The organism is Streptomyces sp. NPDC055025 (genome assembly GCF_053608565.1).
This window is the reverse complement of sequence record NZ_JBSGVS010000007.1, coordinates 1-115343: the sequence shown is the minus strand read 5'-3', so window position 1 is coordinate 115343 and position 115343 is coordinate 1. Positions and strand designations below refer to the sequence as shown.

Annotated in this window: 88 protein-coding genes, 1 tRNA gene and 1 pseudogene; 44 read left to right on the top strand and 46 right to left on the bottom strand. The window is 70.8% G+C overall.

The features are described from left to right. Nucleotides 1–317 precede the first annotated feature (317 nt). From ACWGDX_RS06890 to ACWGDX_RS06865, 6 genes are all read left to right on the top strand, one after another. Nucleotides 318–1841, top strand: coding sequence for a VCBS repeat-containing protein (locus ACWGDX_RS06890; RefSeq protein ID WP_453622957.1), 1524 nt, complete (start codon nt 318–320; stop codon nt 1839–1841). A gap of 317 nt (nt 1842–2158) precedes the next feature. Continuing rightward, nucleotides 2159–5743: a LamG domain-containing protein gene (locus tag ACWGDX_RS06885; protein WP_453622955.1), complete on the top strand. Its 3585-nt coding sequence runs from the start codon at nt 2159–2161 to the stop codon at nt 5741–5743. Between the two features lie 125 nt (nt 5744–5868). Further along, complete coding sequence (locus tag ACWGDX_RS06880) at nt 5869–12774, top strand: RHS repeat-associated core domain-containing protein (protein ID WP_453622953.1); 6906 nt, start codon at nt 5869–5871, stop codon at nt 12772–12774. Beyond that, entirely contained in the window at nt 12774–13151 is a 378-nt protein-coding gene (locus ACWGDX_RS06875) for a hypothetical protein (RefSeq protein ID WP_453622951.1), read from the top strand. Before ACWGDX_RS06880 ends, ACWGDX_RS06875 begins: the two co-directional genes overlap by 1 nt. A 271-nt stretch (nt 13152–13422) precedes the next feature. Then, nucleotides 13423–14805, top strand: a complete 1383-nt coding sequence (locus ACWGDX_RS06870; protein WP_453622950.1) for a tannase/feruloyl esterase family alpha/beta hydrolase — start codon at nt 13423–13425, stop codon at nt 14803–14805. 65 nt (nt 14806–14870) lie between these two features. Beyond that, the gene (locus tag ACWGDX_RS06865) at nt 14871–15692 is read left to right on the top strand and encodes a hypothetical protein (RefSeq protein WP_453622948.1); all 822 of its coding nucleotides are present in this window, start codon (nt 14871–14873) and stop codon (nt 15690–15692) included. A 58-nt stretch (nt 15693–15750) separates the two neighbouring features. On the opposite strand, the gene ACWGDX_RS06860 is transcribed toward ACWGDX_RS06865, so the two are convergent. The 3 genes from ACWGDX_RS06860 to ACWGDX_RS06850 all read right to left on the bottom strand — a co-directional run bounded on the left by ACWGDX_RS06860 (nt 15751) and on the right by ACWGDX_RS06850 (nt 19371). Then, nucleotides 15751–17304: a GAF domain-containing sensor histidine kinase gene (locus tag ACWGDX_RS06860; protein WP_453623040.1), complete on the bottom strand. Its 1554-nt coding sequence runs from the start codon at nt 17302–17304 to the stop codon at nt 15751–15753. Between the two features lie 196 nt (nt 17305–17500). Further along, entirely contained in the window at nt 17501–18544 is a 1044-nt protein-coding gene (locus ACWGDX_RS06855) for a rod shape-determining protein (protein ID WP_453622946.1), read from the bottom strand. 260 nt (nt 18545–18804) lie between these two features. Further along, nucleotides 18805–19371 (bottom strand): hypothetical protein, encoded by a 567-nt coding sequence (locus ACWGDX_RS06850; protein WP_453622944.1) that lies wholly within the window; start codon nt 19369–19371, stop codon nt 18805–18807. Nucleotides 19372–19491: 120 nt separating this feature from the next. On the opposite strand from ACWGDX_RS06850, the gene ACWGDX_RS06845 reads away from it, so the two are divergent. After that, a complete protein-coding gene (locus ACWGDX_RS06845; RefSeq protein ID WP_453622942.1) occupies nt 19492–20313 on the top strand; it encodes an SCO2400 family protein in 822 nt (273 codons plus the stop codon). Nucleotides 20314–20439: 126 nt separating this feature from the next. Here the strand turns inward: ACWGDX_RS06845 and ACWGDX_RS06840 are convergent, their stop codons facing one another. Then, nucleotides 20440–20874: a MarR family winged helix-turn-helix transcriptional regulator gene (locus ACWGDX_RS06840; RefSeq protein ID WP_453622940.1), complete on the bottom strand. Its 435-nt coding sequence runs from the start codon at nt 20872–20874 to the stop codon at nt 20440–20442. A 160-nt stretch (nt 20875–21034) separates the two neighbouring features. On the opposite strand from ACWGDX_RS06840, the gene ACWGDX_RS06835 reads away from it, so the two are divergent. Together ACWGDX_RS06835 and ACWGDX_RS06830 are read left to right on the top strand one after the other, a co-directional pair. Beyond that, nucleotides 21035–22054: an NADP-dependent oxidoreductase gene (locus ACWGDX_RS06835; protein WP_453622939.1), complete on the top strand. Its 1020-nt coding sequence runs from the start codon at nt 21035–21037 to the stop codon at nt 22052–22054. Nucleotides 22055–22133: 79 nt separating this feature from the next. Further along, on the top strand, nt 22134–22562 hold the full coding sequence (locus tag ACWGDX_RS06830) for an organic hydroperoxide resistance protein (RefSeq protein ID WP_453622937.1): 429 nt from the start codon (nt 22134–22136) through the stop codon (nt 22560–22562). 110 nt (nt 22563–22672) lie between these two features. Here ACWGDX_RS06830 and ACWGDX_RS06825 read toward each other — a convergent pair whose 3' ends face one another. After that, nucleotides 22673–25273 (bottom strand): M14 family zinc carboxypeptidase, encoded by a 2601-nt coding sequence (locus ACWGDX_RS06825; protein ID WP_453622935.1) that lies wholly within the window; start codon nt 25271–25273, stop codon nt 22673–22675. A gap of 144 nt (nt 25274–25417) precedes the next feature. Between ACWGDX_RS06825 and ACWGDX_RS06820 the strand changes: the two genes are divergently transcribed. After that, on the top strand, nt 25418–26230 hold the full coding sequence (locus ACWGDX_RS06820; protein ID WP_453622933.1) for an EI24 domain-containing protein: 813 nt from the start codon (nt 25418–25420) through the stop codon (nt 26228–26230). Between the two features lie 143 nt (nt 26231–26373). Here ACWGDX_RS06820 and ACWGDX_RS06815 read toward each other — a convergent pair whose 3' ends face one another. Continuing rightward, the gene (locus ACWGDX_RS06815; protein ID WP_453622931.1) at nt 26374–27786 is read right to left on the bottom strand and encodes a pyroglutamyl peptidase; all 1413 of its coding nucleotides are present in this window, start codon (nt 27784–27786) and stop codon (nt 26374–26376) included. 119 nt (nt 27787–27905) lie between these two features. Next, nucleotides 27906–28490 carry a TetR/AcrR family transcriptional regulator gene (locus ACWGDX_RS06810; protein ID WP_365904657.1) on the bottom strand — a complete coding sequence of 195 codons (585 nt, stop codon included), beginning with the start codon at nt 28488–28490 and terminating at the stop codon, nt 27906–27908. A gap of 155 nt (nt 28491–28645) precedes the next feature. Here ACWGDX_RS06810 and ACWGDX_RS06805 point away from each other — a divergent pair, with 155 nt between their 5' ends. Further along, complete coding sequence (locus ACWGDX_RS06805; protein ID WP_453622929.1) at nt 28646–31138, top strand: beta-glucosidase; 2493 nt, start codon at nt 28646–28648, stop codon at nt 31136–31138. Nucleotides 31139–31238: 100 nt separating this feature from the next. Here ACWGDX_RS06805 and ACWGDX_RS06800 read toward each other — a convergent pair whose 3' ends face one another. Next, nucleotides 31239–32210: an aldose epimerase family protein gene (locus tag ACWGDX_RS06800; protein WP_453622927.1), complete on the bottom strand. Its 972-nt coding sequence runs from the start codon at nt 32208–32210 to the stop codon at nt 31239–31241. 128 nt (nt 32211–32338) lie between these two features. Further along, nucleotides 32339–33277 carry an SGNH/GDSL hydrolase family protein gene (locus tag ACWGDX_RS06795; RefSeq protein ID WP_453622925.1) on the bottom strand — a complete coding sequence of 313 codons (939 nt, stop codon included), beginning with the start codon at nt 33275–33277 and terminating at the stop codon, nt 32339–32341. Nucleotides 33278–33557: 280 nt separating this feature from the next. Here ACWGDX_RS06795 and ACWGDX_RS06790 point away from each other — a divergent pair, with 280 nt between their 5' ends. After that, nucleotides 33558–34052, top strand: coding sequence for a DUF3145 domain-containing protein (locus ACWGDX_RS06790; protein WP_363082108.1), 495 nt, complete (start codon nt 33558–33560; stop codon nt 34050–34052). Nucleotides 34053–34085: 33 nt separating this feature from the next. Beyond that, entirely contained in the window at nt 34086–34961 is an 876-nt protein-coding gene (locus ACWGDX_RS06785; protein WP_453622922.1) for an NAD(P)-dependent oxidoreductase, read from the top strand. Nucleotides 34962–35115: 154 nt separating this feature from the next. Here ACWGDX_RS06785 and fabF read toward each other — a convergent pair whose 3' ends face one another. The 5 genes from fabF to ACWGDX_RS06760 form a co-directional block, all read right to left on the bottom strand. Further along, entirely contained in the window at nt 35116–36378 is a 1263-nt protein-coding gene (gene fabF, locus ACWGDX_RS06780) for a beta-ketoacyl-ACP synthase II (protein ID WP_453622921.1), read from the bottom strand. An 86-nt stretch (nt 36379–36464) separates the two neighbouring features. Next, on the bottom strand, nt 36465–36716 hold the full coding sequence (locus ACWGDX_RS06775; RefSeq protein ID WP_046502803.1) for an acyl carrier protein: 252 nt from the start codon (nt 36714–36716) through the stop codon (nt 36465–36467). 66 nt (nt 36717–36782) lie between these two features. Next, a complete protein-coding gene (locus tag ACWGDX_RS06770) occupies nt 36783–37784 on the bottom strand; it encodes a beta-ketoacyl-ACP synthase 3 (protein WP_453622919.1) in 1002 nt (333 codons plus the stop codon). Nucleotides 37785–37797: 13 nt separating this feature from the next. Continuing rightward, nucleotides 37798–38739 carry an ACP S-malonyltransferase gene (locus ACWGDX_RS06765; RefSeq protein WP_453623038.1) on the bottom strand — a complete coding sequence of 314 codons (942 nt, stop codon included), beginning with the start codon at nt 38737–38739 and terminating at the stop codon, nt 37798–37800. Between the two features lie 89 nt (nt 38740–38828). Continuing rightward, nucleotides 38829–40028 carry a PucR family transcriptional regulator gene (locus tag ACWGDX_RS06760; RefSeq protein WP_453622917.1) on the bottom strand — a complete coding sequence of 400 codons (1200 nt, stop codon included), beginning with the start codon at nt 40026–40028 and terminating at the stop codon, nt 38829–38831. Nucleotides 40029–40169: 141 nt separating this feature from the next. Between ACWGDX_RS06760 and ACWGDX_RS06755 the strand changes: the two genes are divergently transcribed. Continuing rightward, nucleotides 40170–40859 carry a pirin family protein gene (locus ACWGDX_RS06755; RefSeq protein WP_453622915.1) on the top strand — a complete coding sequence of 230 codons (690 nt, stop codon included), beginning with the start codon at nt 40170–40172 and terminating at the stop codon, nt 40857–40859. A 5-nt stretch (nt 40860–40864) separates the two neighbouring features. Here the strand turns inward: ACWGDX_RS06755 and ACWGDX_RS06750 are convergent, their stop codons facing one another. Continuing rightward, nucleotides 40865–41683 (bottom strand): serine hydrolase domain-containing protein, encoded by an 819-nt coding sequence (locus ACWGDX_RS06750; RefSeq protein WP_453622913.1) that lies wholly within the window; start codon nt 41681–41683, stop codon nt 40865–40867. 113 nt (nt 41684–41796) lie between these two features. Here ACWGDX_RS06750 and ACWGDX_RS06745 point away from each other — a divergent pair, with 113 nt between their 5' ends. Together ACWGDX_RS06745 and ACWGDX_RS06740 are read left to right on the top strand one after the other, a co-directional pair. After that, nucleotides 41797–42261 carry a MerR family transcriptional regulator gene (locus ACWGDX_RS06745; protein ID WP_453622911.1) on the top strand — a complete coding sequence of 155 codons (465 nt, stop codon included), beginning with the start codon at nt 41797–41799 and terminating at the stop codon, nt 42259–42261. A 6-nt stretch (nt 42262–42267) separates the two neighbouring features. After that, nucleotides 42268–43284, top strand: coding sequence for an aldo/keto reductase (locus ACWGDX_RS06740; protein ID WP_453622909.1), 1017 nt, complete (start codon nt 42268–42270; stop codon nt 43282–43284). Nucleotides 43285–43466: 182 nt separating this feature from the next. Here ACWGDX_RS06740 and ACWGDX_RS06735 read toward each other — a convergent pair whose 3' ends face one another. From ACWGDX_RS06735 to ACWGDX_RS06725, 3 genes are all read right to left on the bottom strand, one after another. Continuing rightward, nucleotides 43467–44363 carry a DUF4429 domain-containing protein gene (locus tag ACWGDX_RS06735; RefSeq protein WP_453622907.1) on the bottom strand — a complete coding sequence of 299 codons (897 nt, stop codon included), beginning with the start codon at nt 44361–44363 and terminating at the stop codon, nt 43467–43469. A 190-nt stretch (nt 44364–44553) separates the two neighbouring features. Beyond that, a complete protein-coding gene (locus tag ACWGDX_RS06730) occupies nt 44554–45780 on the bottom strand; it encodes an alpha/beta hydrolase (protein WP_453622905.1) in 1227 nt (408 codons plus the stop codon). A gap of 265 nt (nt 45781–46045) precedes the next feature. Beyond that, nucleotides 46046–46777, bottom strand: a complete 732-nt coding sequence (locus ACWGDX_RS06725; RefSeq protein ID WP_453622903.1) for a TetR/AcrR family transcriptional regulator — start codon at nt 46775–46777, stop codon at nt 46046–46048. A gap of 147 nt (nt 46778–46924) precedes the next feature. Between ACWGDX_RS06725 and ACWGDX_RS06720 the strand changes: the two genes are divergently transcribed. Further along, on the top strand, nt 46925–48532 hold the full coding sequence (locus ACWGDX_RS06720) for an MFS transporter (protein ID WP_453622901.1): 1608 nt from the start codon (nt 46925–46927) through the stop codon (nt 48530–48532). A gap of 175 nt (nt 48533–48707) precedes the next feature. Further along, on the top strand, nt 48708–49079 hold the full coding sequence (locus ACWGDX_RS06715) for a peptidase inhibitor family I36 protein (protein ID WP_453622900.1): 372 nt from the start codon (nt 48708–48710) through the stop codon (nt 49077–49079). An 86-nt stretch (nt 49080–49165) separates the two neighbouring features. Here ACWGDX_RS06715 and aceE read toward each other — a convergent pair whose 3' ends face one another. Beyond that, the gene (aceE, locus tag ACWGDX_RS06710) at nt 49166–51910 is read right to left on the bottom strand and encodes a pyruvate dehydrogenase (acetyl-transferring), homodimeric type (RefSeq protein WP_453622898.1); all 2745 of its coding nucleotides are present in this window, start codon (nt 51908–51910) and stop codon (nt 49166–49168) included. Between the two features lie 528 nt (nt 51911–52438). Between aceE and ACWGDX_RS06705 the strand changes: the two genes are divergently transcribed. The 6 genes from ACWGDX_RS06705 to ACWGDX_RS06680 all read left to right on the top strand — a co-directional run bounded on the left by ACWGDX_RS06705 (nt 52439) and on the right by ACWGDX_RS06680 (nt 57346). Further along, on the top strand, nt 52439–52876 hold the full coding sequence (locus ACWGDX_RS06705) for a DUF3052 domain-containing protein (RefSeq protein ID WP_066944466.1): 438 nt from the start codon (nt 52439–52441) through the stop codon (nt 52874–52876). A 268-nt stretch (nt 52877–53144) separates the two neighbouring features. Continuing rightward, a complete protein-coding gene (locus tag ACWGDX_RS06700) occupies nt 53145–53636 on the top strand; it encodes a peroxiredoxin (RefSeq protein WP_453622896.1) in 492 nt (163 codons plus the stop codon). A 261-nt stretch (nt 53637–53897) separates the two neighbouring features. After that, the gene (locus tag ACWGDX_RS06695; RefSeq protein ID WP_066944470.1) at nt 53898–54473 is read left to right on the top strand and encodes a TerD family protein; all 576 of its coding nucleotides are present in this window, start codon (nt 53898–53900) and stop codon (nt 54471–54473) included. A gap of 190 nt (nt 54474–54663) precedes the next feature. Then, entirely contained in the window at nt 54664–55239 is a 576-nt protein-coding gene (locus ACWGDX_RS06690; RefSeq protein ID WP_365904638.1) for a TerD family protein, read from the top strand. Between the two features lie 51 nt (nt 55240–55290). Beyond that, the gene (locus ACWGDX_RS06685) at nt 55291–56430 is read left to right on the top strand and encodes a DUF475 domain-containing protein (RefSeq protein ID WP_453622893.1); all 1140 of its coding nucleotides are present in this window, start codon (nt 55291–55293) and stop codon (nt 56428–56430) included. Between the two features lie 178 nt (nt 56431–56608). Beyond that, on the top strand, nt 56609–57346 hold the full coding sequence (locus ACWGDX_RS06680) for a TerD family protein (RefSeq protein ID WP_453622891.1): 738 nt from the start codon (nt 56609–56611) through the stop codon (nt 57344–57346). A gap of 40 nt (nt 57347–57386) precedes the next feature. Here ACWGDX_RS06680 and ACWGDX_RS06675 read toward each other — a convergent pair whose 3' ends face one another. After that, complete coding sequence (locus tag ACWGDX_RS06675; protein WP_453622890.1) at nt 57387–58253, bottom strand: TerD family protein; 867 nt, start codon at nt 58251–58253, stop codon at nt 57387–57389. Nucleotides 58254–58449: 196 nt separating this feature from the next. Here ACWGDX_RS06675 and ACWGDX_RS06670 point away from each other — a divergent pair, with 196 nt between their 5' ends. The 3 genes from ACWGDX_RS06670 to ACWGDX_RS06660 all read left to right on the top strand — a co-directional run bounded on the left by ACWGDX_RS06670 (nt 58450) and on the right by ACWGDX_RS06660 (nt 63202). Further along, nucleotides 58450–59613, top strand: a complete 1164-nt coding sequence (locus ACWGDX_RS06670) for an HpcH/HpaI aldolase/citrate lyase family protein (RefSeq protein ID WP_453622888.1) — start codon at nt 58450–58452, stop codon at nt 59611–59613. Between the two features lie 137 nt (nt 59614–59750). Further along, nucleotides 59751–62285, top strand: coding sequence for a phosphoribosyltransferase (locus tag ACWGDX_RS06665; protein ID WP_453623036.1), 2535 nt, complete (start codon nt 59751–59753; stop codon nt 62283–62285). A 14-nt stretch (nt 62286–62299) separates the two neighbouring features. Beyond that, nucleotides 62300–63202 (top strand): HAD family hydrolase, encoded by a 903-nt coding sequence (locus ACWGDX_RS06660; protein ID WP_453622886.1) that lies wholly within the window; start codon nt 62300–62302, stop codon nt 63200–63202. An 84-nt stretch (nt 63203–63286) separates the two neighbouring features. On the opposite strand, the gene ACWGDX_RS06655 is transcribed toward ACWGDX_RS06660, so the two are convergent. From ACWGDX_RS06655 to ACWGDX_RS06640, 4 genes are all read right to left on the bottom strand, one after another. Then, nucleotides 63287–63520, bottom strand: coding sequence for an FmdB family zinc ribbon protein (locus ACWGDX_RS06655; RefSeq protein WP_453622884.1), 234 nt, complete (start codon nt 63518–63520; stop codon nt 63287–63289). Between the two features lie 59 nt (nt 63521–63579). Then, a complete protein-coding gene (locus ACWGDX_RS06650) occupies nt 63580–64269 on the bottom strand; it encodes a DUF4383 domain-containing protein (RefSeq protein ID WP_453622882.1) in 690 nt (229 codons plus the stop codon). 65 nt (nt 64270–64334) lie between these two features. Next, on the bottom strand, nt 64335–65717 hold the full coding sequence (locus ACWGDX_RS06645) for a hypothetical protein (RefSeq protein ID WP_453622880.1): 1383 nt from the start codon (nt 65715–65717) through the stop codon (nt 64335–64337). A 151-nt stretch (nt 65718–65868) separates the two neighbouring features. Further along, a complete protein-coding gene (locus ACWGDX_RS06640; protein ID WP_453622878.1) occupies nt 65869–66642 on the bottom strand; it encodes a DUF4097 family beta strand repeat-containing protein in 774 nt (257 codons plus the stop codon). 213 nt (nt 66643–66855) lie between these two features. Here ACWGDX_RS06640 and ACWGDX_RS06635 point away from each other — a divergent pair. Together ACWGDX_RS06635 and ACWGDX_RS06630 are read left to right on the top strand one after the other, a co-directional pair. Next, nucleotides 66856–66927: transfer RNA gene (locus ACWGDX_RS06635), tRNA-Val, on the top strand. Nucleotides 66928–66942: 15 nt separating this feature from the next. Then, the gene (locus ACWGDX_RS06630; protein ID WP_453622876.1) at nt 66943–67926 is read left to right on the top strand and encodes a phosphotransferase family protein; all 984 of its coding nucleotides are present in this window, start codon (nt 66943–66945) and stop codon (nt 67924–67926) included. 86 nt (nt 67927–68012) lie between these two features. On the opposite strand, the gene ACWGDX_RS06625 is transcribed toward ACWGDX_RS06630, so the two are convergent. Then, a complete protein-coding gene (locus ACWGDX_RS06625; protein ID WP_453622874.1) occupies nt 68013–68849 on the bottom strand; it encodes a nuclease-related domain-containing protein in 837 nt (278 codons plus the stop codon). Between the two features lie 157 nt (nt 68850–69006). Here ACWGDX_RS06625 and ACWGDX_RS06620 point away from each other — a divergent pair, with 157 nt between their 5' ends. Then, the gene (locus ACWGDX_RS06620) at nt 69007–69168 is read left to right on the top strand and encodes a cytochrome c-type biogenesis protein (RefSeq protein WP_383033225.1); all 162 of its coding nucleotides are present in this window, start codon (nt 69007–69009) and stop codon (nt 69166–69168) included. A 41-nt stretch (nt 69169–69209) separates the two neighbouring features. On the opposite strand, the gene ACWGDX_RS06615 is transcribed toward ACWGDX_RS06620, so the two are convergent. From ACWGDX_RS06615 to ACWGDX_RS06590, 6 genes are all read right to left on the bottom strand, one after another. After that, nucleotides 69210–71993, bottom strand: coding sequence for a SpoIIE family protein phosphatase (locus ACWGDX_RS06615; RefSeq protein ID WP_453622872.1), 2784 nt, complete (start codon nt 71991–71993; stop codon nt 69210–69212). 139 nt (nt 71994–72132) lie between these two features. Next, a complete protein-coding gene (locus tag ACWGDX_RS06610; RefSeq protein ID WP_453622870.1) occupies nt 72133–73263 on the bottom strand; it encodes an XdhC family protein in 1131 nt (376 codons plus the stop codon). Nucleotides 73264–73419: 156 nt separating this feature from the next. After that, entirely contained in the window at nt 73420–75828 is a 2409-nt protein-coding gene (locus ACWGDX_RS06605) for a beta-glucosidase (RefSeq protein ID WP_453623034.1), read from the bottom strand. Nucleotides 75829–75995: 167 nt separating this feature from the next. Further along, nucleotides 75996–76841, bottom strand: a complete 846-nt coding sequence (locus tag ACWGDX_RS06600) for a carbohydrate ABC transporter permease (protein ID WP_453623032.1) — start codon at nt 76839–76841, stop codon at nt 75996–75998. Nucleotides 76842–76924: 83 nt separating this feature from the next. Then, nucleotides 76925–77899, bottom strand: a complete 975-nt coding sequence (locus ACWGDX_RS06595) for a carbohydrate ABC transporter permease (RefSeq protein ID WP_453622868.1) — start codon at nt 77897–77899, stop codon at nt 76925–76927. Nucleotides 77900–77919: 20 nt separating this feature from the next. Then, nucleotides 77920–79263: an ABC transporter substrate-binding protein gene (locus ACWGDX_RS06590; protein WP_453622866.1), complete on the bottom strand. Its 1344-nt coding sequence runs from the start codon at nt 79261–79263 to the stop codon at nt 77920–77922. A 159-nt stretch (nt 79264–79422) separates the two neighbouring features. Between ACWGDX_RS06590 and ACWGDX_RS06585 the strand changes: the two genes are divergently transcribed. Both ACWGDX_RS06585 and ACWGDX_RS06580 read left to right on the top strand, forming a co-directional pair. Continuing rightward, nucleotides 79423–80439 (top strand): LacI family DNA-binding transcriptional regulator, encoded by a 1017-nt coding sequence (locus ACWGDX_RS06585; RefSeq protein ID WP_365904624.1) that lies wholly within the window; start codon nt 79423–79425, stop codon nt 80437–80439. A 114-nt stretch (nt 80440–80553) separates the two neighbouring features. Further along, nucleotides 80554–80772 (top strand): annotated as a pseudogene (locus tag ACWGDX_RS06580) (DUF2277 domain-containing protein); the annotation flags it as partial. Between the two features lie 223 nt (nt 80773–80995). Here the strand turns inward: ACWGDX_RS06580 and ACWGDX_RS06575 are convergent. The 4 genes from ACWGDX_RS06575 to ACWGDX_RS06560 form a co-directional block, all read right to left on the bottom strand. Next, nucleotides 80996–81652 (bottom strand): DedA family protein, encoded by a 657-nt coding sequence (locus ACWGDX_RS06575; protein ID WP_453622864.1) that lies wholly within the window; start codon nt 81650–81652, stop codon nt 80996–80998. Between the two features lie 335 nt (nt 81653–81987). Further along, nucleotides 81988–82443 (bottom strand): DoxX family protein, encoded by a 456-nt coding sequence (locus ACWGDX_RS06570; protein WP_453622862.1) that lies wholly within the window; start codon nt 82441–82443, stop codon nt 81988–81990. Between the two features lie 66 nt (nt 82444–82509). Continuing rightward, entirely contained in the window at nt 82510–84579 is a 2070-nt protein-coding gene (locus tag ACWGDX_RS06565) for an FAD/NAD(P)-binding protein (protein WP_453622860.1), read from the bottom strand. Nucleotides 84580–84833: 254 nt separating this feature from the next. After that, nucleotides 84834–86195, bottom strand: a complete 1362-nt coding sequence (locus ACWGDX_RS06560; protein WP_453622858.1) for a tetratricopeptide repeat protein — start codon at nt 86193–86195, stop codon at nt 84834–84836. Nucleotides 86196–86344: 149 nt separating this feature from the next. Between ACWGDX_RS06560 and ACWGDX_RS06555 the strand changes: the two genes are divergently transcribed. Further along, a complete protein-coding gene (locus ACWGDX_RS06555) occupies nt 86345–87367 on the top strand; it encodes a hypothetical protein (protein WP_453622856.1) in 1023 nt (340 codons plus the stop codon). 44 nt (nt 87368–87411) lie between these two features. Here the strand turns inward: ACWGDX_RS06555 and hemC are convergent, their stop codons facing one another. From hemC to ACWGDX_RS06540, 3 genes are all read right to left on the bottom strand, one after another. Beyond that, on the bottom strand, nt 87412–88401 hold the full coding sequence (hemC, locus tag ACWGDX_RS06550) for a hydroxymethylbilane synthase (protein ID WP_453622854.1): 990 nt from the start codon (nt 88399–88401) through the stop codon (nt 87412–87414). A 132-nt stretch (nt 88402–88533) separates the two neighbouring features. Further along, nucleotides 88534–90327 (bottom strand): alkaline phosphatase D family protein, encoded by a 1794-nt coding sequence (locus ACWGDX_RS06545; RefSeq protein WP_453622852.1) that lies wholly within the window; start codon nt 90325–90327, stop codon nt 88534–88536. A gap of 162 nt (nt 90328–90489) precedes the next feature. Next, the gene (locus ACWGDX_RS06540) at nt 90490–91143 is read right to left on the bottom strand and encodes an HNH endonuclease family protein (protein WP_363079502.1); all 654 of its coding nucleotides are present in this window, start codon (nt 91141–91143) and stop codon (nt 90490–90492) included. A 574-nt stretch (nt 91144–91717) separates the two neighbouring features. On the opposite strand from ACWGDX_RS06540, the gene ACWGDX_RS06535 reads away from it, so the two are divergent. Then, on the top strand, nt 91718–92455 hold the full coding sequence (locus ACWGDX_RS06535) for an ABC transporter permease (protein WP_453622850.1): 738 nt from the start codon (nt 91718–91720) through the stop codon (nt 92453–92455). Nucleotides 92456–92524: 69 nt separating this feature from the next. Here ACWGDX_RS06535 and ACWGDX_RS06530 read toward each other — a convergent pair whose 3' ends face one another. Further along, entirely contained in the window at nt 92525–93214 is a 690-nt protein-coding gene (locus tag ACWGDX_RS06530) for an HAD-IA family hydrolase (protein WP_453622848.1), read from the bottom strand. Nucleotides 93215–93331: 117 nt separating this feature from the next. Further along, a complete protein-coding gene (locus ACWGDX_RS06525; RefSeq protein ID WP_453622846.1) occupies nt 93332–94681 on the bottom strand; it encodes a peptidoglycan-binding protein in 1350 nt (449 codons plus the stop codon). A gap of 148 nt (nt 94682–94829) precedes the next feature. Between ACWGDX_RS06525 and ACWGDX_RS06520 the strand changes: the two genes are divergently transcribed. From ACWGDX_RS06520 to ACWGDX_RS06510, 3 genes are all read left to right on the top strand, one after another. Further along, entirely contained in the window at nt 94830–96878 is a 2049-nt protein-coding gene (locus tag ACWGDX_RS06520) for a DHA2 family efflux MFS transporter permease subunit (RefSeq protein ID WP_453622844.1), read from the top strand. Between the two features lie 127 nt (nt 96879–97005). Next, nucleotides 97006–97647 carry a hypothetical protein gene (locus ACWGDX_RS06515; protein ID WP_453622842.1) on the top strand — a complete coding sequence of 214 codons (642 nt, stop codon included), beginning with the start codon at nt 97006–97008 and terminating at the stop codon, nt 97645–97647. Further along, nucleotides 97647–98444 carry a hypothetical protein gene (locus ACWGDX_RS06510; protein ID WP_453622840.1) on the top strand — a complete coding sequence of 266 codons (798 nt, stop codon included), beginning with the start codon at nt 97647–97649 and terminating at the stop codon, nt 98442–98444. The genes ACWGDX_RS06515 and ACWGDX_RS06510 overlap by 1 nt, the downstream gene beginning before the upstream one ends. A gap of 144 nt (nt 98445–98588) precedes the next feature. On the opposite strand, the gene ACWGDX_RS06505 is transcribed toward ACWGDX_RS06510, so the two are convergent. Beyond that, nucleotides 98589–99257: an O-methyltransferase gene (locus ACWGDX_RS06505; RefSeq protein WP_453622838.1), complete on the bottom strand. Its 669-nt coding sequence runs from the start codon at nt 99255–99257 to the stop codon at nt 98589–98591. 486 nt (nt 99258–99743) lie between these two features. Here ACWGDX_RS06505 and ACWGDX_RS06500 point away from each other — a divergent pair, with 486 nt between their 5' ends. Further along, on the top strand, nt 99744–101861 hold the full coding sequence (locus tag ACWGDX_RS06500; RefSeq protein WP_453622836.1) for a bifunctional glycosyltransferase 87/phosphatase PAP2 family protein: 2118 nt from the start codon (nt 99744–99746) through the stop codon (nt 101859–101861). Between the two features lie 83 nt (nt 101862–101944). Here ACWGDX_RS06500 and ACWGDX_RS06495 read toward each other — a convergent pair whose 3' ends face one another. After that, a complete protein-coding gene (locus ACWGDX_RS06495) occupies nt 101945–102706 on the bottom strand; it encodes an SCO2322 family protein (RefSeq protein WP_453622834.1) in 762 nt (253 codons plus the stop codon). Then, entirely contained in the window at nt 102703–104157 is a 1455-nt protein-coding gene (locus tag ACWGDX_RS06490) for a prenyltransferase/squalene oxidase repeat-containing protein (RefSeq protein WP_453622832.1), read from the bottom strand. Before ACWGDX_RS06490 ends, ACWGDX_RS06495 begins: the two co-directional genes overlap by 4 nt. Nucleotides 104158–104992: 835 nt before the next feature. Here ACWGDX_RS06490 and ACWGDX_RS06485 point away from each other — a divergent pair. Continuing rightward, complete coding sequence (locus tag ACWGDX_RS06485) at nt 104993–107455, top strand: lamin tail domain-containing protein (protein ID WP_453622831.1); 2463 nt, start codon at nt 104993–104995, stop codon at nt 107453–107455. 179 nt (nt 107456–107634) lie between these two features. Here ACWGDX_RS06485 and ACWGDX_RS06480 read toward each other — a convergent pair whose 3' ends face one another. Together ACWGDX_RS06480 and ACWGDX_RS06475 are read right to left on the bottom strand one after the other, a co-directional pair. Next, nucleotides 107635–108534: an oxidoreductase gene (locus tag ACWGDX_RS06480; RefSeq protein ID WP_453623030.1), complete on the bottom strand. Its 900-nt coding sequence runs from the start codon at nt 108532–108534 to the stop codon at nt 107635–107637. 166 nt (nt 108535–108700) lie between these two features. After that, nucleotides 108701–109321, bottom strand: coding sequence for a TetR family transcriptional regulator (locus tag ACWGDX_RS06475; RefSeq protein WP_453622829.1), 621 nt, complete (start codon nt 109319–109321; stop codon nt 108701–108703). Nucleotides 109322–109757: 436 nt separating this feature from the next. Between ACWGDX_RS06475 and ACWGDX_RS06470 the strand changes: the two genes are divergently transcribed. From ACWGDX_RS06470 to ACWGDX_RS06460, 3 genes are all read left to right on the top strand, one after another. Continuing rightward, entirely contained in the window at nt 109758–111113 is a 1356-nt protein-coding gene (locus ACWGDX_RS06470; RefSeq protein ID WP_453623028.1) for a glycosyltransferase family 4 protein, read from the top strand. Nucleotides 111114–111277: 164 nt separating this feature from the next. Next, nucleotides 111278–112030 carry a class I SAM-dependent methyltransferase gene (locus ACWGDX_RS06465; protein ID WP_453622827.1) on the top strand — a complete coding sequence of 251 codons (753 nt, stop codon included), beginning with the start codon at nt 111278–111280 and terminating at the stop codon, nt 112028–112030. 2 nt (nt 112031–112032) lie between these two features. Next, nucleotides 112033–113244: a prenyltransferase gene (locus tag ACWGDX_RS06460; protein WP_453623026.1), complete on the top strand. Its 1212-nt coding sequence runs from the start codon at nt 112033–112035 to the stop codon at nt 113242–113244. An 86-nt stretch (nt 113245–113330) separates the two neighbouring features. Here ACWGDX_RS06460 and ACWGDX_RS06455 read toward each other — a convergent pair whose 3' ends face one another. Then, a complete protein-coding gene (locus ACWGDX_RS06455) occupies nt 113331–113624 on the bottom strand; it encodes a hypothetical protein (RefSeq protein WP_363085053.1) in 294 nt (97 codons plus the stop codon). Nucleotides 113625–113733: 109 nt separating this feature from the next. Here ACWGDX_RS06455 and ACWGDX_RS06450 point away from each other — a divergent pair, with 109 nt between their 5' ends. After that, a complete protein-coding gene (locus ACWGDX_RS06450) occupies nt 113734–114315 on the top strand; it encodes a hypothetical protein (RefSeq protein ID WP_453622825.1) in 582 nt (193 codons plus the stop codon). A 111-nt stretch (nt 114316–114426) separates the two neighbouring features. Continuing rightward, on the top strand, nt 114427–115257 hold the full coding sequence (locus ACWGDX_RS06445) for a maleylpyruvate isomerase N-terminal domain-containing protein (RefSeq protein ID WP_453622824.1): 831 nt from the start codon (nt 114427–114429) through the stop codon (nt 115255–115257). Nucleotides 115258–115343: the final 86 nt, after the last annotated feature.

Here is a 115343-nt window from a genome sequence, read left to right as displayed (position 1 = left end):
TCGCGGGGATCCCGCGCGTGAGCAACCCCCGTTCACCGCAAGCGCGGTGGTCCCGGCCGAAGGCGCGATCGTCCGGTGGATGACGTCCTCCGGGTTCATGACGTGCGACCAGCTCGGGCCCGGCGCGCGCTTCTTCGGCCGATCGAGCCGCCGTCCCGTCGTGGGACGCACATACATTCGCGTACGGCCATATGACCCTTGTCACAGGTCTGGTAACGGGGTGGGTATTGCGTGTGTGCGCTGCGTGAAGAAATGATCTTTCGAATTTCTTCAGTCGTTCATCAACTTCGGGGGGATCCGTGTCAAGGGTGGGGAAGGTGTGGCGGCGCAGCGCTGCCACCGTGTTGGCGGGGGCACTACTCGCCTGGGGGCTCGGAGCCGGCGGAACGCCCGCCGCGGCCGCCGTCGCGTGCCCGTCGGGGACCGAGTCGGACTTCAACGGCGACGGTGTCAGGGACACGGCGATCGCCGACCCGGAGGCGACTGTCGACGGCGTCGCGAAGGCGGGTGTGGTGCACGTCGTCTACGGCGGCGGCAAGGGCACCCTCACCCTCTCGCAGGCCACTGACGGCATACCCGGCGCTCCCGAGACGGGCGACCGGTACGGCCATTCGCTGGCCGTCTACGACGCCGACCTCGACGGTTGCGGTGACCTGGTGGTCGGCATCCCGTACGAGGACATCGGCACCGTGCCCGACTCCGGACTGGTGCAGGTGATCTACGGCGCCACGGCCGGACTGGGCGGCGGCAAGGCCGTGACGGAGTTCTATCAGGGCAGCGACAAGGCACTGGGCGGCGGCCCGGAGACCGACGACTGGGTCGGTTACGCGGTCGCGGCCGGAGCGACCTCGGCCGGCACGCCCTACCTGCTGATCGGCAACCCCGGCGAGTCGATCGGCACCATCGAGGACGCGGGCGCCTTCTACTACGTGAGCGGCACCGCGCAGACGGTCGTCGGCGTCCATCAGGACACCGAAACCGGCGGTGCCGTCGCCGGAGTCGCGGAACAGGACGACCGCTTCGGCTCCACGCTCGCCGCGACCCCGACCCACTTCGCCGTCGGCACACCCGGCGAGGCACTCGGCACCACGACCTTCGCGGGCGGCGTGGGCTACTTCAACCACACGCTCACATCGGGCTACCCGAAGCCGCTCGGCGGACTCGGCCAGGACCAGGACGCGATCAACGGGGCGGAGGAGGTCGGCGACCAGTTCGGCGCCGCGCTCGCCATGGTCCCGTACCGGGCCTCCGGCGCCACCTCCACCACCGAGTCGCTGCTCGCCGTCGGTGTCCCGGGCGAGGATCTGACGACCACCGTCGACGCGGGCGCCGTCCAGGTCTTCCGGCTCGCCGCGAACGGCACCTACACGGAGACCGCCTGGATCGACCAGGACACGGCGGACGTGGGCCAGGAGGCGGAGGCCGGGGACTTCTTCGGCCGGCGGCTCGCCGCCGTCAACACCTCCCCGAACGCGACCTCCACCGGCACGACCACCAGGCTCGCGATCGGCGTGCCCGGCGAGGAGCAGTCCGAGGAGCACCAGGAGAAGGGCGGTGTCCAGATCGTCCCGCTGGTCGGCGCACCCGGTGCCTCCGACCAGTGGATCGACCCCGGATACGGCATTCCGTCCGGACCCGCACCGCGTATGCTCACCGGCCTCTCCCTGGGCGCCACCCCCTCGCTGCTGTACGTGGGGGCTCCCTACGGCACGGCGGACGGACAGGCGGTCCACGGATTCCCGTGGAACGTGGCCTCCGGCGGGGCGCCGACCCAGACGTTCAAGCCCGGTGAGGGCGGTATCCCGGCGACCGGTGTCGCCTTCGGAGCCACCGTCCGCTGATCGCGTCCCCGCGGAGCGGGGGAGCGGCGACATGCCCGCGGGCGGACCGAGGACGGCCGCCGCGGGCCCGGCGGGGACATTCGCCCGCCGACGTCCGCGGCGACCCACCGGCCGGCTCCGACGGTGCGACGGGACGCGACAGCGCCGCCACCGTCCTCCGCTGTCCCGCGACCGTCGGCCGACGACTCATCGACCGTGTGGCGCATCAACGCGGCTTGCCGGACGCGGCGTTCCGGCAGGCGGACTTCCGACACAGACATGACCGACTGGAGAGTGGACGCGTGTCCGCAGACAGACACAGACCGATACGGCGAGGCATGCTGCCGCGTGCCGTCGCGGCGGCCGTCACCGCGGTGACGGCGGGCGCCCTGGTGGTCCTGCCGGTCGACGGTGGTGAACCGGCGCAGGCGCCGGTCGCCGCCGACCGGCCGATGCGGACCGAGCAGCAGGCCATGGCCGCCGCCGAGGACACCGGCAGGACGACCGAGGTCGCGGCACTGCGCACCGAGCGCAGGGAGATCTTCGCGGAGCCCGACGGCTCCTTCACGGCCCGCGAGTACACCGAGCCCGTCCGCACGGTCCAGGGCGGCGAGTGGGTCGACATCGACGCGACGCTGGTGAGGCGCGCCGACGGCAGCTGGCGCCCGAAGGCCGCCACCGTCGACCTGGCCTTCTCCGCCGGGCAGGCCGACAAGCCCTTCGTCACGATGCGGCGGGCGGGCCGGGAGTTCGCCCTGACCTGGCCGTACGGCGAACTGCCGGCGCCGCGGGTCGACGGGGACACCGCCACCTACGTCGACGCGCTGCCCGGCGTCGACCTGACCGTCCGGGCCGAGGCGGACGGCTTCGGTCACCTGCTGGTCGTCAAGACGCCCGAGGCGGCGGCCGACCCGAAGCTGGCCAGGCTCGACCTGGGAATGACGGCCGACGGTCTGGAGGTCGCGGAGGACGCCTCAGGGGCCATCGTCGCGAAAGACGCCGCGGTGGGCGGCACCGTCTTCGAGGCCGGCAAGCCCGCGATGTGGGACTCGTCCGCGGTCCAGGAGGCCGCGGCGAGGCCCCAGGGCCCGAAGGCGGTGGCAAAGGCACTGAACGCCGCGACCGCGGCGGGCGCCGGTACCGCGGACGCCCCCGAAGCCGCCCTCGAAGGCCCCGGCGGCGGCGGACGCTCCGCCCCGCTGGACGTCGAGGTCAGCGGGGACACGCTGAGCCTCGTCCCCGACCAGGAGTTCCTCAAGGGCGCCGACACCGTCTTCCCCGTGGTCATCGACCCGATCCAGCGCACCACCTCGCGCACCGCCTGGACCGGCGTCATGTCCGGGATGTCCGGCGAACAGGACTGGAAATACTCCGGCAGCGCGGGCGTCGGCAAGTGCCCCACCGACTACAACCCGGTCTCCTGCAACGGGGTTGGCGTTCGCCGCGTGCTGTTCACCATGCCGCTCTCCTTCTACAAGGGGAAGCAGATCCTGGGCGCGACCTTCTCCGCCCGGGTGGAGCACATCTACAGCGCCTCCCCGACGGCGGAGCCCATCCAGCTCTACCGGATCGGCGGCAAGGACTACACGATCAAGTCGTCCAGCGACTGGTCCAACACCGTGGACGACTGGGACGACAATCTCCAGACCGTCGACAAGGCGATCTCTCCCACCTCCTGCTCCAGCCAGGCCAACCTGCACTTCGAGAGCGGTGCGACCGGCGAGCTGACCAGCGAGATCAAGACAGCCGCGGCGGGCGGCTGGAACTCGATGACGCTGGGCCTGCGGACCGCCGACGAGTCCCGCTTCGCGGAGTGGAAGCGGATCTGCGGCAACGCGTACCTGTCGATCAAGTACAACAACCTGCCGCGGCAGATCAAGACGTCCGACATGTTCACCGACCCCGGCGGCCTGTGCGCGTGGGGTTCGGGCCGCGAGTACACCGATGTCCCGCCGAAGCTCCAGGCCATCGCGAGCGACCCCGATCACGGCAACGGCCAGACCGACAAGGTGAAGGCCGAGTTCAAGGTGGAGTGGGGTGGCACCAGTCCGGGCTCGTACACGTACACCACCCCGGACTGGCTCTCCCCGACGGCCAACACCAAGTTCACCCATACCGTCAAGTCGTCGATCCCGCAGAACACCACCATCTACTGGAGCGCGCGGGCCTACGACGGTGACGGCTGGGGCCCGTGGAGCTCGGCGGGCGACCCCGCCCAGCGCTGCGAGTTCACCTACGACAAGACATGGCCCGGCAAGCCGAACGTGCTGTCCAAGCAGTACCCGTCCGACACCGTGTACCACGACGGCGTGGGCACCTACGGCACCTTCACCTTCGCGCCCAACCCGAACGACTCCATCCCGGACACCGATGTCGTCAAGTACCGCTACGCCTTCGACAGCGACGCCACTCCGACGACCACCGTCACCCCGGCCTCGGCGGGCGGCTCCGCCTCCGTGTCGTGGATGCCGACCCGCCCCGGGCGGCACTGGATCGACGTGATCGCCGTCGACAAGGCCGAGCACGGCAGCAGCAAGGCGCACTACGAGTTCCTGGTGAGCGAGGGCACACCGGTCGTCGCTCAGTGGAACCTCGCCGACCAGGCGGGCGACACCGAGGCCCACGACGAGAGCGGCGAGTTCTCGGCGACGGCCGGCAGCGCTGTCGCCTTCGGCGCGGACGGTCCGGGCGGAAAGGCCGACAGAGCGGCCCGGTTCGACGGCGGCGCCAACGCGTACCTCGACGCCGGCGAGACCGTGCTCGACACCGCCAAGAGCTTCAGCGTCAGCGCCTGGGCGCGGCCCACCGCGCTGGACAAGGACATGGCGGTCGTCAGCCAGGACGGCACCGGCGAGCCCGGCTTCACCCTCGGCTACGACGCGTCCGCGGCGACCTGGAAGTTCTCCGTCCCGGTCAACGACGTGGACTCGCTGGGCGAGTGGAAGGCCGTCTCCACCGGAGTGACCGTGGTCAAGGACCAGTGGGTGCTGCTGACCGGCGTGTACGACGCGCAGAAGAGCGGCGGCCCCGAGCTCAGGCTCTACATCAACAAGGACTCGAAGGGCGTGTCCCAGCGCCGGTCCACCTGGAAGTCGTACGGACCGCTGCAGATCGGCCGTGCGACGGCCAAGAGCGGCTACCGCGACCACTTCACGGGTGATCTGGCCGAGGTCCGTGTCTTCGACCGCGTCCTGCCGGCCGCCCAGGTCGCCGAGCTGATGACCGTCAAGCCGGAGCGCAAGGCCTACTGGCAGCTCGACAACGCCACCGCCGGCGCCTCCGCCGAGACAGGCGGAGGCCAGGTGCTGACCCTCGCCGGCGACGCCTCCATCTACCGTCCGGCCGACCCCCTGTTCGACATGGCGGCCCTGGTGGGCGACGGCAACCTGGTCCTGGACGGCGACGGCGACTACGCGTCCACCGCTACCGCTCCGGTCACCGGCGGCACCAGCTTCACCGTGACCGCCCGCGCCCAGCTCACCTCGCCGGACCCGGAGAAGTCGCAGACGGTGCTCTCCCTGCCGGGTGCCAACTCCAACCGCGTCCAGGTCCGATACCAGGCGACCACCGGCCAGTGGGAGCTGGCCGTCGCCAGGACGGACGCGACCGCCCCCCTGGTCGTCACCTTCACCGACGACCAGGAACTGCCCGACACCGGCGGCTCCGGTCAGCACCTGGCGGTCGTCTACGACGCCTTCGCCAACTCGATCCGGCTGTATGTCGAGGGCCAGCTCGTCGCCGGCGCCTACGGCAAGGACGACACCCTCTGGTCCGCCACCGGCGGTCTCCAGGTGGGCCGTTCGCTGCGCGGAGCGAGCGAGTACTTCGCCGGCGCCATCGACGAGGTGCGCGTCTACAGCGGAGCGGCGGACCCGATCGCGGTGCAGCAGATGGCCGCGCTGGCGGCCTTGCCAGATATGTGACGATCCGTCATTTCTCTTGTGTGCCGGGCCCGTCCGGGCCCGGCACCCCTTTCCTCCGCACGGCCTTGTTTCTCCTACCAGGGAGTTGTCCGATGTATTTCCGTGGCCGCTCACTGAGCCGCCGCATGCCCGGACCGACCGTCGTCGCGACCGTGCTCGGGCTCACGCTCGCGCTGTCCGCGTCGTCGGTCCAGGCATTGGCGCTCGATGACGACGCCCGGGGCCGCACCAGCCGCCCCGGCGTCCAGGAAGACGGCGATCCCGCCAAGGGATCCGCCGCCCCGGCGAAGTCCCGCCCCTCCGACCCGGCACGCCAGGCCGCGGTCAACGGGCTCGGCAAGGCGGTGTGGCCCGAACAGGGTGGCGCCGAGGTGAAGCTCGGGGCCACCGGCGAGGCCGGTGGTCTGCCGGTCGAGGTCGGCAAGTCCCGGGTCGGGACCGCGAAGAGCGTCGACACGGTGCGTGTCGACGTACTCGACCCCCGGCGTGCCGCGAAGCTCGGCGCCGGCGTCCTCCTCGGCGTCGAGCGCGCCGACGGCTCCGACCAGGCCGCCAAGGTCCGGCTGACCGTCGACTACAGCGAGTTCGCCGAGGGCTTCGGCGGCTCCTACGCCTCCCGCCTTCAACTGGTCCAGCTCCCCGCCTGTGCCACCGTCGCCGTACCCGGCAGCGAGGACTGCCCCGAGCGGCCCAAGGTGCTGCCCACGGTCAATGACGTGGAGACGGGCACCGTCTCCGCCGACGTCACCGCCGCCCCGGCCCCTGCCGACGGCGTCCCGGCCAGGGCGGGCACCACGGCCTCTCTCGTGGCCGTGGCCGCGGGACCGTCGAGCGCGCAGGGTACGTACAAGGCGACCGCCCTGTCCCCGTCGGCCGGCTGGAGTGTCGCCACCTCCTCCGGCGGGTTCAACTGGAACTACCCGCTGCGCACGGTGCCGACCCCGGGCGGTCTGGTCCCCACCGTGGGCCTCGGCTACTCCTCCCAGTCGGCGGACGGCCGCACCTCGGCCACCAACAACCAGGGCTCCTGGATAGGCGAGGGCTTCTCCTACGACCCCGGATACATCGAGCGCCGCTACAAGCCGTGTGCCGAGGACGGCCACGACAGCTCGGGCGAGCAGTGCTGGGCGTTCGACAACGCCACCGTCATGCTCAACGGCTCTTCCGGTGAGCTGGTCAAGGACGACACCACCGGCGAGTGGCACATGTCGGCCGACGACGGCACCAAGGTCGAGAAGCTGACCGGCGCCACCAACGGCGACGACGGCAGCACGGGCGACAAGGGCGAGCACTGGAAGATCACGACCCCCGAGGGCACCGAGTACTACTTCGGCATGAACCGCCTGCCGGGCTGGACCACCGGGAACGAGGAGACCAACTCCGTCTGGACCGCCCCCGTCTTCGGCGACGACGCCGGTGAGCCCTGCTACAACGCCACCTTCACCAGCGCGCACTGCCGACAGGCCTGGCGGTGGAGCCTCGACCACGTCAAGGACACGCACGGAAACGTGATGTCCTACTTCTACGACCGCGAGACCAACTACTACGCGCTCAACGGGAAGACGGACACCGACGGCACCGCGTACCACCGCGGTGGCTACCTCAAGCGCGTCGACTACGGTCAGCAGGACGGCAAGGCGTACGCGGCGCAGGCCCCGGCCCGGGTCGTCTTCAACACCGCCGAACGCTGCCTGCCGACCGCCGACTTCGACTGCGCGGAGAGCAAGCGCACCAAGACGAACGCGGCGCACTGGCCGGACGTGCCGGTCGACCAGGAGTGCAAGTCCGGCACCAAGTGCACCTCGCCCGTGCCGACCTTCTTCACCACCAAGCGGCTGACGTCGGTCGTCACGCAGATGCGCAAGGATGCCACGACCTACCAGGACGTGGACGCCTGGACGTTCACACACCTGTTCACCGACAACGGCGACGACTCCAAGACGCTGTGGCTGTCCAAGATCGAGAACGAGGGCCGGGTCGGTACGGCGGTCAAGCTGCCCTCCGTGGACCTCTTCGGCGAGCAGCTCGCCAACCGTGTCGACGCGATCGGCGACAACATCGCGCCGTTCCACCGCTTCCGTCTGTCGCTGGTGCTCAGCGAGACCGGCGCCCAACTCGACGTCAACTACGCCCCCGCCGACTGCGCCAAGTCCGCACTGCCCGAGCCGGGCGAGTCCACCAGGCGCTGCTACCCCGTGAAGTGGGCCCCGCCGGGCCACACCGACCCGATCACGGACTGGTTCCACAAGTACGTCGTGTCGGCGGTCATCGAGACCGACCGCACGGGCGGCAGCGACGGCATGGTCACCCGCTACGACTACCAGGGCGACGCCGGCTGGCGTAAGGCCAAGCCGGACGGCATCAGCGACGACAAGTACCTCACCTGGGGCGGCTGGCAGGGCTACGGCAAGGTCAAGGTCACCAGTGGCACCGCCGACAAGCAGACCACCCGCGTCGACTACACGTTCCTCCAGGGCATGGACGGCGACAAGGACTCGGCGGGCCACCCGCGCTCGGTGGCGGTCCAGGACTCCACGGGAGCCTCGTACACCGACGAGGAGGAGTTCACCGGCCAGCAGCTGGAGGTCGCCGTCTACGACGGGGACAAGCTCGTCGGCAGGACCATCAACACCCCGTGGAAGCACTACACCGCCACCCAGACCCGGAGCTGGGGCACCACCCGGGCGGCGATCGTACGCACCCAGACCGGCCGCGGCTTCAGCCTGAAGTCCGACGGTACCTGGAGCGAGACGAAGTCCACGACGACGTACGACACCTCCAACGGCACCGGCCGGGTGCTGATCGTCGACGACCAGGGCGACGTCTCCACCACCAAGGACGACACCTGCACCCGCACCACGTACGCCGACAGCGCGGCGGAGAACATCCTGTCGCTGCCCGCGCGTGCCGAGGTCGTGTCGGTCAAGTGCGCCACCACGCCCGACCGCAGGACGCAGGTCCTCGCGGACGAGCGCACCTCGTACGACGGCGGCGCGTTCGGCGCGACGCCCACCAAGGGTGACGCGACGAAGACCGAGCGGCTCACGGCGCACAACGGCACCACGGGGACGTACCAGGTCACGGGCGCCACGACCTACGACACCTACGGTCGCCCGCTGACCCAGAAGGACGCCAAGCAGTACGGGACGTCGGACCAGACGAAGACCGGCTACGCCGAGACCAACGGCCTGCTGACGAAGGCGACCGTCACCAACGCTCTCGGCCATGTCACCACCACCGACTACGCCCCGGCCTGGGGCATGTCGGCGGGCCAGACCGACCCGAACGGCCGGCGGACGGACCTCGCCTACGACGCGCTCGGACGGCTGACCTCCGTATGGCTGGCCGACCGGGCCCCGACCCAGACGCCGAGCATCAAGTACTCCTACGACGTCCGCAAGGACAAGGTCACCTCGATCAAGACCGAGAAGATCGAGAACGACGGCTCCTACGGCGCCGAGTACCAGCTCTACGACAGCCTGCTGCGGCCCCGCCAGATCCAGACCGAGGGCCCGGACGGCACCCGCATGGCCGCCGACACCTGGTACGACGGCACGGGCAACGTCAGGAAGACCAACGCGACCTACAACGCGACCGGCGCCGCCTCGGGCGAGCTGCTGCTCGTGAGCAACGGCCAGGTCGGCCAGCAGAGCCTGTTCGAATACGACGGCCTGGGCCGCGGCACCGCCCAGATCTTCGCGGTCGGCGGCGCCGAGCAATGGCGCACCACGACGACCTACGACGGCGAGATCACCCGCGTCGACCCGCCGGCCGGCGGCGTGCCCACCACGACGATCACCGATGCCCAGGGTGACGTATCCGAGATCCGTCACCACCGCGGCGCCTCGGCGGACGCGGGAGTGCCGTACGACTCGACGAAGTACACCTACAACACGGCCGGACTGCTGGAGACGGTCACCGACGCCAAGAGCAATGTGTGGCGCTACGAGTACGACCAGTTGGGCCGCAAGAAGCTCGGCGTCGACCCCGACGCGGGAACCTCGCGCACGGAGTACGACGAGCTGGACCGGCCGGTCGCCTCGTACGACGGCCGCAACAAGAAGATCTCGACCAGCTACGACAAGCTCGGTCGCGTGGTGTCGACCTGGCGCGGCGACGCCGGGACGGGCACCAGGCTGAGCGAGACCAGGTACGACAAGGCGGGCTGGCTGGGGCAGCCCTACGGCTTCCTCAGCTATGTCTCGCCGACGGAGTACTTCGCGACGGCCGTCCAGTCGATGGACGAGTTCTACCGTCCGCTGAAGACGGGATACCAGGTTCCCGCGTCCCAGGGGGACCTGGCCGGCACATACGTCTACACCTCCACGTACAACCGGGACGGAACGCTCCAGAGCAGCGGTCTGCCCGCCATCGCCGGCCTGCCGGCGGAGGCGGTGACCTACACGTACGACGCGTTGCAGCGCCCGACGACGATGACGGGCAGCACCTCGTACGTCACCAACACCGTCTACTCCAAGAACAGCCTGCTCCAGCAGCTGGAGCTGTCCACGGGCAGCGGCAAGAAGGTCTGGCAGACGTTCGGCTACGAGACGGGCACCGACCGGCTGACCCGCTCGGTGGTGGACGTCTACGGCGCGACCGCCCCGGCCAAGGAGTCGAACTACTCCTACGACCAGGCGGGCAACGTCCTGTCCATCGCGGACACCGCCAACTCGGCCTCGCCGGACGTGCAGTGCTTCGCCTACGACAGCCGACAGCGACTCCAGGACGCCTGGACCCCCGCGGCCACGACGACGACCGCCGCCGGCTCCGGCACGCGCGGCTCCATCGCGCCGGTGGACGGCACCGGACCCACGGCATGCGCGTCCGCCGCCGGGTCGAGCGCGCTCGGCGGTCCCGCCCCGTACTGGAAGTCGTACGAGACCGACGCCATCGGCAACCGCCTCGCCGACGTCGAGCACGACACCGGGCTGAACGCGGCGAAGAACATCACCCGCAGTTACGAGTACGGTGGCGCGGGCGCCCTCGGCGACGGACCGCACCAGGTCACCAAGGTCACCGAGCGGACCCCGACCGGGGACAGGCAGTCGACGTACGAGTACGACGACGCGGGCGCCACCACCAAGCGCACGACCGGTGGCGACGCCCAGGTCCTCGCCTGGGACGACACCGGTTCGGTGGACAAGGTCACCGAGGCGGACGGTTCGCGGACGAGCTACCTGTACGACGCGGCCGGCAACCGGGTACAGCGCGAGGATCCCTCCGGTACGACCGTCTACCTGCCCGGCACCGAACTGAAGCTGTCGGCCGACGGCACCAGCACGGAGGCCACCCGCTACTACGACTACGCCGGCCAGACCGTCGCGGTCCGTACCGCCGGGAAGCTCTCCTTCATCGCCGCCGACCACCACGGCACGGGCGAGGTGGCGATCGACTCCGCCACCGGGGCGATCTCCCAGCGGCGCTACGACCCCTTCGGCGTCGAGCGCGGCGAGAAGACCGGCACCTGGCCGGGGGAGAAGGGCTATGTCGGCGGCACGATCGACGCCTCGACCGGCCTGATCCATCTGGGCGCGCGGGAGTACGACGCGACCATCGGCAAGTTCATCTCGGCCGACCCGGTCATCGACTACACCCAGCCGCAGCAGATCAACGGCTACGCCTACGCCAACAACTCCCCGGTCACCCACGCCGACCCCAGCGGCATGATCGTCCCGGAGTGCCGGGAGGGTCTGATCGAGTGCCGTGGCGGGCTGCCCGTCACGAATACCGACCCGGAGGTCGGGAAGGCGCAGTCGGACGTCAGCAAGGCGTCCAGCGATGTGGCGGGGGCGCAGCAGCAGCAGGCCGCCGCCAAGCAGCGCATCAAGTCCGCGGGCAAGGCCCTCGTCAAGATCGCCCGGGACATCCTCGGCGTGGACGCGGCCCTGGACTGCGTCTCCACCGGCGACGTCGGTTCGTGCGGTGAGACCCTGCTCAACATCGCCGGCAGCTTCGCGGGCGGCCTGGCGGGCAAGATCCTCGCCAAGTACGGAGCCCCGTGGAAGTGGGCCCAGGGCGTCAAGCTCGCCAAGCGGGTCACCGGCCTGGTCGGTGACCTGATCGGGGGCGTCAAGGGCCTGTTGAAGGCCAACAGCGCGGTGGGCAAGGCGAGGGCCGGGCTCACCAAGGCCGCCGAGAAGCTGGCGGACGTCAGGAAGAAGGCCGCGGCGGCGCTCAAGAAGAGAGCGGAGCCCGAATGCCACAGCTTCCTGCCGGGTACCAAGGTGCTGCTGGCAGACGGCACGACCAAGCCGATCGAGAAGGTCACCCCCGGCGACAAGGTCGCCACGACGGACGCCAAGACGGGCCGGACGGTGGTCCGCGAGGTCGCGGGCACCATCGTCACCGAGGACGACAAGCACTTCTCCGACCTCACGGTGAAGACCGCCTCGGGCGCCGCGCAGGCCCTGGTCGCCACGAGCACACATCCGTTCTGGGTGGAGTCAGAACAGGCGTGGATCAAGGCCGGCGACCTCGAACCCGGAATGACGCTGCGCACGCCGACAGGCGACCCGGTCCAGGTGACGGCCAACCGCCACTTCGACGAGCGGCAGCGCACCCATGACCTGACGATCACCGGCATCCACGCGTACTACGTGCTGGCCGACGCCACCCCGCTGCTCGTGCACAACTGCGACGGCACGGCGACCGTCACCTGGGACGCCGAGGCCAAACACGCCACGGTCAAGGTGCAGTTGGACGACGGGCGGCCCCCGCTGGAGACGGAGCAGGTGATCGACGCCCCGGCGGGCTTGGACGACTACACTGACTACGACACGTCGGCTCAGGTGGTCACGGCGAAGGCGGGGCCGAACACCAAGCAGCTCACATTCCGGCTTCCCAACGCCCGAGGGGCCATCAAGGCCCAGCTCAAGTCGCTCAACGCGGATCTCGGCCCGTACAAGTACGGGACCAACAGCTGCGTCACCTACTGTGTCGGCATTCTGCGAGCGGGCGGGGTGGACATACCCGCGGGCAGGAACGGAGCCGCGGTACTCAGCCGTATGGCAAGGGAGTCGGGGAACTGATGCTGGACGGGGAAGAGCACTGGAACGCGGTGCTGGCCGAGATCCTGCTGAGCCGGAAGATCGGCGCGCTCCATGTGAAGCTCGTGGGTGATCTGATCTCGGTCACCGCACAGCTGGACATCGCCGCCGCACGGAGCCGCGGATCGGCTTTCGGGCTGGACCAGATCATCGAGTACGACGAGAAGGTCGGTCCGCTGGAGAAGGCGTACCAGGAGGCGTGGCGGGCTGTGCAGGCCGCGCCTGACAGGGAACGGCGTCGGCCCGAGCTGAAGAGACTCTCGGACGCGCTGACGGCCGCGGTCGAAGGCTTCGCCGACTTCGCCCGTCAGCAGGGTGTCGAGGTGTGGCTCCACCGCTTCGGCGACCCCGGGTCGTAGACCCACGGGGCCCGGGTCGACCTCTTGACCCGGGCCCCGGCATGTCCCCGCCCCCGCGGCCGGCACAGCGTCGGATTCCAAGCCCCTCCACGGCACGTGCGCCCGCGACCGACCCGGCCGGGACGGGCGGTGGCCGGCCGGGGTGGGTGGGGGCTCCACCTCCGCGTGCTCGGAACTATGGGCTCTCCACATGGCCCGGCCCTCGTGGGGCGCTGACGATGTGCGCCATGGCAGAGCCGGACCGACCGGTCGAGCCGATCGGAGGAGTTCCATGCGTCTGAGAACAGGTGTCACCGTGCTGGCGGCCATGCTGCTGGCGGTCACGGCGACCAGCGCCGGGGCGGCCCCCGTGCCGGACCCGGAGGCGCGTGGGGGGCCGTCGCACTGTGCCGCCCGGGACCGGGTCTCCGTACCCGGCGCGGAGTTCCAGACCGTGGCGTGTCTGCCGGACATGACGTCCACGGCGCTCGCGGGCACCCAGTACACCGACTCCACGGACTGGTCCCCGCTCTTCGCGAAGGGCACCCGGAACCCCTCGGGCGTACCCGGTGTCCAGATCGACGGCTACTTCCCCGACTCCTCACGGCTGAACGCCACCCACGGCTGGAAGCACGACGCCCAGTTCGTGATCCGGCTGCCCGACCGCTGGAACGGCGGGCTCGTGGTGACCGGCGCGCCCGGCACCCGCAAGCAGTACTCGCTGGACCCGCTGATCTCCGACTGGGTGCTGGCGCAGGGCTATGCCTTCGCCGCCACCGACAAGGGGAACAGCGGGCCCGATTTCTACACCGACGGCACCAGGCCCGGTGACGCGGTCGTCGAATGGAACCGGCGCACCACCGAACTGACCCGGGCCGCCAGGAAGGCGGTCCAGCGCGCGTACGGCCACGCCCCGCGCCGTACGTATATGACCGGCACCTCCAACGGCGGCTATCTGACCCGCTGGCAGCTGGAGAACCACCCCGACCTGTACGACGGCGGGGTGGACTGGGAGGGCGTGCTCTGGACGGAGCGCGGCCCCAATCTCCTCACCTATCTGCCCACCACCGTGGCGTACGGGACGGGCGCCGCGGGCGCCGACGACATGTACGAGGCCGGGTTCGCGCCGGGCAGCGAGTTCCTCTGGCCCTATCACCGGACCGCCTACTGGGGGCTGACACAGAAGGTGTACCGGGCCGAGTTCGATCCCGCGTACGACCCCAGCTGCCCCGGCGCCTCGGCCGGTTCCACCACGGCGGAGATCCTGGCGCCCTGCGCCTCGGACGCCTCGTACGACTACGCGGCCCGGCCGCGCTCCGTGCACCGGGCCGTCGAGCGCGTCGCGCTGACCGGCCGGATCGGCAAACCCATGATCACGCTCCAGGGCTCGCTGGACACGCTGCTGCCGATCGCCACCGACTCGGACGTGTACACGCGCATGATCGACGACCAGCACCGGGCCGGGCTGCACCGCTACTACACGATCGAGGGCGGCACGCATGTCGACGGCCTCTACGACACCTATCCGGACCAGCTGCGCCCGATCCTGCCCTGCTACCGGAGCGCGTTCGAGGCGCTGACCCGGTGGGTCGAGCGCGGCGCGGCCCCGCCGGCGAGCCGTACCGTCCCCAGGCCCGCCTCCGGTGACGTGGTGAACACCTGCGCCCTGCGCTGAGCGCGCGGGACCCTTGCGCTCCCGTACCGTGGCTTCCCCCTTCCCCGATCCGCACCGGGAGCACCGTGTCCGCCCTTCTCTATGTCACCGATCTCGGCTACGAGGCCAAGGGCCGCAGATACTGCGACGAGGACATCCGGCTCTCCTCCCGGCTGCGGCGGGACTTCGCCGTGGCGCTGTGCCATCCGCTCGACGCCGCACGTCTGATGGGGTCCTTCGACGCGGTCGTGGTGCGCAACAGCGGGCCCGTGCTCCACTACCGGAAGGAGTACGAGGCCTTCCGCGACCGGGCGCGCGCGGCCGGGATCCGGGTCTACAACCCGCTGACCGGCCGGGCGGACATGACCGGCAAGGGGTATCTGGCGGAGCTGAGCGCCGCCGGATACCCGGTCATACCGACCGTCGACCGCGCCGAGGACCTCGGCCGGCTGCCGGCGGCCGGCTCCTATGTGGTGAAGCCACGGCTGGGCGCGGACTCGATCGGGATGGAGTTCGTCCCGGAGGAGCGGCTGGCGGACCTCGCCTTCGGCGGTCCCGACGGGGTGCTGGTGCAGCCACGGATCCCGTTCCGCTACGAGGTCTCGTTCTACTTCATCGACCGGGACTTCCAGTACGCCCTGTACGCGCCCGACCCGGGGCGGCGCTGGGAACTGGAACCGTACGAGGCCGGGGCCGCGGATCTGGAGTTCGCGCGCCGGTTCATCGACTGGAACGGTCTCGCGCACGGGATACAGCGCGTGGACGCCTGCCGGGCCCCGGACGGGGAACTGCTGCTCGTCGAACTGGAGGACCTCAATCCGTATCTTTCCCTGGAACTGCTGGACCCCGGCACCCGGGAGGCCTTCGCCGCGCGGCTGACGGCCTCGCTCCACGATCTGCTGCGCTGACGGGCGGGCCCTTCCGCGCCCTGGCTCACCGCCCTGGCTCACGAAGCGGCTCATGGGCCTACGGCCCCTGGCGCGGTTCCTCCCAGGTCATCGTCGTACCGCGCCCGCCGTCCTCGCCCACCCCGTTGTCCGTGACGACCAGCCGTACGCCCTCCAGCCCGTCCGGCAGCTCCGCCGTCGCGTCGATCTCCACCTCGATCGCCGTCACCCCCTCCCGCCGGTGCGCGGCGGCGAGAGCGCCGCGTACCTGGGCCAGCAGCCGCCGGCCCACCGGTTCGCCGACGAGCGTGTCCACCGGTCCGGTGAACCGCACCGACGGCCGGAAGCCCAGCGGCACCGCCGCGCCGTCCACCTCCCGCAGCACCTTGCCGCGCACGCTCGTCGGGGCGTCGGCGGGCGGCTGCTGGAGCGCGAAGATCGTGGTCCGCACCTCCTGGATGGTGGAGTCCAGCTCGTCCACGGCCCGGCCCAGCAGCTCGTCCAGTTCCGGTGTGCCCGCGCGCCGTCTGGTCGACTCCAGCATCATCTCGGTCGCGAAGAGGCGCTGGACGACCAGATCGTGCAGATCGCGGGCGATCCGGTCGCGGTCCTCGTACACCGCGAGCTGCTGCCGGTTCCGCCGGGAGTCCGCCAGTACGAGCGCGACCGCGGCCTGGGAGGCGAACTGGGTGGCCAGCAGCCGGTCCACCGCGCTGTACGGACGGCCGCCGCGCCGGCGCGGCAGGGCGAGCGTGCCGATCAGCTTGCCGCCGCTCTGGAGCGGCAGCATCATGCTCGGCCCGAAGCGGGACCGTACCTGGGTGGTCATCCGGGGATCGGTCGACGAGTCCTCGATGAACACCGGCTCACCGCCCAGCAGTTGGACCAGTACGGGGGAGCCGGGCTCGATGATGGTGCCGACGATGCCGTCCGGGTCGCCGGTCGTGGACGCGGCGACGATCTCCATCCCGCCCTCCTCGGTGGGCTGGAGCACCACACCCGCGTAGGCGTCGGCGAGCAGTCTGGCCGACTCGGCGACGGTCATCAGCGAGTCGGCCGCGTTCTCCCCGCGCAGCAGCGCCGTGGTGACCGCCGCGGCCCCCTTGATCCAGCGCTCGCGCCGCCGGGTCGCCCCGTACAGCCGGGCGTTGCCGATCGCGATGCCCGCCTGCGAGGCCAGCACCCCCAGCAGCTCCTCGTCCTGCTCGGTGAAGGGACCGGTCCGTTTCTCCGCGAGGGAGAGACTGCCCAGGACCACGGTGTCCACCTGGACCGGCAGCCCGAGGAAGGAGCGCATCGGGGGATGGCCGGGCACCATGCCGGCGAAGCGGGGGTGGGCCGTCAGATCGTCCAGCCGCAGTGGCAGCGCGTCCCTGACGAGTACGCCGAGCAGCCCGCCACGCGCGTCGGGGAGCCGTCCGATGTGCTCGCGCTCGCTGTCGCTGATTCCCGCCGTGAAGAGTTCGGTGAGCCGGCCGCGCTCGGGATCGATCACTCCGAGGGCGCCGTAGCGGGCACCGATCAGTTCGGTGGCGGTGTCGACGATGTGCTGGAGCGCGGGTCGCAGTTCGAGTTCGGTGCCGATGCCGAGCACCGCCTCCAGCAGCGCGGGCAGCAGGGGCTCGGGCGCCATACCGTCGTCGGACCCGGCACCGGGACGCGGACCCGGCTCCCGCGCCGCCCCGCCGTTCTTCCCCCTCCCGCCGCCTTCTCCGCTCATCGCACAGCTCGTCTTCTCACCCGCCCCGCACGCCCCTGGCCGTCCGCCCGTCGTGCGGCGGCCGGTCAAACGGCGGCCGGTGAAGCGGCTGTCGGTCGAGCGGCCGCTGTCAGCGGACCACGGCCAGCGGGTTCAGGACCATCGGCTGGACCTTTCCCTCCAGCATCGCACCGAGGCCCAGTACGGCGCAGATGTCGGGGCGCTCCGCGATCGCCACCGGCATACCCGTCGCGTCGCGCAGCATCTGGTCGAGACCGGGCATCAGCGCACTGCCGCCGACCATCGTGATCCCGCCGTCCGCGAGATCGGCCACCAGATCGGGCGGGCAGTCCCTGAGCACCTTGCCGATGCCGTCGAGGACGGCCGTCAGCGGTGAGTAGATCGCGTCCCGTACGGCGGCGGTGTCCACCAGCACCGAACGGGCGACGCCGGTGGCCACGTCCCGGCCGTGGATCTCGGTGGTGCTGGGGCCCCGCGCGGTGAGGCCGTGGTTGCTGAGCGCGAGCTGCAACGGGCGTACGGACTGGCTGGGCAGCAGCAGCTCGTGCTGGTGACGGAGATGCTGGATCACCGCGTGGTCGATGGCGTTGCCGCCGATCGGGATCCGCTGCGCGGTGACGATCGAGCCGAGGGAGAGCACCGCGACCTGGGTGGTCGCCGCGCCGCAGACCATGATCATGTTGGCGGTGGGCTGCTCCACGGGCAGCCCGCAGCCGACGGCCGCGGCGATCAGGGTGTCGACCAGTTCGACCCGGCGCGCGCCGAGACCGACCAGGGTCTCCACGCAGGCGCGCTGCGCGAGCGGGTCGCTGTCGTGCGGGGTGGAGGCGGCGGCGCGCAGCCGGGGCTTGCGGCGGAGCTTGCGGCGGAGCTTGTCACCGAGGAGATGACGGAGCATGCGCTGGGCCATCTCGATGTCGACGACCGTCCCGCCGGAGACCGGCCGGACGACCTGGATGTAGTCGGGGGTACGGCCCGTCATCTGCTCGGCGAGCGCGCCGACGGCGATGAGCGCGCCGGTCCGGGTGTTGAGGGCGGCGACGCTCGGTTCGTCGACGACGAGCCCGGCCCCCTTGACAAAGACCCGGGTCCTGGCGGCCCCCAGGTCGACGGCGATGTGGCAGCGTCGCAACTGCTCAAGACTGACGGTCACGGCAGGGTCTCCCGAGAGCGCTGATGGGTTCACCGGCGGCGGCCGGCCCTGTTCGCATCGTGCTGCGACGGCCCCCGCGGCGCGCGCTGAGCTGCGCCGGTCGGGCGTACGGAGTTGACGGCCCGCCGGCGGGTGTCGGCGGCCGGTCCCCGGGCCGTACGGAGACGCGTACGACCCGGTCGTACGGGCGGCTCCGGATCGTCCGGCCGCGCCCTGTCCGGTGCCGCTGACGGGCCGTGCCGCACCCGCCCCGGATCGCCTCAGCGGGTCTCGGACCAGTGCTGCAAGAGTCCCCAGGTGAATTCCGCGACGCCCGAACCGCCGCCCGGGAGAGTGAACGCCAGCCGCAGCCTGGTGGGGGCGCTGCCCTCCATCGGCCGGGCGGGCGGGAACGCCCGCGCGACCTCGTCCACGGTGCAGGACCAGGGGCGCAGATCCTCCGCCGTACGCGGCTCGGGACCGGCCGCCCCCGGCGCGCGTACCAGCCATTCGTTCCATACGGCCCCGCCCGGCGCCACCATCACCTCGAACCGCAGTCCGGGCCAGAGCGGTACGGGCCAGAGCAGGGCGTCGCACTCCAGATCGCCGACCGCCCGACGGAAGGTCAGCTCCGGTTCGCCGAGGACGGAGCGGTAGAGGGACAGCGCGCCGCGGCCCCGGGGCGCGCGCACCATCGCCTGCCATCGGCGGTTCGCCTCACGCATCTCCGACAGCGACACCCCCAGTTCACGGCGGGCGTCGTCGACCAGCTCCGGCTGATGGTCGGCCATCCGCCGCAGCAGGACGAGCTGGAATTCGAGCGGACCGAACGGACCATTGGACGTCATACCGCCATCTTGCCGGTACACGTGGGTCGCCTGGGACACGTGTGACACGGGAGTCCACACAAGACCCTCACAGGCTCGTCTATGCGCGTCGCCCCGCCTCCGCATAATGTGCGGGGCGCCATGGACTACTGCGACCAGTGCCGACGGCACCTCAACGGAGCACTGGCGTGCGCCGGATGCGGCACCCCCGCCGAGGAGCTGCGGCAGCAAGCCCCGCCATCCCCCGGGCCGCAACACAGCCGCCGCCCGGACCGGGAGAGCGGGGGCACCGAAGATCACGGAGAGTACGAGGACGCGCCGGACGGTGAGATCGTCCTGGACGAACTCGTGCTGACCGGCCGCCACCCCGAGCCGGGCCAGGGACGGCGCGACCCGTCCTCGCGCCGTCGCAAGGGCCAGTCCCGGCCCCGTGGGCGTACCAAACCGCGCCGGGCGCGCGGCAAGCGCCGGCGCAAGGTGCTGATAGCGACCTTCGGCGTGCTGCTCTCGCTCGCCACGCTGAGCCTGGCCGAGCTGGCCATGGAGTCCCCGGGCAAGGACGACGCCACCGCCGTCAAGGAGGAGACCCCGGTCGACTTCGAGGGCGGGCCGCGGGACACGGAGCGGCCCGAGGCCCCCGACGATCCAGGACCCGCGCCGTCCGCGGACCCCGGTACGACCGGCTCGGCGAGCCCCGGCGGCAGCGGTGAACCCGGTACGCAGGCGTCCGGCGGGGCGGCCGTGTCGTCCTCCGCCCCGCCGGACGAAACGGGGGAGGACAGCCCGGATCCGTCCGAGTCCGGCTCACCCGGTCCCGACGGTTCCACACCGGGGACGACCGGTCCTTCCGGGCCCAGCGGGGAGCCCACCTCGGGCAGCCCGACGACACAGGCGCCTCCGCCGCCGCCCCCGCCGGCCCCCGAGCCGACCGAGACCTGCGTCCTGTGGATCTTCTGCTCCTGATCGCCGGGTCTGGTCCGTGAGCCCGGCCCGTGAGCCCGGCCCGTGAGCCCGGTTCCTGGATCTGTCCTCGTACGCGACCCGCCGATCATCCGTTGATCCGCCCATGCGATGTCCCGCGCGCGGGCGCTATTCCGCGTTCTCGCCCAGCATCCGCTTGAGCAGATCGCGCAGCACCCCGCGCTCCTCGACGGACAGCTCCGCGAGCGGCTCGCGCGCGAAGTCCAGTGAGTTCCGCAGCAGCGCCGCCGTCGCCCGGCCCTTCTCGGTCGGAGCGGCGAGCTTCACCCGGCGGTCGGCCGGGTCAGGACGCCGCTCCACCAGGCCACGCGCTTCGAGCCGGTCCACGATGCCGGTGACATTGGACGGCTCGCACTTCAGCTTCCGGGCGATCCGGCGCATGGGCATGGGCTCCAGGGAAAGGAGTCGCAGGACGCGCGCCTGCGCGCCGGTGAGGGAGTGCTCGGCCGCGGCCTGGTCGTACTCCTCGTAGTAGCGGGCCACGACGCTGCCGATCAGCTCGACTACTTCGAGGGTCAGCGGGTCCGCGCGTGGAGTGGCCATGGACACGAGCATAGCCAGTTGCTTGACAACATGAAATATTCAGGAGCATGGTTCTTTCAGGTGGTGAAGCTTTATGCCGGGACCGAGGACCGAGGCCATCGGCCCCCGTCCCGGCGCACCGTCGAGGAATCCGAGGAATCAACTGAGGAGGCCCCGCTCCATGACCGCACTTCCCGAGTCCGGCCGTGTCTGGCATCTCGTCGCCCGTCCCCATGGCCTGCCGCGGCCGGAGGATGTCGCTCTGCGCGAGGTGCCGGTGACCGAGCCCGGCGAGGGCCGGATCCTGGTCCGCAATCTGCACTTCTCGGTCGACCCGTACATGCGCGGCAGGATGAACGACGTCACGTCGTATGTGCCTCCGTACCAGCTCGACCGGCCGATGGACGGCGCGGCGGTGGGCGAGGTCATCGCCTCCGGCAGTGCGGACTTCGCCGTCGGCGACCATGTCACGCACGGTCTGGGCTGGCGTGAGTACGCGGAGTTCCCGGCCGAGCGCGCGGTCGGGGTCGATGCCTCCCTCGCTCCGCTCTCCGCCTGTCTCGGGGTGCTCGGCGGCACCGGTCTCACCGCCTACGCGGGCCTCCTGGAGATCGGTTCCCTCAAGGAGGGCGACACCGTCTTCGTCTCGGGCGCGGCCGGAGCCGTCGGCAGCCAGGCCGGCCAGCTCGCCAGGATCAAGGGCGCCGCCCGGGTGATCGGTTCCGCGGGCTCGGACGAGAAGGTCAAGCTCCTGGTCGAGGAGTACGGTTTCGACGCGGCGTTCAATTACAGGAACGGCCCGGTCAGGGACCAGCTCAAGGCGGCCGCGCCCGACGGTGTCGATCTCTACTTCGACAATGTCGGCGGCGAGCATCTCGAAGCCGCGATCTCCTCGCTCAATCCCTTCGGCCGGGCCGTCCTGTGCGGCGCGATCTCGCAGTACAACAGCACGGAACCGACCCCGGGCCCGCGCAATCTCGCCCTCGCGATCGGCAAGCGGCTGCGCCTCCAAGGCATGATCGTGACCGATCACCACGGACTGCTGCCGGAATTCGTCAAGGACGTCGCGGGGTGGCTGGCCTCCGGTGAACTCAAGTACCACGAGACCGTGGTCGAGGGCATCGAGAACGCCTTCGACGCGTTCCTGGGAGTACTGCGCGGTGACAACACCGGAAAGATGATCGTCACACTCAACAGCTAGCAGCCACCCGTTAGGCTCGACTCAGACCGCCGTGGTCCGTGGGCGCGAGCCGCGGCGTACAACAGGAGGAACGCACCGTATGAGCATCCAGAAGATCGATGTCCTCTACACCGCCGTCGCCACCGCGGAGAACGGCCGTGACGGCCGCGTCTCCAGCGACGACGGCAAGCTCGACGTCGTCGTCAACCCGCCCAAGGAGATGGGTGGCAGCGGCGCCGGGACCAACCCGGAGCAGCTCTTCGCCGCCGGGTACAGCGCCTGCTTCCAGGGTGCGCTCGGTGTGGTCGCCCGCAGGGAGAAGGCCGACATCTCCGGTTCGACGGTGACCGCCAAGGTCGGCATCGGCAAGACGGAGGCCGGTGGCTTCGGTCTGGAGGTCGTGCTGACGGCGTCCATCCCGAACGTCGACGAGGCCACCGCCAAGGACCTGCTGGAGAAGGCGCACCAGGTGTGCCCCTACTCCAACGCGACCCGCGGCAACATCAAGGTCGAGCTGTCGGTCGCCTGATCGCACAGCGCGCGACGTACGACCTGAACACGCGACGCACGACCTGAACGACCGAGGGCCGGACCCGCGCGGGTCCGGCCCTCGGGCTCTCTGCGCCAGGTACTGCGCGACTACTTCGCCGAGGCGAGCAGCGCGCGGCCGAGCTGCGCGAACACTCCCTTGGGGTGGTCGCGGAAGAGCGGCTCGGTGCCGAACAGCACGACCGGCGCGCCCTGCGCGGACGTCCCGCTCACGATCGAGGCCTTGCCCGCCGCGTCCGTGGGCCCGCCCGTACCGCTTCCGTTCGCGCGCCAGTGGCCCGAGACCAGCGGATTGCCGGTGCCGTACGACTGGTCGGCCCGCACCCCTGGCCCCAGGTCGGTGAACCACCGAGGCGAGTAGACAAAGGTGTGCGCGAGGGCGCCGCCGGTGATCGGACCGCCCGCGTTGGCCACCCGCACCACACCGTTGGCGTCACCGTTGCCCGCCACGGCCCTGGCGGCCAGCAGACCCGCCGCCGTGTTGAAGGAGGCACCCGCCGAACCGAGTCCGACGACTCCCCCGCCCCCGGCCAGGAATCCGTTCAGAGCCTCGCGCGCGGCCGGGTCGAGACCGGTGTACGAAAGCCCCGAGGAGACGTAGAGCACATCGGCGGCGGACCAGTCGAAGCCCGCGTTCAGGACCGCGGTCGAGACCGGCACCACCTCGAAGCCCATCTCGCGCAGACCGAACAGCTCACCGGGCGTCACGGCGGCGGCGACCCGCGTACGGTGCGGCGAACCGGACCCCTTCTCCTTCGTGGCGGTGAAGACCACGCCGTACCGGTCGGCCAGCACGACGGCCTGACGGCGCGCCGAGGAGGGCACGATCGCGGAACCGTCCGCCGCCCGCCGTACGTTCACTCCCCGCGCCAGCAGGGAGTTGAGAGCGGTCAGCTCCTTGGGGTCGTCCAGGCGCAGCCGCAGATCACCGTGGCCCCGGCTGCCGCCCGCGACCGAGCCGGTGGGCGCGGCGGCGTGGACCGTACGGCTGTGCAGCCGCAGTCCGCCACTGACGTTCCGCACCTTGTCCACGCTCGCGCCCCACAGCAGCCCGAGGCTCCACCCCGAGATGTCGTACATGGTGGAGACATCGGCGCTGATGTCCCGTCCCTCGGACAGGATCACATTGGCGATCCCGCGCTTGGACTGGTGCATGTCGACGACATACGAGCCCGCCGGATACGAGCGTCCCGCCAGCCGGAAGCCGGCCGACGCCCGCTCGACCCGTACGTCGTTGGCGATGAGATGGTCCACCAGCCGGGCCGCCGCGGTCGCGGAGCGCTGCCCCTCGCCCGCCGGGATCACATACGCCCGGGGGAACTCCGTCGTGTACACGTCCTCCGGGCCGATGCCCGGCACACCCGGCACGGTCTGCTCGGAGACCGGCCGCTGGGCCTCGCCCGCCGCGCCCCGCCGGAATGTCTCGATCTGGTCGGCGATCAGCGAAGTGCGGTTGCGGTACGCGTAGTCGAGGGTCGCGCGCATCGCCGCGCCCGCGATGTCCGTGTTGATCGCGGACCGCCGGCGCAGCTCCTCGACGGGCAGGGAGTCGTACGAGGCGTTGTTGACCCGCATCGGGATCTCGACGGTGTGCGAGGCCACCGCGCCCTGGAACGCCATGTACTGCGGGGTGAAGATCGGCGGCCAGTCGTCCCAGCCCTCCTGCTGGTCACGGAAGGGGATGACGGGCGGCTCCACACCGTCCTTCGCGGAGGTGTAGCCCAGATCGTTCACCGCCTTCTCCATACCGAGGGCGTTGGCGTAGGTGTTCTTCAGGAAGAGGTCGTACTCGTAGTTCTCACCGTGCGGCGGGGTCGTCGGCTCGATCAGGGTGCCGTTGACATAGCCGTGCAGATCGAGCATCACGGCGGGCTGCTTGTCGATGGCGATCTGCCGCATGGCGCGCGTCTCGGGCTGCGAGCCGGTGATGAAGTCCCGGTTCAGATCGAAGTTGTTGCCGTTGGCGCGGGTACCGGCGATCCGGCCGTCCGGATTGGCGGTCACATTGAGGTAGATCCGGTTCCCGGCGAGCAGATCGCGGGTCCTGCCGTCCTTCGCCTTCGCCAGCTCCTCGATGAGCTTCAGGGCGGCGTCGGTGCCCTCCCACTCGTTGCCGTGGATGTTGTTGTTGATGAACACCGGTGTCTTGTAGGCGGACTTGATCCGGCGGTCCTTGGCGGCGGACGCGGGGGAGTCCTCGATCAGCTCGCGCATCCGCTCCTGCTCGCGCGCCTCGTGCGCGCTCTCGGGCGCGGTGACGGTGACGAGATACAGCTCGTGTCCGCCGGCGGAGCGGCCCGTGACCTCGACGCTGACCCGGTCGCCCTGCTTCTGGAGGGCGTTGAGCCGGGGAGCCAGGGAGTGGTACGGGGCCAGACCGAGCTTGATCGCTTTGTCGGCCGGGTTCTCGGGCGTGGTGTCGAGGACCGTACGGCGCGGGTAGCCGCCGTCCTTGCGCGGCGTGGGACCAGGTGTGCCGAGGGCGGTGAGCGCGGTGAGCGCGGCGCCGGAGGACTTCCCGGTGGCGGCGGCGGTCTCGACGGCGGCCACGGAGGCCGGGCCGCCGTTCTCCCTCACGGGGTGCGACCCTTGGGCGTCACGCCCGGGAGCGGCGGTGGCGGGGAGCGGGGCGAGCAGCAGAGCACCGGCCGTAACGGCGGTGGTCAGCAGGACAGGTCTGGGTATCCCCATGCGTCTGTACCCTCCGAGCTTTCGGAAATGATCAGAAGTGATCGGTGGTATTAGCAATCGATCGACAGTGATCGGTAAGCAGGGTTTACAGGGTGTGCGACCGAACGACAAGAGGGTGTCCATGTCGTGGGTAGGGTGAACCTCATGCATGATCTCGGGGCCGGCTTCGGCTATTTGATGAAGGGCCAGCGCTGGGTCGTGGGCCATGGCCGGTGGTTCGGGTTCGGGCTGCTGCCCGGTCTGGTCACGCTGGTGCTCTACGCGGGCGCGCTCGTCGCGCTCTTCTACGGCGCCGACGATCTCACCGCCTGGGCGACTCCGTTCGCCGACGACTGGTCCTCACCCTGGCTCGGTCTCTTCCGCGGCTTTCTGACCGCGCTCGTCTTCGCGCTCGGTCTCTTTCTCGCGGTCATCACCTTCACGGCGGTGACCCTGCTGATCGGCCAGCCCTTCTACGAGTCGCTCTCGGAGGCGGTCGACCGCGCCGAGGGCGGCGAGGTCCCCGAGTCGGGCCTGCCGCTCTGGCGCGAGCTGCTGATCTCCGCCCGGGACAGCCTGCGGATCCTGGTACGGGTGACGCTCTACGGCGTCCTGCTCTTCGCGCTCGGCTTCATCCCGGTCATCGGGCAGACCGTGATCCCCGTGCTCGGCTTCTGTGTGTCCGGCTTCTTCCTGACGGAGGAGCTGACGGCGGTGGCGCTCCAGCGGCGCGGTATCGAGCTGAAGGAGCGTCTGACCCTGCTCCGGGGCCGCCGGATGCTGGCCCTCGGCTTCGGCGTGCCGCTGACGCTCGCCTTTCTCGTACCGGTCGTGGCGGTGTTCCTGATGCCGGGCGCGGTGGCCGGGGCCACGCTGATGGCCCGCGAGCTGGCGCCGGCGCCGGAGGATGCGTCGGACGGCGGAGCGAGCGGCGAGGGTGCGCCCCGGACGGGCGCACCGCTCACCCTCGACAAGTAGGCCCGGTCCGGCCGGACTTCGCGAGCCTGGGAGCCGGCCTGGCAGGCCATGAGGCCTCCGCGCGGTCCAGGCGGGCCGGGGGGCCCTGTCCTGGACCGCCCGGTCCGCCGGTCGGGCGCCGGTCAGGAGCGGGTCGGGCGCCGTCAGGAGGACTCGGCGGCCACCGTGATGATCGCCTTGATCTGGGCGATGATGTCCAGCCGGTTCTGGACGAACTGGGGATCGGTCACCGTCCCGGTCGCGGGATTGGTGTTCCCGGCCCCGAACTGGAGGACTGGCGTGTGGACATGGCCGCCCGGGATCTCCAGACCGAGCCGGTCGCGCAGCAGCGTCGCCCGGTAGGCGATCTCGTTGGAGAGATAGTCCCCGCCGCCGCCCGCGCGGGCCGCGGAACCGGGCGTCGGTCCGGCGGGCCGTACCACCGGAGCCGTCGCACCCGCCGGGATCTCGGTCACCGAGGTGTTGTCGTACACCGGGAACCGTCCGGTCGCCGCCGCCGTGATCGCGGCGTACGGGAGGCTGGTCACCGTCCACTGCGGCTGCGAGGCCGGGTCGCTCACCGGCACGAGCCCGGTCTCGGAGACATTGGCGTTGTCCCCGAACCCGCCGCGCCAGGCGCCGTTGAACCGCTCGACATCGATCCGGCCCACCCGGCCCTGGCTCACCGTGGTGAACAGATCGGCCTTGGACAGCGGACCGCGCAGGGCCCGCTCCACCGTGCCGTCGGCGAAGTCCGCCCAGCGGACCGGGAAGACGGCGGTCTCGATACGGGCCGGTCCGTCGGCGGTCCTGATGACGGTGCCGTCCAGGGCGAGCGCCGTCGCTCCCGACGGATTGCTGATCCGGATGTCGCTGTCCAGGGTGAACGGGTCGAACCCGGTCATCACGATCCGCTTGACGCCCTGTCGGCCCTTGCCCTCGCTCCCGGCCTTGCCCTCACCGCTGCCCCTGCCCCTGTCCTTGTCCTCGTTCCTGTCCCGGCCCTTGGCCCCGTCCGCCTTCCCGCCGGGGAAATCCAGCGAGTCCTGGCCGCGCGAGGAGCGCTCCAGCGCGCCGAGCAGAGCCGAGCGCGCGCTCTCGGAGAGCCCGAACCCCGGCTCCCACGAGCGCAGTTCGCGGGTCATCGCGAGCCGCGCCCAGTACAGCGGCCGGTCGTCGTCCCGGCTCAGATCACCGCCGGCGGGACCGCGTCCCTGCGCCCGGTCCACCGCCCGCTGCCACAGCCGCGCCCCCTGCCGTACGACGGTCCGCTCCGCCTCGGCGTAGGAGTCCGCGTGGCGCAGTGACCGTACGAACTCCGGCGCCACCCCGTCGAAACCGCTGCGCCGCAGGATCTCCTGCGGCACGGCCCGGTCGAGACGCTGCTCCTCCACGGTGGGGGTCGCGGCGGTGGGCGCCGTGGCGGTCCCGGCGGCCGGGACCGGCCGGGCGCCGGCGAGCGGCGGCGGCGCGGCCAGGGTGAGAGCGGTGGCGGTGAGCAGTACGAGTCCGGTCAGCTCCGGGCGGATCCGTCCGCGTATCCCTATGCGTACACCTGTCCGGCTCATGTGCCTCATGAGTCTCACGGGAGTCCTTCCGTCGGGTGGCGGAAGTATCGCCTCCGTACCGGTCTTCTGACCATGGCGCCTGACCGGCCGCAACTCCCCTTGCCGACCAGTCAGTTGCGCGCGCCCGGTCAGTCGCGCGGCCCCGGGCCTTCCGGGCGCAGCAGCGCCAGAAAGTCGCGGAACGCCGCCGGCATGTCCACCGACTCCGGGTCCAGCAGCCACTGGTACTGGAGTCCGTCCATCACGGCGGTCAGCAGCGGCGCGGCCCGCTCCGGGGTGAGCCCGCCCGGCAGCCGGTCGCCGAACTCGTCGCGCAGCACGTCTGCCATCTCGCCCCGGACCTGCTCGTAGCGGTGGGTGAAGAACTCCCTGGCCGGATGATCCTCCGTGACGCTCTCGCCGAGCAGCGCCGAGAAGGTCTGCACGATCCCCGGGCGCATCGCGTTGTACTCGACCAGCGAGGTCAGCAGCTCCAGCCGCCAGCCCTGCCGGCCGCCGCCCCCGCCGCCCGTGTCCCACTGGTCGCGCTCCTCCAGGACGGCGACGAGCAGCGCCTCCTTGGTGCGGAAGTAGTGGAGCAGTCCCTGCTGGGTGAGACCGACCCGCTCGGCCACCGCGCCCAGGGTGATACCCCGGTAGCCGCGCTCGGCGATCACTTCGAGGGTGGCGCGGAGGATCTCCGCCCGCCGCTCCTCGCTTCTGGCTCTCGCCATCGGCCGGATTCCTTTCCGCTCCGTCCACCGTCACCCGCGATCCCCCTCGCGTAACGAATGGATAACGTAATCTACTCATCTACAGATAATGGGGCCACCATGTCACCATTCACCGGTACTCGATATTCACCGGTACTCGACGAGGAGGTACGGCCATGGCAGGCGCATCCAACACCCGGGCCGATCAGGCCCGCAACGCCGCTGTCGAGGCGGCGCTGGGCAAACTGGATCTGGCCGCCAAGGCCCGGCTGCTGGCCGGGCAGGACATGTGGTCCCTGCCCGCGCTCCCCGAGATCGGGCTGGCCTCCCTGGTGATGTCCGACGGCCCCATCGGGGTCCGGGGCGTCCGCTGGACCGCCGACGACCCGTCCGTCGCCCTGCCGTCGCCGACCGCGCTCGCCGCCTCCTGGGACCCCGGGCTGGCCCGCCGGGCCGGCCGGCTGCTCGCGCAGGAGGCCCGCCGCAAGGGGGTCCATGTGCTGCTGGCGCCCACCGTCAATCTGCACCGCTCGCCGCTCGGCGGGCGCCATTTCGAGGCGTACAGCGAGGACCCGTATCTCACCGGCGAGATCGGCACCGGATATGTCAGGGGCGTCCAGGACGGCGGGGTCGGCACCACCGTCAAGCACTTCGTGGCCAATGACGCCGAGACCGACCGCTTCACCGTCGACAACATCGTCGCCCCGCGCCCGTTGCGCGAGCTGTATCTCGCCCCGTTCGAGGCCATCGTGGCCAATGCCCACCCCTGGGGCATCATGGCCGCGTACAACCAGGTCAACGGCTCGACCATGACCGAACACCGCTATCTCCAGAACGAGGTCCTGCGCGGCGAGTGGGGCTTCGACGGCTTCATCGTCTCCGACTGGCTGGCCGCGCGCTCCACCGTGGGCACGCTCCTCGGCGGTCTCGATGTCGCGATGCCGGGACCGAGGACGGTCTACGGCGAGGCGCTCGTCGCGGCCGTACGCGCGGGCGAGGTGGAGGAGTCCGCCGTCGACGAGGCCGTACGGCGCGTGCTGCTGCTCGCCGCCCGTGTCGGCATCCTCGACGGCGCCCCGCCGGCCGTCGGCGAACTCCCCGCGCCGGTGGACGGCGACGCGCTGGCCCGTGAGATCGCCCGCCGCTCGTTCGTCCTCGTACGCAACGAGGTACGGGACGGCCGGCCCGCGCTGCCCCTCGACCCGGCGAGGACCGGTACGGTCGCGCTCATCGGCGCGGCCGCCCGTGACGCCCGTATCCTCGGCGGCGGCTCCGCCGTGGTCTTCCCCGACCATGTCGTCCCACCGCTCGACGGTCTCACCGCGGCCCTTCCCGCGGGCGCCCTGACCTACTCGATCGGCGCCGACCCCAGTGAGGAACTCGCCGCCGCCGACCGGGGATTCGAGCTGACCGCTCTCTGCCGCGCGGCGGACGGGCGGATCCTGGGGACCGCCACCGTACCGGGCGGCCGGGTGCAGTGGGCGGGCAGCGACCTGCCCGACGGGGTCACCCACGACGAGCTGCACACCGTCGAGCTGACCGGCTCCTTCACCCCTCGCGAGAGCGGGAGGCACTCCTTCGGCACCCGCGGTCTCGGCGGCTTCGTCCTCACCGTCGGCGGCGAGGTCCTCTTCGACGGCAGGGAGGAGCCGAAACCGGCCTCCGACCCGTTCGAGGAGTTCTTCGGCGGCCCGGTGGAGCGCGCGCACGCCGAGCTGACCGAGGGCGAGCGCGTCGGGATCTCCCTCCTCCACACCGTCCACAAGGTCCCGGACGCCCCGATCAGGGCCGTCGCCTTCTCCCTGCTCCACCTCGGCCCGCGCCATGACCCCGACGAGCTGATCGCCGAGGCGGTCGAGGCCGCGCGCGGCGCGGACACCGCCGTCGTCGTGGTCGCCACCACCGAGCGCGTCGAGTCCGAGGGCTTCGACCGGAAGGACCTGAAGCTCCCCGGCCGCCAGGACGATCTCGTACGGGCTGTTGCGGCGGTCAATCCGAACACCGTGGTGGTCGTCAACACCGGCTCCCCGGTGGAGCTGCCCTGGCGCGACTCGGTGGCCGCGATCCTGCTGAGCTGGTTCCCCGGCCAGGAGGGCGGCGCCGCCCTCGCCGACGTCCTGCTCGGCGCCGAGGAGCCGGGCGGCCGGCTGCCCACCACCTGGCCGGCCGTCCTGGCCGACGCCCCGGTCTCGGCGACGACACCCGAGAGCGGTGAACTCCACTACACCGAGGGCCTGTTCATCGGCTACCGGGCCTGGGAGCGCGCGGGGACGGCTCCCGCGTACCCCTTCGGCCACGGGCTCGGCTACACCGACTGGGAGTACGAGACGATCGCCGCCACCACCGGCGACGCCCGGGTGCGGCTGCGCAACACCGGTGTCCGCGCGGGCCGTGAGGTCGTCCAGGTCTATCTGGCGCCCGTGGCCGGCACCTCCGCCGCCGGCGGCGTGGAGCGCCCCGCGCGCTGGCTGGCGGGCTTCGCCACCGTCGAGGCGGGCCCCGGCGAGACCGTGGAGGTACGGATCCCGCTGCGGCGCAGGGCCTTCGAGATCTGGGACGAGGAGACGGGCGCCTGGTCGTTCGTCCCCGGTGACTACGAGGTCCAGGCGGGCCGCTCGGTCGCGGACCGCAGGCTGACCGCCACCGTGGCGGCACACCCCGGGGAGTGAGACAGCCTCCGGGGCGCGCGTGGCCTGACCCCGCGCCGCCCCGGAGGCGGACCCGCCCGGTGGACGGGTCCGAGCCGTCCACCAGGACGGTCCGATCCGTCTATCGGACGGCGAACCGGTAGACCGTCGTCGAGCGGAACACCTCGCCCGGCCGCAGCACGGTGCCCGGGAACTCGGGACGGTTCGGGGAGTCCGGGAAGTGCTGGGTCTCCAGCGCCACCCCGTCACCGGGACGGTACGGCTCACCGTCGAAGTGGTCCCCGGTGTAGAGCTGGAGCCCCGGCTCCGTCGTGGTGATGGTCAGCACCCGGCCCGAGACCGGGTCGTACAGCTCCGCCGCCGGGTCGTCACCGTCGAGGACGAAGTTGTGGTCGTAACCGGAGCCCACCGGGCGCGGCTTGCGGAAGTCGAAACGCGTGCCGTCGACCGGCGCCGGCTCCCCGGTCGGCAGGGCGGCGGCGTCCACGGGGGTGATCCGGCCCGCGGCGATCCGCAGTTCGTGGCCGGCCGCGCTGCCACTGCCCGCGCCGCCCAGATTCCAGTAGGTGTGATTGGTCAGATTCACCGGTGTCGGGGCGTCCGTCACCGCGCGGTACTCGATCCGCAGCGCGCCGTCCGCGTCCAGCGAGTACGTCGCGGAGACATCCAGCCGGCCCGGGAACCCCTCCTCGCCGTCCGGGCTGATCCGGAACAGCCGCACCCCGTGGTCACCGGCCCGCTCGGCCTCCCAGACCCGCCGGTCGAAGCCGCGCTCACCGCCGTGCAGACAGTTCGGCCCGTCATTGGCCACAAGCCGGTGGGTCCGTCCGTCCAGGGTGAAGGCCGCGCCCGCGATCCGGTTCGCGTACCGCCCGACCAGCGCCCCGAAATACGGCCCGCGCGAGCCCAGATAGCCCGTGACATCGGCGAAGCCGAGTGCCACGTTGGCGACGGTCCCGTCCCGGTCGGGAATCTCCACCGACTGCACGACGCCGCCGTACGTCAGCAGACGCAGCCGGGTTCCGGCCCGTTCGAGGGTCCAGCGATGAACGGGCGTACCCTCGGGGGCCGCGCCGATGCGCTCCGTGCTCATGACAGTCACGATCAAGCACCCTACGCCGGGGCGGCGCGGGCTGCCACGGCCCTCCGCGCGGCCTACGCCAACGGATCCGCTGCCCTACGCCAACGGATCCGCTGCCCTACGCCAACGGATCCGCCGCCCTACGCCGGCGGATCCGCCGCGGTGATGTTGCGGTACGCGATCTCCGCGAGCCGGCTCTGTCCGTTCTTGCTGGGATGGAACCAGTCCCAGTGGCTGAGCTGCTCCCCGGTGAAGCGGTAGTCGAAGACCGCCCCGCCGTCGTACCGGCAGCGCAGATCCTTCGCGCAGACCTCCTGGAGCACCTTGTTGTAGGCCACCACCCGCTCGTACACCATGTCCCGGCGGAGCTGCGCCTGCTCGCTCATGTCCTGCGAGTCCCCGAGCATCGACGCGCAGATCCCCAGCTTCCAGATCTGCCGGCCCAGCGGATTGCCCCGGCCGGTGGACCAGAGCCGCTTGAGATCCGGCACGCTCGACACATACACCTGCGCCTTGGGCGCCCCGGCACGCAACTGGCGCATCGACGCCTCGAACGAGGTACGGAAGTCCTCGACCGGCGTCATCTGCTTCGGCGAGTCCCGGCACGCGTCATTGGCGCCCACCATCACCGTGACCAGCTCGGGTCCGTGCTGCGCCGCCTGGGCCATCTGGCCGGGCAGATCGGCCATCCGGGCACCGGTCACCGCGTGGTTCCAGCTCCGCTGCCTCACCGCGGGCGCCCCCAGGAGCCGCAGCGAGAGACTGCGCACCTCCATGTCCGTACCCGTCGACCAGGACACCTCCGGGCAGTCCGCCAGCACCACACAGGCGTCGAAGCCACGGGTGATCGAGTCACCGACCGCGGCCACCGAGGCGGGCGCGCGGTCCCAGACCGGGGTGGGGCGCGGGGACGGACTGGCGCTTCTCGACGCGGCGTCGGGGGAGGAGCCGCCCAGGGAGTCACAGCCGGCCAGCACTCCGGTCCCGGCGAGCACGGCGGCCGTGACGGCGGCGAGCCCGGCGCGTGGGCGCCGCGGACCCGTACGCCCCAGACCGCCACTCCGAAGGCTCTTGCGCATGTACGGCCCCTCCCCGTTGGCTCCTCTGACGAAGTCTGGCATCCGGCGGCGTCCTGCCGAGTGAAAGCTTCGCGCATATCGGCACCAGGACCGACCGTACGTCACCCCGGGCACCCCGCCGCACGGTAGCTTTTCCCACGTCGAACCAGAGGCGCCCTGATCTCTCGGCTCCGGTAAATTACATCACGTCACATGCTGTCCCTTTTGCGGAGTTTCACTCCCGATGCTGTTTACTGAGGCCGCTGGGAAAGGCGAACCTCGTCCCACACTGGAGGTCCCGGTGACGACACGTGGAGTTCTGTACATTCACTCCGCACCGCGCGCGATGTGCCCCCACGTCGAATGGGCGGTGGCGGGAGTACTCGGTCTGCGGGTCCAGCTCGACTGGATCCGCCAGCCCGCCTCGCCGGGCACCTGGAGGGCGGAAGTCTCCTGGAAGGGCCTGGCCGGCACCGCGTCCAAGATCGCCTCCGCGCTGCGCGGCTGGCAGATGCTCCGCTTCGAGGTGACCGCGGAACCCTGTCCCACCGCCGAGGGCGAGCGCTACAGCGCCACACCCGACCTGGGAATCTTCCACGCCGTCACCGGTCTGCACGGCGACATCATGGTCCCCGAGGACCGGCTGCGCGCCGCGCTGGCACGCTCCCAGCAGGGCGAGACCCAGCTGGAGGCGGAGGTCGCCAAGCTGCTCGGCAAGCCGTGGGACGACGAGCTGGAGCCGTTCCGGTACGCGGGTGAGGGCGCCCCGGTCCGCTGGTTGCACCAGGTGGTGTGAGCGGCCGGGACCGCCGCGTCCTACGGTGGTCCCATGGCTGATCAACTCGCAGTAGCTGTCATCGGTACGGGCATCATGGGTGCCGCGATGGCCCGTAACCTCTGCCGCACCGGACATGACGTCCGTGTCTGGAACCGCACTCCCGCCAAGGCCGAAGCCCTCGTCGCCGACGGCGCGCGGGTCGCCGCGACCCCCGCCGAGGCCGTGACCGGCGCGGATGTGGTGCTCACCATGGTGTACGACGGACCCGCCGCCCTGGCGGCCATGACGGCCGCGGGCCCCGGTCTGCGCCCCGGCGCCATCTGGCTCCAGTCCACGACCGTCGGAGCCGAGGCGGTCGCCCCGATGGCGGATCTGGCCCGTGAGCGGGGTCTGGTCTTCGTGGACGCCCCCGTGCTGGGGACCAGGGCGCCCGCCGAGAGCGGCCAGTTGCTGATCCTGGCGGCGGGTCCCGAGAAGGCCCGCGCCCCGCTCGCCTCCGTGCTCGACGCCATCGGCAGCCGTACGGTCTGGCTGTCCGAGGACGGCGGCACCGGCGCCGCCAGCCGGCTCAAGCTGGTCTGCAACAGCTGGGTACTGGCCCTCACCGCGGGCACGGCCGAGGCGCTCGCGCTGGCCAAGGGGCTGGACGTGGACCCGCGGTACTTCCTGGAGGCCGTCTCCGGCGGTGCGCTGGACTGCGGCTATCTGCACGCCAAGTCCGACACGATCCTGAAGGGCGACTACACCCCGAGCTTCACGGTCACCACGGCGGGCAAGGACGCCCGTCTGATCGTCGAGGCGGGCGAGGCCCACGGCGTACGGCTGGATCTCGCGGAGGCCGCCGCGGAACGTTTCCGCAGGGCGGCGGCACAGGGCCACGGTGACGAGGACATGGCGGCGACGTACTTCGCCAGCTTCGACGCCTGACCCCAGCTCCGACGTCTGACCCCAGCTCCGACGCCTGACCTGGGGGCGTCCGAGACCTGACCGGGGCCGTCCGGGACCCCATCCCGGACGGCCGAGGGCGCGCATGGCGCGACGGGCGCGTGCGTCCTCGCACGCGCCCGTGTGATCAGCGCGTTCAGATCGTACGGAGCGCCAGCACCACGTTGTGGCCGCCGAAGCCGAACGAGTTGTTGATCGCCGCGATCGTGCCGCTCGGGAGCGCGCGGGGCGCGTCGCGCACGATGTCCGCGTCGACCTCTTCGTCGAGGTCGTCCACATTGATTGTCGGCGGCGCCGTGCGGTGGTACAGCGCGAGAACCGTGGCCACGGTCTCGATACCGCCCGCGCCGCCCAGCAGATGGCCCGTCATCGACTTCGTGGCGGAGACGGCGACATGGTCCAGATCCTCGCCCAGGACCCGGCGCAGCGCCTTGACCTCGGCGACATCGCCCTGCGGGGTGGAGGTCGCGTGCGCGTTGAGGTGCATGACCTCGGACGGCTTGAGGTCCGTGTTGTCCAGCAGATTCTCCATGGCCTTCGCGATACCGCGGCCGGTGGGCTCGGGCTGGGCGATGTGATGGGCGTCGGAGGACAGCCCCTGGCCGAGCACCTCGCAGTAGGCCCGCGCGCCGCGTGCCGCGGCGTGCTCCGCCGACTCCAGGACGACGACACCCGCGCCCTCGCCGAGGACGAAGCCGTCACGGGCCGTGTCATAGGGGCGGGAGGCCTTGGTGGGTTCGTCGTTGTTCTTCGACATCGCCATCATGTTGGCGAACGCGGCGATGGGCAGCGGGTGGATGGCCGCCTCCGTACCACCGGCGACGACGACATCGGCGCGGCCCGTACGGATCATCTCCACGGCGTAACCGATGGCTTCGGCGCCCGACGCGCAGGCGGAGACCGGGGTGTGCACGCCCGCGCGGGCGCCCACTTCCAGACTGACGTTGGCGGAGGGGCTGTTCGGCATCAGCATCGGCACGGTGTGCGGGGAGACACGGCGCTCGCCGCGCTCCTTCAGCACGTCGTACTGGTCGAGCAGGGTGGTGACGCCACCGATGCCGGAGGCGATCACGGTGCCGAGGCGGTCGGGGTCCACGGCGGGGTCCTCGCCGGCCTTGGCGGTGTAACCCGCGTCCGCCCAGGCCTCCCTGGCCGCGATCAGCGCGAACTGCGCCGAGCGGTCCAGTCTGCGGGCGAGCGGACGGGGCAGTACATCGCCCGGGTCGACGGCCGCCACGGCGGCGATACGGACCGGCAGGCCGGCATAGCGCTCGCCCTCGAGAGGGCGGACTCCGGAGCGGCCCGCGAGCAGACCTTCCCAGGTCGAGGCGCTGTCGCCACCCAGTGGTGTGGTTGCGCCGATACCGGTGACGACCACGGTGCGATTGGTCGAGCTCACTGGAATTCTTTCTCCACGTGTAGAGGGTGCTGAATTTTTACGGCGCCACCACCGGGTGGCGTATGCCGCGATCCGGGTCAGGCGGGTCAGGCGGCCTGGTGCTTGGCGATGTAGTCGGCGGCGTCACCGACGGTCTTCAGGTTCTTGACGTCGTCGTCCGGGATCTTGACGTCGAAGCGCTCTTCGGCGGCGACGACGACCTCGACCATGGACAGCGAGTCGACGTCCAGGTCGTCGGTGAAGGACTTGTCCAACTGGACGTCCTCGACCGGGATACCGGCGATCTCGTTCACGATCTCGGCGAGACCGTCGACGATCTCTTCCAGGGTGGCGGCCATGTGGGCGCTCCTTCGATTGTACGCAGAGGGATATATCGGAACACGCTCCGGAAAGATCCGGTGTGCCTAGGGGAGGGTAACGACCGTCGCGGCATAGACGAGACCCGCCCCGAAGCCAATGACGAGCGCGGTGTCGCCGCTCTTCGCCTGCCCGGTCGCCAGGAGCCGCTCCATCGCGAGCGGGATCGAGGCGGCCGAGGTGTTGCCGGTGGTCTCGACGTCACGCGCGACCGTGACGCTGTCCGGCAGCTTCAGAGTCTTCACCATCGAGTCGATGATCCGCATATTGGCCTGGTGCGGAATGAAGACATCCAGGTCTTCCGAGCTGATTCCGGCCGCGTCCAGCGCCTGCTGGGCGACCTTCGCCATCTCGAAGACGGCCCAGCGGAAGACGGCCTGGCCCTCCTGCGTGATGGCCGGGAACTTCTCCACCGTGCCGTGGCGGTAATCGTCCCACGGCACGGTCTGCTTGATGGTGTCGGACTTGTCGCCCTCCGAGCCCCAGACCGTCGGTCCGATCATGGGCTCCTTGGCGGGGCCGACCACGACGGCGCCCGCGCCGTCGCCGAACAGGAACGCCGTCGCGCGGTCCTCCAGATCGGTAAGATCGGAGAGCCGCTCCACCCCGATCACCAGGACGTGCTCGGCCGAGCCCTCGACGACCATGCCCTTGGCCAGGGTCAGTCCGTAACCGAAGCCCGCGCAGCCGGCGGAGATGTCGAACGCGGCCGGCCTGCCCGCGCCGATCTTGTCCGCGATCTCGGTCGCGACGGCGGGGGTCTGCTTGAAGTGCGAGACGGTGGAGACCACCACGGCGTCGATCTGCTGGGGAGTGATCCCGGCGTCCGCGATCGCCTTGCCGGACGCCTCGATGGACATCGCGGCGACGGTCTCCTCGGGCGAGGCCCAGTGGCGGGTGGCGATTCCGGAGCGGGAGCGGATCCACTCGTCGGACGAGTCGATCGTCTCGAGGATCACCTCGTTGGGCACGATCCGGGTCGGGCGGTAGCCTCCCACGCCCATGATGCGCGCGTACGGGGCGCCCTTGCTGGGCTTGATCTTCGACATTGCTCTCTGGCTCCTATTCAGCCGTGGAGGAGTGCTCGGCGATCAGCGTGCGGGCCGCGTCGAGGTCGTCGGGGGTCTTCAGCGCGAGGGTCTTGACTCCGGGCAGGGCCCGCTTGGCGAGACCCGTCAGGGTGCCACCGGGGCACAGCTCGATGAGTGCGGTGACACCGCGCTCCTGGAAAGTCTCCATGCACAGGTCCCAGCGGACCGGATTGCCGACCTGACCGACCAGGCGCGTCACGATTTCGGCTCCGGTGGAGACGGCCTGTCCGTCGCGGTTCGAGATGTACGGCACGGCCGGATCGGCGACGACGAGCGATCCGGTGGACACTTCGAGCTTCTCGACCGCGGGCGCCATATGGTGCGTGTGGAACGCCCCGGCGACCTTGAGCGCCACCACACGGCGTACGCCCTCGGGCTTGTCGGCCTCCAGCGCGGCGAGTTGTTCGAGCGTGCCGGCGGCCACGATCTGGCCCGCGCCGTTCACGTTCGCCGGTGTCAGACCGAGCTTCTCCAGATGGGCGATGGTGGTGTCGGGGTCGCCGCCGAGGAGCGCCGACATCCCGGTCGCGGTGATGCCCGCGGCCTCGGCCATGGCCAGACCACGGGCCCGTACGAGTTCCAGGGCCGCTTCGTCGGAGAGCACGCCGGCCAGCGCCGTGGCGGCCAGTTCACCGACGCTGTGGCCGGCCGTGGCGTCGACCTCGCGTGCCATGTCCGCGGTTTCGGGGAAGAGCTGACGGGCCGACAGCAGCGCGGCCGCGACCAGCAGCGGCTGGGCGACCGCGGTGTCACGGATCTCGTCCGCGTCGGCGTCCGTGCCGTAGTGGACCAGATCCAGGTCGATGGCGGCCGACCACGCCCGCAGCCGGTCTTCGGCACCGGGCAGTTCGAGCCAGGGAGTCAGGAAGCCGGGCGTCTGAGCGCCTTGGCCGGGAGCGACGAGTACGAGCACTCTCACACTCTCTCTTGTGGACGGGGCATATCGCCCGTGAGGACAAGGACGAAGAACCGTCAGGGGAATTGTTGGAGTACGACAAAAGTCTAGGTCTGGGGGTCTCCGTCGGCCAGACGCCCCAGGATGAGTGCGATCCGCAGCGTGAAGGCCGATCTGACATCGGATGGTGACCATCCGGTGACGTCAGTCACACGTCGGAGCCGGTAGCGCACGGTGTTGGGGTGCACGAAGAGCATCCGGGCGGCGCCTTCGAGACTGCTCGCCTGCTCCAGATAGACACTCAGAGTCTCCAGCAGCGCCGACCCCGCTTCTTCCAGCGGTCTGTAGATCTCCTCCACCAACTGGCCCCGTGCGGCGGGATCGGACGCGATGGCACGCTCGGGCAGAAGATCGTCGGCGAGCACCGGACGCGGCGCGTCCTGCCAGGCGAGGCACGCCTTGAGCCCGGCCGCCGCGGCCTGGGCCGACTTGGTGGCGGCCAGCAGATCGGGCACCACGGGGCCCGCGACGACCGGGCCCGCCGCATACGGACCGATCAGCGCCTTGGCGACCTGGAGCGGATTGTCGCTGCCACCCGCGATCACCACGAGCCGGTCGCCCAGCACCCCGGTGAGCACCTGGAGCTTGGCGTGCCGGGCGGCCCGTCTGATCGCCTCGACGGTCAGCTCGCTGTCCCCGTCGGGGGCGGTGCCGAGCAGTACACAGACATGCTCGGGCGAGTTCCAGCCGAGGGCGGCGGCCCGGGAGACGGCGCCCTCGTCGGCCTCGCCGGAGAGCACGGCGTTCACCACGAGCGACTCCAGCCGGGCGTCCCACGCCCCGCGTGCCTCCGCGGCCTGGGCGTACACCTGGGCGGTGGCGAAGGCGATCTCGCGGGCGTAGACGAGGAGCGCCTCGCGCAGCGCGGACTCGTCGCCGGGCGCCGCGACCTCCTCGATCGCCGTCTCCATGACCTCGATCGTGGTCCGTACCATCTCGACGGTCTGGCGCAGGGTGATCGCCCGGGTCAGCTCGCGGGGGGCGGTGCCGAAGACATCGGTGGAGATGGCCTGAGGGGTCTCCGGGTGCCGGAACCACTCGGTGAACGCGGCGATACCGGCCTGGGCGACCAGCCCGATCCAGGAACGGTTCTCCGGCGGCATCGCGCGGTACCACGGCAGCGTCTCGTCCATACGGGCGATGGCGTTCGCGGCGAGCCGTCCCGAGGACTGCTCCAGCCTGCGCAGTGTCGCGGGATGCGGATGGGGTTCGTTCGAGGGTTCAGGCACGGGACAAGAGTGCCTCATCAGCGCGGCGGCCCGGCGGCCCGGGGTCGCAGGGTGTCCCGGGGACCGCACCCGGCCCGCCGGCGCGCGGACGGCGCCCGGACCTGTTCCCGGCCGGTCCCGGACCGGTCGGATCCACGGGAAACCCCCTACCGTTGAGCTGTGATTCTCGTGAGGCACGCAGCGCAGCGTCATGTCGGCGGTGACCCCGGCGCGGGCATCGAGTCCCTGCACGCCTTCTCCTTCGGGCGCTTCTACGATCCGGACAATCTCCGCTTCGGCGCGGTGCTCGCCTGCAACGAGGAGCGGCTCGCGCCGGGCGCCGGATTCGGTGAACATCCGCACAGCCATACGGAGATCGTCACCTGGGTCGTGGAGGGCGAGCTGACGCACCGGGACTCGGCCGGGCACGACACGGTCGTCGGGGCGGGGGACGTACAGCGGCTCAGCTCGGGCGGCGGGGTACGGCATGTGGAGCGCAACGACGGTGAGCGCCCGCTGGTCTTCGTACAGATGTGGCTCGCGCCGCTGGAGCCGGGCGGTGAGCCCGCGTACGAGATCGTCCGGGGCATCGCGGACTCCACGCCGTACGCCGTTCCGCAGGCCGGGGCGATGCTGCATGTACGGCGTCTTCAGGACGGCGAGCGCTCCGCCGTGCCGGACGCGCGCTTCGTCTATGTCCATGTGGTGCGCGGCGGGGTACGGCTGGCCGGCGGTGGCGCCGGCGGTCGCGGCGGGACGGGGGCGGCGGGGCTGGGTCCCGGCGATTCCGCGCGCGTCACGGACGCCGCGGGACTGGAACTGACCGCGGGCCCGGCGGCGGAGGTGCTGCTCTGGGAGATGTCGGGCTGAGCGGATCAGGCCGTGCGCAGTTCCGCCAGGACCGCGTCGGTGAAGGGCGGCCAGGCCTCGACCGCCCAGGGCCCGAAGGGCCGGTCGGTGAGCGCCACACAGGCCGCGCCCGCGTCCGGGTCGATCCACAGGAACGTACCGGACTGGCCGAAGTGCCCGAACGTACGCGGTGACGACGAAGCGCCCGTCCAGTGCGGGGACTTGGCGTCCCGGATCTCGAAGCCGAGACCCCAGTCGTTGTTCTTCTGATGGCCGTAGCCCGGCAGGACACCGGACAGCCCCGGGTGGACGACGGTCATCGCCTCCAGCACCGTGCGCGGATCGAGCAGCCGGGGCGTCTGGACCTCCGCGGCGAACCGGGCCAGATCGTCGACCGTCGAGACGGCGTCCCTGGCCGGTGACCCCTCGAAGGAGGTCGAGGCCATACCGAGCGGTTCGAGCACCGCCTCGCGCAGATAGGCGGCGAAGGGTATGCCGGTCGTCTTGGCGACATGCTCGCCGAGCACCTCGAAGCCCGCGTTGGAGTAGAGCCGGCGGGTGCCCGGCGCGCTGGTCACCCGGTGCTGGTCGAAGGCGAGACCGCTGGTGTGCGCGAGAAGGTGGCGCACCGTGGAGCCGTCGGGTCCGGCCGGTTCGTCCAGCTCGACCGCCCCCTCCTCGTACGCCACCAGTACCGCGTACGCCGCGAGCGGCTTGGTCACGGAGGCGAGCGGAAAGCGGTGCGATGTCGGGCCGTACGACCCGAGGACGGTGCCGTCCGCCCGTACGACGGCGGTCGCCGCGGTCGTCACCGGCCAGTTCTCGATCAGCGCCAGGCTCTGCATGGCTAGAGCGTAGAGGACTCGGAGAACCGGTCTCATGGAGGGACCGGGGGTAGGGAAACTCTTGTCGTTTTCCGCTTGCTTCGAGTGCACTCCAAGGATCTAGCGTTGAAGGTATGACGCTGACCCAGAGCAGTCCGGCATCGACCGACGGCGTGGATGTGTGCGCGGCGCCGCCCCGCGGACATCCGCGTCCCGACGGTGAGGACCGCTACACGATCAGCGAGGTCGTCGTCTTCACCGGACTGACCGCGCACACCCTGCGCTGGTACGAGCGGATCGGTCTGATGCCGCATGTCGACCGGTCGCACACCGGGCAGCGGCGGTTCAGCAACCAGGATCTCGACTGGCTGGCCTTCGTCGGAAAGCTGAGACTGACCGGGATGCCCGTCGCGGACATGGTCCGGTACGCCGAGCTGATCCGGGTGGGCGAGGAGACCTTCGAGGAGCGGCAGGAACTGCTGGAGCGGACCCGGCGCGATGTGCTGAACCGGATCACGGAGCTCCAGGACACGGTGGCCGTTCTCGATCACAAGATCAGCTTTTACGCGGACGCCCGCTGGGCGTCGGAGAGGGCCTGAAACCCGATGAGCGAGAGCAGGATCGAAAAAGTACGGCTGGGGACCGATGGTCCGGAGGTCGGGTCCCAGGGGCTCGGCTGCATGGGCATGAGCTTCGCGTACGGGCCGACGGACCTGGACGAGGCGCGTGCCACCCTGGAGCGCGCCCTGGAACTGGGTGTGACTCTGTACGACACGGCGGACGCCTACGCGGCCGGTGAGAACGAGAGGTTCATCGCGCCGTTCGTCCGGGCGCACCGCGACGAGATCGTCGTGGCGACGAAGTTCGGCCTCGGCATCGACCCGGCCCACCCCACGAAGCGTGTCATCCGCAACGATCCGCCGTATATCCGCCAGTGCGTCGAGGGAAGCCTCGAACGCCTCGGCGTGGACGAGATCGATCTCTACTACATGCACCGGCGCGATGTGAACGTCCCCATCGAGGAGACGGTCGGAGTGATGGCCGAGCTGGTGAGCGAGGGCAAGGTCAGGCATCTGGGGCTCAGCGAGGTCACCAGCGGTGAGCTGCGCGCGGCCCAGGCCGTGCACCCGATCACGGCCTTGCAGTCCGAGTGGTCGCTCTTCAGCCGGGACATCGAGGCGAAGGTCGTCCCGGCCGCGGTCGAACTCGGGGTGGCGCTCGTGCCGTACTCCCCGCTCGGCCGCGGCTTTCTCACCGGCGCGTTCGTCCACGCCGACCGGGAGCTGGGCGACGACGACTTCCGCCGCCAGCAGCCCCGCTTCACCGGCGGGAACGCCGCGGTGAACGCCGCGCTGCTCGACCCGGTGCGCAAGATCGCCGAGGGTCGGAACGCCACGCTCGGGCAGGTAGCGCTCGCCTGGGTGCAGCAGCGCGCGGCGGTCCACGGGCTGCCCGTCGTTCCGATCCCCGGCACCCGTAAGCGCGTCCGCGTGGAGGAGAACACCGCCGCCACGCATCTCATCCTCACCGAGAGCGAGCTGGAGCTGCTGGAGCCGATCGCGGGCCAGGTGGCCGGCGGCCGGTACGCCGACCCGGCGTTCTCCTCGGCGGGCCGCGAGTAGGGGACACGCCCGCGCCCGACCGGGGTGCGGTTCATGACAAGCCCGCCGCCGGCAGCCCCACTGCCGTGCGGCGGGCTTCGCCGTACGCGTGCCGCCGTACGCGTGCCGCCCCGCGGCAGAGCGCTTCGGCAGGGCGCTCCAGCAGGGCGCTCCCCGGGCCGGCGGAAGCGCGCGCGTGCCGGTCATAGCTCCGCCAGGAGCTCCGCCTTCTTCGCCGAGAACTCCTCGTCCGTCACCAGTCCCGCCTGGTGCAGCTCGCCGAGATGGCGGATACGGTCGGCGACATCCGCCGGATCGCGGCGTATCGAGGCCACCGCGGGGACCGTCGCCGGGGCCCGGCTCGACGCCGCTTCCTGGACCGCCGCCAGGACCGCCGCGGCGAAGGGGAGCGACTCGTGCACCGGGCCGTAGCCCAGTCCGAAGACGACCGCCGCCGGATCGTGGTCCGCCTGGGCCGGCTGCGCCGGTCCCGTACCCGTACCGGCCGCCGCGTCACGGCGCAGCAGCCGCAGATAGCCGTCGAACAGCTCGGGGGAGCGCCACTCGACCCCGTGCAGTTCCCCGACCGGGAGATTCTGGTCGCCCGCCTTCCACTTGGCGGTGGAGGCGCCCGTCCAGAACCAGCGGAAGGACACCCGGTCCCCGTCGAAGAACGCCTTGCCGTCGAAGGCCTTGAAGTGCAGGGGAGCGGCGGGCGCGGTCACCAGATAGCGCTCCGCGGGCTCCCGCGCGTCCCGGGTGCCCCGGGCCAGCGCGGCCCGCAGTTCGTCGGCGTAGTACTCCGCGAGGGTGTCGCGCTCGGCGGGCAGCACCAGCCGGTAGGGATCGCCGCTCTCCCTGAGCTGTCCGGCCGCCGCCTCCACGAGGGGGTCGGCCCCGGCTCTCGGCACGGCGTGCAGCACCACCGTCCCCCGCTTCCCGGGAGTGAGCGTCACCGATGACAACGCCTCATGGGGAATCCGGCGTTCGCCGAGCGCCTGGAACAGCTTCGGCGTTCTGATCCCCCGTTCGAAGCGGATGAGCACGGAGTCGCTTTCGAACTCCCAGGTGGCATGAATCCCCGCGAGCACATCACCCATGTGCTTCATCGTAGGCGGCGTGCGCCCGTGAGTCGCCTGCCCCAGCGCACCAATTCTACGCGCGTGGGCCCTCTTCGGACGCTCCGCTCACTGTACGGACGCCCTACCCGGCCGGTGCGCGGCCTGTGCGCGGGCCATGTGCGCGGCGCGTACGCGCCGCGCCTCGCGGCCGGTACGGGCGGCCCGTACCTCAGACCTGGTCCGTTCCGCTCCCGCCGTCGTCCGGGATTCCGTTCACGCAGCCGCCGTCGCCGTCCGCGCAGCTCACCGCGGTGTACGAACCGACCCCGATGTCCGCGAAGTTGTCGAGGCTCTCGGTACCCGGTTCGAAGTAGCCGCTGTGCCCGGCGGCGCCGGCCGCCGAGAGCACCCGGGCCCCGAAGGCCCGCTCCATCGGGTCCGCGCCATGGCCGAGTCCGCCGACCGCCAGGTACGGCACGTCCTCGATCCAGTCGTCCCGGTCCCGCATGGCCCACACACGGGCGTCCGTACGGAGCTGACGCGCGTTGCGCACGCGCATGCCGGGACTGCCCGCGACCGCGACATCGATGACCCGGGCGGGCAGACCGCGCGCGGCCACCCCGCACACCACGGAGCCGTAGCTGTGGCAGAAGAGCGACACCCGGGCCGTCCCGGGCAGCGCGCGGGTCAGCGCGGTGAGCCGTACGGCGCCCTCCTCGGCGAGCTTGCCGATCGCCGCGTCCATGCCGAGCCCGGCGGGCGAGGTGTAGTCGGCCCAGGCGATGACGGCCGTACGCGTACCGGGATCGGCGGACCGCTCGGCGGAGTACAGCGACTCGGCCATGCCCACCGGCGCGGTGTACCAGCGGTCCGTGCGCTCGAACGTCAGCACGTTCGTGTCGACGCCGGGCACCACGACCGAGACGCGCTGGGCGCGTTCGAGATCGCCGAGCACCTCCGCGGCCCGGCCCTTCCCCGACGGGTCGAACGCGAGGATCTGCCGGCCCCCGCCGAGCATCGACTCGTACCGGTGCATACGGCGGCCCGCCTGCCGGCGGCCGTCGTCGGACAGTCTGGTGTCGTGCATACGGCGCTCCTCCACCACGCGCGCCCGCATCAGGGCAAGCCGGTTGGCGCGGTAGCGCAGTTCGACGGGCGCGCCGTTGAGATTGCCGACGACCAGCGGATAGGCGGTGGCGAGCCGCTCCTGCTCCTCGGGGGTGAGGGAGTCGAAGAACGCGGCGATACGTCTCGGCGGCGAAGCGGGGTTCGGTAGCTGCCGAACGCCTATCCGGCCCCGCTCCCACGCGTCGAGCGCGGCTTTCAGGGGCTCACCGGGGCCGCGTTGACGCTGGACGGCGGTCCAGCCGGTGGTCGACAGCATCACGAACACGACGGCGAGGGCGAGCAGGGCGCGCCAGACGTTGAGAGTGGGGGAGGAGTCGAAAGAGGTCACTGTTCAACCAGACTAGGACGGGCGCGGGAGTCCTCGCGACAGGGGTGATTCGGATCACGGACCGGGGAGGGTTGAACCGAAGGTAACCTCACCGGCCGTTCAGGCGGCGTGCATGCTCCGGCGCGTGTGGGTGTGCGACCGGCCAGACGGGTGTACGGAGGACCGGTGGAGACCGGCGGAGCGGGAGGGCCGGGACGGGAACAACTCGCCGTATACGGCGAGCGCGTATACGGAGAACGTGAGCCCGTATACGAAGAACGGGGGATCAGCCGCGCGTACGGCGGACCGGGCGGGCCGCCGGCCCGGCGCACGGTCCGGCCGTCCGCCAGTCCTCGGCGAGCGCGGGGCCGAGATGGTCGAGATACCTCTCGGACAGCTCGCGCAGTGCCTCCAGGCCGGAGTCCTGCCCCTTGCCCCAGAGCTGTCCCGTCACCCGCATCACGCCGGTGAACGCGGCGACGGCCACCCGGGGCCGGGGATCGGCGTCCACGTCCAGGCCTTCGCGGTCGGCGAGCAACTGGGAGAGCCCTTCCTCCAGACCGGCGGAGCGGCGCAGATGGACGGCGAGCAGGGCCGGGGTCGACTCGATCATCTGGTACGTCCGCATATACAGCTCGATCGGTATGACCGACTGGATCGTCTCGTCGACCGAGGTCCAGGAGGAGGTGACGGCGTTGCGCATCGCCTCCATCGGCCCCTCCGAGGCGGGCCGGACACGCAGCGCCTCGACGAACCTGCTCTCCACCATCTCCACGACGGCGAAGGCGACTTCCTCCTTGCTGGCGTAGTAGCGGAAGAAGGTGCGCTGCGAGACCTCGACGGCGTCCGTGATCTCGTCGATCGTGGTCTGTTCGTATCCCTGGGTGGTAAACCGTTCGAGTGCCTCGCGCAGCAGGGCGTCGCGGGTGCGCTGCTTCTTGCGGGCGCGCAGTCCGCTCGGCTGTTCAGCCGCTGCTGTCCGGTCCTGCCCGGCGGCTGTGTCCTGCCCGAGGGTCACCGAAGGGTCCCCATTCCACCGCTTTCGCTCTTCATTCGACCGGATCGGTCGACATTTGACCTGCTCAGCGAAGTGTGAGCTACGTGACAGTTACCAACTTGTGAAATGGTTTGTCAACTGTCAGCGGCTGACATTAGCGTACCCGGTATGACTAGTCAGACCACCGTCGACAAGGCGCCGCAGAGCCCGGAATACCCGGCACCCGCGCCAACCAAGGGACTGCGTGGCCATCCCTGGCTGACCCTCTTCTCCGTGGCGATCGGCGTCATGATGGTGGCCCTCGACGGCACCATTGTCGCGATCGCGAACCCTGCCATCCAGAAGGACCTCGGCGCCACTTTCGCCGATGTGCAGTGGATCACCAACGGCTACTTCCTGGCCCTCGCGGTGGCGCTGATCACCGCCGGCAAGCTCGGTGACCGCTTCGGCCACCGGCAGACCTTCCTCATAGGTGTCACCGGGTTCGCCGCGGCCTCCGGAGCCATCGGCCTCTCCGACAGCATCGCTCTCGTCATCGTCTTCCGCGTGCTCCAGGGTCTCTTCGGCGCGCTGCTGATGCCGGCCGCGCTCGGTCTGCTGCGCGCCACGTTCCCCGCCGAGAAGCTCAATATGGCCATCGGTATCTGGGGCATGGTCATCGGCGCCTCCACCGCGGGCGGTCCGATCCTCGGCGGTGTGCTGGTCGAGCATGTGAGCTGGCAGTCCGTCTTCTTCATCAATGTGCCGGTGGGTGTGATCGCCCTGGTGATCGGCACGGTGATCCTCCGCGACCACCGGGCGGAGAACGCCCCGAAGTCCTTCGACGTCCTCGGCATCCTGCTGCTCTCCTCCGCGATGTTCTGTCTGGTCTGGGCGATCATCAAGGCGCCCGTCTGGGGCTGGGGCTCCGGTACGACCTGGCTCTTCATGGGTGTCTCGGTGGCCTGCTTCGTCCTCTTCGGCTTCTGGGAGAGCAAGGTCAAGGAGCCGCTCGTACCGCTGGGGCTCTTCAAGTCCGTACCGCTCTCCGCCGGTGTGGTCCTGATGGTCCTGATGGCCGTCGCCTTCCTGGGCGGCCTCTTCTTCGTCACCTTCTATCTCCAGAACGTGCACGGCATGAGCGCCGTCGACAGCGGTCTCCATCTGCTGCCGCTCACCGGCATGATGATCGTCGGCTCGCCGCTGGCGGGTCTGCTGATCACCAAGGTCGGCCCGCGTATCCCGCTGGCCGGCGGTATGGCGCTCACGGCCGCCGCCATGTTCGGAATGTCCACCCTGGACACCGGCACCGGCAGCCTCGCCATGTCGGTCTGGTTCGCGCTGCTCGGCCTCGGTCTGGCCCCCGTCATGGTGGGCGCGACCGAGGTCATCGTGGGCAACGCCCCGATGGAGCTGTCCGGAGTGGCGGGCGGGCTCCAGCAGTCCGCCATGCAGATCGGCGGCAGCCTCGGTACGGCCGTTCTCGGTGCCGTCATGGCCTCGAAGGTCTCCAACGACCTGCCGGGCAACTGGACCGGCGCCGGTCTGCCGCCGCTGACCTCCGCGCAGGAGGAAGCGGCGGCCGAGGCGGTCCAGGTCGGTGTGCCCCCGGTGGCACCCGGCACCCCGGCCGAGATCGCCGAGAAGATCACGGGCGTCGCCCACGACACGTTCATGTCCGGCATGGGGCTGGCCTGTCTGGTCGCGGCCGGTGTCGCGACCGTGGCGATCTTTGTCGCGCTGCTGACGAAGCGTGGAGACAACGCGGACGCGGCGGGCGGAGGGGTGCACATCTGACGTCAGCCACCTGGTGACACGACGTCAACTCAGCGCCTGAGACAGCCCTGCCGGAAGGTTCCGGCGGGGCTGTCCCCTATCCGGGTGGAGGGTGCCGTACCCCCTTCCCGAGGCCAAGCGTCGCAGGTCAGAGTGGTGCTGACCGATTTCGTCACACACACGGGGACCGATCCGTATGCGCAAGATCATGCTCATGCTCAGCACTCTGCTCGGCGTCATGCTCATCACACCGTCGGCCGTCGCCGGGGCGGCCCCGCCGCCACGGCTCGGCGCGTGCGCCACGGGTGAGTTGTGTCTCTGGGAGAGGACGGACTTCCAGGGCGCGCGGCAGACGCGTGAACTGTCCGGTACGGAGACCGGGAGCTGTGTGCCGCTCGCGCGGGGGACGACGGCCGAGTCACTGGCCAACCGCACCGGCCGGAATGTGACCACGTATCAGTCCGCGGAGTGCGAGGAGACGGGGGAGTTCGAGACCTATCCGGGCAAGGGCACCTGGGTGCCGGGCTCGCCGCACCGGGTACGGGCCTTCAAGCTGTGGGAACGCTGACCGCCGGAGCGGCGGCCGTGAAACGGGCCGAGGGCGGCGGGACCGACCGGTCCCACCGCCCTCGGACGCTCGTCCGCGAACAGCTGTCAGGCGTCTCCGCCCGCCGTGCCCGGGTCGGCGGCCGACGCGTCCAGCAGCCGGTAGCGGTCCACCGCCTGCTTCAGCACCGAACGGTCGACCTTGCCCTCCTTCGCCAGCTCGGTCAGCACCCCGAGGACGACCGACTGCGCGTCGATGTGGAAGAAGCGACGGGCCGCGCCGCGTGTGTCCGCGAAGCCGAAACCGTCCGCGCCCAGCGACTGGTACGCGCCGGGAACCCAGCGCGCGATCTGGTCGGGCACGGAACGCATCCAGTCGGAGACCGCCACGAACGGCCCCTCCGCGCCGGACAGCTTCCGGGTCACATACGGGACGAGCTGCTCCTCCTCCGGGTGGAGCAGATTGTGCCGCTCCACCTCGACGGCCTCACGGCGCAGCTCGTTCCAGGAGGTCGCGGACCAGACGTCGGCCCTGACGTTCCACTCCTCGGCGAGCAGCCGCTGAGCCTCCAGCGCCCACGGCACGGCCACCCCGGACGCCAGGATCTGCGCCGGGATCGCGCCCCGCTCGCCACGCCTGAAGAGATGGATCCCCTTGAGGATGCCCTCCACGTCGACATCGGCCGGCTCGGCGGGGTGCTGGATCGGCTCGTTGTAGACGGTGAGGTAGTAGAAGACGTCCTGGCTCTCCCCGGGGGCGGCCTGTCCGTACATCCGGCGCAGACCGTCCTTGACGATATGCGCGATCTCGAAGCCGTACGCCGGGTCGTAGGCGACACAGGCCGGGTTGGTCGAGGCCAGCAGATGCGAATGGCCGTCCGCGTGCTGGAGACCCTCACCGGTCAGCGTCGTACGTCCGGCGGTCGCGCCCAGGACGAAGCCCCGGGCGAGCTGGTCCGACATCTGCCAGAACTGGTCGCCGGTCCGCTGGAAACCGAACATCGAGTAGAAGACATAGACCGGGATCAGCGGCTCGCCATGGGTGGCGTACGCCGAGCCCGCCGCGATCAGCGAGGCCGTACAGCCCGCCTCGGAGATGCCGTCGTGCAGCATCTGGCCGGTCGGCGACTCCTTGTACGCGAGGAGCAGCTCGCGGTCCACGGCCTCGTACTGCTGGCCCAGCGGGTTGTAGATCTTGGCGCTCGGGAAGAACGAGTCCATACCGAACGTGCGGTACTCGTCGGGGGCGATCAGCACGAAGCGCTTGCCGATCTCCTTGTCCCGCATCAGGTCCTTGAGCAGCCGGACGAACGCCATGGTGGTGGCGATCGACTGCTGCCCCGAGCCCTTCCTGACCGCCGCGTAGGTCTTGTCCTCGGGCAGGTTCAGCGGCTTCGCCCGTACGACCCGGGTCGGTACGTACCCGCCCAGCGACTTGCGCCGGTCGTGCATGTACTGGATCTCCTCGGAGTCCCGGCCGGGGTGGTAGTACGGCGGCAGGCCGTCCTCCAGCTCCCTGTCCGTGATCGGGAGGTGCAGCCGGTCGCGGAAGCCCTTGAGGTCGGAGACCGTCAGCTTCTTCATCTGGTGGGTCGCGTTGCGGCCCTCGAAGTTCGGCCCGAGGGTCCAGCCCTTGACCGTCTGCGCCAGGATCACCGTCGGCTGGCCCTGGTGGGCCTTGGCCGCCGCGTACGCCGCGTAGACCTTCCTGTGGTCGTGACCGCCGCGGCCGAGATGCAGGATCTGGTCGTCGGACATGTGCTCGACCATGGCGCGCAGCCGCTGGTCGTCCCCGAAGAAGTGCTCGCGGATGTACGAGCCGGTCTCGGTGGCGTACGTCTGGAACTGCCCGTCCGGCGTGGTGTTCAGCCGGTTGACCAGGACGCCGTCCCTGTCCTGCGCCAGCAGCGGGTCCCAGGAGCGGTCCCAGACCAGCTTGATGACATTCCAGCCCGCGCCGCGGAACTGGGACTCCAGCTCCTGGATGATCTTGCCATTGCCGCGTACCGGGCCGTCGAGCCGCTGGAGGTTGCAGTTCACGACGAAGGTCAGATTGTCCAGGCCTTCACGGGCGGCGATGGAGAGCTGGCCCAGCGACTCGGGCTCGTCCATCTCGCCGTCGCCGAGATACGCCCAGACATGCGAGGCGGAGGTGTCGGCGATGCCGCGCGCCTCCATATAGCGGTTCATCCTGGCCTGGTAGATCGCGCCGAGCGGGCCGAGGCCCATCGAGACGGTCGGGAACTCCCAGAAGTCCGGCATCAGCCGCGGATGCGGGTAGCTGGACAGTCCGTACGGCGCCTTCGACTTCTCCTGGCGGAACGCGTCGAGCTGCGTCTCGCTCAGCCGGTCCAGCAGAAAGGCACGGGCGTAGATGCCGGGAGAGGCATGGCCCTGGAAGAAGATCTGGTCGCCGCCGTCGCCACGGTCCTTGCCCCGGAAGAAGTGGTTGAAGCCCACATCGTAGAGCGAGGCGGAGGAGGCGAAGGTGGCGATGTGCCCGCCGACGCCGATCCCCGGACGCTGTGCGCGCGAGACCATCACGGCGGCGTTCCAGCGGGTCGCGTTGAGGATCTTGCGCTCGATCTCCTCGTTGCCGGGGAAGAACGGCTCGTCCTTGGTGGCGATCGTGTTGACGTAGTCCGTGCTGCGCATCTCGGGCACGGCCACGCGCTTCTCACGGGCGCGCTCGATCAGCCGGAGCATCAGATAGCGGGCGCGCTCACGGCCCCGCTCGTCGACAGCGGCGTCGAGCGAGTCGAGCCACTCCTGGGTCTCTTCGGGATCGAAGTCCGGGACCTGGCTGGGCAGGCCGCCAATGATGATCGGGGTGCGATCGGATCCGGAAGCCACGCTTGTCCTTCGCTGTTCGGTCGTGTCGTGCCCTGCACACGGTCGATGCGGTGCACGCCGTCGGAATACTGGTGCCACGCGAGCCCGGGGATCCGGGGGTGTCTCACCGGAGCCCCCCGGGAGTGGGCACGCACGCCGCCTCCATCGTGTACCGCTGTGGAGGAAACGTCATCTCTACCGCGGGGTAACCAGGTGTATCCGGAGAATTCCGCCCCGTTCCCGGATTCCGCCTCGGTCAAATCGCAACCTTACGCCCAACCCGTCTATGTGTTTCGTTCGGCCGTTCGGACCTGATTGGCGTACTGAACCGGCATAACATGGCGAAGGAGGAGGAAACGTATGGCCCGCGTTACAGGAGACGGTGGCGAAGTGACAGGAGATGCGGCGAAGAGGCCGGGAACGTCACCGTTTCGGCGGTCTCGGCGGCCGGGTACTTGCGCGATCCGCCCCGCCCGTGTGGACTACGGCCAATGCCCCGCGTACGCGCGGGTCTGAAGCATTTTCCGAAACATGATCAGGAGGCAATCCGTGAGCGCGACCGCGGACCACGCGGAGGAACGGACCAACCTTGCCGCACGGCTGGGGTTCGAACCCGGACAGGTGGTCCAGGAGATCGGCTACGACGACGACGTCGAGCAGGAGCTCCGCGAGTCCATCGAGGCTGTTATTGGCCAGGAGCTCGTCGACGAGGACTACGAGGACGTGGCCGACGCCGTCCTGCTGTGGTTCCGTGACGAGGACGGCGACCTTACGGACGCGCTGGTGGACGCCATCGGTCTGATCGAGGAGGGCGGAGCGGTCTGGCTGCTGACGCCCAAGACCGGCCGTGATGGCTACGTCGAACCGAGCGACATCAACGAGGCCGCCCAGACCGCGGGCCTGTCCCAGACCAAGAGCATCAACGCCGGCAAGGACTGGACCGGCAGCCGGCTCGTCACTCCCAAGGCGGCGAAGTCGAAGCGCTGACCCCGGGCGCCCGGTGAGGGCGCGAGACGCGGCAGCACCTGCCAAGCAGCCTTGACGGCCCCCGCCGACCTCAGTCGGCGGGGGCCTCGCGCGTCCGGGCCGCCTCGTGCGTCCGGGCGGGCCGCGCGAGGGCGCCGCCGCGCGCTCCATGGGGAGGCCGGTACCGATTTCGGAGCACCTGGGATGATCCGGCCCCTTCCGCGGGACCACGGCCTAGGCTGGTCGCTCACGGACGGCACAGGGCCGGCGACGTGAAAGGACGTATCCCATGGCGATCGAGGTCGGCGCTCCCGCCCCGGACTTCGAACTCAAGGACAACCACGGGCGGACCGTGCGTCTGTCGGACTTCCACGCGGCCGGGGACGGTGCGGACGGTCCGGGCGACGGCGGCAAGAACGTGGTGCTGCTCTTCTATCCCTTCGCCTTCACCGGGGTCTGCACGGGCGAGCTGTGCGCGCTCCGGGACGAGCTGCCCTCCTTCGTCAACGAGGACACCCAGCTCCTCGCCGTCTCGAACGACTCCATCCACACCCTGCGCGTCTTCGCCGAACAGGAGGGCCTGGAGTATCCGCTGCTGTCGGACTTCTGGCCGCACGGCGAGGTCTCGCGCGCGTACGGCGTCTTCGACGAGGAGAAGGGATGCGCGCTGCGCGGGACGTTCATCCTGGACAAGGAGGGCGTCGTGCGCTGGAGTGTCCTCAACGGTCTGCCGGACGCCAGGGACCTCGGCGACTACATCAAGGCGCTCGCCGCTCTCTGAGCGCTCCCCGGACCGGTACGGCCGGCCACCGGGAAACCGGTACGCCGACCACCGGGCGCGCGCCGTACCGGGCGGGCCACCCGGGCCGGAATCCGGGTCCGGCCCGGTGAAATCGCACAGTGGTGGGGAACCGGTCACTAGGATCCAGTCGTTGATCCGATGCCAACGCTTCAGGGGCGTGCGACCGCGGCGTCAGCCGCCGGCCGGCGGCGGCACCGCCGGTCCACGGTCGCCGGCCCCGAGAAACCAAAAGGAGGACTCGTGGGAGTCAGCCTCAGCAAGGGCGGAAACGTCTCGCTGACCAAGGCCGCGCCCAACCTGACCGCGGTCACCGTGGGTCTGGGCTGGGACGTCCGTACGACCACCGGCAGTGACTTCGACCTCGACGCCAGCGCCCTGCTGACCAACGCCGAGGGCAAGGTCGCCGTCGACGGCAACTTCGTCTTCTTCAACAACCTCAAGAGCCCCGACGGCTCCGTCGAGCACACCGGCGACAACCTCACCGGTGAGGGCGAGGGCGACGACGAGGCGATCAAGGTCAATCTGGCCGCGGTCCCCGCCGATGTCGACAAGATCGTGTTCCCCGTCTCGATCTACGAGGCGGAGAGCCGCCAGCAGTCCTTCGGCCAGGTGCGCAACGCGTTCATCCGCGTCGTCAACCAGGCCGACAACAACGAGCTGGCGCGGTACGACCTGAGCGAGGACGCCTCGACGGAGACCGCGATGGTCTTCGGCGAGCTGTACCGCAATGGCGCGGAGTGGAAGTTCCGCGCCATCGGCCAGGGGTACGCCTCGGGGCTGCGCGGTATCGCGCAGGACTTCGGCGTCAACGTCTGAACCGCTCGTCCTTCCGTGTCCGGCGCCGCACTTTTCTGTGCGGCGCCGTACGCGTCTCGGATTCGCTCCCGGATTCGTGCGCGCATCGGTACGACGGGAGCGGCATGAACAAGGTTTGAAGGGGCAGGACGTCAGGCGCGTCTTGACCTCGCTGCACCGCACCACATCACCTCGGGGAGGACTCACCATCATGGGCGTCACACTCGCCAAGGGAGGCAATGTCTCCCTCTCCAAGGCCGCACCCAATCTCACCCAGGTGCTGGTCGGGCTCGGCTGGGATGCGCGATCCACCACCGGAGCGCCCTTCGACCTCGACGCCAGCGCCCTGCTGTGCCAGTCGGGGCGGGTGCTCGGCGACGAGTGGTTCATCTTCTACAACAATCTGACGAGCCCGGACGGATCCGTCGAGCACACCGGTGACAATCTGACGGGTGAGGGCGACGGCGACGACGAGTCCCTGATTGTCGACCTCTCCAAGGTGCCGGCCAACTGCGACAAGATCGTCTTTCCGGTCTCGATCCATGAGGCCGACAATCGCGGCCAGACATTCGGGCAGGTCAGCAATGCCTTCATCCGGGTGGCCAATCAGGCCGACGGCCAGGAACTGGCGCGGTACGACCTGAGTGAGGACGCCTCCACGGAAACGGCGATGATCTTCGGCGAGCTGTACCGCTATGGCGGTGAGTGGAAGTTCCGGGCCGTGGGACAGGGGTACGCGTCGGGGCTGCGGGGCATCGCCCTAGACTTCGGGGTCAACGTTTCGTAAAGCGGTAGTCTGCACGGGGGAAAACCCGTTAATCACCAGATGAGGTAGCCAGTGATCCTGAAAACCTTCGGCTGGTCGTTCGCCATCACGGCGGTCGGCCTCGCCTTCGCGGCCTGGCAGTGGGGGTGGGAGGCGTTCGGGATCGTACTGATCCTGTCGATCCTTGAGATCTCGCTGTCGTTCGACAACGCGGTTGTCAACGCCGGAGTCCTGAAGAAGATGAATGCCTTCTGGCAGAAGATCTTCCTTACGGTCGGCATCCTCATCGCGGTGTTCGGTATGCGACTGGTGTTCCCCGTCGTGATCGTGGCCATCAGCGCCAAGGTCGGGCCGATCGACGCCGTACAGCTCGCGCTCGACGATCCGGAGCGGTACAAGTCCCTGGTCACCGACGCTCATCCGGCCATCGCCGCCTTCGGCGGTATGTTCCTGTTGATGATCTTCCTCGACTTCATCTTCGAGGAGCGGGACATCAAGTGGCTGGGCTGGCTGGAGCGTCCGCTGGCCAAGCTCGGCAAGGTCGACATGCTGTCGGTCTGCATCGCGCTGATCGTTCTTCTGGCCACGGCACTGACCTTCGCCACCCACGCCCACACCAGCACCGGCTATCAGGACAAGTCCTCGACCGTGCTGCTCGCCGGTGTCGCGGGGCTGATCACCTATCTCGTCGTCGGCGGTCTCTCGGGCTACTTCGAGAACCGGCTGGAGGAGCAGGAGGAGCAGGAACAGGAGGAGGAGGAGAAGGCCAAGGCCGAGGGCAAGAGCGTCTCGGCGGTCGGGCTGGCCGGCAAGGCGGCGTTCTTCCTCTTCCTCTATCTGGAGGTGCTGGACGCGTCCTTCTCCTTCGACGGAGTCATCGGCGCCTTCGCCATCACCAACCACATCTTCTGGATGGCGCTGGGCCTCGGTATCGGCGCGATGTACGTCCGGTCCCTCACTGTCTACCTCGTCCGCCAGGGCACTCTGGACGACTACGTGTATCTGGAGCACGGCGCGCACTACGCGATCGGTGCGCTGGCCGTGATCCTCCTGGTCACCATTGAGCACTCGATCAATGAAGTCATCACCGGTCTGATCGGTGTTGTCCTGATTGCTGCCTCTTTCTGGTCATCGGTGCGCAGGAACAGAGCGCTGGAAGCGGCGGGCGGCGACAAGGACCCCGATGACGACAAGGCGGCGCTGAGCGTCTGAGGTGGCGTCGTACGGCTGAGCCGTGCGCCGGTGAGCCCTCTGGTGAGCCGGTCCTCCGAGGTGTGACCCGGAGGGGATTTCGGGAACGCTCTGGACGGGGCGGCCGTGAGGCGGAAGCCTGACGGCCGCCCCGTTGTTCCGTGTGCTGGTGGCGAGTTGACGACAGGGGTGGGCGGGCATGGCCTTCTGGGACAATCTGTGGCAGGGAAGGGCGTCGAATTTCGATTCGGGGAGCGCCGGGTCCAACTCCATCGAGCTGACCAAGCGACGTCCTTCGGTCTCGCTCTCCAAGCAGGGCGCGGCCACGGGCAATCTGCGGGTCAACCTCTCCTGGCGGATGCGTACGTCCGACATAGAGGACCGGTCCCGGCAGAACAGCTCGCTGCTGCGGCACCCGTTCAAGCTCTTCAAGCCCGATGTGGTGCAGGCCCACACCCAGGGCATGGTCAATGTGGACCTCGATCTGGGCTGTATGTACGAGCTGACCGATGGCAGCAAGGGCGTGGTGCAGCCACTGGGCGACTTCCTCGGGGATCTCAACGACGCGCCGTACGTCAAGCTCAGCGGCGACGACAGGTTCGGCTCCGGCTCCGGCGAGACGATCTATGTCAATCTCGATCACTGGGAGAAGATCAAGCGGCTGCTGGTCTTCGTCTACATCTACGACCAGACGCCGGCCTTCGACCGTACGCACGCCCATGTGACCCTCTACCCGAGCAGCGGTCCCCGGGTCGAGATCGCACTCGACGAGGACGCGCCGCAGGCCCGCTCCTGCGCGGTGTTCTCGGTGGAGAACGTCAAGGGGGAGCTGATCGTGCGCCGCGAGGTGAAGTTCGTCTACGGCTTCCAGGCGGAGCTGGACCGGCTGTACGGCTGGGGCCTCCAGTGGGGGCGCGGCTACAAGACGAAGACCTGACCCGGCGGCCCCGGTGCTACTGGCGGACGAGGCCCCGGCGTCACTGGCGGATGAACTGCGGTCCCATCGGGGGCAGCCGGAAGTTCGGATCGGGCGCGGGAGCCGCCGCGGCGGCGGGCTGCGGATAGCCGTAGGCGGGCTGCGGCCGGGGCGCCGCCACCGGCTGCGGATAGCCGTAGGTGGGCGGTGCCGAGGGCAGCGCGGGCTGCGGGTAGCCGTACGCGGGCGCCATCGGCTGGGTGGGCGGCTGGGCCGGGGGCGGCGGCACCTGCGGCGGGACCTGTACGGGCGGCTCGGCGACCAGCGTGGCGCCGGGATCGGGCGAGGGGGCGCGGGCGGGCGACTGCTCGTCCGCGGACTCCTCCGTCTCGTCCACCGAGATGCCGAACGCGGTGGCCAGACCGACCAGACCGGTCGGATACCCCTGGCCCACCGCGCGGAATTTCCAGCCTTCCCCGCGCCGGTACAGCTCACCGCAGATGATCGCGGTCTCCTCGCCGGTCTCCGGCCGTACGTCGAAGACCGCCAGCGGCTCACCGTCGGCCGAGCCCGCGTCGTAGAGCAGGATCCGCAGATCACTGACATGCTGGAAGCTCGCGCCGTCGGAGGAGGCCGCGAGCACCACCTGGTCGACGGAGGCGTCGAGGGCGGCGAGATCGGCCTCGACGGTATCGGTCAGCGCCTCGCCGACCTGCTTCTTGGGCAGCCGCCGGACCACCCCCGACGGATGCCGGGGCTGGTTGTAGAAGACGAAGTCCTCGTCGGAACGCACCCGGCCGCCGGGCCCGAGCAGCAGGGCGGAGGCATCCACATCCGGGACCCCGGCACCCGGGGACCACCGCAGCACGGCTCGTACGGCCATGGCGTCGAGGGGGACGTTCGAGCCCTTCAGCATCGCGTGCGTCATGCCAGTCATCCTGCCTTCCCGTCACCCGTACGGACAACGCGGGGGCGGCCCGAACCATCCACTACATCAAGGACATGGGCGCGAAGCGGACGAGTTACCTGGATTTCATGAGCCGTGGGAACTCTTGACACCAGTCCGTACGTACTATTACCGGCCACATGCCCAACCGGCCACATCGGCAGTACGGGGGATTCACATGCGTCATTTCGGGCATATCCCGCCCGCTGCCCGGGAGGGTCTGTTCCATCAGGAGCCGTGCGAGTTCACCGCGGGCTCTCCGGCCTCTCTCCTGGCGGCAGCTCTCGGGGCCACGCTCTACTGCCCGGCCACCCGGCCGCGGCTCGCCGACGACGTGGTGAAGCAGACCGGGCGCGGAGTCGTCTCCATGGTGCTCTGCCTGGAGGATTCCATCCATGACTCCGAGGTCGAGTCGGCCGAGGCCAATCTCGTCCGGCAGTTCGCCGATCTCGACGAGCGGGGCGCCGCCACACCGCTGCTCTTCATCCGGGTCCGTGAACCGGGACAGATTTCCGATCTCGCCCGGCGGATGGGCTCCTCGATCCATCTGCTGTCCGGATTTGTACTGCCGAAGTTCACCGAGGAGCGCGGGACACCCTTTCTGGAGGCGCTCGCGGAGGCGGAGAGTGCCACCGGCCATCAGCTCTACGCGATGCCGGTGCTGGAATCGCCCGAGCTGCTGCATCTGGAGACCAGGACCAAGACCCTCACCGGGATCGCCAACGCCGTCGACAAGTACCGCGACCGTGTGCTCGCGCTGCGGCTCGGTGTCACCGACTTCTGTTCCGCGTACGGGCTGCGCAGATCGCCCGATATGACCGCGTACGACGTGCGCATCGTGGCGGGCGTCATCGCGGACGTGGTCAATGTGCTGGGACGCGCGGACGGCTCGGGCTTCACGATCACCGGCCCGGTGTGGGAGTACTTCCGGTTGCAGGAACGTATGTTCAAGCCCCAGCTGCGGCGCAGCCCGTTCCTCGAAGGCCGCGCGGAGGAGCTGCGTACGGCCCTGATCGAGCACGACATCGACGGGCTGCTGCGCGAGATCGAACTCGACCGGGCCAACGGGCTGCTGGGCAAGACCTGTATCCATCCCTCCCATGTGCCGCCCGTCCACGCGCTGTCGGTGGTCAGCCATGAGGAGTTCAGCGACGCCCGGGACATCCTGCGGCCGGAGCGGGACGGGGGCGGGGTGCTGCGCTCGGCGTACACGAACAAGATGAACGAGGTGAAGCCCCACCGCGCCTGGGCCGAGCGCACGCTTCAGCGGGCCGAGGTCTTCGGGGTCGCGCGCGAGGACGTCGGGTTCGTGGAGCTGCTCACCGCCGGTCTGGGCGAATGAGCGGGCTGGAACGGTCCGTGGAGACGGATGTGGAGACGGCTGTGGAGACAGCCGTGGAGGCGTCCGTGAGTGCGGTGGTGATGTCCCCGGGGAAGGATCCGGTGGGGATGTCCGCGGGCAGGGAGGGGAACACCGGGATGGTCTGGTCGGGCACCTGGGTCGCCGAGCGGCTCGGAGTCCAGCTCGCGGGCGGCGAGGGACTGAGGGATCTGCTGGGACTGGCCCTGCGCCGCAACCCCAAGCGGGCCCATCTCCTTGTCTCGAATGTGCTGGGCAAACATGTACCGCAACGGCCTCATGTCGTATACGGGACAGGCGTCGAACTGGGCGAGCGGGTACGGGAACTGCTCGGCGCGGAGGTGGCGCGCGCGGTCGTCCTCGGCTACGCGGAGACCGCGACCGGCCTCGGCCACGCGGTCGCGGACGGGGTGCGGCACGCGCCGTATCTCCACTCCACGCGCCGGCCGGTGCCGGGGGTGGCGCGGGCGGGCGGTTTCGAGGAGTCGCACTCGCACGCCACCTCGCATCTGCTGCTGCCCGAGGACCCCGCGCTGCTCGCCTCGGACGGCCCGCTGGTCCTCGTCGACGACGAGTTCTCCACGGGGAACACCGTCCTCAACACCATCCTCGCGCTCCATGAGCGCTATCCGCGCGGGTGGTATGTGATCGTCGCCCTGGTCGACATGCGCTCGACGGCCGACCAGGGCCGGCTGGCGGACTTCGCCGAACGGATCGGTGCGCGCGTGGATCTGATCACGCTCGCCTCGGGGACGGTGCTCCTGCCGGACGGTGTGCTGGAGAAGGGCCGTGCGCTGGTCGCGGAACACGAGAGCGCGGCGTCGACGCCGAGCGCGCCGGGGGCCGGGGCGGTACGGGTGGAGCTGGACTGGCCGGCCGGGGTACCGGACGGCGGGCGTCATGGCTTCACCCCGGCCCACCGGGCCCGGCTGGAGTCCGCGCTGCCCGCCCTGGCCGCGGCCCTGGCCGACCGGCTCGAAGGCGCCGGGCGGGTCCTCGTCCTCGGCTTCGAGGAGCTGATGTACGCCCCGCTGCGGCTGGCCGAGGCGCTGGAGCGCGTCTCCGACGCGCAGGTGCGGTACTCCACCACCACCCGGTCCCCGGTGCTCGCCGTGGACGACCCCGGATACGCCATACGCAGCCGTCTCGTCTTCCCCGCCCATGACACCGCCGCCTTCCCGGACGGGGACGGCACCGGCGACCGGTACGCCTACAACGTCGCGGGCGGTGGCTTCGACGCCGTGGTCGCGGTGGTCGACTCCCTCGCGGACTCGCCGGAGTTGCACGGCCCGGACGGACTGCTGGCTCAACTCGCCGTCCACATACCGCGCGTGGTCCTGGCGGTCGTGCCCGCGTACCTCCCGGGATCCGTCAACGGCGCCTCCGCCCGCGACGCCTCCGCCCGCGGTGCTTCTCCGTACGCCCTCTCCCCGTACGCCCTCTCCCCGTACGCCCCCTCTTCGCACGACGCCGAACGGCAGGAACCCCCCATGCTGCCCGAACCCCTTCGCGGGCCCGCCTTCTCCTCCTACGCGCCCGAGGACGTGGGCTGGCTCCTCCAGGACCTCTCCGACGTGGAACTGGAGGCCCCCACGGAGGAGCGCGAGGAGGCGATCCAGAGCGGCGGCGCGCACTACGCCGAATCCCTCCCGGTCGAGTACCAGCCGAGCGCCGAGTACCAGGAGCTGTTCCTCTCCGCCCTGGAGTCCTCGGCGGCCCGGATCGCGCACGCCGTCGGCACCGTCACCGAGACCGTGCTCGCCGAGCGGACCTCCCGTCCCGTCCTGGTCTCCCTGGCCCGCGCCGGCACCCCCGTCGGCGTACTGATGCGCCGCTGGGCCCAGCGGCGGCACGGCCTGGACCTGCCGCACTACGCCGTCTCCATCGTGCGCGGCCGGGGCATCGACACCAACGCCCTGCGCTGGCTCGCCACCCATCACGACCCCGCCGACGTCGTCTTCGTCGACGGCTGGACGGGCAAGGGCGCGATCACCCGCGAACTGGCCGACGCCCTGGCCGGGTTCGAGCGCGCCAACCCCCGGTTCACCGGTTTCAGCCCCGAGATCGCCGTCCTCGCCGACCCGGGCGGCTGTGTGCGGACCTACGGCACCCGCGAGGACTTCCTCATCCCCTCCGCCTGCCTCAACTCGACGGTCTCCGGGCTGATCTCCCGTACCGTCCTGCGGGCCGACTTGGTCGGACCGTACGACTTCCACGGCGCCAAGCACTACCGCGAACTCGCCGGCGCCGATGTCTCGATCCACTTCCTGGACACCGTCGCGGCCCACTTCGGGGAGGTCGTGGACGCCGTGGACGCGGAGGTCAAGGAACTGCTCGCGGCGGACCGGGCGCCCACCTGGGAGGGCTGGGCTGCGGTCGAGCGGATCAGCGAGGAGTACGGCATCCACGATGTGAACCTCGTCAAGCCGGGCGTCGGCGAGACGACCCGGGTCCTGCTGCGCCGGGTGCCCTGGAAGATCCTCGCCCAGCGCGGCGCGGGCCAGGACCTCGACCATGTCCGGCTGCTGGCGCGGCAGCGGGGCGTGCCGGTGGAGGAGACCGACGGTCTTCCGTACACCTGCGTCGGGCTGATCCACCCGAAGTACACCCGTGGCGCGACCGGAGCGGACGGCAAGGCGGTGACCGCGCCGTGAACGCCCATACGGTCGTGAGCGCCCGCACGCCCGACGAAGCCCCGGTCCTGGTCGCGAGCGATCTGGACCGTACGCTCATCTACTCGGCCGCCGCGCTCCAGCTCCCGATGCCGGACGCCGAGGCACCGCGGCTGCTCTGCGTCGAGGTGTACGGGAGCAAGCCGCTGTCGTACATGACGGAGACGGCGGCCGGGCTGCTCGAACGGCTCGCCCGTACGGCCCTCTTCGTGCCGACCACCACCCGCACCCCGGAGCAGTACGGGCGGGTCCATCTGCCGGGTCCCGCGCCGCGGTTCGCGATCTGCGCCAACGGCGGGCGTCTCCTGGTCGACGGTGTGTCCGACCCGGACTGGCAGGACCGGGTGGCCGACCGGCTCGCCGACGAGTGCGCCCCCCTCGCCGAGGTCCGGGCCCATCTGCTCGCCGCCGCCGACCCGGCGTGGCTCCTCAAGGAGCGGATCGCGGAAGACCTCTTCGCCTATCTGGTCGTCGACCGCGCTCTGCTGCCGCGGGGCTGGGTGAAGGAACTCTCCGAGTGGGCGCGGGGGCGCGGCTGGACGGTCTCTCTCCAGGGCCGCAAGATCTACGCCGTACCGCGCCCGCTCACCAAGAGCGCCGCGATGCGCGAGGTCGCCCGCAGGACGGGAGCCGGACTCACCCTCGCCGCCGGGGACTCACTGCTCGACGCCGATCTGCTGCTGGCCGCGGACCTGTCCTGGCGCCCGGGGCACGGCGAACTCGCCGACACGGGCTGGAGCGCTCCGCACGTGGACGTACTGGAGGAGACGGGCGTCGCGGCGGGCGAGGAGATCCTGCGCCGCTTCGGTGCCGCGGTGGCCCGGGGCCTGGCGCGCGACGGCGCGCGGGACGGCACGGAGGACAGCTCGGCGGACGACGGCTCGCGGGACGCGGCCTGACCGTCGCGCCGCGCCGTACGCGTACGCTCGCTCCCCGCCCCGCGCGTACGGTCGACAGCTCAAGCGCAGCGTACGGTCGACAGCTCAGCCGCAGCAGCCACCGCCGCAGCATCCTCCGCCACCGCCGGTCGCGGGGGCCGGACCGGGGGAGCCGGCGGATCCGGCCCTGGCGGTGCCGCCGACCGCGACGGTGGAGAGGAGCTTCACGGTGTCGTCGTGGCCCGAGGGGCATGCCGCCGGGGCGGCGGACTCGGACATCGGGCGGGAGAGCTCGAAGGTGTCACCACAGGAGCGGCAGCGGTACTCGTAGCGAGGCATGGCCTCAGGCTATCCGGCGGGGGCGGCGGACGGGAACGGCTCAGCGACCGGGGCCGGATTCAGCGACCGGGACCGGAGTCCTGGCGCCCGGAGCCCTGGCCGTGGCCCTGGTACGGCTCCGGGCCCCGGTACGGCTCGGGTGGCTGCTCATGCTCGTACTGATAGCCGTGACCGTGCAGATGCCCGTAGCCATGGCCATGGCTCCGTACGTGTTCGATCTTGGCGCGCAGGCGCCGTTCGTGCTCCGCCTGCTCGGGATGGCGGGCCCGCCAGTAGGGATTGTCGTGCGGCAGGCTGCCGCTGACTCTTCCGTACATGCCGAAGAACATCAGCAGCAGCCCCACCACGAAGCTGAACAGCACGTTCGGCATATGGAAGGCGAGGAAGTTGTAACTGGTGTCCAGCAGCGCGAGATTGACGAAGCCGCTGGCGATGAAGAGGACCCCGAGGACCATGTTCAGGGTGGAGGCGAGATTACCGCCGACCACCATTCCGGCCAGGAGCAGCAGCCCGACACAGATGGACAGCACGCTCAGCGCGCCATTGGTGTTCAGACCCGCGACCCTGTCGCCGCCGGTGTCGAAGAAGCCGATCTTGTTGATCAGTCCGAGAATGCCGAAGACGATCAGGATCAGACCCATCACTCCGGCGCCGATCCGGTAGATCTGGTTCAGCCGGTGGTCGACGGGGAGCTGTTCATCGAGCCTGACACGCCGCCGATGGGGGCGGCGGAGCGCTTGGGTGGCCATCAGTGGCCTCCTTTGGCGTTCGCGTAGTACCCACCAGCATCCGCCCACCCCGGGCCGGGGACAAATCAGGCGCCGTGCCCGGCCGCCGCGCCGCGCTCCTCGCGGATGTCCGAGACCACCCGCGCCACGGTGTTCCGTACGGCCTCGGTCTCGGTCAGGAAGTGCCAGTAGTCGGGATGGCGCCCCTCCAGCGCCTCCACCGCGCGCTCCAGTCTGGCCACCGAGTCGTCCAGGGGACGGGCGTGCCGGGGCTCGGGCGTATGGCGTCCGCTCATGGCCAGGCGCTGGGCGTCCCGGATCGCGAAGCGCGTACGGTCGATCTCCTGCTGGGGGTCCTTCGACACGGCGTTCAGCCGCCGCAGCCGGTCACCGGCGGCGGAGACCGCCTCGTCCGTGCCGTTCAGCAGGGCCCGTGCCGTACTGAGCAGCGAGGTCGCGTCCGCCCACCGCTGCTCCTCGCGCGCCTTGACCGCTTCCTTCAGCTTCTCCTCGGCCTGGTGGACGCCGGCCGCGGCATGGTCGGGGACATGCTGGAGGTCCTGCCAGCACGCGGCGGTGAAACGGCGGCGCAGCTCGCTGAGGACGGGCTCCACGGCGCCGGCGCGGGTCGTCAGGGCCTGGGCGCGGGTGCGCAGCGAGACCAGCCTGCGGTCTGTCTCCTGGGCGCGCTCGGGCAGCCGCTCCGCCTCGACCCGTACGGCCTCGGCGTCGCGCAGCACCCGGTCGGCGCGCTGGAGCGTCTCCGCCACACCGTGCTGTCCCGCGCCCTGGTTGAGCTTGGTCAGCTCGGGGCCGAGCGCGGCGAGCCGGGCGGCGAGATCGTCCGCGCGCAGTCCGGAGGCGCGTACCGCGTCGAGAGCGTTGCTCGCGGCGAGAAGCGCCTGCCGCGCCCGCTCCACGGCGGGCGCCAGCCGCGCGAGCTGGGTCTCGGCCTTGTCGAGCAGCGGTCCGAGCCCCCGCTCGAACCGGTCCAGCTCGCCCTTGACCCGGTCCAGGTCCGCCTTGGCCTTGGCCAGCTCGCCCCGGGCCCTGGACGCGACGGAGGGCTCCAGATCGTCGCGGTCCAGGTCGTGCGCGTCGACGGCGGTGATATAGGTGTGGCTCACCTCGTCGATACGCTCCCCCAGCGCCGCGAAGTCGGCGACGGCCTTGCGGGCTCCCGGCGAACTGTCCACCGCCGTGATCGTCTCTATGGAGATCCGCAGATCGCGCTGGGCCGTGTCCAGCTCGTAGAAGGAGGCCGCGGCGGCGTCCTTCGCGGCCTGGGCGTCGGCGCGCTGGCTCTCGCCGCGACCGCCGAACCAGCGCCGCGTACCGCCGCCGGCGAAGGTGGCCGGCAGCGCGGCGACGATCAACGGCACCGGCAGCAGCATCAGCGTGAGGACATCACGGACGGCACTCGCCTTAGCTTGGGCTCTCGCGTGCGGCTGTGCGTGTGTCGCCGTCACATCCCTCTCCCGTGCCGAATCCGCCCTGCCTGGTCCATTCTCCCACCAGGTAAGGACGAACACACGGGCCTGATAGTTCGCGCTTCCCGCGCGCGTTCTCGGGGCGGGCGGGTCCGGGCTCCGGTCCTGGCTCCGGTCCGGGGGTGGTGCCTCAGTCAGCGGTCCGCACGGTGATCTTCCCGTTGTCGCTGCGGGCCTTCACCACATGGGCGCTGTTCCTGTCGGTCCTCACGCTGACGTCGACATCGCCGCTGTCGCTCTTCGCCGTCACCGCGTACGCCGTCTTCGACCTGGGCAGATCGATCTCGATCCGGCCGTTGTCGCTGACGGTCTCCACCGTGTCGGGCACGGCGCTCAGCCCGAGGCGCACGGATCCGTTGTCGGACTTCGCGGCGACGGTCCTGGCGGAGAGGCCCTCCGCCGTGATCCTCCCGTTGTCGCTCTCCAGATCGACGGGCCCGCTGGAGTCCCGGACGGTCACCGATCCGTTGTCCGACGTCAGCTTCAGCCCGGTGTCGAAGCCGGTGGCGACGATCTCGCCGTTGTCCCCGTTCACCGTCACGGCCACCCCGCGCGGCACCCTCACCTCGTGCAGCGCCTCGCAGTCGCTGGCGAGCGCCCGGCATCTCACGTCGAGCGTGAGCCTGTCGTCGGTCATCTTCCAGCGCGCGTCGGGCCCGCTCCCGGCGAACACCCAGCCGGCCACCCGCCGGGTCACCTCGACGCTCTTCACATCGGCGGAGACCAGCTCGACGCCGGAGTCCCCGGCCTCGATCGTCAGCGTCTTCCCGCTCAGCGCGAAGGACTTCTTCTCGGCGGGGGCGTCCGACGCGTCCGTACCGCCGCATCCGCCGACGGCGAGTACGGCGAGAAGGGTCCCGCCGGCGGCGAGAAGCGTACGGGTGCGGTTACGGCGTGCGGCCACGGTGATCGTCCCCCAGGGAGTGCGTGTCCAGTGCGCGTCCCATGCGCGTCCTGGCTGTGCCTTCACGGTAGGGACGAACGACGCGCGGACCGATCCGGCCGCCCACCGTCTCGATGGTGGGGATACCCCCCGTACCGCTTCCGGCCCCTCGTAGCGCTCCTGGCCCGTTTGCGGCCGGGCCCCCTCCGCCATGTACGCTGTTCCCTCATCCACGGGTGCGTAGCTCAGGGGTAGAGCGCTGCTCTTACAAAGCAGATGTCGGCGGTTCGAAACCGTCCGCGCCCACCGTGCTGACCAGAAATGGCAGATGTGGCAGTCGCAGCGAATACGCCTGAGTCCTTCCCGTCGCACACGGGCAGCGGGCGTATCCCCTGGAGCGGTCTGCCCCGGTCCGTGTCGGCCGGGATCGAGGACGTACTCCAGGGCAGGGTGACCGCCGCCCACAGTCAGCAGGGCGGTTTCTCCGACGGTCTCGCGGTCCGGCTGGAGTTGTCCGACGGCCGCAGGGCCTTCGCCAAGGCCGTCGACGCGGTGGCCGCACCGGGGGTGGGGGCCTTCCACCGCAGGGAGATCGGGGTGGCGGGCGGACTGCCCTCCGGAGTGCCCGCGTCCCGGCTGCTGGGGTCCTTCGACGACGGTGAGTGGGTGGCGCTGGTCTTCGAGGACATCGACGGCGCGCTGCCCGCGCAGCCGTGGCGCGAGACCGAACTGGAACGGGTGCTCGACGCCCTCACCGGCCTGGCGGAACGGCTCACGCCCGCGCCCTCGCTCGAACCGGCGCTCGCCGCGCCGCGGTTGGGCGGCTGGGCCCGGCTGGCGGACGATCCCCGGGCGCTGGCGAGGCTGCCCGTGGTCGCGCCGGGAGCCGCCGAGGAGCTGGATCTGCATCTGTCCCTGGAGACGCGTCTTGCCGAGGCGACCGCCGGGGAGACGCTGACGCATGGTGACCTGTATCCGTTCAACGTCCTGCTCACGGCGGACCGTGTCGTCGTCGTGGACTGGCCGCACGCCTGGATCGGGCCCGCCTATGCCGACCTGGTGATGCTCCTCAGCAGCGTGGCGCTCAGCGGGATCGACCCGGAGCCCTTCGCCGTACGGCATCCGCTGCTGACCGGCGTCGAGCCCGAGGCGGTCGACGTTCTCATCTCGGCGCAGGCGGGGTTCCTGCTGTCCATCGCCTGCTCGGTGGATTCGACCGCGGATCCGCGGCTGGTACGCATGATGACGGAACTGGGCCGGGCCTCGCTGCGCTGGCTGTCCATCCGTGGACGGACCAAGGGCTAGCGCCGGAGCCAGCGCCGGAACTTGAGCTGGAGTCAGCGCCGGAGCTGGAGCCAGTGCCAGAGCTGGAGCCAGCGCCGGAGCTGGAGCTAGAGCCAGGTTCCGCGGTTGCGCGCGACTGCGTGGACGGATGCGATCTCGGCCGGTCCGAGGGCGCCCTTGCGGCGTCGGAAGGCCGGGATGTCCCGGTGCTGGATCGCCTCCACGTCCTGTAACGAGGAGACGACCTCGACCTCGGCCGGAGCGACGAACACCAGCACCGGACTCACCGCGACCGGGAAGCCGCACGCCCTGGTCAGCACCCTGGACGCCCTGCGGCCCTCATGCCGGCTGTTGCGTACGTACGGGTGCCCGGGACCGCCGTTGACCTTGACCATGTCGTCGCCCACCCAGACCCGGGCGTCCCGGAAGTGCTTGGTGTTGAGGCAGTAGACGCCCCCGGGCCCGATCAGGAGGTGATCGATGTCCGCGCCGCTCGGCAGCGGGACGGAGTGCAGCGCCAGCCACCCCCGGGCCTTGAGCCGATCGAGCTCGGCACCGACGATCCGCTCCCCGGCGAGCCCCTTCCGCCAGGGGGTACTCGCGTCCTGCTGGCCCGACAGCCGCATCAGCAGCCGGACGAACCAGGACGGGGAGTCCGCCAGCCGCCCGAGCAACTGCGTACCCGGACGGTTCAGGGCCAGATCGTCGGCCGGGGCGGGAGGGGACGGCGGCGCGGGCGGCTCCGGCGCCTGGGACGCGAGGGAGACGGAGGCGGCGAGATAGGGGGCCAGCACATCCAGGACCTGATCCCGGTACGAGACGTCGAGCACTTCGAGATGCCCGGCCCTGCGGTCGTACCACGCGACGCTCTCACCCCCGACGACCCCGACATAGAGCCGGTCGTGCCCGTACCGCTTCCACGGCCTGACCACCAACTCGCCCATTCCCGCCCCCCGGTGACGACGTCACATCCCCCCCGTGATGGGACCAGCTTCCGAGGCGAGCGACAAGAAGGCGTCGGGGAAGGGCCGTTGGAGACCACACGCCCCACCGGCGCGGGACGCGGTGTCCGTGACCTAGCCTTCTTGCTGGGGAGGGGACATGGAATCGCTCGGAGACGCCTACCTTGTCGTCGTATGGGGAGGGCCTGTCGTGGCCGCCCTCCTGTGCGGGCTGGTCGTGCTTCTGATCACCCGCTGGCGGCGGAACGCCATCGCTGAGCTGGAGCGGCGGGACCCGCGCCGCCCGGACGGGCGGGGATAGCGGTCCTGGACCGGTGGACAGGCGGCGTCCCGGAGGGTCGGTCAGGGCAGGGACTGTTCCGCCCAGATGACCTTGCCGTCGGCCGTGTAGCGGGTGCCCCAGCGTTCAGTGAACTGGGCCACCAGGAACAGGCCCCGGCCTCCCTCGTCCGTGGCCGCCGCGTAGCGCAGATGGGGTGAGGTGCTGCTGAAGTCGGAGACCTCGCAGATCAGTGTGCGGTCGCGGAGCAGACGGACGCGGATCGGGCCGAGCGCGTAGCGGATGGCGTTGGTGATCAGTTCGCTGAGGATCAGCTCCGTGGTGTACGCCATCTCCCCCAGGTCCCAGTCCACGAGCTGCCGGACCACGTCGGCCCGTACGTGGGAGACCTCCGAGGGGTGCGCGGGCACCTCCCACTCGGCGATCCGGTCGGGGTGGAGCACGCGCGTACGGGCCACGATGAGCGCGATGTCATCGCTCGGACGGTCCGGCAGCAGCGCTTCGAGCACCGCCGAACAGGTCTCCTCCGGATCTCTGTCCGGGTACGACAGAGCCTCCCGCAGCAGATCGAGCCCGGCGTCGATCTCCCGGTTGCGGTCCTCGATGAGCCCGTCGGTGTACAGCACGAGATGGCTGGCCTCGGGCAGCCGCAGCTCGCACGTCTCGAACGGCAGCCCGCCGAGGCCCAGCGGAGTGCTGGCCGGCAGATCGAGGAACTCCACGCTCCCGTCCGTGTGCACCAGCGCGGGCGGCGGATGGCCCGCCCGTGCCATTGAACAGAGCCGGGTCACCGGATCGTAGATCGCGTAGAGACAGGTCGCGCCCGTGATCATCGCGCCGCCGCCCGCGATCCCCTCGTCGTGGTCGATACGGGTGACCAGATCGTCCAGCAGGGAGAGGATCTCGTCGGGCGGCAGATCGAGCGAGGAGAAGTTGTGGACCGCCGTACGCAGCCGGCCCATCGTCGCCGCCGCGAGCAGACCGTGGCCGACGACATCCCCCACCACCAGCGCCACGCGCGCGCCGGGCAGCGGGATGACATCGAACCAGTCGCCGCCGACCCCCGCCTCCGCCGGCAGATAGCGGTAGGCGACATCGAGCGCGTTCTGGTCCGGCAGCACCTGGGGGAGCAGACTGCGCTGGAGCGTCTCGGCCATGGTGTGCTCGCGGGTGTAGCGCCGCGCGTTGTCGATACAGACCGCCGCGTGGTTGGCCAGTTCCTCCGCGAGCGACACATCCTCGTCCTCGAAGGGCTCGGGCTTCTCGGCGCGCCAGAAGTTGACCATCCCCAGGAGCACTCCCCGGGCCCGCAGGGGCGCGGTGACGAGGGAGTGGACGCCGTATCCCAGGACCCGGCCGGTCGCCTCCGGGTCCTGGGCCCGCCAACCGGTGTCCAGCCGGAGATCGGGCACCACCGTTCCCCGTCCGCTCTCCAGGGTCCAGGCCTGCGGTGTGCTCGAACGGAACTCGATTTCCCTGCCCAGTTCGTAGAAGGGGTGGTCGTCACGGATACCGACGACGGCCGTACGGTGCACCTCGGAGAAGCTGGTCAGCCCCGCCGGTTCCTCGCCGCGCAGAACGGCCTCCGCCAGATCCACGGTGGCGAAGTCGGCGAAGCGCGGGACCGCCACCCGGGCGAGTTCCTCGGCGGTCCTGGTCACATCGAGTGTGGTGCCGATCTCCGTGCTCGCGTCGTACAGCAGCTTGAGCTGCTTCTGCGCCACCTCCGCCCGGCCCGTGAGCACGCGCAGTTCGGTGGAGTCGCGCAGCGTCGCGACACATCCCGGCGGTCCGCCGTTACGGTCGGTGGGGCGGTTGTTCACCACGAGCAGCCGTTCCCCGGTGGCCAGCACCTCGTCGCTGGCGACACGTCCCGAGGCCAGCATGCCGGTCATGACCGGGTCAAGACCGAGCTCCGTGACGGCGCGGCCCTCCGGCCGTGGGGGCAGGCCGAGCAGCCGGATCGCCTCGTCGTTGGCGAGTACGAGCCGGCGCTCGCCGTCGACGATCAGCACCCCCTCCTTCACGACGTGCAGCACCGCGTCGTGGTGGTCGTACATACGCGTCATCTCGATGGGGTCCAGCCCATGCGTCTGACGCCGCAGCCGGCCGCTCACCAGCGCCGTGCCGCCCGTGGCCAGGACGAGCGAGGCGGCGGCGGCCGACAGGAGGATCGGGACCTCACGGGTGGCGAGGCTGTTCACCTTCTCGATGGTGATCCCGGCCGACACCAGACCGACCACTCTGCCGATGGAGTCCTTGACGGGGGTCACCGCCCGCACCGAGGGGCCGAGGGTCCCCGGGACGGTCTCGGTGATCGTCTGCCCCTTCAGGGACGGCCCGATGGTGCCGATGAAGTGCTCGCCGATCCGCTCGGGATTCGGATGGGTGAGCCGGATTCCCTTGGTGTTGATGACGACGACGAAGTCGACGTCGGTGGCTTTGCGGACCGCCTCGGCCCGTGGCTGGAGGATCGCGGTCGGATCGCGCGCGTCCAGGGCGGGCGCGATTCCCGGTGAGTTCGCGAACGAGGTGGCGACGGCGAGACAACGGTTGCGCGCCTCCTCGGTGGTGTCGTGCCGGGACACCAGAAGGAGCGAGACGACGGAGGCGCCGACGAGCAGCAGCACGATCACCAGTTGCAGGACGAACACCTGCCCGGCGACGGTGCGCATGCTCAGCCACGCCTGACCACGCCGCCCCGACGGCGTCCGCGGGGACCGGCGTTCGAGCTTTCCTCGCCACCCGCCTGTTCCGCGCGGGTCCTCCGGCCGCCGACTCCGTGGGCGCCGGTCGGAGCGGGCAGTCAGGACCCGAGCCCAGGATCGACCCGTATGTCGGGTCATGTACATACATCTACACCGCCTGTCCCCACGAGGCGAGCGGGCAACGGGCCCACTCCGCCGCGCCCGGCTCCCGGCTCGGCGGCGGAACGGCCCAGCGGTGGAGCGGCTCGGTGGCGGGTCGGCTCGGTGGAGGGTCGGGTCAGTGGTGGATCGGGAGTTCCGTACGCGTCAGACGCTCGCCCGTGCCGCCCCAGCGCAGGGCGATGATCTCGGCCATGATCGACACCGCCGTCTCCTCCGGGGTACGGCCGCCCAGGTCGAGGCCGATCGGGGCGGAGAGCCGGGCGAGGGCGCTCTCCGGGACGCCGTCCTCGCGCAGCCGGGCCAGCCGGTCCTCGTGGGTGCGGCGGCTGCCCATCGCGCCGATGTAGCGGGCCGGGGTGCGCAGGGCGCGGGCCAGGAGCGGGATGTCGAACTTCGGGTCGTGGGTGAGCACACAGATCACCGTGGACCCGTCCACCGGGTGCTCGTCGAGATAGCGGTGCGGCCACTGGACGACCAGCTCGTCCACGTCCGGGAACCGCTTGCGGGTGGCGAAGACCGGGCGGGCGTCGCAGACCGTGACGTGGTATCCGAGGAACTTTCCCATCCTGGCGACCGCGCCCGCGAAGTCGATCGCGCCGAACACCAGCATCCTGGGCGGCGGCGCGAAGGACTGGACGAAGACGGCGAGCCGGTCCATACGCCCCTCGCCGTGGCGTCCGACCCGTACGACCCCGGTACGGCCCTGCGCGAGCATGCCGCGCGCCTGCTCGGTGATCGCGCCGTCCAGCCTTCCGTCGCCGAGCGTGCCGGTCACCGTGACGCTGGGAGATCCGTCGGGAGAGCCGTCGGGGGTGTCCGGCGCGACGACGAGATTGCCGCCCGGTGGCAGATCGCCCGACAGGATCGAGGCGACCGCCACCGGGCGTTCCGCGGTGATGCGGCCGAGGACGTACGGCAGGTCGGGGAAGTGCGCGTCATCGGCCGGCCGTACAAGGATCTCGACGGTCCCGCCGCAGGTCAGCCCCGCCTCCAGCGCCTCGTCGTCACTCACGCCATAGGTCCTGAGCTGCGCCTCGCCGGAGTCGAGCACCTCCCGCGCGACCTCGTAGACCGCCCCCTCGACACAGCCGCCGGACACGCTCCCGTACACCTCGCCGTTCTCGGCGACGGCCATGGCCGCGCCCGGCCGGCGCGGGGCCGACCGCCAGGTCCGTACGACGGTGGCCACCGCGAAGCGGACTCCGGCGGCCTGCCAGGCGGCGATGGATTCGGCGATGTCCCGCACGTGCGCTCCCTTCGCCCACCCCGGCTGCCGGCCCGCCCCCGCGACCGGACAGGACCTAAGCGCCACCCTAGGTCGCTGTCGGCGTTCCGCACTCCGGAGAGCTGCCGGGGAGAGGAGCGGAGGGACGAAGGGAGCGCCGCCTGACATCGGGAGATGTCAGGCCGGTCCGGTGGCACCTCCCCGGGTGACGGTGAACCGCGCGTGCAGCTCGCGGGTGTGGTCGACCCTCCGTACCGGACCCGTCAGCCTGGCGGTGGCGGTGAGCCGGACATCGGCGCTGGACGCCCCCAGCCGTAGCTCCAGCTCGCCCGGCTCGACCATCCGGCGCCCGTCGCGGCCGGTGAAGGAGGCGAGATCGGCCGGTACGGTCACCGCGACCGAGGCCCGCTCGTCCGGCTCCAGCGGGACCCGGACATAGCCGATCAGCCGTTGGACCGGCTGTACGACCGAGGCGACGGGGTCGCGCAGATAGAGCTGGACCACCTCGGTGCCCGCCCGGCCGCCGGTGTTGCGGACGGTGAAGGACAGCTCCAGGGAGCCGTCCGTACCGGCCGTACCGGTCGCCACCAGGCCGGACCAGTCGAACGACGTGTACGTCAGACCGTGCCCGAACGCGAACGCCGGGGTGGGATCGATGCTGGAGACCTCGCTGACCCGGGCCAGCGGCGCCGCCAGATAGGTGGACGGCTGGGCGCCCGGGAGCCGGGGAACGCTCACGGGGAGCCGGCCCGACGGGCTGATCCGTCCGCTGAGCACCCCCGCGACGGCGGATGTGCCCTCCTGCCCGGGGAAGAAGGCCTGCACGACGGCGGCTGCCTCGCCGGCCGCCCGGCCCAGGGCGTACGGCCGTCCCGCCAGCAGGGTCACCACCAGTGGTGTCCCGGTGCCGTCGAGCGCGTCGAGCAGGGTTTCGAGGAGCTGTCCCTGTACGCCGGGCAGCCCGAGGTCCTCGGCGTCGCAGCCCTCCCCGCTCGTACCCCGCCCGAAGAGTCCGGCCCGGTCGCCGAGGGCCACGACGACCACGTCCGCGTCGCGGGCCGCCCGTACGGCCGCCGGGAAACCGGAGGTGTCGGGCGAGTCGACACCCGCGCCGGGCACGGTGACGATCTCGCTCCCGGGGAACTCGGCGGCGAGGGCCTCCCGGAGGGTGGGCAGCTCGATACCGACGGGGGTGTCCGGGTGCTGGGAGCCGACATGGACGGGGAAGGAGTAGCAGCCCAGCACGGCGGTGGGGGTCTCGCCCTGAGGCCCGATCAGCGCGATACGGAGGCCCCCGGAGCCGGACGAAACCGAGTCGGACGAACCAGTGCCGGACGAACCGGAGGCGGACGAACCCGAGTCGGACGCACCGGACTCCGGCGGTCCCGCGGCCGGCCCGGCCGTCAGCGGAAGCGTGCCGTCGTTGCGCAGCAGGATGACCGACCGCTCCGCGAGGCGGCGCGAGATCTCCTGCCGCGCCGGGGAATCGAGGTCCACCGTGCCGCGCAGCGCGGCCGTGTCGTCGTACGGCGCCCGGCCGGCCAGGGCCGGGGGCACCGGGCTCCACTCCGGGTCCAGCAGCCCCAGCTCCGCCTTCTGGGTCAGTACGCGCCGCAGCGCGCGGTCGATCAGCTCCCGCGGCACCTCCCCGGCCGCGATCGCGTCCCGCAGCGGCCGGCCGAACGTCTTCACCGTGGGCAGTTCGACGTCCACGCCCGCCGTGAGGGCCGCCGCGGCGGCGCCGCCCCAGTCGGCGGCCACCCCGTGCAGGGTCTTGAGGAAGGCGATACCGAAGTAGTCGGCCACCACCGTGCCCTCGAAGCCCCAGGTGTCCCTGAGCAGTCCGGTCAGCAGTTCCTCGTCGGCCGCGCCCGGCACCCCGTCGGTGTCGGTGTACGCGTGCATGACGGACCGTACGCCGCTCTCCCGTACCGCCATCTCGAACGGCGGCAGGATCACATCGGCCCGTTCCCTGGCGCCCATGCTCACCGGGGCGAGATTGCGTCCGCCCCGCGAGGCGGAGTAGCCCGCGAAGTGTTTGAGGGTCGCCACGATCCCGGCGGACTCCAGGCCCTGGATATAGGCGGTGGCGACCGTACCGACCAGATACGGGTCCTCGCCGATGGTCTCCTCGACCCGGCCCCAGCGGGCGTCGCGCACCACGTCGAGTACGGGGGCCAGCCCCTGGTGCAGTCCGACCGACCGCATGTCGCGGCCGATCGCGCCCGCCATCTCCCGTACCAGTTCCGGGTCGAAGGACGCGCCCCAGGAGAGCGGGACGGGATAGGTGGTGGCGCCCCAGGCCGCGAAGCCGGCCAGACACTCGTCATGGGCCATCGCCGGGATGGAGAAGCGGTTGGCGGCGACGATCCGTTCCTGGGTGCGCATCAGCGACAGCGCGCCGAGCGCCGGGTCGACGGGGACCGTGCCGAAGGGTCTGGTCAACTGGCCGAGCCCGTGCGGGAGGAGTTCGTCGAGCGAGGGCGGCCGGTCCATGTCGTGCTGGTGCGGGGCGACTTCGGCGCCGTCGGCGGAGGCCCCCGCCCACAGGCCGTAGAGCTGGGCGAGTTTCTCCTCCGTCGTCATCGCGGAGATCAGATACGCGACCCGCTCCGCGCGGCGCCGCTCAAGGACGGCGGCCGTGTCGGAGGTGGCGGTGCCGGAGATGGCGGTGCCGGAGGTGTCGGTGTCGATTGGGGTGGGGGCGATCGCGTGGGGACCGGCCGCTGTGCGGCCGATCGCGGTGTGGTCGGTCACTTTCCTCCCACGCCCATCAGCCCCTGTACCAGGGCACGACGGGCGAACAGGTAGACGAGCAGAACGGGCAGCGTGGACAGGACCACGGCCGCGAGCACGCTCGGGATGTCGATGCCGTACTGGGTCTGGAAGTTGTAGAGCCCGAGGGTGAGCACCTTGGTCTCCTCCGACTGGGTCAGTACGAGCGGGAAGAGGAAGCCGTTCCAGGCCTGGAGCGCGGAGAACACGACGATGGTCGCGAGGCCGCTCCTGGACAGCGGGACGACGAGCTGGAAGAAGACCCGCCGGGTGCTCGCCCCGTCGAGGGCCATGGCCTCGAAGAGATCGTCGGTGATGTCGCGCATCGTGCCGGTGAGGACGAGCGCGCAGACCGGCAGCGAGAACGCGGCGGTGGGCAGGATGACACCGATGAGGTTGTCGTACAGACCCACATTGCTGATGACATAGAACATCGGGACGATCACGGCCTGCGCCGGGATCGCGAGACCCAGCAGGAAGAGCCGGAAGACCCGCGAGGTGGCCCGGCCCCGGTTGCGTACGATCGCGAAGGCCAGCGGCGGTACGAGGAGCAGCACGATCCCCACGACGCTCGCCGTGACGACCATGGTGTTGAGGAAGTAGCGCCCGAAGCCGTTGGAGAAGTCCTCCACATAGTTGGTGAGGGAGAAGGCCTCGGGGAAGGAGAGCGGACCGCCCGCGCTGTACTGCACGCGGGACTGCACGCTCGCACCGAGCATGACGTACAGCGGCAGTGCCACCAGACACAGCCACAGCAGCACACCCAGCCCCGCCGCGTAGTTGGGACGGTGGCGCCGCGCGGAGGCGGTACGCCGTACGGTCATGGCGGGCCGCTTGGGCGCGGTACCCCGCGCGGGCTTCGCGGGCCGTGTGGGCGTGGTACGGCTCGTCGCGGACTGTCGGCTCATCACAGACCGTCCTTCGTGCCGGCCATCTTGTCGTAGCCCGAGATCCGCACCACGGCCAGCGAGATGAGCGTCGCGACGACGACCAGCAGCAGCGCGATGGCCGCGCCCGCTCCGAAGTCGAAGCCCTTGAAGGCCTTCTGGTACATGTAGTAGGCGGTGATGGCGGTGTCGGTGCCCGGTCCGCCCTGGGTCAGGATCAGCACGGTGTCGAAGGTGGTGAGACCGCCGACCACCATGAGGATCACCGAGGTGATGATGGAGTTGCGCAGCTGCGGCAGTGTGATGTGGAAGAACTGCCGTACGGTCCCGGCCCCGTCGATCGCCGCTGCCTGGTAGAGCACCTCGGGGATCGCCCGGGTCGCGCCCTGGTAGATCAGCGCGTGCAGCGGAGTGAACTGCCAGGCGCTCACCAGCACCAGCACACCGATGGCCCCGGTGCGCGAGCCCAGGAGATTGCCGTCCCCGAAGAGCCAGCGTGCCTCCGCCGGCACCCCGAAGTTGGGATCGAGCAGCGCCCGCCAGAGCACGGAGACCGCCGTGGCGGACAGCAGCAGCGGTACGAAGAAGACCGCGGACAGCACGGCCCTGTTGCGCTGGGGCCCGGCGGCCCAGACACCGAGCAGAATGCTCAGCGGGGTCTGGACCAGTACGCCGAGCCCGGTGAGCAGCACACTCAGCCAGAGGCTCTTGATCATCACCGGGTCGTCGAGCAGCGCGGTCCAGTTGTCGAGACCGGCGAACTCCGGCGGACCCAGCCCGCTCCAGCTCGTGAAGGAGAGTACGGCGACCAGCACCAGCGGCACGATCGCGAACAGCCCGAAGAACAGGACGGCGGGCAGGGTCCAGCCCAGACCGGGACGGGCGACCGAGCGACCGGGTGAGGTCTTCGTGTCGCCGTCCCTGTCCTTCTCTTGGTCCGCGCGGCCGGAACCGGGGCCGCGGCCGGAACCGGGGCCGGTGACAGCGGCGGTCATCTGGGGTGTCATCTCGGACGTCAGACGGTGGTCAGGGCCTGCATGGCCTTGATGAATCCGTCGGCGTCGAGCTGCCCGTTGAAGAACTGCTGGACGGCTTGCAGCAGGGGCGTGGCATTGGTCTGGAGATATGCCTGGTCCCACGAGAGCTGGAACGAGGGCGCCTTGTCGACCAGATCGAACTGGTACTTCAGGTACTCCGAGTTCTCCGCCGAGTCCAGGAACTTCGCGGTGTTCGTGGTGGTGGGCAGATTGCCGATGGCCAGCTGCGCCTTGACGAAGTCGTCGGAGTACATCAGCTTCAGGAACTTGGCTATGTCGTCGGCGTGTTCGGTCCGCTTCAGCACCGAGTAGAAGTTGTTGGTGTTGCCGACGACGGCGGCCGGGTCACCCTTGCCGCCCGCGACGGAGGGGAAGGCGCTGTAGCCCAGATCGTTCTTCGCGAAGTCGGGATTGGAGTCCTGGTGGGTGGAGAACTCCCAGGAACCCATCAGCTCGAAGCCCGCCTTGCCGCTCGCCAGCAGCGCGGGCGAGCCGCCGTCGGTGAACTTCACCGAGTCGTAGTTGGTGCCGAACGCGCCCGTGTCGACCAGCTCCTTGAGCATGCTCAGCGCCTTCCTGCTGTCGGCGCTCTCCCAGACGGCCTTGTCGCCGGAGAGGGCCTTCTGGAGCAGTCCGGGACCGGCGATACGGTCGTAGAGATACTCGAACCACATCAGCGTGGGCCACCGGTCGCCGCCGCCGAGCGCGATCGGTGTGACGTCCGCGGCCTTCAGCTTCTTCACCGCGTCGAGCAGCTCGTCCCAGGTCTCCGGCGGCTGTGCGACACCGGCGTCCGCGAGCACCTCGCGGTTGTGGAAGAGCAGTACGGGCTGGGTGCCGCGCATGGGGATGCCGTACGCCTTGCCGTCCACCTTGGCGGTGTCGTACACCGACGGCAGGAAGTTCGTCCTGAGCCCGTCCAGACCCTCGGGGCCCGTGCCCGGGTTCTTGGCGATCAGATCGTCGACGGGCAGCAGGAGATCCGCCTTGACGAAGGGCTGGATGCTGCCGCCGCCCCAGTTGAAGAAGACGTCCGGGGCCTGCGGGGTGCTGATGATGGTCTGGAGCTTCTGCTGGTAGTCGGCCCCGGGGACGGTGTCCAGGACCGCCTTCACCTTCGATGTCTTGTTGAACTCCGCGACGATCTGCTTCTCCACCTTGTTCGCGGCGTCCCCGTACACCAGGACGTGGAACTCCCCGGCGCCGTCGGTCGAGCCGCCGCTGCCGCCGCACGCGGCCAGGCTCAGGCTCAGGACGAGCGCCGCACCGCCGGCGACCGCTTTCGAGAATCTCACGCGTGACGTCCCTGCGCTTGTCTTCATCGATAGACCTCTCGATCTCTCGAAAGTATCGGCTACATTGCCGAAACTATTCTGCCGAGTGACCGTAGGACCCCGCCCCGAGGCGGTCAACAGTGCGGTCACGGCGCGACCAAACCGTTACCGGACGTCGGTACCCGCCGGTGCCTTATCCTTCGGTCCATGCGTGATGACAGGAGTGCAGGCCGGGTCACCCTGGCCCAGGTGGCTTCGCAAGCCGGGGTTTCGCTTTCGACAGTTTCGAAGGTCCTCAACGGGCGTCCCGATGTCGCGGCTCCGACCCGGGTGAAGGTCGAGGAGCTGCTGGAGGAGCACGGCTACCGGCGCTCCGCGCCCGGCGCCCCCGAGGCGCCGCTCATCGAGATCGTCTTCCACGAGCTGGACAGCACCTGGTCGATGGAGCTGATCAGGGGTGTCCAGAACGTCGCCAAGGAGACCGGGGTGAGTGTGGTGCTCACCGAGACCGGCACCCGCCACTCGCCGGGCGCCGACTGGGTCGAGGGCGTTCTGCGGCGGCGCCCGCTCGGGGTGGTCCTGGTCTTCTCCACGCTTCCGGACGACCTCAAGAAGAAGCTCTGGTCCCGGGCCATCCCGTTCGTCATCATCGACCCCGCCGGTGACCCGGAGCCCGATGTGCCCTCCGTGGGATCGGCCAACTGGGCGGGCGGGCTCGCCGCCACCCGTCATCTCACCGAGCTGGGCCATCGCAGGATCGCCGTCATCACCGGGCCCGAGGACATGATGTGCTCGCTCGCCCGTCTGGACGGCTTCCGTTCGGCGATGAGCATGGCCGGTCTCGATGTCGATCCGGCCCTGGTGCGCTTCGGCGACTTCCATGTCGAGTCGGGACGTACGCACGCGATGGACCTGCTCGGGACCGCCGACCGGCCGACCGCGGTCTTCGCGGGCAGCGACCTCCAGGCGCTGGGGGTGCTGGAGGCGGCCCGGGTGCTGGGGCTGCGCGTCCCGGCGGATCTGTCGGTGGTCGGATACGACGACATCCCGCTCGCCCAGTGGTCGAGCCCCGCGCTCACCACCGTGCATCAGCCGCTCGTGGCGATGGCCGAGGAGGCCTCACGGATGCTGCTGCGGCTGCGGAAGTCCGATCAGGCCGACGCCCGTATCGAGTTCGGCACCAAGCTGGTGGTACGGGACAGCACGGCGCGGCTGGGGGAGTGAGACCGCGGGCGCTTCGCCGTGGCAGCCATGGAGGGTCCGCCGTGGAGGGCGGGGCTGCCGTGGAGGGGGCGCCTGCCGTGGAGGGCGCGTCGCCGTAGGGGGCACACTGGGGGCATGTGCCGCAGTATCAAGACCCTCCGTCCGCCCGTGCTCCCCGAAGAGGCCACCGAGGAGGACATCCGGGCCGCCGCCCTCCAGTACGTACGCAAGGTGTCCGGCTTCCGCGCGCCCGCGGCGCACAACCGCGAGGTCTTCGACCGGGCCGTGGAGGAGATCGCCGAGGCGACCGCGAGACTGCTCGGGGACATCGAGGTACGGGGCGCGGGCGCGAGGGCGGGTGCAGGCGCGAGGGCGGGTGCGGACGCGGGTGCAGGCGCGGGTGCGAATCCCGGGGCGAACACACCCGTGCCGGCCGCGACGGCTCGTACCGCCTGAGACCGGTCCGTACGTCCGAGACCGGACCGTACGCCCGAGGCCGGACCGTATGACTGACACCGGTCCGTACGCCCGAGGACGGCTCGTACCGTCGCAGGCCGGACCGTCGTCCGGTTCGAGGTCAGCTGGCCGGAGCCGTGGCCGGGGCCGGCTCGGGGCGCCGGATGACGAACGCCGCCAGTGAGCCCGCCGCGAACAGCGCCAGGACGGACACGGCCGTGCCGACCCAACTGGCGCCCAGCCACTGGCCGCCGAAGTAGCCGAGGCCCGTGCTGTAACCGGTCCACGCCACGCCCGCCAGCGCCGACCAGGGCAGGAACTCCATCACCTTGCGGTGGGCCGCGCCCGCGCCGATGGAGACGATCGAGCGTCCCGCCGGGGCGAACCGCGCGATGACGACGAGGATTCCGCCGCCACGGCTGAGCGCGCCGCCAAGACGCTCCTGCGCGGAGGTCAGCCGGCGTGAGCGCGCGATGGCCCGGCCGAGCCGGCCGCCGCGTCTGGCCAGCCGGAAGGCGAAGAGATCGCCCAGTACGGAGGCGCCGGCCGCGCACACCATCAGGAGGAGCAGCGAGGGCACCTCGCGCGGTACATGGGCCACCTTGTCGGCCGCGTCGGCGACGGCGGTCGAACCGGCGCCCGCGGCGGCGGCCGTCGCGGCCGTGATCACGAGCACACCGCTGGGCAGCACCGGCAGGAACACGTCGAACAGTACGGAGACACCCACCACCGCGTAGATCCACGGGCTGCCGGTCAGCGACCCCAGACTCTCCAGCACCTTCTCGACTCTCCCCGCCCGGTCCTGTGACAGTGCCGCGGTCGCAGGGAAGCGGCAGGGGCGGCTGCCGCCGTACAGCGTACGCCTGTGCGGTACGGCGAGATCGCGCGGGGCGTGCGACGACGACGGCCGGACCTTGGTCAGGGGTCCGGACGCCGGCTTCGGGGTGCCATCGCATCGGTCGAACGGGACGAACAGGCCGAACGGGACGAACGGTTCGAACAGGTCGGACGGTTCGGACGGTTCGGACGGAGCAGGAAGAGCGGGCAGGCGGCCCAGGTCGGTGAAGAGCGGGCGGACCGGCCGGGTCGAGCGGGTGCGGCGGAGCCTGTGGATCAGGCGGCCACCGCCGTACGTCGTTCTCTCCCGGCCCCCTCGCTGTCGCCGTGGGAGCCGTGGGAGCCGCGGGAGGGGAACAGCCGGTCCAGCGAGAGCGCTCCTGGGCCGGTGAAGACGATCAGAAGGAACGCCCAGCAGAACATGGCGGCGGGCTCCCCGTTGTTCTGCATCGGGAAGAGCCCCTCGGGCTGGTGCACGTTGAAGTACGCGTACGCCATGGAGCCCGAGGACACCAGTGCCGCCACCCGGGTGCCGAGGCCCAGCAGCACCAGTACTCCGCCGGCGAGTTGGATGACGGCGGCGAACCAGCCGGGCCAGGCGCCCGCCTCGATGGTCTCCTTGCCGAAGAGGCCGAAGAGCGAGGCGGCTCCGTGACAGGCGAAGAGAAGCCCGACGACTATACGGAACAGCCCGATGGCATAGGGCTGAGCATGGTTCAGGCGTGTGTACATGGGGGGTCGTACTCCTTCGATCGATTGGTCTGGACCGATGAGAAGCTCCCCTCACGTTAGGCAGACCTAATCAATGCTTGCAAGTTCAACATTCCGCCGTGGATCATTTCGCGCCGCGCCCTCCGCGCCCCCGGTCGGCGGTGTGCGCAAGGTGGCACGTGCCACCGCGTCGGTGTCCGAGAGCATCACCGAGTCGACGCCCGGCCGCGCTCCCGCGGCGGTCACCCAGTGCACCCCTTCCGTGGGCACTCCGAGGGCGAACCTCCTGGGGTGGAATTCCCCCTGGCGGTCTATGAGGTGGTACGGACGGCGTGTTACATCCAGGCCGCCGGTTTCGTAACCACCGACGCGGTGCGGTCGGCACTGGCCCGTCTTCAGAAGCCGTGAGAGCAGGGGGTCGCAGCTGCGCCGGAGGTCCGGTTCCGGCAGCCGGGCCTCCACGAGCGTCGTGGCCAGGACGGCCGATCCCGGCACCTCGGGCGACTCGGCGACGAACGCGCCGTCCACGGTTCCGACGGTCGTCCGGGGCCCGATCACATCGAGCACCCCGGCCTCGACCAGCGCCGCCATCTCCTCGATACGGCGGCGCGGCGGACCGATGGAGAGGAACGCGTTCAACGGCGTGTACCAGCGGTCGAGATGGTCGCGCCGGGAGCTGCCGGTGAGCCCGGTGTGGTCGACGATCTGACGGATCTCGTTGCGCAGGTCGCGCAGCACGTCCAGGGCCGCCTTGGCCGGGCCGGTGAGATTGCCGAGCGCCGCCTCGGCCGCGTCCCGCCGCAGATGGGCCAGCAGCCAGGCGCGGTGATCCGCCGGATCGCGGAAGGTCTCCCCGTCGTACGGGCGCGAGATCCGGTCCCAGGACCAGCGGTCGGCCGGGGCGATCCCGGCCGTGTCCACGACGGCGGACTCCTGCGGGCTGCCGTGGGGCGTCGCGAGGAAGCGGTCGAGGAAGTCCTCGCGGGTGAGCGGCGGACGGCTGCGCGGCGTTGACGTTGACGTTGACGGGGGCCGGGCGGAGGTCCTGGACGCGGGCGGGGCTCCGAAGAGGGTGGTGGCGTAGAAGACCGCCTCCACCTCCTTGGCGACCAGCGGCCATATCTCGGCGCGGAAGTCCGGCGGATCGCCCTCGTCGGCGCGTTTGCGGAAGACCGCGATCACATCCGGCGTCAGCACGAGCGGCAGATGCCGTCCGGACGGCCCCTTCGCGTTGTCACCGCGCGCCTGGTACGGGACTCCGCGCCGCGAGCCCGCGTACAACTGCGGTTCGCGCCCGGACGGGTGGTATACGAGAACGCCGTCGGCCCCCCGGGCGAAAATGCCCCCGCGGCCGGCCGTCAGCAGCGCCATGTGGTCGAAGAAATTGAGGCCGAGGCCGCGCAGCAGAACCGGTTCGCCCGGAGCGACCCCCGAGAGATCGACATCCGCGGGGTTGGCGGGCGGCAGATAGCGGAGCCGGTGGCGCGCGGCGTACTGCGCGAGGGTCGCCTCGGTCTGGCCGGAAACCACCGGTAGATGGCCCTGTGCGAGAACGACCGCCGAGAGGCCGGAAAGCGTTGTGCCATTGTCCAGAGTGAGGGTCTGGGCGGGCCGTCGGGGGGCGGACGAACCAGGTGTACGGGATGAGCCGGGCGCCACGGGGGATGTGATCGCGCCATCCTCGGCGCTGTCGGCGCTGTCGGCTCCGTCGTCCAGCCGGATCGCACGGGCCCGGTGCACCTCGACCGTCACATTCTCCGGCGCGTTCTCCACCGTCGTACGGAACGCCCACTCCAGATAGCGGCCGTAGGCGGCGCGGCTCGGGTAGTCGTCGGGGCCGAGCCGCTCGTCGGGGCGGCCCGCGGCCCACTTGTACAGACTCGGGCCCGGCCGTATCGGGCCCTCGCACTCGACACTGTCGTCGGTGAACACGGTCACCTGCGAGGCCACGGTGTTCATCAGCAGTTCGGCCGACTGGTCGGTACGCCAGACAAGACCCGCGCCGGGTGGCGCGGGATCGATGAGATGGACGGTCAGGGTGACGTCCGGAGCCAGTTCGGGCACGGACGCACAGAGTCTTTCGAGGACCGAGGTGCCGCGGGGACCGGCGCCGACGACGGCGAGTGAGCGGGGCTGGGGCGGCCGTGCATCGGACAAAACTGTGACTCCCGGGGCATGTGGGGTACGGGAAGCGGATGGTCCGCATCATCATGCCGTTGCCGCACCGGCAGCCGAACCCTTGGGCCAAGGATCACGCCTTGTGTGAATGATCACGGACGCGCCGACGGGGCGGTCGGACGGCCCGGAGATGTCAGGGCGTCAGGGCCCGCTTCTCCACGGTCACCAACTCGGCTTCGCCGGAGCGGGCGTGGGCCCGGCCGAGCCACGGACCGGCGGAACGGCCCTGCGGGTCAGGGGCATGGGCCGGTGCCGAACCGGGGGCCGCCCGTCTTGCCGTGCGACTGACGGGATCGCTCGTAGATTTCCCGCGCTGCCGAGTTGGATCGATATGGCTCCAGAAGCGGGATGATTCTGGAAACCTGCTGGTCCACTCGGCCCGAGTGAATAGTGGGATACTCGTCCAGAACCTTTGCCCATGTTCCGCATGCGGCTTCAAGGTGTCCCATTCGCAATTGCCGTTCGGCCAGCATGGAGCTGAAGCGAATGGCGGATCGTCGGCTGTCGGTAGAATCGCGCAAGCGGAAATGTGTGTGCAGGTAATCTACGCTTCCGGGTATGTCACCGAGCTCGTAGCGCACTTGAGCAACGTGATACGCGAGAGTTGACGGGTTGTAGGATCCGAATGCAGGCGATCGGGACTCCGCCTTTTCGATGTTCACTTCGGCTTCACGCAGATACATGAGCGCGCGGGAGTTGTCGCCGACCTGTGCGCTGGCGTGAGCCTGTTGCCCCGCGAGGAAGGCTCTCATTCGCGGCCCCGCTTTGGGCGATGCCGCCGCTGCGGCATCCGCGAGGCGCATCGCTTCTCGCCCATGCCCGAGGTCGACGGCCTGAAAGCTCATCCCGCGAAGTGTTGTGCAGTATGTCAAATGATCCTCGGAAGCGCCCGCCAACTCAAGTGCCTTGAGGTAGTAGCGCTGGGCAAGGCCGTGAACTCCTTCATCCACTGCCATGTACCCGGTCAGATAGCAGAAGTCCGATGCGGCGGACATCATGGCTTTACGGACCGGTTCGGCCCCGTCTGCTCGAAGGTAGGGGGCGACCGTGTTGACCAGGAACGCGGCAGCCATGGGGCGTGCGTGACGCCCTCCGAATTGGTCGTCCAGGTCCGATACGCGCTCGGTCATGGCGATGACCATCTGGACGTCTTCCATGCCGATTTTTTGAATGCCGCCGGTTTGTGCGGCCTCCATGCGACCCACGACATCGGGCCAGTTGGGCACCGTGAGCGCGACGGAAAAGAGAGCAGAGCCTATGACGCTGCGGCGAGACGGGTCCATGTCCTGCCTTCCGAGATCGATGATCCCGTCAACAGTGCCCGATGCGCTTGGCACTTCCGGAGTGGCGAAGCCGGCATCCGCCGGCGCCACGGCGCGGCCCAGCCTCCGGGCGAGCGCTTCCAGGATCAATGGCCGGGCCGACTCGCGCGGCATCCCGCCGTTCAGCCACTGATGTACGGACGGGGGGCGGTACCGCACCGGGGTGCCCTGCACGGTCCCGATGCGGTTCACGGCCTGGGCGAACTGCCGCAGAGTCCAACCGGTCTCGCGGAACAGTCGTTCCAACCCGCTGTTCGGTTCGCTGGTGCTCACGGTTCGTTCAACTCCCCATGCACGGAGGCGCCAATCGCTTAACGCTCTTAACTCTCGTGCGCTTTCCAACGGTACCGCTCTGTGTAACCACGCGGTTGCCTAGTGCGAGCAACACCAACAGTGAGAGCCGTACAGGGAAAGGGCAGCCGATGGCGGACCGAGGGTTTCACCTGGGCAGCAGGACCGACGAGTTGGTCGCGCGAGTTGAGTCGGGCGACTCCTGGCACGCAACCATCAGGACGACAAGCCCGCTCCGGAGCCGACCGGCTGTCCGAAGCCTGCTGGAGCCGCAGACGCTCACACCGGCCGATCTGTCCATGGTGCTGCTTGTCACCGAGGAGCAGGCCGACCGCCCCATGCCCACGGTCACGGTCGCCGAGATTCCCGCCGTGGTCCGCGAGTGCGTCGCCCTCGGTATCCGGTCCGTGAAGCTGTTCGCCGAGTCCGCCGAGCGGGACGCGACCGGGGAAATCTCGCTCTCCCCCGATTCGCTCATGGTCCGTGCCATCCACGCGTGCAAGGACGCGGAACCGTCCCTCGCGGTCATGACGGAAACGTGCCTGTGCTCGTACACCACCGATGGGGTGTGCTACCTCACCGATCGGCACGGACAGCCGGATGTTCCTTCCACCGTGAAGGCGACAGCCGCGCAGGCACTCGCACACGCGGAAGCAGGAGCGGACATCGTCGGGCCCGCGTCCATGGTGCTCGGCACGGTCGGCGCCGTTCGCGGTCTGCTGGACGAGACCGGACACGCGGGAGTGTCCGTCATGCCACATGTGATCTTCTGGTCCAGCCTGTACGACGGATTCAGGCTCACGATGGGTGCGACCCCGAAAGCGGGACTCAACCGGGAGTTTCAGATCAACCCCGGGAAGGCCGACCAGTTCGTCGACACGGCATTACGGATGGAAGCCGCCGGGGCCGACATGATTCTGCTGGAGCCCGCACAGTTCACGGTCGATGTGCTCGCCACGCTCCGCACGAGCACCCGCGTTCCACTCTTTCCCTTCTCCGTGTCGGGCGAATACACCGCGCTGACCCGAGCGGACTCCGCGACCGGGCTGCGGGACGTACGCCTGTTGATCGAGCTGTTCACCATGTTGAAACGAGCGGGGGCGAGCGCGAGCGTCACTTATGCCGCGCTCGATATCGCCCGACAGCTCACCTAGGGCCTTTCGTTTGGATCTTGCGATCCACGGCACCAACGACGACATCAGCCGCTCCTGCGGCGGGCGCTCCCTGATCCAGCCAGATCCAAACGAAAGACCCTAGCCGCGAGAACACCCCGCACCGCGTCAAGGATCGAATGCGCGCCCTGGTCGATGAGTTCTGTGGCCAGGGCCGCGCCGAGTTCTTCCGGCTTGGTGGGCGGTCCGGTCAGCGCCCTGGAAATCTGCTGGGTGCCATCCAGTGACGTTACCTGGCCGGAGAGTCTGAGATTTCCGTCCGGCAGAGTCTCTGCGTACGCGCCCACCGGCACACTGCATCCCCCGTGCAGGTCGGCCAGTAGCGCGCGTTCCGCCCGTACCTGGGCATCGACGGTCATGTCTCCGACCGTGGACAGAACTTCGCGGATGGACGCGTTGTCTTCGCGGACCTGAATACCCAGTGCTCCCTGACCAGGACTCGGCGGGAAAAGGTCGAGCGGCAGCACTTCCCCGATCGCATCGTCCAGACCGAGTCGGCGAAGCCCTGCTACCGCGAGGACCACCGCGTCAAGACCTTCCGTCTCGATCTTCTTGAGGCGAGGCGGCACATTTCCCCGGATCGGGACAATGTCGAGGTCGGGGCGGACCGCGAGGAGCTGTGCAATGCGCCGGGGGGCACCGGTCCCGACTCTCGCCCCCTTCCGCAGGCCGGTGAGGGTCGAGCCGCACAGCGCGTCGCGCACGTCCTCACGTCCCGGCGGGGCCAGCAGTACAAGGCCCGGAGGGTTCGCCGTGGGAAGGTCTTTGAGTGAATGGACAATCACGTCCACATCACCCCGTGCCAATGCTGCTTCCTGCTCGGTGCTGAAAGCCGACCCACCGCTGACAGCGGACACGCGAGACAGGAGCGACTTACGGTCCTTGTCGCCCCCTTCCAGGATCACGCGGTGCGTGAAAACGGCGTCCGGAAATCGTTCACGCAGGGGACGCAGATATTCGCGCACCTGAGCCTTGGCGAGATTGCTCGCGCGCGAACCGACGAGGTACTGAACCACGGTGACCGACCAACTCTCCAAGCCTGACGGGTTGTCACCAGATTACGGTCCGGCACAGCGTGCATATACAGACATGGGGTCGGCATAGGCATGATCGCCATTACTCTCACGGCGGGTCCTGCCCGCCAGGGGTCAGCCTGTCAGGGATCGTTTCTCCACGGTCACCAGCTCGGCTTCGCCGGAGCGGGCGTGGGCCTGGTCCAGGCGTAGATCGGCGGAGCGGCCCTGGAGGGTGAGGGTCATGAGCTGGTTGCCGAACCAGGGGCCGCCCGTTCTGCGCCAGTCGACTTCCGGGAGGCGGATCCGGCCGTGCCGGATCAGGGCGTGGCCGAGGCGGCGGGCGCCTCGGCTCCAGCCCAGGCGGAAGCCGAGTTTTATCCAGCCGGGTACGGAGTTGTGCACCGGGGAGCAGGTGAGCTGGAGGACCCGTGCGTCCGGGGCGTCGCCGGCCGGCCAGGTGGGCTCGGCGATATACGCGTGGTGCACATCGCCCGAGAGCACGGACACCGTCGCCGGGGCGTCCGGCCCGCTGCCGGCCTCCGCGATCAGCGCGGCCAGTGCGTCGAACGAGTCGGGGAAGGCGGCCCAGTGCTCCAGATCGGCCGCGCGCCGCAGCTTCTCCCCGAACCGGGCCCAGCGCGGGCCGCGTTCGCCCCGGCAGAGCGCGGAGTCCCAGGACTCCACGTCGTGGATGAAGGGCGGGAGCAGCCAGGGGAGGGAGGTGCCGATCAGGAGATGGTCGTACGGGCCCCGGCCGGAGGGCCGTTCGTCCGGCCGGTCCGCGGGCTGCCGCGGGGGCCGTTCGCCCGGCTGGTCCGCCTGCTGCCCTGGGGTGTCGCGGCCCGCCATCACCTGCTCGCGCAGCCACCGCTCCTCGCTCTCGTCGAGCATCGAGCGTTTCGACTCCTCCAGCACCCGGGCGCCACGGGAGTCGACCATCAGCAGCCGGGTACGGCCGAAGTCGCGCCGGTAACTCCAGCGCACACAGGCCGGATCGCGGTCGGCCTCCGTGGCGAACTTCCTGAGCAGGTCCGTCCCGTCGGGTTCCGCCCGTACGGCCGCGTACAGTTCGTCCGCCGCCAGCTCCTCGGGGGTGAGATTGCCGAGGTGCTGATAGACCCAGTACGACATCAGCCCGCTGAGCACCCGCTCCTGCCACCAGGGCTGTGTCCGTATGTCGGCCAGCCAGGCGGCGCTGGTGTTCCAGTCGTCGATGAGATCGTGGTCGTCGAAGATCATGCAGCTCGGCACGGTGGAGAGCAGCCACCGCACGTCCGGGTCGCCCCAGGACTCGTCGTACAGATAGGTGTACTCCTCGTAGTCCGCGACCTGGTCGCCCGGCGGCTCCGCCGGATCGCGCCGCCGCGCCAGCCGGGCCCGGGTCGGTTCCGACGTCTCGTCCGCGTACACCTGGTCGCCGAGGAGCAGCAGTACGTCGGGCCGTACGGCGTCGGGGTCGCCCGCCAGCCGCTTGGCGAGGGTGTCGAGCGCGTCGGGGCCGACCGGGTCGGGCTCACCGTGCGCGGGCGCGGCCCACCGGCAGGATCCGAACGAGACATGCAGCGCGGTCCCGTCACCTGTGGTCCCGTCACCTGTGGTCCCGGCGCCACCGGTGCCGGGGGAGTCGCCGGGGACCGCGGGGCTGCGGATCGTGCTCGGCGGGAGGGCGGAGTCCTCCGGGGGCCAGACCCGGCGGCCGTCGAGCAGTACGTCGTACGCGGTGGTGGTGCCGGGTGTCAGACCGGTCACCGGAACGACCGCGTAGTGGTGCCCGGCGACATGGAACGTGCGCGACATGCCGTACGCGCCGTCCGCGCACCGGACCTCCGCCGCGGCGGGCCGGTCGGCCTCGACCCATACGCTCGCCGTGCCGCCGCCGCCGAAGTCGACGTACCGCAGCAGTGGCCCCAGGCGCAGTCCGGTCATGGTTGCCCTCCTCCGTCGCACCGTAGGGTACGGAACGACGGAGGAAGGCGGGGAGGCGGTCCCGGCGGGTGTGGGGGGTCCCGCGGGAGCGGGCCGGGGCCGGGACGCCGTGACCGGGTGGTGGCGGGCGGGACGCCGTGACCGGTTGGTGGTGGCCCGGTGTCAGCAGCCGTTCAGGACGCTCTGGAGCGCGCTCTTCTCGGCGGAGTCGACGGTGAGGTTGTAGTAGTACTTCACCTGGACCCAGGCGCGGACGTACGTGCAGCGGTACGCGGTGCGCGGCGGGAGCCACTCGGCCGGGTCGCGGTCGCTCTTCGACTGGTTCACGTTGTCGGTCACGGCGATGAGCTGCGGACGGGTCAGATCGTTCGCGAAGGACTGGCGCTGCGAGGTGGACCAGCCGCTCGCGCCCGACGTCCAGGCCTCGGCGAGCGGCACCATGTGGTCGATGTCCACGTCGGACGCGGCGCTCCAGGTGGCGCCGTCGTACTGGGAGTACCAACTTCCGCTGGTGGCCGCGCAGCTGGAGTTCTGCACGACGCTCGTGCCGTCGCGCTTGAGCACGGTCTCACGGGTGTCGCAGGAGCCGGACTGGGTGATCCAGTGCGGGAACAGGTCACGGCTGTAACCGCTGGTGGAGCCCTCCGCCCGCACGGTGAGCTGGCCGAGGTACGAGCGGGCGGTGGCCGCGCTGACCGGAGTGGGCATGGCCGCCTGCGCCGAGGGGGCGGTGAGCAGGGTCGTGGCGGTGGCGAGGGCCGCGGAGGCGGCGAGAACGGCGATACGGGGCATTCGACGCGCGTAGATACCTGACATGCGAACTCCCTTGGGGTGGGGGGAATCTGACCGGACCGTGCGGGGGTGGGACGTTCGGACCGGGCCTCGCTGGACCGTCGGTCCGGCCGCCATCGTGGCTGTGGCTGGTTTCCGTGGGGTGGGCGCCAGGTAACAGGGTGGCGACATGAGCACGTCACATCAAGAGGGTAAGGGCGCCGGGTAGTTCCTGGCGGGTGGGCAACTGGGCTCAATCGGGGCAAAGTTGGCGCGGTCGGGGTGGCGAGGCGCGCGGGGGCGCGGGGGCGCGGCCCGCCGCGCGGGGCCGACGGGGGTCTGTCCGGAGTTGACGGGGTCTGTCTGTGGCGTCCCGGAGCCGGCAGGGACTGTCCGGAGCTCGGCTCATGGGCCCCGCCCTTGCCGCCGACGGGTCCGCCCCGACCGGCCGACGGCCCGCCCGTAACCCGTCGGCCGGCCGGTCGCTCCGTCGCGGGCGCCGGCCCGCCCCCCTGGCTGGACGGCGCCGCTTTCGAAAGAGGGCCCAGGGTCTTTCGTCCGGGTCTGCCAGGGCACGCGAGCCCGGCAAGATCCAGACGAGAGGCCCTAGGGTGGGGGCGTGCTGCTGCGGGTCGATGTCACGTTCTGGGTCGTCCTCGGGCTGCTGCTGGTCGTCGCCGTGGCCGTGGCCGCGCTGGCCCGGCTCGGGCGGGCCCGTGAGATCGCCTTCGCCGGGGTGCGGGCCGCCGCTCAACTCGGCGCGGTCTCACTGCTGATCGGGTGGGTGGTCGGAGCCGTCGCGCCGCTGCTCGGCTTCGTGGTGCTGATGTACGCCGTCGCCGTACGGACCGCGGGCCGGCGGGTCACCCAGAACCGGACCTGGTGGTGGGCCGCCGTGCCGATCGGGGTGGCGGTGGCGCCCGTCATGGCCCTGCTGCTGCTCACCGGAGTCGTACCGCACCGGGGCATCGCGGTGGTCCCCGTCGTCGGAATCCTCATCGGTGGCGCGCTCACCGCGACGGTGCTGGGCGGCCGGCGGGCGCTCGACGAACTGCACGCGCGGCGGGGCGAGGTCGAGGCGGGACTCGCGCTCGGGCTGCCCGACCGGGACGCCCGGATGGAGGTGGCCAGGGCCGTGGCGTCGGACGCGCTGCTGCCGGGGCTCGATCAGACGAGAACGGTGGGGCTGGTCACGCTGCCGGGCGCGTTCGTGGGGATGCTGCTGGGCGGCGCGTCGCCGGTGCAGGCGGGGGCGGTGCAGCTCTTCGTACTGGTGGCGCTGCTGGCGGTGCAGGCCGTGGCGGTGAGTACGGTGCTCGAACTGGTCGCGCGCGGCCGGCTCCACCGGGACGTCTGACCCGGGCGGTCGGCCCTCACCTGCCCGCGGGACCCGGGCCCGTGCCTTCCGCCGCGCCGCGCCCTCGCCCTACGCCGTCGCGTGCAGCCGGATCTCGCCCGTCGGCAGTGCCTCCACGCGCAGTCCGGTCAGGTCCTGGACATGGATGTCCGGGGACATCGCCGCGGCCCGGGGTCCCACGCCCACCACCCGCATGCCCGCCTCCCGGGCCGCCGTGATGCCCGCCTCCGAGTCCTCCAGCGCCACGCAGTCCTCCGGCGCGAAGCCCAGCCGGGCCGCGCCCAGCAGGAAGCCCTCCGGGTGCGGCTTGCTCGCCTCGACGCTCTCGGCCGTGACCCGGGTCCCCGGCATGGGAAGGGCCGCCGCCGTCATCCGTGCCTCGGCCAGGGCCGTGTCCGCCGAGGTGACCAGGGCGTGCGGCAGCGCCGCGATGGCCGCCATGAAGGCGGGGGCGCCGGGGATCGGGACGACGCCCTCCGTGTCCGCCGTCTCCTCGGCCAGCATCCTGCGGTTGTCGGCGAGGTTCAGCTCCATGGGCCGGTCCGGGAGCAGCACCGCCATCGTGGCGTACCCCTGGCGGCCGTGGACGACCTTGAGCACCTCTTCCGGGTCCAGCTCCTGCGCGACCGCCCAGCGCCGCCAGCAGCGTTCCACGGCGGCGTCGGAGTTGACGAGGGTGCCGTCCATGTCGAGCAGGAGGGCACGGGTGGTCAGGACGGACGTGGACGTGGATGTCGTGGTGGCAGCGGTGGCCGTCATCGGCGGACTCCAGAGCGCGGGAGCGGGGGTTGCGGGGCCGGGCGGACAGAAGCGGCTCCGCCCGCCGGTCAGGGTATACGGGCGGAACCACTTTGTTTCGACATTATACAAAGCGGCTCAGTGCCGTCGGCCGTGCCCCGTGGTCTCGGCCTCCAGGGCGCGTCTGGTGTTCGGTCCGTAGACGCCCTCGGGGTCGCCCTCGATGCTCTTGTACGACTGGTAGATCCGTACCGCGCCCTCGACGCGCTGGTCGTACCGCCCGTCTGCCGGGCCACGGAACAGCCAGACCTCCCCCAGCCGGTTCTGGAGTTCCGCCACCTCGGGACCGGAGTCCCCGGGGCCGAGCGATATGCCCTCCGGCGCGAGCGACGGCTGCTCCGACGCCTCTCGTGTGGGCGACGGCGGGTCCTCGGGCGCGGGCGACGAGGGCGGTGCGGACGGCTTCCCTTCGGTGGTGGCGGAGGCGGTGGCGGTGGCGGAAGGGGCCGTGCTGACGGTGGGGCCGGGGGAGGAGGGGGCGGCGCCGCCCGTGGAGAGCGACGCGGCCGACCGGGTCGGGGTCGCCGGCGAATCCGACGGGTCCGGCTCCATGACACCCACGGCCGGCAGGTCGCTCTGGTCCGGCAGCGTCCGCGCGCCCGGTTCGCTCCCCGAGAAGAGCCCGCCGGCGAACGCCGCCGTACCGATCACCGCCAGGGCCGCCGCGCCGATCGCCAGTGCCCGGTACGGCGTACGACGGGGCGGCGGCGGTGGCGGATAGAAGCGCGCGGGCGGTGGCGTGGCGGAGTTGGTGGCCGGGGCGAGGGGCGGCATGGGGCCCGTGGTGCGGAAGGCCGGTGGCGGCTCCGTACGGTCGTCGCCCGCGTCGAGTGTCACGTATGGGCGTACGCGCAGCGGATTGAAGTCCTCCGCCTCCGCGATCTCCTCGGCGACATCCTCCGCGATCTTTTCCGTGGCCTTCTCCGTGGCCTTCTCCGGGGTCTCCACGGCGGGCGTCTGCGCGGTTTCCCGCGCGCTTCCCCCGGCGGTTTCCCGCGCGGCCCCCTGCCCGGCGGCCTGCTGAGCCTCCGTCGGCTGCCCGGACGCCCGCGCCACGCCCCCGGGAGTCACCCCCGGAGCCGCGCCCCCGGGCGCCACGGCCTGCCCGGCCGCGGCCTGCCCGGTCACGGTCCGCGCCGCCACGGCCTGCCCGGCCGCGGTCCGCGCCGCCACGGTTCCTGGCGCCCCGTCCGCTTTCCGGGTGTCCGCCGGTTGAGCGGTCCCTGACGCGGCCGGCGGCTCCGGCGCGGCGGCCGCGGTGATCTTCGTCAGCACCATCGTGGTCTCCGCGGCCGTCTCCGCGGCCCCCGGCCGGGCGGAGTGCCGCCCGGCCGGTGACACGGGTCCTGGTCGCTCCGCGCAGGCGCATCCGGGTCTGTCGTCGGCGGCGCGCGGCGTACCGCACTCGGGACAGAGCTGTCCGGTCAACGTGGGTTCCCTCCCCTTGAACTGCCGCCGATTATGCAGGCCGTGTGTGGAGGGTGTGCGCGTACCCGGGTGCTCCGGTGGACTCTCGGCAGGCCATAACCGGACAGAGCGGACAGGATGGAATCCGGCGGATCCGAGGAGTTGTTCCATGATTCAGGAAGTGAGTACCCCGGCCATAAGTCCGGCCCCCGGCGACAGTCAGAAACCGCGCACCGTCCTGGTCGCGATATGTGCCCTGCTGATGGGGCTGCTGGTCGCCTCGCTCGATCAGACCATCGTCTCCACCGCACTGCCGACCATCGTCAGCGATCTCGGGGGGCTGGAACATCTCTCCTGGGTCGTCACCGCGTATCTGCTCGCGTCGACCGCCGCTACTCCCCTTTGGGGAAAGCTCGGTGACCTGTACGGCCGCAAGCGGCTCTTCCAGACCGCGATAGTCATCTTCCTCATCGGCTCCGCGCTCTGCGGCACGGCCCAGAACATGCCGCAGCTCATCGCCTTCCGCGCGGTCCAGGGCCTCGGCGGCGGCGGACTGATCGTGCTGTCGATGGCGATCGTCGGCGATCTCGTCCCGCCGCGTGAACGCGGCCGGTACCAGGGTCTGTTCGGCGCGGTCTTCGGGGCGACCAGTGTGCTCGGCCCGCTGCTCGGCGGTTTCTTCACCCAGGAACTGAGCTGGCGTTGGGTCTTCTACATCAATCTGCCCGTCGGCGGGGTCGCGCTCGCGGTGATCGCCGCCTTCCTGCACATACCGGTCCACAGGACCAGACACACCATCGACTACCTCGGCACCGCCCTGATCGCGTCCGTCGCCATCTGTCTCGTCCTGGTCGCCTCGCTCGGCGGTACGACCTGGGCCTGGGGCTCCGCCGAGATCATCGGACTCGCCGCCCTCGGCGCCGTCCTGCTCGCGCTCTTCGTCCACGCCGAGCGGCGCGCGACCGAACCCGTACTGCCGCTGCGGCTCTTCCGGCTCAGGGCCTTCACGCTCATCGCGGTCATCAGCTTCGTCGTCGGTTTCGCGATGTTCGGCGCGATGACCTATCTGCCGACGTTCCTCCAGGTCGTCCAGGGCGTGACGCCCACCATGTCCGGGGTCCATCTGCTGCCCCTGGTGTTCGGTCTGCTGATCACCTCCACCGTCTCCGGCCATATCGTCAGCCATACCGGCCGCTGGAAGGCCTGCCCCATCCTGGGCGCCGCCGTCACCCTCATCGGTCTGCTGCTGCTCCACCGGCTCACCGCGACCAGCGGTATCTGGGAGGCGAGCGTCTACTTCTTCGTCTTCGGCGCGGGCCTCGGACTGGTCATGCAGGTCCTGGTGCTGGTCGTGCAGAACTCCGTCAGCTATCAGGACCTCGGGGTCGCCACCTCGGGCGCGACCTTCTTCCGCTCGATCGGGGCGTCCTTCGGTGTCGCCATCTTCGGCACCATCTTCAGCAATCTGCTGGCCGACCGGCTGACCGCCGCCCTGGCCCGCGAATCGCCGCCGCCCGGTGTCGGGCCGAGCCAGTTGTCCGCCGACCCCCGGGCCATCGAGCAGCTGCCCGCCGATCTGCGGCCCGCCGTACTGCACGCGTTCTCGACCTCCATCACCGATGTCTTCCTCTACGCGGCGCCGGCGGTGCTGCTCGCCTTCGCCGTGGCGTGGTTCCTCAAGGAGGACAAGCTGCGCGGCTCGGTGACCGCGCCGGAGATAAGCGAGACCCTGGCGAGCAACCCGGTCGTACGCTCCTCGCACGACGAGGTGGCACGCGCGCTGTCGGTGCTCGGCAGGCGTGAGGGCCGTCACCGGATCTACGAGAGGATCACCGCGAAGGCGGGGTACGACCTGCTCCCGGTGGCGAGTTGGCTGCTGCTGCGCATCCGGCGCCATGGCTCGGTGCAGCCGGGCGCGCTCCTGGAGACCCGGCCCGTACCGGTCAGATCCGTCACCGACGCGTCCCGGCAGGTGGAGGAGCGGGGGCTGGCCAGGCGCGAAGGCCTTGAACTGACCCTCACCCCACGGGGCGTGGAGACGGCGGAGGTGCTGGCGAAGGCGCGCGAGGACTCCCTGACGGAGTTGCTCGGCGACTGGTGGGGACCGGGCAGGCCGAAGGACCTGGTGAAGCTGGTACGGGATCTCAACAGCGAGCTGTGCGGAGCCGAGAGCGAACGCCCGCAGGCCCCGTTCCCGCCGCGGGACCACGCCATCTGAGCCCGGACCGTTTGACCGATGGATTACGGGCAACCCGCACTGAGGAACGACCCGTTACGAGCGGTACAGGTACGTACACGTACGGGATGAGACGAGACGAGACGAGAAGAGAACAAGGAAGGCAAACATGTCCACAGTCCTGATCGTCGTCGCTCTGGCCGTGGTGTTCGTGGGCGTCGTGGCCGCGGTCCTGTACATCGGGCCCGGCAGGGCAAGCGGACGGAGCGGACTGAAGCGCCGGTTCGGACCGGAGTACGAGCGGGTTCTCGCACATCACGACGGAGACTCCAAGGCCACCGAGCACGAGCTGGCCGAGCGGGTGGGGCGGTACGGCGAGCTGAACTCGGGGCCGCTCCCCGCGGAGCGGCGTGACCAGTACGTGGCCCGCTGGACGGAGCTCCAGGAGCGCTTCGTCGACGCGCCGCGGGAGGCGGTCGTGGAGGCGGACCGGCTGCTGGCCCGGCTGGCGGCCGACCGCGGTTACCCCGGTGGCACGGAGCACGACGGCCGGTCCGACGAGCAGCTCGAAGCGCTCTCCGTGCACCACGCGTACCAGATGGACGGATACCGCAGGATGCGCCAGGTGGCCTCGACGGACGGCCGTGGCACGAGCACGGAGGAACTGCGCGAGACGCTGCTCGGCGCGCGTCAGCTCTTCGACCGGCTGATCCTCGGTCACCCGGACCGGAGCGACAGGCACCGCGGCGGCGCCGTCGGCCGGAACAGGAACCGGAACCTTACTCTGCGGCCCAAAGGGAGTGGTGTCTGATGACGTACGACCCCAAGAGCGACAGCGAGAACGATACGAGCGATACGGGCGGTGCGGGCGGTGCGGGGACAGCGGCCGTGCCTCCGGCCAGGGACGGCCGGCGGACGGCCGGGACGGACCGGCCCGTCGCGGCGGACCGGCCCATGGAGCCGCGTGGCGTCCGTGAACCGGTCAAGCCGCTGCACGCCCGTCAGCCGCGGGAAGCGGCGCGCGTGCCCGTGAAGCCGGTGCCCGCCCCGGACGGAGCCGGAGCGACCGGCGGGTCCACCGGTACGGGTGTTGCTGCCGGTGCCGGTGATACCGCCGGACAGCCGACGAGCACCAACGGCACGAGCGGTACCAACGGTACGAGCGGCACCCGGGACAGCCACGGTACGAGCGCCACCCACGGGAGCCACGGGAGCCACAGTACGAGCGGCACGCGCGCGACCCACGGGACGGGCGACGCCCACGGCACGCGCCTCCTCTCGCAGGACGAGAGCGAGCGGCTCGCCCTGCGCCTCCAGGACGCCCTGAGCACCTTCGTCGACGGGCCCCGGCGCTCCGTCGAGGAGGCCGCCGGAGTGCTGGACGAGGCCGCCGAGCGACTCACCACCGCGCTGGCCGAACGGCCGCGGTCGCTGCGCGCCCAGTGGGAGGGCGGCGACCCCGGCGCGGGCAAGCGCACGACGGACAGCACGGGCACGCACACGACGGACAATCTGAAGGACGGCGCGGCGGACGGCTCGGACACGGAGAGGCTGAGGCTCACGCTCCAGAGCTACCGCGAGTTCACGGAACGGCTGTTGCGTATCTGACACACCATCACGGGCCCGCGAAGACCGACCGGACAGGGCCCGGCAGGACCAGGAGGCGGTGGGCAAGGGACGGCCCACCGCCTCCGCCCGTCCGCCTCCGCCTGCCTGCCTGCCCGCCCGTCAGGCCGTCCGCCTGCCCGTCCGTCAGGCCAGTACGCGGGCCAGTACGAAACCGTCGTAGCCCTTGACGCCCACCGTCTGCACGGCCGTCGCGGACAGCCGGGGGTTCGCCGCCATCAGCTCGATCATCCTCCGGGTGCCCACCACCGAGGGGTCGGTGCCCGTCGGGTCGGCGACGGCTCCGCTCCGTACGACGTTGTCCACGACGATGACACTGCCGGGGCGCGTCAGCTTCAGCGACCACTCCAGATAGTGCGGGTTGTTCGGCTTGTCCGCGTCGATGAAGACGAGGTCGAACGGGCCCGCGCCCTCGGCCTCCAGGACGGGCAGCGTCTCCAGCGCGGGACCCGTTCTGACCTCGGCGATCTTGTCCAGCCCGGCGCGGGTCAGACTGGCCCGCGCCACCTCCGCGTGGACGGGGTCGTACTCCAGGGAGATCAGCCTGCCGTCGTCGGGCAGCGCGCGGCCCAGCCAGATGGTGCTGTAGCCGCCGAGCGTGCCGATCTCCAGGATCGTACGGGCGCCCTGGACGCGGGCGAGGAGCTGGAGCAGCTTGCCCTGGTTCGGGGCGACGTTGATGGCGGGCAGGCCGGCCGCGTCGGCGGCGGCGAGTGCCGCCGTGAGCGCTTCGTCGGCGGGGGCGAGCTGATCGGTGAAATAGCGGTCGACCGCGGTCCACTGCTCCGGGAACATGGAGGCCTCTCGTCCGTGCGCGGGTGTCGGTGTGGGAGTACCGAATTAGTTCCTGTTGGGAACATATCCTGGGCGACCGTATCGCAGACGACCGGCGGGCGGCGGCCGGTGGTGGCGGGAGCGCCCGGTGCGCCGCGCCGCCCGGTGCACCCGGGGCCGCTCCGCGGGCCACCGCATGGTGTACTTTCCGACCGGCTCGCACCCTATGTCCCGTGCATCCCCTGTGTCGCCCTTGTTCCCCGTTCCGTTTCCCATTCCGTTCGGCGTCCCGTTCGCCGTCGCGTCGGGCACCGGATCGGACGGCCTCGCGCGGTCCCGCTTGCCCGCCCCCCCGGCACATCGGCGCCGTAAACCCGGAAGACAGGGGCATTGAGACAAAACAGGGATGACAGACAGGCGAAGAGGGGGTTGCCTGAGTCTTCCCGACCGGGCAATGCGAGGCTCATGCCCCAAGGACGGCGGTTTCGGACGGAGGGTCGGCGCGGCGTGGTGAAGGCGGAGCACAGCGTGCACGGCGGTGCGGCGGCGGGCACGGCGGGCCCGCTGAGAGACGGGTTCGGCGCGGCCCGCGCCGTTCTATGGCTGGTCGCCGCCGTGCTGGCGGTCAGACAGGCCACGGCGGTACTGAGACAGCCGCCCGGTGAACGGCTCACCGATCTGGAGACCTGGATCGGTGACAACGGCGTCCTGCACGTGTCGGGTTCGCTGTACGACACCGGCAGGTTCACCGGGACCCCGTTCGCCGGGCTCGTGCTCAAACCGCTGGCGCGTTCGGCCGAGGAGAGCCTCGGCATCGCCTGGACCTTCGGCACGCTGCTGCTGGTCGTCGCCCTCGGCCTGGTGGTCGCCCGCGCCCTGCCGGGCCGCGTCTCGCGCCGTACCGGACTGCTGGCCGCGCCGGTCACGATCAGTCTGCTCATGCTGTCCCTGCCGGTCCGCAACAGCTTCTACCTCGGCCAGACCAGCATCATCCCCGTCCTGCTGGTCCTGCTCGGCTGCTTCGCCGTACGCGGTGAACGCGGCTCCGGAGCGCTGGTCGGCATCGGCGCCGCCCTTCAGCCCGCCGTGCTGCTCTTCGCGCCCCTGCTGTGGCTGACGGGCCGCAGGAAGGCCGCCGTGACCTCGGCGGGGACCTTCGCCGCCTCCACCGCGCTCGCGTGGGCCGCGATGCCCGGCGACTCCTGGGCGTACTGGGTGCACCATGTGGCGGGCGCCGGTCTCGGCGAACGGCCCGACTCCCTCGCCAACCAGTCCCTGCACGGCGCGCTGCTCCGGCTGGGCCTGGAGGGCCCCCTGGAGATCGTGCTCTTCGGCGTCCTGGCGGCGGCCGTCGTGTTCGTCGGACTGCGCCGCGCGGTCCGCCACGCGCGCGACGGGCAGCTGCTGCTCGCCGTGGCGCTGACCGGCTGCGCCGCGATCGCGGTCTCGCCGACCGCCTGGCAGCACCAGCTCCTGTGGGTGCTGCTGGCGCTCGTCGGCCGGGTCGGTACGCGCGCCAGGGACCGGCTGGTGTGGCCGGCCGTGGTGGTACTGGTGATGACCCTGCCCGGGAAGATGCTGCTGCCGAACATCGCGCTGCTCCATCCCGTGCGGGAGAACGTACCGCTGATCGCGGCGCTGGCGGCGGCCTGCGCGGTGCCGTTCCTGGCGCGTGCCTCGCCGTACTTCGAACGGCCCGTCGCGACCGAGTACGCCCGGCCCGTGCCCGCGCGCTGGAGCGCGGTCCCGCTGCTGCCGTTCTGGCGGCGGCTGCTCGGCCGCCCCAATCTGCTGCTCGAACTGCTGGTCATCCGTGTCGGCTACTCGGTCTACTCACATATCCGGCTGGTGGCGACCGGGGGCCGCGAGGCTGCCGAGGAGCACGGCCGCCAGGTCGTCTCGGTCGAGCGGGCGCTGGGCATCGACATCGAGCACTGGGTCAACCACGCGGTCGCGCGCACGGAGTGGGCCGAGAGCTTCTTCAACTTCTACTACACGTCCTTCCACTTCCTGGTGCCGCTGACGATCCTCGGTGTCCTGTACGTACGCCGGCCCGCCGACTACCGCTGGGCCCGCTCCTCGCTCGGCTTCGCCACGGTCCTCGCGCTGCTCGGCTTCTGGCTCTATCCGCTGGCACCGCCCCGGCTGATGCCGGGCATGGGCTTCATCGACACGGTGCACGGACCGCAGGATCTGACCAATCCGGACTACGGGGCGCTGACCGCGCTCACCAACCAGTACGCGGCGATGCCCTCGCTGCACTTCGGCTGGTCGCTGTGGTGCGGTGTGGTGATCGCCGTCCTGGCGCCGAGGCTCTGGATGAAACCGCTCGGTCTGCTCCATCCGCTCTTCACGGTCTGCGCGATCGTGGCCACGGGCAATCACTGGGTCCTGGACGCGGCGGGCGGCGCGGCGGTGGTGGGCGCGGGCCTCGGACTGACCTATCTGCTGGCGGGGCCGAGGCGACTGCTGCCACGGGTGGTGACGAAGACGGACCCGTTCCCGAAGGGGCTGAGCCCCGACGCGGCGGCCGGTGACGCGGCGGACGATGACGCGGCGGTCGCGGCCGGGGGAGGGGGAGGGGGAAGAGCGGCGCGGGAGCCCGGACAGGGGCGGTCCCGCTGACGGAGCATCGCTTACGGAACGGACCGCGGAACCGCGGAACGGTCTGCTGAACGGCTCATCGGGTGCGGTTCATCGGGTGCGGCTCAGCCGCGTCGGCGGCGGGCCTGCCGACGACCGGCGACGACCAGGACGAGTACGGCGGCGGCCGTAGCGATCAGACCGACGGCCGAACCTCCGACGGCCGGACCTCCGCCGCCCGTGCCATCGTCGCTCGTGCTGCCGCCCGTGCCATCGGCGTCGGCGGTTCCGGCTGACGGACCGGCCGTCCCGTCCGCCGTCCCGTCGGGTGTCCTGCCGGTCTCGGTCGACGAGGTGGCCGGGGCCCGGTCCGTCACCTGCTCCCCGCACCCCGTCGCCGGATAGCCGGATATCGCGCAGAGCAGCCCCTGACCGCTGTAGCGCAGCGGCTCCGCGACCGCCGCGAGCGCCTCCGCGGCCGTCGCGTCCTCGCCGAGCAGGGCGCACTCCGCCCGGAGCGCGGGCGCCCGCTCACCGGCCGGGGCATCGGCCGCCGTACCGGGGTCGACGACCACGCCGATCCGTTTGCGGCCCTCGCGCCCGGGAGTGTCACCGCAGATCGCGGCGAAGCCGGGCGCGTGGCGCGGCCGGGCGGCGTCCCCGCCGTCCTCGCTCACCGCGAAACGGAAGCCCGTGACGGTGCCGTCGGCGGGCCGGGCCGTGGCCGGACCCTGGGTGGCATAGCTCCAGCCGCCGCCGTCGCTCTCCCAGAAGGACCAGTAACGGTAGCCCGCCGCCTGGGCGTTCCCCGTACCCAGGGCACCGACGAGACAGACGGGAAGCAGGAGGACGACGAGCGCCGGGAGCCGGTGCCGGGCGCGGATCACGGCTGCGGGCTCGCCGGGCTCGCCGGACTCTGCGGGCCTTGCGGGCTGGGGGTTCGCGGGCCCTGGCCCTGCGGGGTCTCCGGTGTCTTCTTGCGGCCGTTGAGCAGGAAGCCCATGGCGACACAGGCGACCGCGCCGAAGCCGAGTATCCACAGCATCCCCTGGTCGCGACCGCTGTTCCCGTGCGCCGCGGCGGCGGCCGGAGCGGTGGCGGACGCCATGGGCCTGGGCGTCGGCCCCGTCGCGTTCAGCCGTTCCACGAGGTCGATCCCGCCGAAGTTGCGCGGGTCCGTGCCCGTGGCGTGGGCGGCGAAGATGAGCTGGGCGTAGGCCGCGGGCCCGTTCTCCTGGGCCCAGGCACCGGAGTTCCGCTTCAGCCACTCCAGCGCGCCGGACGCCTGGTCCCCGTATCCGGCGGCCGTCAGGGCGACGACGGCGTCCGCCGTGTTGCCGGTGTCCGGCAGCGGCGCGCTGTCCTCGGCGCCGGGCAGCGGCGGCTGGTCGAGATGGCCGGTCGCCGCGAGCGCGGAGGCCAGATAGGCGGCGCCGTTACGGGCGGCCCGTTCAGGGCCCGGGTCCGGCGTGGACACACAGGACGGCGCGGGACCGGCCTGCACCGGCCAGGCCATCATCCGCTTGCCGAGCCCGCCGAGCACGGCCGCGGCGGTGGCGTCGTCATTGGCGGTCAGGCTCCCCGCCTTGTCCGGCTGGTACGCGAACGCCCCCGCGTCCGCGCCCGATCCGGGGTCGCACGGGATCGAGAGGGCGACCAGCGCGTCATAGGCGCTCTTCTCCTCGGACGAGCGCATCGAGCTGGGCCGTACCCCGAAGGTGGTCAGCGCGCCGATCACCAGGGAGGTGGAATTCGCGTCGCTCGGCGTGCCGGGGAGATATCCCCAGCCGCCGTCCTTGTTCTGTACGGATCTGAGCCACTCCATGCTCTTTGCCATGGCGGGCCGTTGACCGCCGAGCGTGGCGAGCGCCTGCATGGCGGCGGCGGTGGAGTTGGAGTCCACCGCCGTCCTCTCGTCGCAGGGCACGGCGGGGTCGGGGCGGTACGCGGGGAAGGCGCCGTTGGCGCACTGCTGGCCCTTCAGCCAGCCGACGGCCTGGTCCGCCGGGCGGACACCGGCGGCGAACTGCCCCAGTATCGCCAGCGATTGGCGCCACACACCGTCGTAGGCCGGGTCCTTCTCGCCGTACAGCCCCGGCGGGACGGCGACGGGTGCGGGGGACGGCGCCGGCGCGGAGGCGGCGGGAGCCGGGGAGGGCGAGTCCGAGGAGGAACCGGAGGGGGAGTCCTTGGAACCCGAGGAGGAGCCGGGGGAGTCCGGGGAGGAGCCGGGGGAGGAGGCCGGTACATCGCCTCCCGCCACGGCGGCCGGAGCGACTGCCGCGCAGAGCAGGGTGGTTGCGGCGAGCGCCACTGCGTAGCGGCGAACGGTGGTCATGGCGGCTGGGCCTCTCCTGCGGGAGCCGGCGCGGGCACACCACCGCCCCTTCCGGCGAGACCGGCCCCCGTCGCGGTGGCCTCCCCCGCCGGTCGCGGCACTGGGTACCGGACTCCGGCCCCGTAATCCTCGACGATGCCGGCCGCCGGCGGTTCCGGCGGCACGAGCCGGTCACGACCGTGTACGGGGCTTTCCGGCCGTACCGCCGGTGACGGCGGCTCACGGTCGCTGGTCGGCGCCGGTTCCGCACCGGCCTTCCCCGTACGGGCATGATGGCGACCGCCCTACTCTATCGGCCGCGTACCCCTCTCCGTCGTCAGACGTATCTCTCCCGCCGGTCCCGGAACGCGCCCCGGAGCGCACCCCGGGCGCGCACCCGGGCGTTCACCCGGGCCGCCGAGACCGGTCCAGAGCCGCATCCGGTCGCATGCGGTCGCATCCGGTCGACATCCGGTCGGTGTTCAGCCGGCGTCCGGTCGGCAGCCGGTCGGCGTTCAGTCGCCGTCCGATCAGCGTCCGATCAACGCCCGGAAAGAATCCGACATCTCCGCAACGAATGTGCCATGTCGTCCGACAACCAGGTTAAGTCCAACGAACGGTCGGGAAACACTTGTCCGTTGCGGTGCCCACCCTCTTGTTGGCACTGTGTCTACGCGCGTATCTTGAGCCGACTTCCAGGCTTCCCGTACCACTCCCACACGCCGTGTCAGTACTGTCACCTCCGCACCGCCTTCGCACCGCCACCGCACAGTCACACGCGCACCCGCGCCCCGGGAGCACACCGGCGAGCACGCGGGAAAGCACCCGAGAGAACCCGTAGCAGAAAGAGCCCAACGTGCCCTCTTCCATACCCCCGGCCCTGCGCGGTCGGCGCGCCAAGCGGATCGCTCTGGCGCTCCCCGTCGGTCTGGTCGGAACGCTCATCGCGCTCCCGTTCACGGCGCAGGCGGCCCCGTCGGCCGACGCCGTGATCGCCGAGGTCTACGGCGGCGGCGGGAACTCCGGCGCCACCCTCACCAACGACTTCATCGAACTGGGCAACGCCGGCAGCGGTTCCTTCGACCTCACCGGCTGGTCCGTGCAGTATCTGCCCGGCGCTCCGACCGCCAGCAGCAAGTGGCAGGTCACCGCGCTGACCGGCGCGATCCCGGCGGGCGGCAGCTACCTCGTCGCCGAGAGCAAGGGCACCGGCGGCACCACCGCGCTGCCCACCCCGGACGCGTCCGGCTCCATCGCCATGTCGGGGACCAGCGGCACGGTGGCGCTCGTCCACTCCACCACCCCGCTGTCCTGCGTCACCGCCGCCGACTGCGCGGCCGACGGCAGCATCAAGGACGTGGTCGGCTTCGGTACCGCCACGGTCCGTGAGACCTCGCCGGTCCCGGGTGCGAGCAACACCGCCTCGGTCTCCCGGAACGCCTCCCTCACCGACACGGACAACAACGCGGCCGACCTGTCCGCGTCGGAGCCGAGCCCCCGTAACACCGCGGGCGGCGGCGGGGAGCCGGGCCCGGACCCGACACCCACGCCCACGCCGACGGGCTCCACGGACCCCACGGAGCCGCCCACGCCCCCCACCCCGGGTGAGCTGCGGATCCACGACATCCAGGGCAACACCCGGCTCTCCCCGCACGTGGGCAAGACCGTCACCAACGTTCCCGGTGTGGTCACCGGCGTACGCTCCACCGGCTCCTCGCGCGGCTTCTGGATCCAGGACTCGCAGCCGGACAACGACCCGGTCACCAGTGAGGGCGTCTTCGTCTTCACGGGCTCGACCACCCCGCAGGTCAAGGTCGGCGACTCGGTCCTGGTCACCGCCAAGGTCGCCGAGTACTACCCGGGCGGCGCCTCGTCCGGCGCGCAGTCCCTCACCGAGCTGAGCGGCCCGACCACCGTCGTGCTGTCCTCCGGCAACGCGGTTCCCTCGGTCGAGCTGGTCGACGCCAAGACCCTGCCCAAGGACTACGCCCCGAGCGTGGCGGGCGGGAACATCGAGCCGCTCACGCTCCAGCCCACCGTGTACGCGCTGGACTGGCTGGAGTCCCGTGAGGGCATGGTGATCCAGGTCGGCGACAGCCGGGTGGTCGGTGCCTCCAACTCGTACGGCGAGACCTGGATCACCACCAAGCCCACCAAGAACCCGACCCCGCGCGGTGGTGTGGTCTACACCGACTACGACGACCCGAACTCGGGCCGGCTGCTGGTCACCGCGCTGACCTCGGACAGGCCCGCGGCCAATGTGGGCGACACCCTCAAGGGCGCGACCGGTCCGGTCGACTACGGCACCTACGGCGGCTACAGCATCCAGGCGACCGCTCTCGGCGCGGTCACCAAGGGCGGTATCGAGCCGGAGGTCGCGGAGAAGGGCAGCGACGACGAGCTGTCCGTCGCCACGTACAACGTGGAGAACCTCGACCCCACGGACCCGCAGGACAAGTTCGACCGGCTGGCCCAGGGCATCGTCAAGCACCTCGGCTCGCCGGACATCCTGAGCCTGGAGGAGATCCAGGACAACAACGGCGCGAAGGACGACGGTACGGTCGCGTCCGACCAGACCCTCGCCAAGTTCATCGAGGCCATCAAGGCGGCGGGCGGCCCGGCGTACGAGTGGCGCTCGATCGACCCGCAGGACAAGACGGACGGCGGCGAGCCGGGCGGCAACATCCGTACGTCCTTCATCTACAACCCGCAGCGGGTCACCTTCGTGGACCGTCCGGGCGGTGACGCCACCACCGCGGTGGAGGTCGTCGGCACCGGCAAGAAGGACGCGGACATCTCCCTGTCGGTCTCCCCGGGCCGGATCAACCCCACCTCGGGCGCGTGGTCGAGCAGCCGCAAGCCGCTGGTCGGGGAGTTCCTGTTCCGCGGTGAGCAGGTCTTCGTCGTGGGCAACCACTTCAACTCGAAGGGCGGCGACCACCCCGTCCACGGGCGCTTCCAGCCCCCGACGCTGAGCTCGGAGACCCAGCGCCTGGCCCAGGCCAAGGAGGTCAACACCTTCGTGGCCGACCTGCTCGACAAGGACAAGGACGCGAAGGTCGTCGTCCTCGGCGACATCAACGACTACCAGTTCTCGGCACCGCTCGACGTGCTGACGAAGAAGGTCCTCAAGGACCTGATCAACACGCTGCCGAAGAACGAGCGCTACAGCTACGTCTACGACGGCAACTCCCAGACGCTGGACCACATCCTGGTCAGCAAGGGCGTCAAGGACCCGCAGTACGACGTGGTCCACATCAACGCGGAGTTCGCCGACCAGGCGAGCGACCACGACCCCCAGGTGGTCCGCTTCAAGTAACACCACCCCGGGTGGCCGGTCCGGCATCGCCGACCGGCACCCGCTGAACCACCGCTGACCTGTGGCGTGTACGGCTCCCCTCCCCGGGACCCGTACACGCCACAGCCATGTCCGCCGCCGCCTCCGGCCGCCGCGTGTCCGGGCACGGCCGGTGTGGCCGGTGTGACCGGTGTCAGGACTCAGGACACGGGGCGGCCGGCCGGACCGAGCAGCCGGAGTTCCTCCGCCGTGAGCCGGAGCGCGCCCGCCGCCAGGTTGTCGACGAGGTGTTCCGGGTCGCCCGTTCCCGGGATGGCCAGTACATGGGCGCCCTGCTCCAGGGTCCAGGCCAGACGGACCTGGGCGGGGGAGACACCGTGCGCGCGGGCCACGGCGTGGACCTGGTCGTGCTCGGTCCGGACGGCTCCGGCCTCGCGCCCCTCCCCGGCGATGGAGAAGAAGGGCACGAACGCGATGCCGTGCGCCGCGCACGCCCGGAGCATCTCGTCCCCGTCGGGTGTGTCGACGCCGTAGCGGTTCTGGACGCACACCACCGGTGCGATCTCCTGAGCCTGGGTCAGATGCTCCGGGCGGGCGCCGGAGATACCGAGGTGACGGACGAGCCCCGCGGCGCGCAGTTCGGCGAGGGCCCCGAAGTGCTCGCTGATGGACTCCTGGCCCATGAGGCGCAGATTGACCAGGTCGAGATGGTCGCGGCCGAGCTGGCGCAGATTCTCCTCGACCTGGCCGCGCAGCTGGTCGGGCCGCGCCGGGGTGACCCATTCGCCGTCGGCGTCCCGCGCGGGACCGACCTTGGTGGCGATGACGAGATCGTCCGGATACGGCGACAGCGCCGCGTTGATCAATTCGTTGGCGGAACGCAGCCGGGAGAAGTAGAAGGCCGCTGTGTCGATGTGGTTGACGCCGAGGCCGACCGCGCGGCGGAGTACGCCGATCGCCCGGCCGCGGTCGCTCGGGGTGCCCTGGTGGAAGGCGGCGCTGCCGGTCAGGCGCATGGCACCGAATCCGAGCCGGTTGACCGTGCGGTCACCGAGCGTCCATGTACCCGCGGTTGTCGCGGAGACCGTGTGCGTCGTCATCTTCCCCTTCAGCTCCATCAGCTCCATCCGATCGGCCGTCGCCCGTCACCGGTTCGAGGCACGGCGGTCCTGGAGTATGCGCGGGTGGCGGGCGTGGCGGAAAGGTGCGGAGCGCCGGGGGAATGTCACAGCGTGACCGGGAATCCCGCGTACGCGCCCGGGGTTGTCATGGGTGAGGCGGAAGTGCCGGGGCCAGGAGACGGCAGGCCGTCTCGATGTCCGTTCTGACCTGGTCGGTGGAGGCGCGGCCCGACAGCCAGGTGATCAGGGCCGCGTGCCAGGTGTGCTCGATGACGCGGACCGCGGAGAGCTGGGCCGGGGTGGGAGGTGTTCCGCCGGGGCGCGGGGTCATCGCGTCGAGGATGATCGCCGTCGTCCGGCGGGAGACCTCGTCCACCTCGCGGCTGACACCGCGGTCCGCGAAGGTCAGCGCGCGGATCATGGCGTCCGCGAGATGGGGGTCGCGCTGGAGGGCGCGGAAGGCGCGCATCAGGGTCTCGGCGACCCGGGCGCCGGGGTCCTCGGCGCTGGGCGGGCGTCTGCGGAGCGTGGTGTGGAGATGCTCCAGCCGGTCCTGCATCGTGGCGACCAGCAGATGGATCTTGGACGGGAAGTAGCGGTAGAGCGTGCCGAGGGCGACCCCCGCCTCCTCGGCGACCTCCCGCATCTGCACGGCGTCGAAGCCGCCCTGGCAGGCCAGTTGACGGGTGGCCGCCAGGATCCGGCGGCGGCGGGCCTCCTGGCGCTGGGTCAGCGGGGCCGACACCGTTCTGGGTTCCGCTGTCATCCCCGTCCGTCCCCACTCCATCGCGCTCCGCCGCCCTCCGGGCCGTACCGCGTGCTCCGGACGGCACAGCATGGCAGGGGCGCGCGTGGTGGCGCGAATCACCCGATCCCGCCGGTACAGCGACGCTACTTGCCGGTAAATTCGGAGCCTGTGGGCGAACAAGTCTGAAACTTGTTCTAGATTGACGCCGGCGGTTACGCTCCGGCGGAACTCGGAGAGCGCAGTGAGAAGGGGGCCGGGAGTGACCGCTGAGGCCATACGGGCGGGCACCGGAGCGCGGTCCCCGCGGCCCCGCGGATCCCATGACGTCCGGCCGGAACCGGCGGACCGTACGGCCGAACCCGCGGAGCGCACGCGGGAGTCGGCGGAGGGCACGGCGGAGGCGGCGGAGCGTTCGGCGGAGGCGGCGGGCCCGCGCGCCGGCGACGACCGGCCGCTGCGTATCGCCCTCCTCAGCTATAAGGGCAATCCTTTCTGCGGTGGACAGGGCGTCTACGTCCGTCATCTCTCCCGTGAACTCGCCCGCCTCGGACACAGCGTCGAGGTGATCGGCGCCCAGCCCTACCCCGTGCTCGACGAGGGCGTACCGCTCACCGAGCTGCCCAGCCTCGATCTCTACCGGCAGCCCGACCCCTTCCGCACCCCACGGCGTGACGAGTTCCGCGACTGGGTCGACGCCCTTGAGGTCGCCACGATGTGGACGGGCGGCTTTCCCGAGCCGCTGACCTTCTCGCTGCGCGCCCGGCGCCATCTCGCCGCCCGCGCCGGACAGTTCGATGTCGTCCACGACAACCAGACGCTCGGTTACGGACTCCTCGGCGATCTCGGCGCACCGCTGGTCACCACCATCCACCACCCCATCACCGTCGACCGCCGACTGGATCTCGACGCCGCCGAGGACTGGCGCAGACGGGCCTCCGTACGCCGCTGGTACGGCTTCACCCGGATGCAGGGGCGTGTCGCGCGCCGTCTGCCGTCCGTCCTCACCGTCTCCGGCTCCTCGAAGCAGGAGATCACCGACCAGCTCGGGGTACGGGCGGACCGTATCGACGTCGTGCACATCGGCGCCGACACGGAACTCTTCTCGCCCGACCCGGCCGTGCCCGAGATACCCGGCCGTATCGTCACCACCTCCAGCGCGGACGTCCCTCTCAAGGGCCTCGTCCATCTCATGGAGGCCCTCGCCAAGGTCCGCACCGAACATCCCGCCGCGCATCTCGTCGTCGTCGGCAGGCGCCCGGAGTCGGGACCGGTCGCGCGGGCCGTCGAACGGTACGGGCTCGAAGGCGCCGTCGAGTTCGTCAAGGGCATCTCCGACGCCGAGCTGGTGGAGCTGGTGCGCGGGGCGCAGATCGGCTGTGTGCCGTCCCTGTACGAAGGGTTCTCGCTGCCGGCCGCCGAGACGATGGCCACCGGTACACCGCTCGTCGCCACCACGGGAGGCGCCATCCCCGAGGTCGCGGGCGCGGACGGGGAGACCTGTCTGGCCGTACCGCCGGGCGACGCGGGCGCGTTGGCCGCCGCGCTGGGGCGGCTGCTCGACGACGCGGAGCTGCGCGCCCGGCTGGGCGCGGCGGGCCGGGAGCGGGTGCTGTCCCGGTTCACCTGGGCGCAGGCCGCCCGGGGTACCGCCGAGCTGTACCGCGCGGCGATCGCCCGGCAGGCCGGCGCCCGGCCCCGGCTCCGGTCCTGGTCCGGGCCCCGGTCCTGGCCCCGGTCCCGGCAGGCGCATCAGCCGCCGTCGCCGCTGCGGGACGCCGCCGCCGGGACGGCTCCCAGCGGCGCGAGCTGATGCCGTACCCGCCGCCGCTCGGGCCCGCCCGCGCGCGGTCCGTGTCCGTGCCACCCGCGCCCGCGTCACCCGCGCCCGTGCCGTAACGCCGCAATGCCGTCACGCCGTACCCCCCGTGCCGTACCCGTACGTCCGTACCCCGACCGCGAAAGCAGGACGACCCTGTGCTGACCGTGGACTTCACCCGCTTTCCGCTCGCCGCGGGCGACCGTGTGCTCGATCTGGGGTGCGGCGGGGGCCGGCACGCCTTCGAGTGTTACCGGCGGGGCGCCCAGGTCGTGGCTCTCGACCGGAACGGCGAGGAGATCCGCGAGGTCGCCAGGTGGTTCGCCGCGATGAAGGAGGCGGGGGAGGCCCCGCGGGGCGCCACCGCCACCGCGATGGAGGGTGACGCGCTCCAGCTCCCCTTCCCCGACGGGTCCTTCGACGTCGTCATCGTCTCCGAGGTGATGGAGCACATACCGGACGACAAGGGAGTGCTCGCCGAGGTGGTCCGGGTGCTGCGCCCCGGCGGGCGGATCGCGGTCACCGTGCCGAGGTACGGCCCGGAGAAGGTGTGCTGGGCGCTCTCCGACGCGTACCACGAGGTCGAGGGCGGCCATATCCGGATCTACAAGGCCGGCGAACTGCTGGGCAGGATCCGGGAGGCCGGGCTCAAGCCGTACGGCAGCCACCACGCGCACGCGCTGCACGCCCCGTACTGGTGGCTCAAGTGCGCGTTCGGCGTGGACAACGACAAGGTGCTGCCCGTCCGCGCGTACCACAAGCTGCTGGTCTGGGACATCATGAAGAAGCCCGCCGTCACCCGGGTCACCGAGCAGTTGCTGAACCCGGTGGTCGGCAAGAGCTTCGTGGTCTACGCGACCAAGCCACGCCTTCCCGCGGCGGACACGAATCCCGTGGCGGACCCGAAGTGACCTTGGCCGGCCGTGGGCCCGACGCCACGGAACATCTCGTCCTGCCCGGTGTGCTCACCGCGGAACAGGCCGCCGAGACCGTCGCCGGCGTCCTCGCCGTACAGCACCGGGACGGCGCGATCCCCTGGTTCCGGGGGCACCATCTCGACCCCTGGGACCATGTCGAGGCGGCCATGGCGCTGGACGCGGCGGGCGAACACACCGCGGCGGCACGGGCGTACGAGTGGCTCGCGAGGCATCAGAACGAGGACGGGTCCTGGTACGCGGCGTACGAGAACCCCGCCTGGGCGGGAGCCGGGGGCACGCGCGGGGCCGGGACCACGGGCGGTGCCGGGACCGCGGGCGCCGGTCCGCGGCACACCGCCGATCCCGGGCACACCGCCCGCTCGGGTCGCACCGCCGATCCGGGTCACACCATCGCCGTCCCCGGCGATCCGGGGCGCGAGACCAACTTCGTCGCGTACGCCGCCGTCGGCGTCTGGCACCACTATCTGGCCACCGGCGACGACGCGTTCCTCGACCGGATGTGGCCCGTCGTCCACGCGGCGATCGAGTTCGTCCTCGTACTCCAGCAGCCCGGCGGGCAGATCGGCTGGAAGCGGGAGGCGGACGGCACGCCCGTCGACGACGCGCTGCTGACCGGGAGTTCGTCCGTGCACCAGGCACTGCGCTGCGCGCTCGCGATCGCCGAGGAACGCGAGGAGCCGCAGCCCGACTGGGAGTTGGCGGCGGGCGCGCTCGGGCACGCGATACGCCGCCATCCCGAGCGCTTCCTCGACAAGTCCCGCTACTCGATGGACTGGTACTACCCCGTGCTCGGCGGCGCGGTGACCGGAGCGGAGGCCACGGCGCGGATCGCGGCGGGCTGGGACCGCTTCGTGGTGCCGGGCCTCGGGGTGCGCTGTGTGGTGCCCAACCCCTGGGTGACGGGCGGTGAGAGCTGTGAACTCGCCCTGGCTCTCTGGGTGATGGGCGAGTCCGACCGGGCGCTGGAGGTGCTCCAGTCCATCCAGCATCTGCGCGCCGAGGGCGGGATGTACTGGACGGGTTATGTCTTCGAGGGCAACCGCGCCGTCTGGCCGGAGGAACTCACCACCTGGACGGCGGGTTCGCTGCTGCTCGCGGTGGCCGCGCTCGGGGGGGACGAGGCGACCACGGCGGTGTTCGGCGGCGAGCGACTGCCGCGCGGGCTGGACCCCGACTGCTGCCGCTGAGGCGGCGCACCCGCCGGAACGGACCGGAACGGGGCGGCGCCCGGTCGGCGGGCCGAGTGCCGGCCGGACCGGGCGGGGCCCGTCGGTCAGAGGCGGCGCACCCGGCCCGCGATGCCGTGGCCGATGGCCAGATAGACGACGGCGGCGAGTCCGTAACCGCAGACGACACGGGCCCATGCCTCGTCGAAGGTGAACAGGTCGTAGGACCAGCCGGCCAGCCAGCGTGCCGCGTCCTGGACGAACTCCACCAGGTCGTTGGCGCGGTTGGCGTCCAACAGGTACATCAAGATCCACAGGCCCAGGATGAAGGCCATGATGTCCGCGACGACGACGATGACCGTCGCCGCGGAGCCGCTTCCACTGCGATGACGTGAGGACATGTCCAGCGTGTTGCCGCTGATGGGCGGGTGAAACCCGGACGGCCCCCGCCGGGTGGCGGGGGCACGGGGGCGGCGTGACGCTTCAGGCAGTCCGCCAGGGAGGTCCGCCGTGTCCGTCGAGGCCCGCACCACCGCCGGCGGTCCGATACGCCGAGTCGTACCGGCACTGCTCCTGGCCTGCGCGTTGTTGCTGCCCCTGGCCGCGTGCGGCAGCGGCGGCGACCAGGGAGGAACGGGCGCGGACACACCGGCGGCGGTGGAGACGACGAGTTCGGCGCGGACACAGAAATTCGCCAAGACCCGTTTCGTCGCCAACGCCGGGCTGGCGGCGGGCGCCACCTACCAGTGGATCGTCAAGCCGTATCGCGCGGGCACGTTCAAGAAGGGCGCGAGCGGCCGTAAGTTCGCCCTGATCAAGGCCGGTCTCGCGGGCGCCTTCGCCTACAACCGGCTCAAGGCGGCAGCCGAGAACGCCAAGGGGGACCCGCTGCTCGCCGAGGCGATGGGCCCGCTCGCCGCCGGGATCGCGTCGCTCAAGGGGATCGGCGCCAAGCTCGGCAAGGGGGAGGCGGGAGGCGCCGAGGTCGGGATGTTCGAGACGGTCATCAACGACGTCAAGGACGCGGGCAGCGGCGCGGGCGCCGTCGTGAAGGACAAGGTGCCGTCGGTGACGCAGTTGAGCCGCGGCTGACCGCCGGTACGGACCTCCTGCCCCGGACCTCCTGCCCCGGACCTCCCTCCCTTCCGGGCCCGCGGCGATAACCGCTGGCCGCACGGGACATGGCTGCCTACTGTGCGCCGTATGACGCTTCTGGGACATGACCGCTACTGCGACGAGATCGTGGGACAGACCGAGCGGCTGAGGTCCGCCCTCGCCGGTGCCGATCTCTCCGTGACCGTGCCGAGCTGCCTCGACTGGACACTGGGAGAGCTCGCACTCCATGTGGGCCGGGCACACCGCTGGGCGGAGACGATCGTACGGACCCGGGCCGAGGAGGACATCCCCGACGGCGGGGTGCCGGACTTCGAGGTCCCCGGCGGTTCCGGTTCCGGCTCCGGCGCCGGTCCCGATCCGGCCGCGCTGGACGCCTGGCTGGCGGAGGGGGCGGAGAAGATCGCCGCCACCCTGCGGGCGGTCGCTCCCGAAACCGCGGTCTGGAGCTGGGGCTGGGAGCGGAACGCCGGCTTCTGGGCCCGGCGGATGACCCATGAGACGGTGATCCACCGGGCCGACGCGGCGCTGGCGGCGGGGGTGCCGTACGAGGTCGCTCCGGAGGTCGCGGCCGACGCGATCGACGAGTGGCTCCAGTGCCTCACCTTCGCCCAGGCCGCCGGTGACCCGGAGGCGGCCGAACTACGCGGCGGGGGCCGCAGCATCCATCTGCACGCGACGGACACGGCGGACATGGCGGGCGCGGCGGGCGCGGAGGGCGCCGAGTGGCTGATCGAGTTCGGTGACGACGGTTTCACCTGGCGACGCGGCCACGAGAAGGCGACGGTCGCGCTCCGTGGCCCGCTCACCGAGGTGCTGCGGGTCTTCTACCGCCGGCTGCCCGCCGACAGCGAGCTGGTCGAGGTGCTGGGGGACGCGAAGCTGCTGGACTTCTGGCTGGAGCGGGCGACGTTCGGCTGACGCGGACCGCCCCCGGCCCGGCTTCCCGTACGGCCGCTCCTCGTACGTACGGCCGCCGGGCACCGGCAACGACAACGGCCTCCCGC

What these genes read in the sequence shown, in the direction of transcription:
- ACWGDX_RS06605 (WP_453623034.1), bottom strand. Translation starts at nt 75,828, where the DNA reads ATGACGACGGAGGAGAAACTCGCCCAGCTCTACGGCCTGTGGGCGGGG.
- ACWGDX_RS06680 (WP_453622891.1), top strand. Translation starts at nt 56,609, where the DNA reads ATGGCCTTCTGGGACAATCTGTGGCAGGGAAGGGCGTCGAATTTCGAT.
- ACWGDX_RS06690 (WP_365904638.1), top strand. Translation starts at nt 54,664, where the DNA reads ATGGGCGTCACACTCGCCAAGGGAGGCAATGTCTCCCTCTCCAAGGCC.
- ACWGDX_RS06735 (WP_453622907.1), bottom strand. Translation starts at nt 44,363, where the DNA reads ATGGGTGATGTGCTCGCGGGGATTCATGCCACCTGGGAGTTCGAAAGC.
- ACWGDX_RS06490 (WP_453622832.1), bottom strand. Translation starts at nt 104,157, where the DNA reads ATGACCACCGTTCGCCGCTACGCAGTGGCGCTCGCCGCAACCACCCTG.
- ACWGDX_RS06825 (WP_453622935.1), bottom strand. Translation starts at nt 25,273, where the DNA reads ATGGGGATACCCAGACCTGTCCTGCTGACCACCGCCGTTACGGCCGGT.
- ACWGDX_RS06595 (WP_453622868.1), bottom strand. Translation starts at nt 77,899, where the DNA reads ATGACCGCCGCTGTCACCGGCCCCGGTTCCGGCCGCGGCCCCGGTTCC.
- ACWGDX_RS06530 (WP_453622848.1), bottom strand. Translation starts at nt 93,214, where the DNA reads ATGACGGCCACCGCTGCCACCACGACATCCACGTCCACGTCCGTCCTG.
- ACWGDX_RS06830 (WP_453622937.1), top strand. Translation starts at nt 22,134, where the DNA reads ATGAGCATCCAGAAGATCGATGTCCTCTACACCGCCGTCGCCACCGCG.
- ACWGDX_RS06570 (WP_453622862.1), bottom strand. Translation starts at nt 82,443, where the DNA reads ATGTACACACGCCTGAACCATGCTCAGCCCTATGCCATCGGGCTGTTC.
- ACWGDX_RS06845 (WP_453622942.1), top strand. Translation starts at nt 19,492, where the DNA reads ATGGACTACTGCGACCAGTGCCGACGGCACCTCAACGGAGCACTGGCG.
- ACWGDX_RS06770 (WP_453622919.1), bottom strand. Translation starts at nt 37,784, where the DNA reads ATGTCGAAGATCAAGCCCAGCAAGGGCGCCCCGTACGCGCGCATCATG.
- ACWGDX_RS06505 (WP_453622838.1), bottom strand. Translation starts at nt 99,257, where the DNA reads ATGTTCCCGGAGCAGTGGACCGCGGTCGACCGCTATTTCACCGATCAG.
- ACWGDX_RS06650 (WP_453622882.1), bottom strand. Translation starts at nt 64,269, where the DNA reads ATGGCCACCCAAGCGCTCCGCCGCCCCCATCGGCGGCGTGTCAGGCTC.
- ACWGDX_RS06885 (WP_453622955.1), top strand. Translation starts at nt 2,159, where the DNA reads ATGCTGCCGCGTGCCGTCGCGGCGGCCGTCACCGCGGTGACGGCGGGC.
- ACWGDX_RS06740 (WP_453622909.1), top strand. Translation starts at nt 42,268, where the DNA reads ATGAGCGAGAGCAGGATCGAAAAAGTACGGCTGGGGACCGATGGTCCG.
- ACWGDX_RS06795 (WP_453622925.1), bottom strand. Translation starts at nt 33,277, where the DNA reads ATGCGCAAGAGCCTTCGGAGTGGCGGTCTGGGGCGTACGGGTCCGCGG.
- ACWGDX_RS06475 (WP_453622829.1), bottom strand. Translation starts at nt 109,321, where the DNA reads ATGACAGCGGAACCCAGAACGGTGTCGGCCCCGCTGACCCAGCGCCAG.
- ACWGDX_RS06750 (WP_453622913.1), bottom strand. Translation starts at nt 41,683, where the DNA reads ATGCAGAGCCTGGCGCTGATCGAGAACTGGCCGGTGACGACCGCGGCG.
- ACWGDX_RS06510 (WP_453622840.1), top strand. Translation starts at nt 97,647, where the DNA reads ATGACGTACGACCCCAAGAGCGACAGCGAGAACGATACGAGCGATACG.
- ACWGDX_RS06545 (WP_453622852.1), bottom strand. Translation starts at nt 90,327, where the DNA reads ATGACCGGACTGCGCCTGGGGCCACTGCTGCGGTACGTCGACTTCGGC.
- ACWGDX_RS06785 (WP_453622922.1), top strand. Translation starts at nt 34,086, where the DNA reads ATGGCTGATCAACTCGCAGTAGCTGTCATCGGTACGGGCATCATGGGT.
- ACWGDX_RS06860 (WP_453623040.1), bottom strand. Translation starts at nt 17,304, where the DNA reads ATGGCGCCCGAGCCCCTGCTGCCCGCGCTGCTGGAGGCGGTGCTCGGC.
- ACWGDX_RS06760 (WP_453622917.1), bottom strand. Translation starts at nt 40,028, where the DNA reads ATGAGGCACTCTTGTCCCGTGCCTGAACCCTCGAACGAACCCCATCCG.
- ACWGDX_RS06815 (WP_453622931.1), bottom strand. Translation starts at nt 27,786, where the DNA reads ATGAGGCACATGAGCCGGACAGGTGTACGCATAGGGATACGCGGACGG.
- ACWGDX_RS06775 (WP_046502803.1), bottom strand. Translation starts at nt 36,716, where the DNA reads ATGGCCGCCACCCTGGAAGAGATCGTCGACGGTCTCGCCGAGATCGTG.
- ACWGDX_RS06720 (WP_453622901.1), top strand. Translation starts at nt 46,925, where the DNA reads ATGACTAGTCAGACCACCGTCGACAAGGCGCCGCAGAGCCCGGAATAC.
- ACWGDX_RS06850 (WP_453622944.1), bottom strand. Translation starts at nt 19,371, where the DNA reads ATGACGTCCAATGGTCCGTTCGGTCCGCTCGAATTCCAGCTCGTCCTG.
- ACWGDX_RS06630 (WP_453622876.1), top strand. Translation starts at nt 66,943, where the DNA reads ATGGCAGATGTGGCAGTCGCAGCGAATACGCCTGAGTCCTTCCCGTCG.
- ACWGDX_RS06480 (WP_453623030.1), bottom strand. Translation starts at nt 108,534, where the DNA reads ATGACGACGCACACGGTCTCCGCGACAACCGCGGGTACATGGACGCTC.
- ACWGDX_RS06675 (WP_453622890.1), bottom strand. Translation starts at nt 58,253, where the DNA reads ATGACGCACGCGATGCTGAAGGGCTCGAACGTCCCCCTCGACGCCATG.
- ACWGDX_RS06870 (WP_453622950.1), top strand. Translation starts at nt 13,423, where the DNA reads ATGCGTCTGAGAACAGGTGTCACCGTGCTGGCGGCCATGCTGCTGGCG.
- ACWGDX_RS06700 (WP_453622896.1), top strand. Translation starts at nt 53,145, where the DNA reads ATGGCGATCGAGGTCGGCGCTCCCGCCCCGGACTTCGAACTCAAGGAC.
- ACWGDX_RS06875 (WP_453622951.1), top strand. Translation starts at nt 12,774, where the DNA reads ATGCTGGACGGGGAAGAGCACTGGAACGCGGTGCTGGCCGAGATCCTG.
- ACWGDX_RS06670 (WP_453622888.1), top strand. Translation starts at nt 58,450, where the DNA reads ATGCGTCATTTCGGGCATATCCCGCCCGCTGCCCGGGAGGGTCTGTTC.
- ACWGDX_RS06820 (WP_453622933.1), top strand. Translation starts at nt 25,418, where the DNA reads ATGCATGATCTCGGGGCCGGCTTCGGCTATTTGATGAAGGGCCAGCGC.
- ACWGDX_RS06445 (WP_453622824.1), top strand. Translation starts at nt 114,427, where the DNA reads ATGACGCTTCTGGGACATGACCGCTACTGCGACGAGATCGTGGGACAG.
- ACWGDX_RS06840 (WP_453622940.1), bottom strand. Translation starts at nt 20,874, where the DNA reads ATGGCCACTCCACGCGCGGACCCGCTGACCCTCGAAGTAGTCGAGCTG.
- ACWGDX_RS06540 (WP_363079502.1), bottom strand. Translation starts at nt 91,143, where the DNA reads ATGTCAGGTATCTACGCGCGTCGAATGCCCCGTATCGCCGTTCTCGCC.
- ACWGDX_RS06585 (WP_365904624.1), top strand. Translation starts at nt 79,423, where the DNA reads ATGCGTGATGACAGGAGTGCAGGCCGGGTCACCCTGGCCCAGGTGGCT.
- ACWGDX_RS06625 (WP_453622874.1), bottom strand. Translation starts at nt 68,849, where the DNA reads ATGGGCGAGTTGGTGGTCAGGCCGTGGAAGCGGTACGGGCACGACCGG.
- ACWGDX_RS06800 (WP_453622927.1), bottom strand. Translation starts at nt 32,210, where the DNA reads ATGAGCACGGAGCGCATCGGCGCGGCCCCCGAGGGTACGCCCGTTCAT.
- ACWGDX_RS06665 (WP_453623036.1), top strand. Translation starts at nt 59,751, where the DNA reads ATGGTCTGGTCGGGCACCTGGGTCGCCGAGCGGCTCGGAGTCCAGCTC.
- ACWGDX_RS06590 (WP_453622866.1), bottom strand. Translation starts at nt 79,263, where the DNA reads ATGAAGACAAGCGCAGGGACGTCACGCGTGAGATTCTCGAAAGCGGTC.
- ACWGDX_RS06745 (WP_453622911.1), top strand. Translation starts at nt 41,797, where the DNA reads ATGACGCTGACCCAGAGCAGTCCGGCATCGACCGACGGCGTGGATGTG.
- ACWGDX_RS06600 (WP_453623032.1), bottom strand. Translation starts at nt 76,841, where the DNA reads ATGACCGTACGGCGTACCGCCTCCGCGCGGCGCCACCGTCCCAACTAC.
- ACWGDX_RS06620 (WP_383033225.1), top strand. Translation starts at nt 69,007, where the DNA reads ATGGAATCGCTCGGAGACGCCTACCTTGTCGTCGTATGGGGAGGGCCT.
- ACWGDX_RS06515 (WP_453622842.1), top strand. Translation starts at nt 97,006, where the DNA reads ATGTCCACAGTCCTGATCGTCGTCGCTCTGGCCGTGGTGTTCGTGGGC.
- ACWGDX_RS06835 (WP_453622939.1), top strand. Translation starts at nt 21,035, where the DNA reads ATGACCGCACTTCCCGAGTCCGGCCGTGTCTGGCATCTCGTCGCCCGT.
- ACWGDX_RS06805 (WP_453622929.1), top strand. Translation starts at nt 28,646, where the DNA reads ATGGCAGGCGCATCCAACACCCGGGCCGATCAGGCCCGCAACGCCGCT.
- ACWGDX_RS06715 (WP_453622900.1), top strand. Translation starts at nt 48,708, where the DNA reads ATGCGCAAGATCATGCTCATGCTCAGCACTCTGCTCGGCGTCATGCTC.
- ACWGDX_RS06555 (WP_453622856.1), top strand. Translation starts at nt 86,345, where the DNA reads ATGGCGGACCGAGGGTTTCACCTGGGCAGCAGGACCGACGAGTTGGTC.
- ACWGDX_RS06655 (WP_453622884.1), bottom strand. Translation starts at nt 63,520, where the DNA reads ATGCCTCGCTACGAGTACCGCTGCCGCTCCTGTGGTGACACCTTCGAG.
- ACWGDX_RS06880 (WP_453622953.1), top strand. Translation starts at nt 5,869, where the DNA reads ATGCCCGGACCGACCGTCGTCGCGACCGTGCTCGGGCTCACGCTCGCG.
- ACWGDX_RS06520 (WP_453622844.1), top strand. Translation starts at nt 94,830, where the DNA reads ATGATTCAGGAAGTGAGTACCCCGGCCATAAGTCCGGCCCCCGGCGAC.
- ACWGDX_RS06455 (WP_363085053.1), bottom strand. Translation starts at nt 113,624, where the DNA reads ATGTCCTCACGTCATCGCAGTGGAAGCGGCTCCGCGGCGACGGTCATC.
- ACWGDX_RS06615 (WP_453622872.1), bottom strand. Translation starts at nt 71,993, where the DNA reads ATGACCCGACATACGGGTCGATCCTGGGCTCGGGTCCTGACTGCCCGC.
- ACWGDX_RS06810 (WP_365904657.1), bottom strand. Translation starts at nt 28,490, where the DNA reads ATGGCGAGAGCCAGAAGCGAGGAGCGGCGGGCGGAGATCCTCCGCGCC.